This window comes from Acinetobacter sp. NRRL B-65365, from assembly GCF_001605865.1.
Lineage (GTDB): Bacteria > Pseudomonadota > Gammaproteobacteria > Pseudomonadales > Moraxellaceae > Acinetobacter > Acinetobacter vivianii.
On record NZ_LRPD01000014.1, the window covers coordinates 1 to 86,095 of the forward strand.

86 protein-coding genes and 2 pseudogenes are annotated in these 86,095 nt (G+C 38.9%); 47 read left to right on the plus strand and 41 right to left on the minus strand.

The window, feature by feature from the left end; genetic code table 11:
* The 19 genes and pseudogenes from AWW72_RS19435 to AWW72_RS07585 all read left to right on the plus strand — a co-directional run.
* Positions 1–316, plus strand: a 316-nt coding sequence (locus AWW72_RS19435) for a hypothetical protein (protein ID WP_171254694.1), incomplete at its 5' end; no start/stop codon positions are given.
* A 128-nt stretch (positions 317–444) separates the two neighbouring features.
* Positions 445–1,092: a hypothetical protein gene (locus AWW72_RS07500; protein ID WP_062846937.1), complete on the plus strand. Its 648-nt coding sequence runs from the start codon at positions 445–447 to the stop codon at positions 1,090–1,092.
* Positions 1,093–1,097: 5 nt separating this feature from the next.
* Entirely contained in the window at positions 1,098–1,547 is a 450-nt protein-coding gene (locus tag AWW72_RS07505) for a hypothetical protein (RefSeq protein WP_062846938.1), read from the plus strand.
* Positions 1,544–2,440, plus strand: a complete 897-nt coding sequence (locus AWW72_RS07510) for a hypothetical protein (RefSeq protein ID WP_062846939.1) — start codon at positions 1,544–1,546, stop codon at positions 2,438–2,440. The genes AWW72_RS07505 and AWW72_RS07510 overlap by 4 nt, the downstream gene beginning before the upstream one ends.
* Positions 2,437–2,697, plus strand: a pseudogene (locus AWW72_RS19855) (hypothetical protein); the annotation flags it as partial. The gene AWW72_RS07510 and the pseudogene AWW72_RS19855, both read left to right, overlap by 4 nt.
* 301 nt (positions 2,698–2,998) lie before the next feature.
* Entirely contained in the window at positions 2,999–3,514 is a 516-nt protein-coding gene (locus AWW72_RS07520) for a hypothetical protein (RefSeq protein WP_062846940.1), read from the plus strand.
* Positions 3,515–3,574: 60 nt separating this feature from the next.
* Positions 3,575–5,122 (plus strand): hypothetical protein, encoded by a 1,548-nt coding sequence (locus tag AWW72_RS07525; RefSeq protein ID WP_062846941.1) that lies wholly within the window; start codon positions 3,575–3,577, stop codon positions 5,120–5,122.
* The gene (locus AWW72_RS07530; protein ID WP_062846942.1) at positions 5,122–5,835 is read left to right on the plus strand and encodes a hypothetical protein; all 714 of its coding nucleotides are present in this window, start codon (positions 5,122–5,124) and stop codon (positions 5,833–5,835) included. Before AWW72_RS07525 ends, AWW72_RS07530 begins: the two co-directional genes overlap by 1 nt.
* Positions 5,836–5,912: 77 nt before the next feature.
* Positions 5,913–7,823: a defense against restriction DarA-related protein gene (locus AWW72_RS07535; protein WP_062846943.1), complete on the plus strand. Its 1,911-nt coding sequence runs from the start codon at positions 5,913–5,915 to the stop codon at positions 7,821–7,823.
* Between the two features lie 13 nt (positions 7,824–7,836).
* Positions 7,837–8,154: a hypothetical protein gene (locus AWW72_RS07540; RefSeq protein ID WP_032868900.1), complete on the plus strand. Its 318-nt coding sequence runs from the start codon at positions 7,837–7,839 to the stop codon at positions 8,152–8,154.
* Positions 8,155–8,212: 58 nt separating this feature from the next.
* Positions 8,213–11,086: a pyrophosphatase-like OB fold-containing protein gene (locus AWW72_RS07545; protein ID WP_249409156.1), complete on the plus strand. Its 2,874-nt coding sequence runs from the start codon at positions 8,213–8,215 to the stop codon at positions 11,084–11,086.
* Positions 11,087–11,206: 120 nt separating this feature from the next.
* Positions 11,207–12,559, plus strand: a complete 1,353-nt coding sequence (locus AWW72_RS07550) for an RES family NAD+ phosphorylase (RefSeq protein WP_155858549.1) — start codon at positions 11,207–11,209, stop codon at positions 12,557–12,559.
* A gap of 79 nt (positions 12,560–12,638) precedes the next feature.
* Positions 12,639–16,352 (plus strand): DEAD/DEAH box helicase family protein, encoded by a 3,714-nt coding sequence (locus AWW72_RS07555; protein ID WP_062846945.1) that lies wholly within the window; start codon positions 12,639–12,641, stop codon positions 16,350–16,352.
* A 73-nt stretch (positions 16,353–16,425) separates the two neighbouring features.
* Positions 16,426–17,253: a hypothetical protein gene (locus AWW72_RS07560; RefSeq protein WP_062846946.1), complete on the plus strand. Its 828-nt coding sequence runs from the start codon at positions 16,426–16,428 to the stop codon at positions 17,251–17,253.
* Between the two features lie 10 nt (positions 17,254–17,263).
* Positions 17,264–17,962, plus strand: coding sequence for a hypothetical protein (locus tag AWW72_RS07565; RefSeq protein WP_062846947.1), 699 nt, complete (start codon positions 17,264–17,266; stop codon positions 17,960–17,962).
* 204 nt (positions 17,963–18,166) lie between these two features.
* A complete protein-coding gene (locus AWW72_RS19635) occupies positions 18,167–20,122 on the plus strand; it encodes a hypothetical protein (protein ID WP_249409157.1) in 1,956 nt (651 codons plus the stop codon).
* A 10-nt stretch (positions 20,123–20,132) separates the two neighbouring features.
* Positions 20,133–20,996, plus strand: a complete 864-nt coding sequence (locus AWW72_RS07575) for a hypothetical protein (RefSeq protein ID WP_062846948.1) — start codon at positions 20,133–20,135, stop codon at positions 20,994–20,996.
* Between the two features lie 125 nt (positions 20,997–21,121).
* Positions 21,122–21,523, plus strand: a complete 402-nt coding sequence (locus AWW72_RS07580) for a hypothetical protein (RefSeq protein ID WP_062846949.1) — start codon at positions 21,122–21,124, stop codon at positions 21,521–21,523.
* Positions 21,510–22,040: a hypothetical protein gene (locus AWW72_RS07585; RefSeq protein ID WP_062846950.1), complete on the plus strand. Its 531-nt coding sequence runs from the start codon at positions 21,510–21,512 to the stop codon at positions 22,038–22,040. Before AWW72_RS07580 ends, AWW72_RS07585 begins: the two co-directional genes overlap by 14 nt.
* Positions 22,041–22,202: 162 nt before the next feature.
* Here AWW72_RS07585 and AWW72_RS07590 read toward each other — a convergent pair whose 3' ends face one another.
* The 8 genes from AWW72_RS07590 to AWW72_RS07625 form a co-directional block, all read right to left on the minus strand.
* Positions 22,203–22,532 carry a hypothetical protein gene (locus AWW72_RS07590; RefSeq protein WP_062846951.1) on the minus strand — a complete coding sequence of 110 codons (330 nt, stop codon included), beginning with the start codon at positions 22,530–22,532 and terminating at the stop codon, positions 22,203–22,205.
* Positions 22,522–23,310: a hypothetical protein gene (locus AWW72_RS07595; RefSeq protein ID WP_062846952.1), complete on the minus strand. Its 789-nt coding sequence runs from the start codon at positions 23,308–23,310 to the stop codon at positions 22,522–22,524. The genes AWW72_RS07590 and AWW72_RS07595 overlap by 11 nt, the downstream gene beginning before the upstream one ends.
* A 3-nt stretch (positions 23,311–23,313) precedes the next feature.
* Positions 23,314–23,829: a PAAR domain-containing protein gene (locus tag AWW72_RS07600; protein WP_062846953.1), complete on the minus strand. Its 516-nt coding sequence runs from the start codon at positions 23,827–23,829 to the stop codon at positions 23,314–23,316.
* Positions 23,830–23,976: 147 nt separating this feature from the next.
* On the minus strand, positions 23,977–24,735 hold the full coding sequence (locus AWW72_RS07605; protein ID WP_062846954.1) for a hypothetical protein: 759 nt from the start codon (positions 24,733–24,735) through the stop codon (positions 23,977–23,979).
* Positions 24,735–24,956, minus strand: a complete 222-nt coding sequence (locus AWW72_RS07610; protein ID WP_062846955.1) for a hypothetical protein — start codon at positions 24,954–24,956, stop codon at positions 24,735–24,737. Before AWW72_RS07610 ends, AWW72_RS07605 begins: the two co-directional genes overlap by 1 nt.
* A 5-nt stretch (positions 24,957–24,961) precedes the next feature.
* The gene (locus tag AWW72_RS07615) at positions 24,962–26,257 is read right to left on the minus strand and encodes a Y-family DNA polymerase (RefSeq protein WP_062846956.1); all 1,296 of its coding nucleotides are present in this window, start codon (positions 26,255–26,257) and stop codon (positions 24,962–24,964) included.
* Between the two features lie 16 nt (positions 26,258–26,273).
* Positions 26,274–26,900, minus strand: coding sequence for a LexA family protein (locus tag AWW72_RS07620; protein WP_062846957.1), 627 nt, complete (start codon positions 26,898–26,900; stop codon positions 26,274–26,276).
* Positions 26,901–27,740: 840 nt separating this feature from the next.
* Positions 27,741–28,376, minus strand: a complete 636-nt coding sequence (locus AWW72_RS07625) for an SOS response-associated peptidase (protein WP_062846958.1) — start codon at positions 28,374–28,376, stop codon at positions 27,741–27,743.
* A gap of 392 nt (positions 28,377–28,768) precedes the next feature.
* Between AWW72_RS07625 and AWW72_RS07630 the strand changes: the two are divergent.
* Positions 28,769–29,401, plus strand: a pseudogene (locus tag AWW72_RS07630) (hypothetical protein).
* 37 nt (positions 29,402–29,438) lie between these two features.
* Here AWW72_RS07630 and AWW72_RS07635 read toward each other — a convergent pair.
* Complete coding sequence (locus AWW72_RS07635; protein ID WP_062846959.1) at positions 29,439–29,849, minus strand: OsmC family protein; 411 nt, start codon at positions 29,847–29,849, stop codon at positions 29,439–29,441.
* Positions 29,850–30,076: 227 nt separating this feature from the next.
* On the opposite strand from AWW72_RS07635, the gene AWW72_RS07640 reads away from it, so the two are divergent.
* Positions 30,077–30,655 carry a YceI family protein gene (locus AWW72_RS07640; protein WP_004771813.1) on the plus strand — a complete coding sequence of 193 codons (579 nt, stop codon included), beginning with the start codon at positions 30,077–30,079 and terminating at the stop codon, positions 30,653–30,655.
* Between the two features lie 137 nt (positions 30,656–30,792).
* On the opposite strand, the gene AWW72_RS07645 is transcribed toward AWW72_RS07640, so the two are convergent.
* Complete coding sequence (locus tag AWW72_RS07645) at positions 30,793–31,470, minus strand: LexA family protein (RefSeq protein ID WP_062846960.1); 678 nt, start codon at positions 31,468–31,470, stop codon at positions 30,793–30,795.
* A gap of 136 nt (positions 31,471–31,606) precedes the next feature.
* Here AWW72_RS07645 and AWW72_RS07650 point away from each other — a divergent pair, with 136 nt between their 5' ends.
* The 5 genes from AWW72_RS07650 to AWW72_RS07670 all read left to right on the plus strand — a co-directional run bounded on the left by AWW72_RS07650 (position 31,607) and on the right by AWW72_RS07670 (position 35,334).
* On the plus strand, positions 31,607–32,011 hold the full coding sequence (locus AWW72_RS07650) for a hypothetical protein (protein ID WP_062846961.1): 405 nt from the start codon (positions 31,607–31,609) through the stop codon (positions 32,009–32,011).
* 161 nt (positions 32,012–32,172) lie between these two features.
* The gene (locus AWW72_RS07655) at positions 32,173–32,721 is read left to right on the plus strand and encodes a hypothetical protein (RefSeq protein ID WP_062846962.1); all 549 of its coding nucleotides are present in this window, start codon (positions 32,173–32,175) and stop codon (positions 32,719–32,721) included.
* 204 nt (positions 32,722–32,925) lie between these two features.
* Positions 32,926–34,149, plus strand: a complete 1,224-nt coding sequence (locus AWW72_RS07660; RefSeq protein ID WP_062846963.1) for a hypothetical protein — start codon at positions 32,926–32,928, stop codon at positions 34,147–34,149.
* Positions 34,150–34,328: 179 nt separating this feature from the next.
* A complete protein-coding gene (locus tag AWW72_RS07665; protein ID WP_062846964.1) occupies positions 34,329–34,724 on the plus strand; it encodes a hypothetical protein in 396 nt (131 codons plus the stop codon).
* 61 nt (positions 34,725–34,785) lie between these two features.
* Positions 34,786–35,334, plus strand: a complete 549-nt coding sequence (locus AWW72_RS07670) for a hypothetical protein (RefSeq protein ID WP_062846965.1) — start codon at positions 34,786–34,788, stop codon at positions 35,332–35,334.
* Between the two features lie 85 nt (positions 35,335–35,419).
* On the opposite strand, the gene AWW72_RS07675 is transcribed toward AWW72_RS07670, so the two are convergent.
* Both AWW72_RS07675 and AWW72_RS07680 read right to left on the minus strand, forming a co-directional pair.
* On the minus strand, positions 35,420–35,926 hold the full coding sequence (locus AWW72_RS07675; protein ID WP_062846966.1) for a GNAT family N-acetyltransferase: 507 nt from the start codon (positions 35,924–35,926) through the stop codon (positions 35,420–35,422).
* Positions 35,927–36,066: 140 nt separating this feature from the next.
* Complete coding sequence (locus tag AWW72_RS07680) at positions 36,067–36,600, minus strand: lecithin retinol acyltransferase family protein (RefSeq protein WP_005257156.1); 534 nt, start codon at positions 36,598–36,600, stop codon at positions 36,067–36,069.
* A 171-nt stretch (positions 36,601–36,771) separates the two neighbouring features.
* Here AWW72_RS07680 and AWW72_RS07685 point away from each other — a divergent pair, with 171 nt between their 5' ends.
* Entirely contained in the window at positions 36,772–37,512 is a 741-nt protein-coding gene (locus tag AWW72_RS07685) for a phosphodiester glycosidase family protein (protein ID WP_062846967.1), read from the plus strand.
* Between the two features lie 49 nt (positions 37,513–37,561).
* Here the strand turns inward: AWW72_RS07685 and AWW72_RS07690 are convergent, their stop codons facing one another.
* From AWW72_RS07690 to putA, 4 genes are all read right to left on the minus strand, one after another.
* The gene (locus AWW72_RS07690) at positions 37,562–37,789 is read right to left on the minus strand and encodes a hypothetical protein (protein WP_004771827.1); all 228 of its coding nucleotides are present in this window, start codon (positions 37,787–37,789) and stop codon (positions 37,562–37,564) included.
* Positions 37,790–38,038: 249 nt separating this feature from the next.
* Positions 38,039–39,124, minus strand: a complete 1,086-nt coding sequence (gene trmA / locus AWW72_RS07695) for a tRNA (uridine(54)-C5)-methyltransferase TrmA (RefSeq protein ID WP_062846968.1) — start codon at positions 39,122–39,124, stop codon at positions 38,039–38,041.
* An 83-nt stretch (positions 39,125–39,207) separates the two neighbouring features.
* Positions 39,208–39,690 carry a GrpB family protein gene (locus tag AWW72_RS07700; protein ID WP_062846969.1) on the minus strand — a complete coding sequence of 161 codons (483 nt, stop codon included), beginning with the start codon at positions 39,688–39,690 and terminating at the stop codon, positions 39,208–39,210.
* A gap of 115 nt (positions 39,691–39,805) precedes the next feature.
* Positions 39,806–43,567, minus strand: coding sequence for a trifunctional transcriptional regulator/proline dehydrogenase/L-glutamate gamma-semialdehyde dehydrogenase (putA, locus tag AWW72_RS07705; protein WP_062846970.1), 3,762 nt, complete (start codon positions 43,565–43,567; stop codon positions 39,806–39,808).
* A gap of 120 nt (positions 43,568–43,687) precedes the next feature.
* On the opposite strand from putA, the gene AWW72_RS07710 reads away from it, so the two are divergent.
* A complete protein-coding gene (locus tag AWW72_RS07710) occupies positions 43,688–44,179 on the plus strand; it encodes an Lrp/AsnC ligand binding domain-containing protein (protein ID WP_004771832.1) in 492 nt (163 codons plus the stop codon).
* 43 nt (positions 44,180–44,222) lie between these two features.
* On the opposite strand, the gene putP is transcribed toward AWW72_RS07710, so the two are convergent.
* On the minus strand, positions 44,223–45,719 hold the full coding sequence (gene putP / locus AWW72_RS07715; RefSeq protein ID WP_062846971.1) for a sodium/proline symporter PutP: 1,497 nt from the start codon (positions 45,717–45,719) through the stop codon (positions 44,223–44,225).
* 471 nt (positions 45,720–46,190) lie between these two features.
* Here putP and aspA point away from each other — a divergent pair, with 471 nt between their 5' ends.
* On the plus strand, positions 46,191–47,639 hold the full coding sequence (aspA, locus tag AWW72_RS07720) for an aspartate ammonia-lyase (RefSeq protein WP_155858550.1): 1,449 nt from the start codon (positions 46,191–46,193) through the stop codon (positions 47,637–47,639).
* A 69-nt stretch (positions 47,640–47,708) separates the two neighbouring features.
* Here aspA and gcvH read toward each other — a convergent pair whose 3' ends face one another.
* From gcvH to gltS, 5 genes are all read right to left on the minus strand, one after another.
* Positions 47,709–48,083: a glycine cleavage system protein GcvH gene (gcvH, locus tag AWW72_RS07725; RefSeq protein ID WP_005211933.1), complete on the minus strand. Its 375-nt coding sequence runs from the start codon at positions 48,081–48,083 to the stop codon at positions 47,709–47,711.
* Positions 48,084–48,170: 87 nt separating this feature from the next.
* Positions 48,171–49,196 carry an AraC family transcriptional regulator gene (locus AWW72_RS07730; protein WP_005257172.1) on the minus strand — a complete coding sequence of 342 codons (1,026 nt, stop codon included), beginning with the start codon at positions 49,194–49,196 and terminating at the stop codon, positions 48,171–48,173.
* Positions 49,197–49,324: 128 nt separating this feature from the next.
* The gene (locus AWW72_RS07735) at positions 49,325–49,765 is read right to left on the minus strand and encodes a MaoC family dehydratase (protein WP_005257174.1); all 441 of its coding nucleotides are present in this window, start codon (positions 49,763–49,765) and stop codon (positions 49,325–49,327) included.
* Positions 49,765–51,612, minus strand: coding sequence for an ABC transporter ATP-binding protein (locus tag AWW72_RS07740; protein ID WP_062846972.1), 1,848 nt, complete (start codon positions 51,610–51,612; stop codon positions 49,765–49,767). Before AWW72_RS07740 ends, AWW72_RS07735 begins: the two co-directional genes overlap by 1 nt.
* 159 nt (positions 51,613–51,771) lie before the next feature.
* Positions 51,772–53,001 (minus strand): sodium/glutamate symporter, encoded by a 1,230-nt coding sequence (gltS, locus tag AWW72_RS07745; RefSeq protein WP_062846973.1) that lies wholly within the window; start codon positions 52,999–53,001, stop codon positions 51,772–51,774.
* A gap of 543 nt (positions 53,002–53,544) precedes the next feature.
* Between gltS and AWW72_RS07750 the strand changes: the two genes are divergently transcribed.
* The 10 genes from AWW72_RS07750 to AWW72_RS07790 all read left to right on the plus strand — a co-directional run bounded on the left by AWW72_RS07750 (position 53,545) and on the right by AWW72_RS07790 (position 59,742).
* Positions 53,545–53,862 carry a hypothetical protein gene (locus AWW72_RS07750; protein ID WP_047432830.1) on the plus strand — a complete coding sequence of 106 codons (318 nt, stop codon included), beginning with the start codon at positions 53,545–53,547 and terminating at the stop codon, positions 53,860–53,862.
* A 132-nt stretch (positions 53,863–53,994) separates the two neighbouring features.
* Entirely contained in the window at positions 53,995–54,189 is a 195-nt protein-coding gene (locus AWW72_RS07755; RefSeq protein WP_047432834.1) for a hypothetical protein, read from the plus strand.
* Between the two features lie 93 nt (positions 54,190–54,282).
* Positions 54,283–54,585, plus strand: a complete 303-nt coding sequence (locus AWW72_RS07760) for a hypothetical protein (RefSeq protein WP_062846974.1) — start codon at positions 54,283–54,285, stop codon at positions 54,583–54,585.
* Between the two features lie 306 nt (positions 54,586–54,891).
* On the plus strand, positions 54,892–55,221 hold the full coding sequence (locus AWW72_RS19640; protein ID WP_081402409.1) for a four-helix bundle copper-binding protein: 330 nt from the start codon (positions 54,892–54,894) through the stop codon (positions 55,219–55,221).
* 315 nt (positions 55,222–55,536) lie between these two features.
* On the plus strand, positions 55,537–57,399 hold the full coding sequence (locus AWW72_RS07765) for a non-contractile tail sheath protein (protein ID WP_062846975.1): 1,863 nt from the start codon (positions 55,537–55,539) through the stop codon (positions 57,397–57,399).
* A gap of 230 nt (positions 57,400–57,629) precedes the next feature.
* Complete coding sequence (locus AWW72_RS07770) at positions 57,630–57,962, plus strand: hypothetical protein (RefSeq protein ID WP_062846976.1); 333 nt, start codon at positions 57,630–57,632, stop codon at positions 57,960–57,962.
* A 108-nt stretch (positions 57,963–58,070) separates the two neighbouring features.
* The gene (locus AWW72_RS07775) at positions 58,071–58,355 is read left to right on the plus strand and encodes a hypothetical protein (RefSeq protein ID WP_062846977.1); all 285 of its coding nucleotides are present in this window, start codon (positions 58,071–58,073) and stop codon (positions 58,353–58,355) included.
* Positions 58,356–58,439: 84 nt separating this feature from the next.
* A complete protein-coding gene (locus AWW72_RS07780) occupies positions 58,440–58,889 on the plus strand; it encodes a hypothetical protein (protein ID WP_062846978.1) in 450 nt (149 codons plus the stop codon).
* A 141-nt stretch (positions 58,890–59,030) separates the two neighbouring features.
* Positions 59,031–59,312, plus strand: coding sequence for a hypothetical protein (locus AWW72_RS07785; protein ID WP_004771852.1), 282 nt, complete (start codon positions 59,031–59,033; stop codon positions 59,310–59,312).
* Between the two features lie 178 nt (positions 59,313–59,490).
* Positions 59,491–59,742, plus strand: coding sequence for a hypothetical protein (locus AWW72_RS07790; RefSeq protein ID WP_062846979.1), 252 nt, complete (start codon positions 59,491–59,493; stop codon positions 59,740–59,742).
* Positions 59,743–59,778: 36 nt separating this feature from the next.
* On the opposite strand, the gene AWW72_RS07795 is transcribed toward AWW72_RS07790, so the two are convergent.
* The 10 genes from AWW72_RS07795 to AWW72_RS07840 form a co-directional block, all read right to left on the minus strand.
* Complete coding sequence (locus tag AWW72_RS07795; protein WP_062846980.1) at positions 59,779–61,029, minus strand: mechanosensitive ion channel family protein; 1,251 nt, start codon at positions 61,027–61,029, stop codon at positions 59,779–59,781.
* A gap of 117 nt (positions 61,030–61,146) precedes the next feature.
* Positions 61,147–61,686, minus strand: coding sequence for a DUF2058 domain-containing protein (locus AWW72_RS07800; RefSeq protein ID WP_004771861.1), 540 nt, complete (start codon positions 61,684–61,686; stop codon positions 61,147–61,149).
* 3 nt (positions 61,687–61,689) lie between these two features.
* Positions 61,690–62,370, minus strand: a complete 681-nt coding sequence (locus AWW72_RS07805; RefSeq protein WP_062846981.1) for a YoaK family protein — start codon at positions 62,368–62,370, stop codon at positions 61,690–61,692.
* Between the two features lie 6 nt (positions 62,371–62,376).
* Positions 62,377–63,579: a serine/threonine transporter SstT gene (gene sstT, locus AWW72_RS07810; protein WP_062846982.1), complete on the minus strand. Its 1,203-nt coding sequence runs from the start codon at positions 63,577–63,579 to the stop codon at positions 62,377–62,379.
* A gap of 196 nt (positions 63,580–63,775) precedes the next feature.
* On the minus strand, positions 63,776–65,476 hold the full coding sequence (locus AWW72_RS07815; protein WP_062846983.1) for a SulP family inorganic anion transporter: 1,701 nt from the start codon (positions 65,474–65,476) through the stop codon (positions 63,776–63,778).
* A gap of 85 nt (positions 65,477–65,561) precedes the next feature.
* Complete coding sequence (locus AWW72_RS07820; RefSeq protein WP_004771865.1) at positions 65,562–65,873, minus strand: ArsR/SmtB family transcription factor; 312 nt, start codon at positions 65,871–65,873, stop codon at positions 65,562–65,564.
* Between the two features lie 564 nt (positions 65,874–66,437).
* A complete protein-coding gene (locus tag AWW72_RS07825) occupies positions 66,438–67,004 on the minus strand; it encodes a TetR/AcrR family transcriptional regulator (protein ID WP_062846984.1) in 567 nt (188 codons plus the stop codon).
* A 479-nt stretch (positions 67,005–67,483) separates the two neighbouring features.
* Positions 67,484–67,999, minus strand: a complete 516-nt coding sequence (locus AWW72_RS07830; RefSeq protein WP_062846985.1) for a hypothetical protein — start codon at positions 67,997–67,999, stop codon at positions 67,484–67,486.
* Positions 68,000–68,031: 32 nt separating this feature from the next.
* Positions 68,032–69,087 carry a linear amide C-N hydrolase gene (locus AWW72_RS07835; RefSeq protein ID WP_062846986.1) on the minus strand — a complete coding sequence of 352 codons (1,056 nt, stop codon included), beginning with the start codon at positions 69,085–69,087 and terminating at the stop codon, positions 68,032–68,034.
* 209 nt (positions 69,088–69,296) lie between these two features.
* On the minus strand, positions 69,297–70,457 hold the full coding sequence (locus AWW72_RS07840; protein ID WP_062847001.1) for a cupin domain-containing protein: 1,161 nt from the start codon (positions 70,455–70,457) through the stop codon (positions 69,297–69,299).
* 202 nt (positions 70,458–70,659) lie between these two features.
* Between AWW72_RS07840 and dnaX the strand changes: the two genes are divergently transcribed.
* Positions 70,660–72,612, plus strand: coding sequence for a DNA polymerase III subunit gamma/tau (gene dnaX, locus AWW72_RS07845; protein ID WP_062846987.1), 1,953 nt, complete (start codon positions 70,660–70,662; stop codon positions 72,610–72,612).
* Between the two features lie 49 nt (positions 72,613–72,661).
* Here dnaX and AWW72_RS07850 read toward each other — a convergent pair whose 3' ends face one another.
* From AWW72_RS07850 to AWW72_RS07875, 6 genes are all read right to left on the minus strand, one after another.
* On the minus strand, positions 72,662–73,105 hold the full coding sequence (locus tag AWW72_RS07850; protein WP_062846988.1) for an acyl-CoA thioesterase: 444 nt from the start codon (positions 73,103–73,105) through the stop codon (positions 72,662–72,664).
* The gene (locus AWW72_RS07855) at positions 73,102–74,262 is read right to left on the minus strand and encodes an iron-containing alcohol dehydrogenase (protein WP_062846989.1); all 1,161 of its coding nucleotides are present in this window, start codon (positions 74,260–74,262) and stop codon (positions 73,102–73,104) included. The genes AWW72_RS07850 and AWW72_RS07855 overlap by 4 nt, the downstream gene beginning before the upstream one ends.
* A 445-nt stretch (positions 74,263–74,707) precedes the next feature.
* Positions 74,708–74,959 carry a PAAR domain-containing protein gene (locus AWW72_RS07860; RefSeq protein WP_062846990.1) on the minus strand — a complete coding sequence of 84 codons (252 nt, stop codon included), beginning with the start codon at positions 74,957–74,959 and terminating at the stop codon, positions 74,708–74,710.
* Positions 74,960–75,179: 220 nt separating this feature from the next.
* Positions 75,180–75,653: a hypothetical protein gene (locus tag AWW72_RS07865; protein WP_062846991.1), complete on the minus strand. Its 474-nt coding sequence runs from the start codon at positions 75,651–75,653 to the stop codon at positions 75,180–75,182.
* Complete coding sequence (locus AWW72_RS07870; RefSeq protein ID WP_062846992.1) at positions 75,613–76,305, minus strand: hypothetical protein; 693 nt, start codon at positions 76,303–76,305, stop codon at positions 75,613–75,615. The genes AWW72_RS07865 and AWW72_RS07870 overlap by 41 nt, the downstream gene beginning before the upstream one ends.
* 3 nt (positions 76,306–76,308) lie before the next feature.
* Entirely contained in the window at positions 76,309–76,857 is a 549-nt protein-coding gene (locus AWW72_RS07875; RefSeq protein WP_062846993.1) for a PAAR domain-containing protein, read from the minus strand.
* 431 nt (positions 76,858–77,288) lie between these two features.
* On the opposite strand from AWW72_RS07875, the gene AWW72_RS07880 reads away from it, so the two are divergent.
* The 4 genes from AWW72_RS07880 to AWW72_RS07895 are packed head-to-tail and all read left to right on the plus strand — an operon-like array spanning position 77,289 to position 81,016.
* Complete coding sequence (locus tag AWW72_RS07880; protein WP_062846994.1) at positions 77,289–77,798, plus strand: low molecular weight protein-tyrosine-phosphatase; 510 nt, start codon at positions 77,289–77,291, stop codon at positions 77,796–77,798.
* Positions 77,799–77,811: 13 nt separating this feature from the next.
* Entirely contained in the window at positions 77,812–78,846 is a 1,035-nt protein-coding gene (gene murB / locus AWW72_RS07885) for a UDP-N-acetylmuramate dehydrogenase (RefSeq protein WP_062846995.1), read from the plus strand.
* Positions 78,847–78,854: 8 nt separating this feature from the next.
* Entirely contained in the window at positions 78,855–79,988 is a 1,134-nt protein-coding gene (locus tag AWW72_RS07890) for a YdcF family protein (protein WP_062846996.1), read from the plus strand.
* On the plus strand, positions 79,988–81,016 hold the full coding sequence (locus AWW72_RS07895; RefSeq protein WP_062846997.1) for an alpha/beta hydrolase: 1,029 nt from the start codon (positions 79,988–79,990) through the stop codon (positions 81,014–81,016). The genes AWW72_RS07890 and AWW72_RS07895 overlap by 1 nt, the downstream gene beginning before the upstream one ends.
* Positions 81,017–81,114: 98 nt before the next feature.
* Here the strand turns inward: AWW72_RS07895 and AWW72_RS07900 are convergent, their stop codons facing one another.
* Positions 81,115–82,785, minus strand: a complete 1,671-nt coding sequence (locus AWW72_RS07900) for an FMN-binding glutamate synthase family protein (RefSeq protein ID WP_062846998.1) — start codon at positions 82,783–82,785, stop codon at positions 81,115–81,117.
* Between the two features lie 291 nt (positions 82,786–83,076).
* On the opposite strand from AWW72_RS07900, the gene AWW72_RS07905 reads away from it, so the two are divergent.
* The 3 genes from AWW72_RS07905 (at position 83,077) to AWW72_RS07915 (ending at position 84,947) form a co-directional block, all read left to right on the plus strand.
* A complete protein-coding gene (locus AWW72_RS07905) occupies positions 83,077–83,529 on the plus strand; it encodes a hypothetical protein (protein ID WP_062846999.1) in 453 nt (150 codons plus the stop codon).
* Between the two features lie 154 nt (positions 83,530–83,683).
* On the plus strand, positions 83,684–84,163 hold the full coding sequence (locus tag AWW72_RS07910; RefSeq protein ID WP_004771891.1) for a hemerythrin domain-containing protein: 480 nt from the start codon (positions 83,684–83,686) through the stop codon (positions 84,161–84,163).
* 238 nt (positions 84,164–84,401) lie between these two features.
* Positions 84,402–84,947 carry a glycine zipper domain-containing protein gene (locus tag AWW72_RS07915; RefSeq protein ID WP_047426979.1) on the plus strand — a complete coding sequence of 182 codons (546 nt, stop codon included), beginning with the start codon at positions 84,402–84,404 and terminating at the stop codon, positions 84,945–84,947.
* A gap of 164 nt (positions 84,948–85,111) precedes the next feature.
* Here the strand turns inward: AWW72_RS07915 and AWW72_RS07920 are convergent, their stop codons facing one another.
* Together AWW72_RS07920 and AWW72_RS07925 are read right to left on the minus strand one after the other, a co-directional pair.
* On the minus strand, positions 85,112–85,579 hold the full coding sequence (locus AWW72_RS07920; protein WP_047426982.1) for a hypothetical protein: 468 nt from the start codon (positions 85,577–85,579) through the stop codon (positions 85,112–85,114).
* Between the two features lie 190 nt (positions 85,580–85,769).
* Complete coding sequence (locus AWW72_RS07925) at positions 85,770–85,955, minus strand: sporulation protein Cse60 (RefSeq protein WP_005257226.1); 186 nt, start codon at positions 85,953–85,955, stop codon at positions 85,770–85,772.
* Between the last annotated feature and the right edge of the window lie 140 nt (positions 85,956–86,095).

Genomic DNA, 86,095 nt, shown 5'->3' on the forward strand with positions numbered 1-86,095 from the left:
ATTTACTTTAGATGATGATGAAATACTTAGCTTTAACGAAGACATACCATTAATGTATTTGCAAAAATTCCATTATGATATCCCTGTTAGAGCAGAATTTATAAAGCTAAATGATGATGACTACGGGACCTATTATTTTAATACATATTTAATCAAGAATAATGTATTAACGATAAAAGATGATCTTTTGAGATTTATAAATTATCTAAGCAACCAAAGTAAGTCTGAAATTGCGTTTTTATTTTTGAATAAAACTATAATACCAGACATAAATACAGCTATCGATAGAGTCATTGATAGCTATGAATTAATCTAAAACAAAAATTATTATCAACTCTACTCTAAGCTACATTTCAGTTAATTTCAGTTTTGGAACAATTCAAATATAGCTCATTGAACTTGACGCAAACTATTTCTATTCGCAATGTGTATTAGAGAATAATTATGCGTCAAGTCAATCCAATACTTTTGAACCAGCTGCGAGCTGACTATCTTGCCATTCAACAGTTAGGTTCGCCAATCTTGTCATGTCAAGGTATGTTGGTTCCGCGTGGCATGGAAGATTATCGATTTCTAATCAAAGCTTGTCCGCGTCCAATCGTCAGCAATGAGGACCCCGCAGAGGTTCAATATCCTGGCGGGTTTACTGGCATCGTCGCAGGGCCACCAAAAACCCATTACACAGGTAATTTACAGCTTTTAGTAACAGAAGCTGGTCATGATCAGTTATTTGCAGATTTCATTGTTGCAAGTAAAGGTATGATTGACTGTGATTACTATGATGGACATGTCAAAAGTTTTACGCGTTCTTATGCACTGGAAAACTGTGCAATTCGCTTCGAAATGGCAGAGTTTGATACGGACAGCCGTTCTCAAGTAATGACAGTGTCTTGTCCAATCGATTTTAATTTCTTTGGTAATTTTGCGACCATTGGCGGCAATGGGACAGTTTTACCAGGTCAACGAAATATTGAAGGTGTTCAAGGATTAGTAAACCGAGTCCAGAACGTTGTTAGTGCGGCTCAATCTGCTACTTCATTAGCAAATTCCGCTGTAAATGTAGCACGTCAAATTGGTTCATTATTCGGGTAATTGGTATGCAGCTATTACCAGATGATGGAACACAAAACCCAAGAGTAGTTGCTGGTTCAATCAATGAGCTGGCAACGATTTTTTATCAAAAATTGCAGATGAAAGGCTATTCTTTACTGCAAGATGATGTTTTGAAGGCCCTAATCGAAGAAACTAAGCGGTACGCTGGTTTGGCGACATTAACATGTCAACGTGGTTCACAGTCCATTATCATTATCAATGATAATTTACGGCTTGAAGCCTTTGAGTGGGTCATCATTGAACCATGCTTAAATGCCAATTGTGATTTGATTCAAGCACAGCTTGTAGAAGCATCTCGAAGCATGGGCGGTGATGGTTTTGGTATGACGGTAAGCGAAGCCGAGCAAAACTATAAAGAAGCCAAAGAGCTTATGCCTAAAAATGCGTTTGTTGCGCCTCCTTTCAGCTTCAAAACATTGGGAGAGCGTGAGTGAGAATAGCGATAATTTCATCAAATAAGGTAATTTCTGCATCAGAATTAATAATTGCCACTTTAAGAACTGATTTAGTGCCTGTACCTGTAAGCATTGAATTTGCAGTGAAACACACAAAGGAACTTGAAGAACAATTAATAGATGGTGCAGAAATTTTAGTAAATGATTTCCCTTATTCGTTTGAAATTGTTTATTCAAATCCGGTTAAGTCCCAAAGCATAAAAGATAATGCCCGTATCGGTGGAATATCCTGTATTGCTGTATTCAAGGGTTGTAAAAAGATTTTAGAAAATGCCAAAAAAGCCGTAATTCTAGATCAAACTTCCTTTAATTCAGCTTATAGGGCATGTGGTGCTTCAAATATCCGATTGGGTGACGATATTCCGTTACCCGAGTTCATTTGTCTAAACGGGAGTCTTATTTCAAAACGGTTAGCACTTTACTTGCAACAAGAAGCGGCTGTGTTTTGTTATAGAGACAATAAAATCTGTGTACTTAAACTTGATGCCATTTTTAAGCAGGCACCAGTATTTAAATTAGATCCTAGTGAAGTGCAATGGTTCAATAGTGAGCAAATCGAGAAGCACCAGAAATCATCGTATGTGTCTGTAGATCAAGATGGTTCTACATTTATTGGAGCTGATACGACTACTCAAGGGCAATCAGTCATTCAGAAAGCTGGGCTCGATGCACGACAATTGAAGAATCTTGAAAAGGTTTTGTTACCACGTGGCGTTATTTTCCGTTCCTTGAGTCTGGAACTGAAAGCCGGTGATGTAGTTGAAATTGGTAAAAAGAACTATGTAATTCTTACTGCTGCACATCAAGAAGAAACGGGTGCAATCGGAGGGAATGTTGGTTCAATGACAAAATTATGGTTGGCAAGTTTATGAATACGACAAAAATTCTTGGTGAAGCGATTGGCATCCAAAGCCAAGGCACCATAGACAAGACTGAAACACAAACGAATGTCGGACTAACTGGCGCCGTGATTGTTGGTCAGTTTTTGCGTGGGCGTCTTGATCAGCCTATGGCAATTCATCAGGGCAACATCCGTGGTCAACTTGGATATGACCCGCAGAACCCTTTTTACAATGCAGTTCAAGATTGTTTGGATACAGGGGTGCCAAGTGTGCAAGTACTTAGGGTTGGCAATACAAATAGCTCTAATATTTGCTCACAAGTCGATCACTATGTTTATAGGATTTATGATTTGGGTGGGATAGGGCAATTACCACTTGCGGAATACAACTCATTTGTTAGTTCAATTAAGATTACAGAACCCAATGGTGTGTTGATACCAGCAAATCAATATAACGTTTACCTTAATGAATCACAGATAGCACGGCTAGAATTTAATGATGGTGCATTACCAGATTTGGGCTTCATATTTTGTTCTAATAGACCAGTTTCTGTCCTTCCGACACCAATGTAACCCATAGGATTAGCAAATGTTTTATGGATTTCAAAAAGCGAAGATCCTTAGTTATGATGGGGATAGTCGAACAGCTAAAATTCATATACCTGGACTAACGGATGGTTCAGCGGAAGGCTTAACAGCAACATTTGCTTATCCCGTGGGTGATAGTGATAAAGATACAGAACGAGAAATTCTGGAAAATGAAGATGTTTATATTTTCTTTGAAAATAATGAACAATCTCGTCCCGTTATTGCATTTTACAGTAGCCATGGTACAGGTGCGGTAGTTGATACACGGCGAATCCGTCAAGAAAATATTGAGCTATTGGCCCGATCAACAGTAAAAGTTGAAGCACCTGAATTTAGAGTTAAAGCTAAGTTCATTCTAGAAGGTGATTTTGAGCACAAAGGCAATCAAAAAACTATAGGTACAATTTCAGCGACAGAAGATGTTGTAGCTGCTGGCGTTTCAGGTAAGTCGCATCCTCATAGCGGTGTAAGAACCGGCACAGATGAAAGTGGTCCGCCAGTACCTTCTGGAACTTGATTCTTTTTTACAATCGGGGGCAAGCCAAAATTGAGTTAATTTTTATGGTTTGACTTAGTTATGGCTGCTTCAGATATTTTAAATCTTTTGTTGGGACAATCTGCAAATAGTACGGTCCCTACAGAAGTTGTAAATGCGAACCAAGAAGCAATGGCGCAGATGTATGATGCAGTTGCGCCATTCTCGCTAGGTACAAGTACAACAACAGAAAATAGAAAACGTACTAGAAAAGAAATCCTCACCAAATGGGAACAAATGTTGAAATTTGCCCCTATTGCAGAGGGTATAGGCATTCATGTAATGGCTGCTTTAGGTGGTGATACGCATAGCGGGCAACAAATTTTTATTACTCCAGCTGAGCGATTACGTGGTGAATTAAGTGTCACTGAAAAAGAACAATTACAAAAACTAGAAGCACGAATTAAGCCAATTGAATCCATTGTAAATAAGTACATCACAAAGCTTTGCTCTGAAGGTATTTCCTTTGGGGATTCTTATGCCCGTGTTTATGGTAAAAAGGGAAAGGGTGTTACTGATCTTTTAAGTAATGAATATACCTATCCACCCAATATTCAGGCATATGAACAAGGCAGCAAAACAGTTGCTTATTTCGCCCTGAATCCAAAAAACTGGTCGAAGGTCATCACAAAGCTGAATGCGCGCCAAATGGTGCGTATGAAGTTGCCTAGAATTCAAAACGTACCCCAATACGATCCCGTTGAAGCTGGCTTAATCTCACAGCTTCTCGAAGGTGATGATCCAGAAGAATTACCAATCTTTCCAGCACAAGTTGGTGGTTCATTCCTATATGCAATTGAAAAAACTTATGACGATGTAATCCTTGCATTAACAACAATGAACAGCCAGCAAGTCGCTGATGCCGTTAATCAAATGTTCTTGACGCTGAATATGGCTGGAATGCCACCAGCGCAGCGTGAGGCTTACATCCGTGGTCTAGAGGGGATGCTCAAAGATCATGAGAAGTTTGTTAAGGGTGCTATGGAGGGTGGCGAAGGAATCTGGAATACGAAATATCATGTTTTACCAACATGGGACGAAAAACAGATTTTAAATCCGGTTGGCGATATTAAAGGCCAGCGTACCGCGCCTGTGAATATCGAAACTTTCATGATTAACGTTCGATTATTGATGGGGGGCATCGGCCTTGATCCATCAATGGTTGGGTGGGCTGACATGTTATCAGGTGGTATTGGAGATGGGGCAGCATTCCATACTTCGAGTCAGATTATGCGCCGCTCAATGTATATTCGACAATCAGCGGTTCAATTAGTCAACAATATCATGCATATCGATTGGGGGTTCTGTTATAACGAGCAATTTGATGCAGGTGAACTTGATTTTCCGTGGCAAGTAGAATTCTCAAGTACTCAATCTGCTGCTGTGACAGAAGAAAATACAAATAAACAAACTCAGATGAATACTTCACTGCTTAAGATTCAAGTCATTAATTCACTTAAAGAATCATATTTAAGCGAAGAAACCATGCAGTATATTTTAGAAAAAGATGCAGGCTTTAATTATGATGATGCATGTCGTGTAGCTGCGGATATTGCTAAGTCAAGACCTGAACCAGGTGGAGAAGAATAATGACTTTACGCTTAAACATTTCTAAATTTCGTAATGTGAGCGGCGTTTGGTCTGGTATGCCTATTGCAGAAGCCAAAATCTATTATGACCGCATTTATAGCTTGGGAAATCTATCAGCATTACATTATGGTGTCTGGTTAGAGCCATATGATGAAAATGGAAAAATCGCTCAAGAAACTATTGAATTATTTAATACTTATGACTTAACGCACCAAGAAGCAGGTGATTTTAATGCTTTTGAAAATGGTCAACAGGGGTTCGAAGCTAGCACCATAATTGAGAGTATTCCGTTAATGGACAATTCTCGCTTGCCATGGCTGTGTCAGAGTATTGATTTGTCCGTGTTAGATGCCCAGACGGATAGTGCAAACGTTGGGGCATTTCAATTGAACTACATCACAGGGAATGCTTCTGGTGAAATCTCTATTCCTTTTATTGAGACTAGAAATGCATCAATCTTAAATAGTGCTTTAGCAATTAAAGGGATTATGTTTCCAGATGGGGAAAATGGGGGGACGCAGGCTTTACCAGCTGATTATCTTATGAAGATGACAATCTATATTTATGATCGGCATAGTTTTTCATCCAGAGTTTTTGAAGTACAACATTTGGTAGCTTTACAGGCGGGAAGTATTCCACTTGATGCGACTAACAGGAATGGTGTCGGGGTGGTTACTCTTAATTTTATAAAGATGTTCCCGATGCTGAAATGAATGGAACTATATGGATCTTATCTAAATTTTTACTGTAAAAATTGCCTTAATCACAAGAAATATTGAGGCATTTTTCAATGCGTAATATCGACATTTTTAAACCACTCTATGGACCTCATACAAGCCGGACTATTAACGGTTTTGATTCAGCAGTGAATAGTGGCCCTTGTTCAATTGGCTTGATCAATGGTCAATTTCGTCAGTTGAATGCAATTGTCACAGAATCTGCCACAGATGAGGACAAATGGCGCATTGTTAACCTATCTGGATCAATCAACAATGTTGCAGCATTTGACTCAATTGCTGTGCTTGGCGCGGTGAGTAATGACCATGCCAGTGCTTTAGCACAAATGCAATTTGGACGCATGTTTGATGCAATAGAAGAAGATGTTATTGAGTCAAATACACAAGGTTTAATCCGCCATTTGTCTACAGCTCATTTTCATAAACATAAAAAATTAATTCAACGACCACATTTAGCCGCGTTGCAGGATATCCCATGCGCGGTAATACCAGATTGGGATGGTATCGAACTCAAAACTCATGAAGGCCAAACTGCCAACTTGTTATTAGATATGCAACTCCATGATGATAATGGTGGTCTTCTAACAAGCTTTGACGGCTTACCTCAATTACTCGAGTCTATTGGTGCCGAATATGCCGATTTTGATTCGATTATTGTCGAGTATCAATACTTAGATAAATTGATGAACATGCTTCACAAGGCTATGCAGACCGCATCAAAAGGCGGTGTGAAGGTTACAAAGGTTGAGCAGAGTGAAAAACCATTCAGACATAAAAAAGTACTGAATGTGGCTGTTTCATACGACTTTGAAGATGGTCAGACAATTACGATCTTATTTCATAATCCAGATCGTGATGCTAAGCGCATTGGGCCACAAGATACCCTATTATCTTGGAAAATTTTAATGAATAACCGTGATGTGACCGGCGTTATTCAACCTAATCAAGGTGAAGGTATTGCATTGCCGGTATTGGCAGGTCGTATCGTGAAATTGGTAAATCAAAATAGTGCGCGTTTTAAACGGACTCAAACTAAGAAAGCGGAAAATGCTAAGACATTGGCAGATACAGAGCAGCGTATTCTTGATAAACAAAACCAGAAAACGGCTTTGGCCGCTGAAATTGAAGGCTTATTGAGTAAGATTGATTCACTTAAAAACCAAAGCACCCAAGAAACGAATGATGCCAACGTGGAAGATACTGCTGCTCAAGCAACACAGATGGCAAATCTTAAATCAGTGACCAAAGCCGAAGGCAAAGGTGTCTATGATGCATTAAGCATTCGACATAGATGGCTTACGGGTGGTACCACTGAAGAATTCTTCAACCAGAACTATCCTGAAGGTATCAGTGAGGCTTTAGTTGATGCCAAAGCATTACTTGAGCGGCCATTTAGTAAAGTTGCTACAGCCAATGGACTGAAAGAATCCATTGAGCGGATGATCCAAACAGTAGAGCAAACAATTGCCCGTTGGCAGAAAGGTCTAGAAGAAAATACCGTTAAAACAAAAGTCTATCCTCCTATTGAGGATCATGGTAATGGTTTCTATAAAGCCTTCAAGAACGATAAGAAAATTGATGATTGGACTGCTCATATCAACCCGAATGGTGAATGGGAAGTATCAGCAAACAATGCTCAATCTCGGGCTTGGAATAGAGGCTATGGAATGCCACGTTTCTTTAAAACTCTGGACGAAATGATTGCAAAGTACCCAGCCTTTGGAGCATTACCAGCATTGTTAAAAGCAAAAGAAATCGAGCCAGAAAATGGTGCAAATAATGATGATGCTGACTATTTGAGTAAAGTCATCAAGGGTGAAGTGGACTTTTCTAATGCACCGGAAGTTGAGGCCCATCTGGAAGAAATCGGGAACCGGTTAGCTCCAGAGATTAATGATTTATTTGAGCAAGCTGTCAGTGCCTACTCTGTATATCAAGTTAATCAAGCTGCAACTGTAAACTAAGGAATTGCTTAAAATGAATGCATTAGAAAAATTGAAGCTCACAAAAGAGTTGCGTGGCCTGATTGAGTCAATTCCCGAAAAAAAGGGAATGGAGAAACTTCAAAGCACCAAGCGATTACGTGAACTGATCGAGTTGCTTGGTGGAAAATCCAATGACGCTGTGAATAAGTTGTTTCAGTCTATCATTGACGGTGATGTCAAAGTTTCTGTTGAGCTACTACAAAATGTTCGTAGTGAAGCCGAGAAAAACTTAGATGATCCACTATTACTTGAAGCAGTAAATGTTTTGATATCTCAAGTTAATGAGATAGTTGGAACTGAACAAGCCTAGACAAGCAAATAGCTTTCAAAATAGTCCTTAAATGGGCTATTTTTTTTGAGTTTTATAAATGAACAAGATCGATAATATTTCTAATGATTCTGATGCATTAACCGCAATTGATGCAATGATTTCAAAATTGGGCAAACAAGTTATTACTGAATGGGATGGTGAAAAGGCCAGTAAAACGTACCAAGAATATCTATCAAATTTAGATCAATATGACGGCAAACTTTTAAGTGCATCGAAGGCTTATTTCAATGATCACCTCAATGGGAAGGTCGTTCAAACTAAAATAGGTTTGGTCCGTATTAATTCAAGATCCCGAGGAAAAGTGCATGACCGTATGCGGGATGTGAAATATCTTGCAATTCCATATATTCCTGATGTTTTAATGACGGGTGAAGTTGGTGATTTAGTACCTTTGAACAAAGATCGTGAAGATAGCGCCGTTGGTTATTATCATTTTACTAAGGGCATAAATCTTAAAGATTTCACCTTAAACATAACTTTGAAAGTCGCTTTAGATGCTGATGGCAATTTATTGTATTTCTTAGGGGCTGCAAAAGAAAAAGCCAACTTACGGTCTATCTCTCATGCTCAAGGCACCACAGACTCTAAAGCTGGCTTTGATTCTATTGAATCATACGAAGATGATGAAATCAATATAATCGTACAAGTTTTAGACAAAGAAGGTAATGCACTAACCGAAGAAGAAGCTGAAGCATTACTTTGGGGGGATAACCAAAAGGTTGGACCTAAGATCGTTAAAGGAAGAACCAACAATGTGAAAACGGCGAAGGGAACCAAGGTTTCTACCATTTTTGCAGTCGTCGAGTCTGACCAGGTGATAGTTTCACATACTGCCAGTGGAAGCGAAAACCCGAATTATCCGCAAGAACTACAACCGCGGGACCGCAGCCGTGATGCATCACAGGCGTGGGTTCAGAAAACTTCAAATACACTAGATCCTGAAAGTTTGGGCCGTTCTGGTCGAGCTGATACTGGAGCACCCATTATTGGGGATGATTTAGTGGTTGAATCTGGAAATGGCCGCACCATGGCAATACAGCTTGCTTATGAGCGTGGAAGTGCCGACGAATATAAGCAATGGTTGATTGATGAGGCAGAGTATTTTGGATTTAGTTTTGAGCAACTAGAAAGCTTTAAACAACCTATTCTGGTCCGTATAAGAACATCGGAAGTTGATCGTGCACAATTCACTGTAGAGGCGAATCAAGATGACAAATTATCTTTTACTGCAACTGAAAGGGCAAAATCAGACGCCAAACGATTAGATGAGAATTTAATATCTCTTTTTGCGCCTGGTGACGATGGTGATCTTTTAACGGTCGGTAATCAAAAGTTTGTTCAATCCTTTCTTAAATCCATCGGCGAAACGGAAGCGGCTCAATATATCAGTACCGATGGAAAACCTACACAGGCCCTTGTAACGCGCATTAAAGCAGCAATATTTAGCAAGGCTTATAATGATGACCGCTTACTTGAAATGATGGCAGATCAATCAAAGCCGGATCTGCAAAACATGCTTAATGCGCTTAGTGTTGCGGCACCAAAATTTATTGAGGCACAAGCTGCCAGCCGTGGAAATGTCCAAGAAGTATCAAGTGCGATTGTTGATAGTATTGAACAGTCCCTTGATAAGCGTGTTGCAAATGCCATTATCGATGCTGCAAATACAATCATGGCCGCTAAGAGCAATGACCAGGATATTGTGGAGTTTGTAAAACAGCAGGGACTGTTTGGGGATTTGGGCGAAGGTGTTGCAGAACTTGCAGTCTTTCTCGCTAAAAATAGCCGAAGTGCAAAGAAAATGAGCTTACTATTTAAGGCCATGGCTCAATTTGCAGAAAAAAAGGCAATCGATGGGCAAAACATGGGGCTATTTGGAGAACCTGAACCTGTAAGCATTAAAGATGCGATTAATTATGCCGTCACCATCATTGAAGAAAACTATGGTGAAAACACCAATTTAAGTATGTTTGATTCAATTTGGAATGATCAGGGTTGGTTTGATCATCTCTTTGAGGGAAAGAACCTTTTTACTGAATATGATTACAAGGCCCATGAAGCAGCGACTTCACCGCTGAATGAATTAGAGTTGCCATCTAATGAACAAAAACTTTCGGGGGAATATCAGAAAGGGCATTTATCAATTGGGGATTTACAAATCGCTATTGAGAATCCAGCGGGTTCAATTCGATCTGGAGTTGATCCTGAAGGCAATGCTTGGGAAATCAAACTAAATCATCATTATGGCTATATCGAAAATACTACTGGTGCCGATGGTGATGAGATTGATGTGTTTGTTAAAAATCATCTGAGCCATGTACCAGAGTTCGCTTATATCATCAGCCAATTAAATTTGGATGGTACTTTTGATGAACAGAAAGTGGTTATAGGGGCAGAAACAGAAGATGAAGCCAAGACAATCTATATGTCCAATTACTCTGAGGGCTGGCAGGGTTTCGGCTCAATCAAAAAGATTTCTATGAATGATTTACTCACTAAGATTCAACATACATGGTCTGAGTTTGATTCATGGGTAATGGATGGAAATTATGAGCACATTCCAGTCGATAAAATCAGTATTGAAAATGCCCCTAAAATTCATGAAAGCAAAATTAGCAAAGAGGACCCTATTGTCGTAATAGAAAAGCATGGGAAATACTTTCTTATTGCTGGAATTGATCGTCTTGCATTTGCTAAAAGTCGAAGCGAAAAATTCATTCCAGCAATCATTTTTGATGATAAAGATGTAAAAACTTCTATCATTCAAAAGGCAATAAGACAGGCAGGCTCAACCGTGGACCCCGTAGCATTGGCGGCACTTATTGTCGATGAGTTGGATAAAAGCCTGATGAAGGGGTTTGATGATATTTCAGTTAATTTTATAGATGTGCTTTATAAGTCACCTGCATAGTATTAATTGATTTATACCTTTAAACTTGGTTTTAAAGGTATAAATCAATATTATTTATAATTGATTTTTAATAACTTAATCAATATTCTGTTTAGATTTTACACTACTAAAGTTTTTCCAATGAAAACCACGCCAGTAAGCTCTATTTGTGCTGATTGTATTGAACACCATGATGAATGGTTATATGAGTATATAAATATTAAACAGAAAAAATACCAATGTTCTTTATGTGAAGAAAAATCAAAGTTAGGCATTGATGCTCAAGACCTTGCTAAGTTACTTCGGGATTGTTTAGAAAAAAATTATGAATCAGTAAATGGAGAAAACAGTTACGATATCTTTTCCGAGCAAGAGGTTTTTATACAACCTGGAGAAAATTTAGAATGCATAATCAATAGAATAATGGGTTTTGACCTGCCGTTTAGTAAAGAAATTTCAGAAATTTTATGCAAAGAAGATTCAGAAATTGATACACGTGATGGTAGTACTCCATTTTTTGAAGAATATAGTTATTACATAAAACGTGATATAGATTGCAATGAACTGGACTATAGATGGGAACTGTTAAAAACAGAATTAAAAAGCGAAAGAAGGTTTTTTAGTGAAAGTGCAAGGTTACTTTTTAATGATTTGTTTTCAGATTTGGATGACCTTCTAGCAACAAATTACATTGATGACGCTCCTCGTTTTCAGAATCTAAGAGTTGAGAAGGTTATAACTGAATTAGACTGTAATTCACTAATATATAGAGCACGAAGAGCTGATTCTTTAGATGGCTGTGAGAAGTTTATAAGTGATTCAATTAGAGAGTTATCTCCACCTCCAACTGAGTTTGCTTTACAAGGGCGGATGAATCCTAAAGGAGTATCCATTTTTTATGGTGCATTTGAAGTTGAAACATGTATTGCTGAAGTACGCTCATCGATTGGAAGTAGCATAGCTATGGGGGAGTTTAAACCCAGTAAAACATTAAAAATACTCAATTTTATAAATTTAGAACGATCTTATCAACTTCTTAGCTATCTTCACCCTAATTATAGAGAGTTGGCTTCAAGACAGATGTTTTTGCACAAACTACATAAGCAAATCAGTACACCAATTTTACCTGGTCATGAGGATGAATATCTAATTACACAGGTTTTAGCAGAATATCTAGCTTATGTTAGCACTTATTCTTTTGATGGGATTATATTTGGATCAACACAATGTAAAGGCGGTACCAATATCGTTATTTTTCCAAAAAAAGAACGTGAAAATTCTGTACCCGTAGACTTCTACGATGAGAAAGATCATGTCAAGAATAACAAGTATTTAACTCGTTTTGGATTAACATTCGTAGATGGCAGTGTGAAAATTTATAACATTGATGCAGTTCAATATAGCTACACTGAAAACGAGTATAAAAATGTGAATGATAAAATCCACTTTATAGATAGTTCAGATGAAAACTTTCCAGCAGAATTTATCTTATAAATTGACTGGAACGTTATAAAAAACATACACTTTTTAACCCTTAACATGGCTTTAAGAAAAATCCTATGTTGAGGGTTGTATGTCCATATTTGAAAATAACTTTTCTTTAAAACCTGAAAATGTTCTTAGCTCTCTCGATAAATTAATTGATGCTCTAAAAAGCATTAATGAAATTACTCAATACTTCAAAACTATCTTATCTGGTGAAATTGCGGTTGATCGTGATGAAGTCGTGAAAATCATAAACTATGCTGAACTCGATCCAGATAATGAGCTTCTAAAACAAGTCGCTGACTTTTTGCTTAATGATTCAATTCAGAAGCTTGATCTCAATTTGCGCGATTTTATTGTTCAAGAAACACCAATAGGCGTTTTGGAAAAAATTAGAGCGGCACAAGTTTATTATCTTTGTGAAGAAGAATTATTTGAATATATAACTAAAAAGGGCAAACCCTTACTTGTATTAGCACTTCAAAATGTACCTATCAAAACAGCAAAAGAGCATGATCCTTATGCCTTTATCTATAATGGTCATGTCCTAGTACGTGCAAAACATCTTCCTGATTTACCAGATACGTTATTAACCGATTCCCAAATATTAGTAAAAGAGGCTTTGTCGAATGTTACAGATACCGATTCAGATTTGGCACAACTTAGCGAACTACGTCGCGGATCAGGAAGATCAACAATTCCTAAGTCTCAACCAGATGGAAATGGAGCAGAGATTGGAGGGACAGGCTCAACTTCTAATGAAGCAGGGCTATTCCGAAACAGTGATATTGGCCTATCAGAAAGCAATGATGCAAGTCTATTTGGCGCAAGAAATAGAGGAGATGAATCTGGAAGCGGGAGAGGTGCAGCCAGTTCTACAGGGGATGACAGCAGCGGAAGCGGTTCAGATACTATCCAAAGATCATCTATTAGAACAAAGCGAGATAGATCAATTGTACATTCTGCTAAGTCAGCTAGAGCTGAATTAGATGCAAAGGCACAATTACAAGCTTCAGCTGAGGGAACAGCAACAGAATGGTGTGATACTCAAAATATTAGTGAGTCTCTACCATATCTATTGCCAGAACAATGTGATGATGTCTTTATAGCTGAAAAGCGTTTAATACAAGATGATGCCAATGGCGTGTTATTTACAAACGGCACAGGGACAGGCAAAACTTTTACAGGGCTTGGGGTTGTTAAGCGTTTTTTGAATGCTGGCTTAAAAAATATCTTAATTATCACATTAAGCGATAAAATTGCTCGTGACTTTATCAAGTCTGGTACACCATTAAATATTAACATTCATCAATTGAGTGATACTCAAGATAACGGCGGCGACTCTAATGTAGTTGTCACAACATACGCAAATTTTGGTCAAAACAAATCTCTAGGCAAGAAGGATTGGGACCTAATTGTTGTTGATGAGGCCCATACTTTAATGCAAAGTGCGGATGGGCAAACGACTTCAGCTTTAGATAATTTACGTGGATTATCAGGACATCATGCGGGTTTCTATGCATGGGCAAAAATGCGGTTTTCGGAACAAGATCCTTATGTCCTTCCTAAAGAAGAACGTACTGAGGAAATGGTCCGTGAGTGGAATGAATTACTCCATGATCACAAAGTTGAGTGGGAAAAGAATTGGACCAATCAAACAGGCAAGCGAGCTAAAGTTGTATTTTTATCTGCAACTCCATTTGCTTATATTAAAACGATAGATTGGGCAGAAGGATATCTTTTTAACTTCAAACCGCCACAAGCACAGTTTAATAATGATTCCTATGGGGGCTATAACTCGGGTGATTCACGCGAGAAATTCTATATGGCTAACTTTGGCTATAGAATGCGTTACAACAAGCTTACACGTCCTGTAGGCGGCGTCGATGAGGGCGTTTTCGAACGGCAGTTCGCTGAAAGCTTAAAATCCTCTGGCGCTATGGCTGGGCGTGAGCTTCAGCTTAAGTTTGACTATGATCGAAAATTTGTCCTTATTAAGTCTAATGTTGGGCAGAAAATTGATGACGGTTTAGATTATCTTTGGGACACAAAAGATGAGAAGGGAAATCATAAATATTCCGATCTAAGCAGCTTGGTCAATAAACGGTTTGATTATCTATCCCGTCGTCGTTTGCTCGAAGCGATTAAAGCAGAAGAAGGCTTACCATACTTCAAAAAGAACCTAGCTTTAGGTCGAAAAGTTATTATTTTCCATGATTATAACGATGGTGGTGGCTTTAAGCCTTTTGCTTTCACCGATGAACAATTTAGAGCAAAAAAAGATGGCGAATACAACGCCGTGGCAGCTGCTCAATATCAAGTGTTAGTTCAAGAGCGACCTGATCTAATCCGTTTGAACTGCAATTATAATTCGCCGCTGGTAACTTTACGACGTGCCTTCCCCAATGCATTGTTATTCAATGGACGTATATCAAAGAAAGACCGTCAAAAAAATGTAGACCTGTTTAACCAAGATAACAGTGGATATGACATGTTAATCGTGCAGTCGGATGCTGGTTCTACAGGTATTTCATTGCATGATACGACGGGTACTCACCAACGCGTAAACATTAATATTGGTCAACCTATTAAGCCTGCCAAGCTGCGACAAACGGAAGGGCGTATTTATCGAGTTGGGCAAGCTTCTAATGCGATTCAACGATATTTCACTACAGGTACAAACTGGGAACGTATGGCTTTTGCTGAGACAATTGCGGGGCGTGCGGAAACTGTTGATAACCTGGCAAAAGGTGAAGATGCTTTGGTTAGTATTAAACAGGCATTGATCCAAGCGTATGAAGAAGCTGATTACCATGAGCCTTCATTATTAGATGGAATTGGCGGTAAGGCTTATGATGAAGAAAATGCTCGTATTGCTAGACTATCACCATTCGATAAGGCAATGACGTATTACCATGCCAAAGGTAAGCGCACTGAAAGCCGCCAAAACAGAGAAGGTAAAGAGTGGTATGCAACGCCAGAGCCATTAGGCTATAAAATGCTTGAATGGGCTGGTGTGCATAAAGGTGATGATGTTCTTGAACCGAGTGCTGGTGACGGGGCAATTGGGCGATTTGCGCCAAATGATGTCAATTTAACGATGATCGAACCTACTGAGTCATTAGCTAGTCGAGCTAAGATGGCAAATACCGGTGCCAATGTAATTATTGGTGGGTTTGAGGTCCATGGTACCAACAATAAGTATCATGCCATTGTAATGAATCCACCTTTTGGAAATGCTGGTGCGTTAGCAATACAACATGTTCAAAAAGCTTTCCAGCATCTCTATGATGGTGGTCGGATCGTTGCCATTATTCCGCGTGGTGCCATGGATGAGAAGTTTTCGACCTGGTTAGGAAATGAAAAAGAAGCCTATTTGTTTGGTGAAGCATCATTGCCATTAAGTACATTTAGGAATGCTGGTACCGGCGTTAACACGCGAATCGTGATAATTGAAAAGCATAGTAGTCCAGAAGATGCACCAGCATATCCGAAGAACTTCAATTTTTCCCATGCTGAAAGTCCCGAGCAACTTTTTGAGTTGATCCGTGACGCCGAAGTAAGACCGCGTAAGTTACGCATCGATGAGCAATTAGATCGTTATGGTTTATATGTTCGGGCAGAACGAAGTAATTTTGTATTCAATGGTGATGGCCTGAATGTCGACTTTATCAAAAAGATTCTGACAAGTTATTGGTTTGCAGAGGTAAACCAATATGGTGAAGTGGTTATGCCCTACAACAAGTCAGCTGAGATAATTAAAAAGATCAAAGAATTTGAATCTTCAAATGAAGCTGCTTAATTGGAACCTATATAAATCTTAATGTGAAAGTTCAATGAAAATAGCTCTATCAATATAGGGCTATTTTCATTACATGGCAGACTTATCACGAGCTCAAGCAGCCAATGCTCCAGAGACTACACAGCCAGAGGACTACAGTTCTGATCCTTTTTATGGCTATGTTTCTAAGCATAAGTTTGCAGAGTTTAACCTTTGCACGATTACGCGGGACGAAAACACAAATGAGCCTGTAGTTGCAATGGATGCGACTAAGCCAACTATTAGAGCTTTTCTAACAGATGGTGATAGTACCTTCGAGAGCCAATGGCAAACGCCCTTTGAGAATTCAAATCCTGAGTTAAAAATGCCTATGTTAATGGCTGGCCTACAAACAGGGCAGACTGTTGCTTCAATTGGTGCTGTTGGTGGCGCTGTATTTGGTGAGTTTGCAAACGGATTAGGCAAGGCGATTCAACCCATTGCAGATTTTGCTAAACAAGTTGAAGGCAAAACCAACCTAAATAAGGTGAATACAACTCAAGTGTTTTTATCCACCGCCTCAGTACACCTTAATTTAAGTATTTTCTTTATTGCCCTTAAAGATGCACGAAAAGAAGTTGAAGAAAAAATTATGCATCTTCAGTCATGGTCATTACCGCAACGTTTATCGCAGGGCACGGTTTTGACTGATATGGCAAATCAAGGGGTGGAAGGACTTTTCTCGGGGATTATCCCGCCGTATTTATCACTTACAACGCACGGTAAAACATTTCTGCCATTTATCTTGCAAAGTGTTACAGCTCCGATTGTCGCTCCAATTGATCAAGACGGGAATCGGTTAAGCCTGACAGTAAATCTAAGCCTTATTAGCCGTACCGCTTGGGATGCCCAAGATGTTCGTAATTTATATACAGTAAATTAAGAGGATCATTATGTTAGTTTTTGACCCTATCCCCATTGGTGAAAATGCCTATCAGTTAAGTGAACTTATATTTAACGATGCTTTAAAAGTGTCAGCGATTGACTCTAGGTTAAATGAAAAACGTATTTCATCATTTCTAGGATATTCATTAGGCAATATGGCTTTGCCCCTGACGATGACAGTTCAAGAACGCTATTATTTGATGCTGAAGTATGTCCAGAAACAAACTAATACTCTATTTTCCAGCGAAGTAAACTTTGAAGATTGTTTTAAAACCGAAACAGTTTGGAATGAAGAAATTTCAGAGCTAGGAGTAACTGTCCGCCAGCTAAATGGGGCAGAGGCGGAATATCTGGAGTCAAAATGCGTTAATGCGGCGGAATGGATCGCTTGTTTACTTGCATTTCAAATTAAATATGAAAATCACGAGCATCTGGGCCTTTATCCTGATCGTTCCTTACCAATGAATGAATATATTGCCCAATTTTCAAAACGCCTGAATTATTTAAAGTCCCTCCCTCAAAGTGATTTCAATCTGATTTATCAGGACTACATTACTTTGAATAGCAAGCTTTTTACTCATGTTGAATTAAATGTGAACAACGATGGATTCGTAGTTCAAAGAGGTGCAGATGACGCGCCTCTACGATTTCGTCCCTCTACCTGTTTTATCGGAATCATCAAAGAGTTGGACAAGTCATTTACTTAGCACAGCTCAGAATCTCGCGGGCCATTGCAATATGTCCCTATTTGAGGCCCTTCAATTGCCTATCAGTTTTGAGGCTGATTATTACTTGTCTGATGCTTGGGAAGACAGAAAGAAGGAAATTGAACAAGATGTGCAAAAGTACAACACCTTTTTAAAACTGGGGAACGAGTTAATTAAAGGCTTAAATAATCTAGGTGGTAAACGATGAACACGACAAAAATACTTGGTGAAGCGATTGGCATCCAAAGCCAAGGCACCATAGATAAGACTGAGACACAAACAAATGTCGGACTGACCAGCGCCGTGATAGTGGGGCAGTTTATGCGTGGCCGCCTAGATCAGCTTATGGTGATCCATCAAGGTAATATCCGTGGTCAACTCGGGTATGACCCGCAGAACCCTTTTTACAATGCTGTACAAGATTGTTTAGATACAGGCGTGCCGAGTGTCAAAGTATTACGCGTTGGTGAAGTTAATCAAAGTATCCCAATTAGTTGTACAGGTGCACTAAATATCACAGATTGGATTGATATTAATGGCGATTGGGGTTTAGAGATTGAAGGAATACATATTAGTGGGCCAATCCCACTTCTAGAAATTGTAGATTTACTCAGAGCCAACAATTTTGAAGTAACAGTAGAAGAAGAATCTTTCGTACCCACTCCAATAATTGCGCTAAATGTCGATAACAATACAGCATATCGTGTAAGTATGAATGGCAATCCATTACTTAACCCTGCTACAGATATTAGTTCATTTAAAAACTTAGGAAAGTATCCAAATTTCACTGTTGATGGCACTACATCTTTTGATTTGTATATGGCGGTAGTAACGGCTTCTGGTGGTAAGGTAACAACTATAGGTTATCAAGATAGTCAAGCGCCACCAGACCATCCACTATATACAGAAGAACCAATTTTGGTTGTAGTTACTGAAGATTCAGAGGGTTTTAGTTTTGAATTTGAGGCCATTTCTGGAAATACTGATATCACTCAAAATGCTGTATATGAGCAAAAGCTCATTTCAGAGTCAACCTTTCCCGACGAGCCGCTAAATGGGACAATTCGCAGGGCTAATAATGTTGTTAGTTGCACTGTAAAAGCACCAGCACTGGCTAACAATCCTTATTATGCACAACTCACTTTAGAGCGAAATACAAATTACAATGTTGCTCCTAGTGCATACATAATTAAAGACTTCAATACGGGGCAAGAATTTACGCCTACACAGATTATACAAGCGAGTCCAGAAGCAGCATTATATGGTTTTGAAATTGGAGTGAAAGTATCTGAATTAGCAATAACTCAGACTCTATATTCGCTTACGAACCACACTGATCAATCGAAATTGATGGGTATCAAGGTTGATCCGCAGAATCAAGATTACCTAATTAATGGTTTAAGTGATCAATTAACCTATGATCCCTCTGATAACTTCTGGAAGGGACATATTCAGCCTTTTCCTTTAGATGAATTAAATCTTGAAGTCATAGGAGCTAGATTAACTGGCAATGTGACTGTATTTGGACGTGCTTACGCCCCCCGAGAGAAATTTCCTTTCAAAGCCATGCAGTTAACTATGCGTTATTTAAATGGGGCGGGGCAGCAAGACTATTCTACTGCATATATGGATGGCGCTAACAATGAGCAATACATTAGTTCTGAGACTGGAATATACCAAGTTGAAGCAAATTATCGCGGGGTGGAACAAAACCCATTCGATGTTGCACTTCACTGGGGACCACTCTCTCCGAGAACCAAAGTTTTCAATAAAACAATTGCTTACACCTTAGATGATTGGACAATTAAAACTATTGTCAACGGTTATACACAGTATCCTGAAATTATGGCGACTATTCCAGACTTACCAGAATTTTTCGCTTCGCTCTACACCCATATCGGATGGGATTACCAGTCAGATACATCGGTTGATTATCATGTCAGTGATAAAGTTCAAAGCTTAGGAAATTCGGCATTTGCGAATGTTCCACAATGTACATCAGTCACCTTCTTTAACAACACGCCAATCGAGATTGGAAGCAATGTTTTTGATAACGCGACCAATTATCCAATCTATGTTCCAGCGGTATCGGTAGACAATTATAAATCTGCGCCAGGTTGGTCTTCCTATGCTTCAAGAATCTTTGCAATAGTGGAATAGGAGAGATTAAATGCCTAAGATCAAAATCAAAAATCTCGATACAGAAATCAACCGCCGTATCAAACTGATCAAGACACCAACATCTATTATAGAACTTGGTGATCAAAGTGGTGCCTTGGTTGAATCTGATGATTATGTCGGTATCTGCTTATCACCAATCGAATCCCCAGCGATTAGCTGTGATGGGGCGGGAAATAGTGTGTGGTTTTACATGTTTCAACCTATTGGAAACACTGATAGTGACTCTGTTGAAATTTATATTGATGATGTTATCTGGCTTGAGAACACACTTGCACCGGCTTGGCTAGGATTTGGAGAGAATACTCCTCCAGTTATACCGCCAGATGGATTTCAACTGGTCGGAGCAGTGCAGTACCTAAACAATGATAGTCTCAATCATAAAATTCGTACAAAAGTTAAGGATGGACTATCTGCTAAAATTCTTATGAAAAGTGACTTCACGTATGCAACCATTGTTCAGGATAAAGAATATGGGGTCTGTTTGTCACCACAAGAGGCTAGCTTTACCTGCACACCTGAAAGTACAAGTGAACATGTGCAGTTCTCGAAAGTTAGATCAAGTTTTCCTTTAGCTACTTTTGTAAATGTGCCATTTAACGTTTATGAAAATGGTATTCAGATTGGTAGCAACTTGACCTTGAACAGTCTTAACGACATGGGACCAGTAGGCTTAACTTGTGTGTTTGGAAACATGGAACAGACTTTGATGACTGTTTACAACAATAGTCCTACCGTTCGCAGCGTAAGGCTTCAACCTGTAGAAAATTTTGTTGCTGATGTTGATGTTACTCAAGGAAACGGCATGGTTGACGAGGATTCTTTATGGTTATGCCTAGCCCCTGCACAAGTTTAAGCATCACGGAAATTTGATTGAAATCAAAGCCACCTTTCGAGGTGGTTTTTTTATTGGAACCATATCAAAGAGTAGTTTTACCAATAAATCAAAATAACTCTAAATAAAACATTGGTGAAATTGAAATGGCTGAGCCAGTTAGTAGTGGGGTGGGCGTTGCTGCATTAGTTAAGTTATATGGCCTTTTGATCATTTTATCCTTAGCAGCTTCGTTGGCGTATTTGATTGTAGTAATGACTCGGATGCCCAGAACACGCAAAGAATGGGTTGTCTCACTAGTTACTACATTAGTGGGAAGTATAGCGGGCGGTTCGTTAGTTGTTCAAAAGTTTGGACTACATGAATGGGCATTAAATTGGTTTGGTATGTGCGCGCTGGGCGGGATCATATTCTGTTGTGGTCTACCATTCTGGGCAATTGTTCGATGGACTTTCAATTACATAGAAAAGAAAGAAGGTTCAGACATTTTTGAAGTAGCTAATGACGTGCGTAATTCTGTGCAGGGGAAAGACAATGCTAATGACTGAAGCTGGTTTTAAAGTGCTTCGGGATAAGTTCGGTAAGCTTTCCCAAAGCCAAGTTGATGGTATTAATCATATAGTATCAGCAATGCACAATGATAAAGGTATTTCATACGCCCAAGCAGCATATGTTTTAGCTACTACCTGGCATGAAACTGCAAAAACTATGCAGCCCGTGATTGAATATGGGTCTGAAAAATATTTGAAGTCTAAAAGGTATTGGCCCTATATAGGCTATGGTTATGTTCAATTAACATGGCTAGCAAACTATAAAAGAATGGGCGATCTGTTAAAGATCAATCTAGTCGATGATCCAAAATTAGCGCTACAGCCTGATATTGCCGTAAATATTATGATCGCTGGTATGAAAAATGGGTTGTTTACTGGTATGAAATTAAGTGACTACATTCATCAAAGCAAAAAAGATTATGTAAATGCGCGCCGTATCATTAACGGTACCGATAAAGCTAAACTTGTCGCTGAATATGCAGAAACATTTGAGTATGCTTTGAGGCGTCCCTGACGTTCTTGTCTTTAACTGTAAACGCACGCTTCTTTCACTTCTAGTAAGCTCTTTAATTTTGTGCTTATTAAGTGGCTGTTCAGCTCATACGATCAATAACAATATACAAGTTGGAATATGTGTAAAAGCAATTTAAAAGGCCCTCAGATTGAGGGCCTTTGACTATTTAGTTGCTTTCAATGGTCTACACCAAGTCAGATAATCTGTTTTGTCTAAATTTCGACATTGTGATTTTTTATCTAATATGAAGTAAGTATTTTCCTCAATTTCTGAAAAGTAGTAGTAATTTTTTAAGTCTTCACCATAGCGCCAATAACCACCTGATCCTTCGTCAATTTTAGTAGGATGGAAAAAGAAAATATTACTTTCCTTGGGAATGTAATTTGTTTGATCGGTTGCCAAAAGCCAGAGGTTAGAAAAAGTATAAGTGAATAATCCAATTCCTAGGATTACAGCTAAAATGAGATAGAAGAATATTTTACTACTTTTCATAGAAATACAATGTTCCTTTACCAGTAATTGCTAAATTCAAGTTTGCCAAGGCATTGTTAGCATATTTTTCTGCTTCTGGACCTGATCCGTTATAAGCTTTAATAACTTTCTTTAATTGCTCTGTTGTCATGGCACCATTAAAACAATTGCCTAGCTCACGGTCTATCAAATATCTTAGATGAGCTGCTGCATAGTAAAGATCATTTCGCCAATCATCACCTGATACCCTAGTGTCAGTACTTAAACCAATTATATTTTTGACAATGGAAGAGGGAATAGGTGGGCGACAATATTTCTTCAATGAGTTTTGTACACCGTCAATAAGCGCTTTATCACTGACGTTAGCAATTCCCGAGGAACCTTTTGAAACTTTATCAGGAACGATAAAAATTACCTTATCAACGATATTGGCAGCGGTTGTAATTGTTCGTTCTGCAAATTGGGCCGATTTTCTCCATCCAGGTGCATTTGGATTGTTTTCATTCTGAAGAATCAAAGCCAGAAGAATATGTGGAATCTTATGATATTTGCAGGCATCTCGAACCCATTTTCTAATTTCTGAATCGTCTATGAATAAGCCAACGTCTTTATGAATGTTCATCCAATAAAGTTTAATTGGTGATTTAAATGGCTTGTTAAAGGAAGGGATCTTAGTTTCATCTATGTATGTAGCTGTTTCATTGCCAGTACATTCACACAGCACAATTGATTTAACTGATTTGTCAGTTTTAGGGGTGGTTGATGTCTGACTAGCATCACAATATTGTAAATTATCCATATTTTAATAATCGTAAGTAGCTTGTATTGAAAGAATTTCTGCTTGATCATTTGTGTTTACTAGGTGAGTAAAACCAAAATTATCCGTTGTCCCTGTTTCTGTTGTTCCATCAGCTCGAGTAATTAAATAATTAATATTTTTTAGGGGTTCTCCAGACTGAGATACTAGCTTAAATTTATCTTCAAAAATATTTGCTAGCTGAGACATGAGAGCACTTGTTGTAGAACTATTATCTGTATTAGAGCTTCCACCTCCATTGTCTTGAACAACTAAACTCTGCTTTGGTAGTAATTTACAGCCGCAAGAAAGGGAATCATTAACCCTTGCCGCCGCCTTACCAAAGATTTGCATATATGGATCGCCAGTAATGATTGTTGATACTGTTTTATGTTTAGGGCATGTTGCTTTATCACCAACACAGGCGATTGGTATGCCTTCAATCAAAAACATACTATTACCTGAAAGTACTTGCCCACCACCCGTTGTTGGACATCCAACCACAATATAAGGTGTTGCCATAATTTATTTTCCCTCTATCTATATTTTTTGTTTTGGCATGATAGCAATATGTATACAGAATATACTGTTTAGTTTTTTTATGACTAAGAATCAAAAGTGGATTCATGGATCGAAATAGGAAAAGCACTCAGGTGAAGGCTTTTCCAACTATATAAGTTTTCTAAGTTTTATAATCTCATCACTTAATTTTTTTATTGTGTCATCAATTTCTTTAGAGTAATCAATTTTTTGTACATTTTTTTCTCGCCCCATGATTTGATTGCAATAAAAATCTAATTTATCGCAAATTATGCGCATTTCAGTTTCTGATTTTATAGAATGATTATCACCATATTTAAGTTGCACTAATTGAGCTTGAAAATCATATAAGTCATTTAAATTTTGTTCTAAGGTTGTACCTACATCATCAATAGTCTTATCAAGCTCAGAAGTGTCTAACCCACTCTCAATATGAAGTTTATCACTTAAGAAACTTAAATCCCTAAAAACGTTCATAATTTTTTGTATTTTTTTGGTCTCAATTTTTGAAAACTTTAAACTATCAAAAGTCCCAGTTCCCAATTGCGCTCCCATGCAGTAATGTTGAAATCTACTGTAATCACCCTGTTCTCTACTTTTATGCCAAATTGAATGTAGGTCTTTCGTTTTTTCTAAAATTAATTCTAATAATTCACGAGTCTTTTTAAAGGTTTCTTGATTCCGCCAAGATAAAAAACCAATAATTGCCACGATTGGAGTAATAACATAGGCAGTTGTAGTAAGAATGGTATTTATTCCAACCATACTGAAGTTGCACTCTAATGACTTGCCCTGACAAACGACCATGTACTGGAAAAAACCACAGACTATTAAGACGATAATATATACAAGTAAATAGTATCCAATATATTTTTCAATTTCTTTCATTATTCACCCACTGTACCAATAACAGGTATAAGTCGAGGCCCAGCCAATCTAGCCTTTCCAATTATTTCTAAAAGCTCATCATAAGTTAATTCGAATTTATCTTCACTATCAAAAACATACTCGACATTTTTTCCTTCCAATTCTGGCGTTTTCTCAGGCACAAAACGCTTCGGGATAAGGATCCGTGCAAGTTGTTCGTTCGTTAATTTAAATAAATGCATGGGAGTTATCCTACTCGAAAGAGTTCTGACCAATTTGTTAAATAAGAAGGTGAGCGGCGATTCTGGTTCATTTGCCATATGGCTTGCGTGTCGTTACACAGGCCCAGTGAAACATGATCTTTACCGTATTTAGCTTTGATGGCTTCCATAGTCTGAGAAAGCTTTTCACGCTCATACCGATGCGTGTAATCAGTGAATAGATCAGGAACAAATTTAGATTTATGAATTAACTCGAGTAAAACGATACCAGCTTTTTTATATTTAAAGCCTGGCTTATAAATCTGATCAATTCCTTTCATGGCAGCACGCGTAATTTCAAGTAAATCATCTGTATATTCATGCATTTGAACAATGATATACGGTGAGTATTTTTCCTCTTTGTTGAATTTACCTGTTTGAATAAACACACCGACAAGTTTGCATAAAGACTCATCATTTCGCATTCTTTCAACGCCTCGAGTCACAAATAAACGGACAGACGATTTAATATCGTTCTTTTCATAAACTGGCTGACCATAAGACCGGCTACTGATGATTTGTTTTTTTGACGGAGAATCCAGTTCGATGTCGATACATGAAACGCCTTGGAGTTCGCGTACAGTTTTTTCCATCACAATGGAAAATGATTTTTTAATTTCCTTCGGATTTGACTCAACCAGATCCAACACAGACTTAATATTCATTAAGTTTAGTTTCTTACAGTTCTGTCGGCCTACGCCCCAGACTTCAGCTACGTCCACCTGCGCGAGTAATTGCTCTGCAGCACAGGGGTCCATCATTGCAAGATTGCAAACACCGTCAAAATACTTATTTTTCTTTGCAATATGATTTGCAATCTTCGCCTCTGTTTTTGAGCGGCCTAATCCAATGCAGCAGGGCAGTCCAAGCCATTGTTGAGCCTTCATGCGCATTTCCTGAGCGTATGCTGTCAGATCATAGTTTTTTGCGTAAGTTGTTAGATCAAGAAAGCATTCATCAATACTATAAATTTCCTGCTCACCAGGTGCCACATACTGACCAAGTAGGCTCATAAAACGGCGTGACATCTCAGCGTAGAGTGCGTAATTGCTTGAGAGCACCTGTACATCATATTTCTTAATAACATCTTCGATCTGGAAAACTGGAACACCCATGCGGATGCCTAAATTTTTTGCTTCTTGGCTTCTGGCCACGGCACAGCCATCGTTATTGCTGAGCACAATTGTGGGGCGGTCATTGAGGGATGGATTAAAAACACGTTCGCAAGAGACGTACATATTATTGACATCCACAAGCGCGAATATCCTGCTATTACTTTTCATGACTATTCTTCTTATTTTACGAGCGGTAATGCATACGCTTTAAGTTGAATGTCACGACACCCCATACAACGACAGTCTGGTTGTCTGCAGGGATGATGTGCTCATATGCTGGATTCTCAGCTTTAAGCCAGACTTTCGGCAACGGGTAGTTTTCGTCACCGAATATCTCTTTAATGTCATTCTTTGACATTTTCGCCGTGATCATGAGGCGCTTAATCGTTGAGTCTTTATTATCGATTAAAGCAACCACAATATCTTGATGTGCAGCTTCAATGCTGCGATCGATGATAATAGGGTCATCAACTTCTAAACCAGCACCAAGCATTGACTCGCTATCAACACGTGCTATGAAGGACGATATCGGGTTATGAATTAGATATTCATTTAAGTCGACTGTCGTAGCAACATCATCTTTAGTTGTGAAGGCTGGACCAGCTGGGATACGTTCTAAAGCAAAGGGGATAGATGCTTTAGATTTCGGAAGGATAGGGGTTAGACCGAGTTTATCGATTAGATCTGTTTGGAACGCGATTTGTTCAAGCAGGATATTAATTGTGGGACTAGGCTTCCCGTCTTGGCCCATGAGATTTTGAAGGCTCGACCAACCAAGATCAGAGAAGTAGATAGGCAACTTCTTAGACATTTTTAAACTCCTACGCTACAAGGCGTGTTTGGATTTACCTTTTTAGGATATGATTTTTATCCCTGAAAACACAAATTAAAAAAATCGTTTACGAACAGGTAGATGTCATAGATTGACGCCGCTTAGTGTGTATTTGGTCGGAAAATAAACTCTATGAAATAAATTAACAATGTAAATGGTTGAGTTTATAAAAAAAGACGTATTTTTTAAGGAATTAATTTACTAATATTTGGTCAAAAAGTATGACTAAGTTATTGATATTATACTTATCCACATAGTTATCTATAAGGCTTTTTTAATGGCTTTGTTGTGCTATGTCCTTGTGAATTCAATACTTTAAACATGAAATATAATTTACTAAAATGTCAAGGATTGATCTATTGTGAAAATTAAAATAAATTAAGGACATGGATGCATAAACTTAAGCACCATGACTAGTGGCAATAATTTGATCATGAATTTTTGATTGGAGAAATTGCTAAGGGCTACCCACCCGTTGATTACATCTTTGCAGGAGGACACCAACAAAGTGGGTAGAAATATAGATTGCGTTGCTAAGTAACGCAATGCACGTTTTTTGTTGGAAGCAAAAAATGTGCAGCTAAATAGAATTTAGCAATTCCTGTTTAGTAGTGTCATTATGGCATACTAACGGTATTATTAAATAATATTTTGCATTACAAGGCAATGCTCAAAATGAGGAATTTAAAATGACTTTTTTAAAAATTGCCATTTTAATCTTTTTTGAACTTGCAAATTTAATCGCAAATCTTGTTCAAGTGGTTGAATTTATAATTCGTTAATTATCTGAAAAATTTAGAAATACGATAGATCGTTTGCTTAGGCAGGCGGTCTTTTTAATTGTCCTTTAGGCGCTGCAGTGTATTCATCTGGTGGCATATCAACTAAAAATTCCCTTGCTTGATGATGATTGCATGTAAGCCAGTCTTTGCGACGTCCCTTTGGAATTACCACTATTGACCGCTTTTCGTCATCAGGGGCGTGGAACTGTTTCATAAATGGATGCATGTCAGCGTTTATTGTAAGCATGCTCATGGAAACGATTGGTTCTCCGTTTACAACTGCATATTCATAAATGCCCGCAACAGTGAAGGGCATATCATCCTGACGATAAATCCCGTACCAATGCGACTTGCCATCGATATATTTTGGTTCAAAAATCGTGTCTACAGGAATCAAGCAAAATTGATTTTTAGACCAGGCGTGGCGAAAGCTCGGCTTCGATGCAACTGTTTCAGATCTGGCGTTATATGTGTTGCGGACTTTCTTAATATCATCGGCCCAATTTGGTACCAGACCAAAGCGAGCGGATCTCCATTCAATGCCGTACTCGGTTGCAATTAAGATAGGGCCGTCATAGCCAGGATAAAGATCGGCTTTATAGTCGAATGTTGGCTCAAGTAGATTTAGTAACTGTGCTCGGCTTCTGGCAATCGGTTCATAGTTTGCACACATCTCAGGCTCTTTGTTATTGTCATCGATCCTATTAATATTACTCTAATGAAAGCTTCATAAAAAAGAAGAGCTTTAAGGGGCGTGTCCAGATTTGGGCGCACCCCCCATTTTTTTGCCTGAAATTTGAAGATTGATCTTTCAATTGTGGTTCACGATTAAATATAAAATTACACCTGATTCAAAAACTATAAATTTTAATGAAATGCAAATTTAAAACCAAGTGCAACAAAAGTGTATATGGTATTGTTAAATGTTTGAATATTAAATAAAATTAACGCCCTGAATAGGGCGCTTTTTTACGTATGTAAATTGAGTTTTTCAAATCAATGTTGATATATAATTAAAGAAATTAATAAATATTCTCTGATTCTACAGGTTAAATAACAAGGATTATGGCTTACATACCACCACATTTATTCTCAATGATTTGTAGAATTGCAGCTAACCAGACTTATTATTTTTTGCTTGATGAATGGGGGATGGAATTTAGAAATTCTTTATTTGAGCAAAGTACAATGGCTGATCTCGATATAGGTTTTGATACAGAAATTCTTTGCACAGAAGATCCAAAACAGAATCTATGCAAATATCAATTGTTTAAATATACAGACAGTTTAATTCAGAGTTTGAACAACGTTGAAAATTTATCTACTTGGCGGGTCTTTGGCGTCAATTGTATTGATACGTATGAAACACATTTTTTGAAGATGGCAAGCTTGGATATGGTTCATAATTTTGAAAAACCAGAGTTTTTTCCGCAGTATAAGACAAAAATTATAAAACTGATTAACATGCTTTTAACCAATAAATATGGTTATGAGTTAAGAAGTATTGATGAAAAATATATTAAATTGAACCAGAAACAGGGACTTTTCTACTGTCCAGATGACAAAAGTGAAGTGAATTGATATGACTTAATTTATATGATTATAAGCCCAGAAGCAAAACAGATCATTCCTGAGCATATGTTGGAAGAATTTGATTGTCAGGAACTAAATTATCAGTTCAAGATTAATTTTTTGTAAAATATGGTCTTTAACATAAAGACCATATTTATATTTCTTACCCAATATTTAATTCACTCTGAATTGAAATATTAGACGTTAATAACTTATGAATTGGGCAGCTTTCCGCGACTTTTAACAAACGTTTGTGCTGCTCTTCAGTAAATTCACCTTTTAGAGTAATTTTACGTTCAATATTATTTTGACCAGCCTCAGGTTCACCATTCGGATTTAAGGCTAAATCGACATGAACATGTTCAAGTTTAATGCCTTTGTGATTGGCATACATTTCTAAGGTAATGGTTGTACACGCACCTAAAGCGGAAAGTAACAGCTGAACTGGATTTGGTGCGGTATCTTGCCCACCTTTGTCTGTAGGTTCATCTGCATACCAGCTATGACCAGAAGCGTCTGTAAGCGTAACACGATAAGGTGTTGAAGTATTTTGAGCTTGAACTGTATGAGTCATATTCTACCTTGTTGTTTATCTTTAAGAATTTAAATCTAAATTTATCAATTGATCATGTTATTTCTCAAATCAATTGTCGAGTAGCGAATGGTCTTATGATAGGCGTTTTAAATAACAACTGTAACGCTTTTATTGTTGCATGGATGAAACATATCGTTTTATAAAGACTAGTGAATAAAAATACTTGATCTATACACTAATGGCTATATCAAACAAGGATACGAAAAATGCAATTTAAAACATTGAGCCTCGGTTTAGCAGTCGCGTTAGCAAGTTCAGTAACTTTGGCAGCGCCTGTAGATTATAAAATTGACCCAACGCATACAGCGACTGTGTTCAGCTGGAATCACTTTGGTTTTTCTACCCCAAGTGCAAACTTTACTGACATCCAGGGTGTAATCAAGGTTGATAATGCAAAACCTGCAAATTCATCAGTCGAAGTGACTATCCCTTTAAGCAGCGTAAATACCAATGTTCCTGCGTTAGACAAAGAATTTCAGGAAGAAGCATGGTTTAATGCTGCAAAATATCCAAACATTACCTTCAAAAGTACCAAAGTAGAAACCAAAGACAAAAAGCACTTTAAAATTACAGGTGATTTGACTGTTAAAGGTGTGACTAAGCCTGTGGTATTAGATGCTGTGCTTAATAAACAAGGCGAGCACCCAATGGCAAAAGTACCTGCAATTGGCTTTAATGCGACCACTAGCTTTAATCGCTCAGCATTTGGTATCGGCAATTATGTGCCAAACGTGGGTGACAAGATCACTGTAAATATTACAACTGAAGCAACTGCTGCAAAGTAATATCGAAATTTAATAAAAAAGCCTGAATGATCAGCTCATTCGGGCTTTTTTTATTTGCTTATTATTTATGTTTTATTTATTAATATACTAATATTTATTATTATCAGAATACTAATTTTTATGCAAACTCGTCACGTTTAACTGTGCTTTATCTTAGAGCGACGTTTGGATTGATAAATATAACGAATTGAATCGACCACTTCACCCACGAAAATACATTCTTCATCCAAGGGAATAATATTGGGTTTAAACTCTGGATTCAGCGCCTGTAAATATCTTGAATTATCGGTTTCGATCACCAGTTTTTTAAAGGTTGCATCTTCATGTTTTCTGACTACAATCATGTCACCCGACTGCATGTCACTATACTGGACTGTTGGATCCACCAGAATATAATCGCCTTCATGAAATACTGGATAATTACTTAAACCTTGAACTTTAAGGTAAAAGCATTCATCACAATCATCGGGTAGCGGGAGCCATTCTTCAACTTGAGTCATATCAACAGCTTGTACATTGGTAAAAATACCGGCTTGTACCCATGACAAGACAGGTGCCATCTTGGCCTGAACGGGCGAAATATTAATAGAGTGTTCAAGTTGTGTTGGATCTAGTTCAGCCTGACCTTCGCCTGTTTGTAACCAATAAGCATCTACCCCTAAAAATTTGGCAATAGAGGGTAGATGAGAAGACGAACTGACCAATCCTGTTTCTAGCTGACTTAAAGCAGATTGAGTAATCCCCACGGCTGCAACAACATCTTTTTGAGACTTCTTCGCTCTTTTTCTAGCTTCTTTGAGCCTATCTTTTAGCATTTCAATCGACCTCAAATTCATTGAATTCAGAATATTAGCAAACTAATGTGAAGTCAAATTAGTATTCTTATTGATTTAATATTAGTTTGCTAATATTATGGTCGTGTTATCTAAATTTCAATGTTGGAGGTAGAGTATGAGTAAGGCAATTAACCCAAACATGCATATCAAACAAAACTTAAATGCTGAAATTGAAGCTTGGCTGGCGAAAGGCAATGCAATCACGACGATTCAAAGTAAATTTCAAGCGCGAAGAGTGGAATACAGCAAAAAACTAAAAGCGATGCGACTGGAAGATGAGCAGAAACAACTAAAAAAACAAAAGCGTATCGAAAATCAGGCAACGGAACAACAAATCACAACGCTCAGCAGCTGGCTTAATGAACATAAGGGACGAGCCAAAGCTTTGGTCGAAGTTCTCGGTTGCGCTCATAGCTATATTTCTCAGATCAAGAGCTTTACCCGACCGTGTAGCAAGACTCGATTTGAAGAAATAAAGCAGGCTATGCAACGTGTGGAACAAGGAGAAAAATATCATTAAAGCGCATTTCAAAAGTTAATTAGGGCTGCGTTATGCAGTAAGTAAAGTCATTGCATGCGGAAGCAAGCATGAAAATGATGATTAAAATTGGCAGAAGATCTATCACTTTATGGACAACATAGATCAAGCCAAAAAAATAAATAATGAGATGAGGTGAAAAGATGAATGCAATGGTGACTAAGTTTGAAAAATTTGAGTGGTTAACACACGGTTTAACTGTACGTTCTTCAGGATTTAATCCCTATGTGCGTGGTACAGGTGAGCGTTTAAACTATCAGGATCGTTTGGGTGTAATTGCTGCGATGGATACACAGTTGGCGAAGTCTGTAACTGCGTTAATTGTATTTGAAAATAAAACAGCCAGTGATTATGAATATGTTCGTCAGCATTTGGCTGATATTTTTATTGCACAGGCCGTAAGAGATAAGAAGCGTGAACCAGAACGCATTGCAATGTATCACTTGGCCTGGTTGGTGGCACGAATGGTTTTAGACTTCGTTTTAGACCCTGATCTGGAAGAAAATTACACTGCGAAAGGGCGCTTGGCGTATGCAGGAATTCATCGTCATCAGCTCAATGTAGAGAGCTATAGAAAGACTTGGAAAGCTTATGAAAATCTGATGGTTAAAACACTTGAAGTAGCAATTGAAGAAGCTGAAGTTGTGATTGAACAATATCGAAAAAACACTTACAAAAATATGCATAACTAAGGATTCCATTATTTCGGAAAGCACGCTATAGTTTTATTATACTGGTCGTATTAAAGATTAAATATGACAAAACTTAAAAGCTCATCAACAGATGGGCTTTTTTGTTGCCTAAAGAAAACTCGGTACCGTAATGGAGACCGAGTTTTTTTATATCTAAAACCTGAAAAAGGTTTGAAATTTATAAAGAATTTGAGGTGATTGAAGATGAATAGTATTAACAATACAAATAATTTTCCGTATTTAGATCAAGGCGTAACGCATTTTTCTCCTGCCTATATTGTTCCATCTAGCATGAAAATGACGCCAGATGCGGTTGGTGTGACCTTGATGGAATCTAACCCGTATCTAGGTTCATTAAATGTTATTGATGATATGCAGGAGCCCACATTGACTTACGATGATTATCAGTTAATTGAGTCACGAAATATGCTTATTGTGACGGAGGCCAAGTTTATACCAGATATTACTGCATTCCGTCCTGCAAACATGCAAGGAGTGATCGAGCCTCTACAGGCAAATCGTGACTATAAAATTATGATGGGTGAGCAGGCTGAAACCCTGATTCTTTTTAAGAATGCTCATGATCATGTCACGCTCAGTATCGAAGGTAAACGAGTTGCGATGTTTAGTAGTACATCGTTGCCGATCACCCTGAATGATTTTAATAAAATCGAAAATCTAGTGATTCGAGTAACAGCAAACGCTGTACAGTTGTTAAAAATCAATGATAAGACCGTTCATGCACAGACCTATCAGTTAGATAAGAATTTTGATCATGTGTTGCTGGAAGCCACTGAGTTGCCTTATGACCTTTCGAATGTATTTATCCAGTTGGGATGGGCTAATCAACTGACCAATGCGCCATTTTTATCTGCCTATTTTCAGGCATGTCAGGGTAAATTTTCGTTGAGCAACTCGAATGCACCACATCATGCTTTTATGATTGCTGGACTTGCGCATCAACCAGAAAAAAAGCGGATTGCTGATCAGGTTAAACACGGATTCGTTATTTACAGTTTGTTTGTAGATGAGAGGTTCACGGTGATATTAGGGGATTATGGCAGCATGGATAACGTCACCTTTATGCAAGATGAGCCTTCTTTAAATCCAGTTGTCACTTTTGAAATCACAGGAAAGCATTCCATGAATGTTTATATCGATGAAAAACTGGTCGGGAGTTGGGTTTCAAGTCATGGATTGGAATTACCAGAATTTTATCAAGTCATTGCACTGGATGGGCTGACTCAACTGGATTTTGATTTAAGAGAAGCATATGCAGCAATTGGAGAAGAGGTCTGTGCTGTAAATACAAACAATGCAAAAACTTATGACTCAGTGCATAAATACAAGATTTCGCCTAAGCGAATGAGAACAGGCCACTATTTACCTTTTTATCATTCGCAGCATTTGCCGCTTTATCCACTGTGATTTATTAAATGAGTCGGCCTCCCAAAAGGGAGGTTTTTTTATAGATAAAACATTTGATGTGATAGGGAGTGAATAACCAGAGTGATGACTGCAATAAGAATAAGTCGGCTGCTTTATAAAATTATCGTATTTAAATAATGCCCTGTATTTCTCAGGGCTTTTCTTTTTGGAGGAGGAAAATGGTAGACCTCGTTTCAGCGGGTGCAGATATTGCAGCCGCAATAAAATCCTATGGTGTGTTTTTTATTGTCTTGATGGCACTGACCTTCATGCTTTTGGCCTGGATTGTTGTTGTGATGACACGGTTGCCAAAATCTAGGCGGGAGTGGGTGGTTTCATTAATTTCTACTTCGGTTGGCAGTATTGCTGGCGGTGGTTTTGTGATTCAGCATTTTGACTTGCAAGACTGGAGTAAGAATATGTTTGGCGCATTTGCCCTCGGTGGCTTGTATTTTCTTTGCGGCTTACCTGTGTGGGCACTCATTCGCTGGACTTTTAACTATATCAATGCAAGAGAGGATTCAACGATTCTAGACGTTGCAAGAGAAGTGAAAGACTTTAAAGACAAATTCTAACGACATAATTCAATCAACTACCGCCTCAGGGCGGTTTTTTTATTTTTATAAGGAAAAAATCATGACAATAATTCAAAACGGTTTCGATATTTTACGTGAAGCTTTTGGAAAACTTACTCAGCCTCAAGTCGATGGAATTAATTTTCTTGTTTCTGTTTTAGAGGAACATCAGGAGCTGAGTCTGGCACAAGCGGCCTATATTTTGGCAACGGCTTGGCATGAAACAGCGAAAACCATGCAACCTGTCATCGAGTACGGTTCTGAAAAATATCTGAAATCTAAACAATATTATCCTTATATCGGATATGGCTATGTGCAGCTCACATGGTTGTCCAACTATAAGCGTATGGGCGATTACTTAAAAATTGATTTAGTCAAAAATCCAAAACTTGCTTTACAGGCTGACGTTGCGGCACGGGTCATGATTGTTGGCATGAAAAAGGGCATGTTTACAGGTAAAAGACTTTCTGACTACATTAATCAGTGTAAAAAGGATTTTGTGGGCGCACGTTACATTGTCAATGGAACAGATAAAGCTGAACTCATTGCAGGCTATGCTGAAATCTTTGAAAAGGCTTTAGAAGCTTCTGAGGAGCTTGTTTGTCATTAAATGACTGCATTCAATGTATTCATTCTTTGAATTTTATTCATAAAGATAAGTACTCAGCTTTAACTAAGGCTGAGCGCTAAACCTGTTATGCAGTCGCATTAAATGCTTCTGCATAAACCACATCACCGTGAGGCATTTTTTCGCTGAAAGAAAGCGTCTGGAAATATTCTGCGGGAACACCTTGTAAAACAAGTTCTGGCTTCGCTTTAAAGCCGAAGCGGGCATAATATTCTGGATCGCCGAGTAGAACACAGCCAGCAGCCTTTAATGTTTTCAGCTTTTCTAAACCTATATGGATCAGTTGAGAGCCAACCCCTTGATTTTGAAATTCAGGTTGTACAGAAACAGGCCCTAATCCGTACCAGTCAGTTGTACCATCCGAGATGGAAACAGGGGAAAACGCAATATGCCCAATGATTTGGCCTTCATATTCAGCGACTAGCGATACGGTTAATTGTTGAGAGTCGCGTAAAGCATTGACAATAAATTGCTCTGTATGACTCGAATATTCTATATCTTTGAAAGCCGCTTGAGTGAGTTCAAAAATATTGGGAATGTCAGATGGTTGTTCATTTCGAATAGATATATTCATTATGATCTCTTGCTGATTTTAGTACCAAATTCTTCAGCTTTGTTTGAGCTGGATTAATTTGGTAATTGCTACAAAATAGCTTAAAGGGAATAGTTAAAAAATCAATAAGCTGCTACAGCTATAAGGTTTCAGAAAGTGTTTTATTTTTTAGAATGTTTTTCTTTGAGATGTAAATAAGCGGGGATCGATTTCTTGGCCTGTCGACGTAGCATCATTTTAATGTAAAGTACAATCGCGAAGCAGGCGGTCGCAACCGTCAGCATCAGACCATTCATATAACTCATGATTGAGCTAACATAACCTATCGTGGCTAAGCGGCGTTGCATTCGTTCAACCTGAGTACTGGATTCAACACCGGTAATCGCCCAGGTACATAAGTGTTCACAGTTATTGATGATTAAATGATAGTGATTTTCATGCATGCGTGAGCGCATACGCCGTACCACTGCTTTAGCTTTATAGCGCGGAGACGGGTAATGTCGCGTATAGATTGGTTTGCCACGTGCGAAACGCTGGATTGAAGTCATTTCGATCGGATGCTTTTTAAAAATATGAGCAAAACCAGAATAATGAATGACCCGACCGCGACCCGCATAGATCCCGTGATGGCTATAACCAAAGTGTTTGACGATCAGATGGGCGCCAAGGGAGAAATGTTGATGTTTGTGCTGCATGTTGATACAAGATTATTGTATTTACTTCCTTATTTTACTCAAAAACAGTGAACCAATCGAGTCTATTTCTCAGCCCAACCCAAGGAATATGTGTCTGGATTGTATCTGCTGTTTTCTCCCTATAAAAAGTTATGGGAAAATTGAGTAAGGAATTTGCTTTAAGAAATATGAATGATGAAAAAATGGTGCTTAGCAGTCTGTACTTTTGCTTTTATGCCAATGGCTTATGCGATGCAACATCAAACAATCACCGTTGATAAGGTGAACTATGATGTGATTCAAGTTGAGCATTTAAACCAGCTAAAATTATTTTTAAAAAATCCCAATACGGGACGTTATTATCAGAAGTTCTCTAATATCCAGAAAGCACTGCCAGCTTGTAAGCAATTAAGTTTTGCCATGAATGCAGGCATGTATCATGCCAATTTTCAGCCCGTGGGTTTATATATCGAGCAAGGTAAGGAAACGACAAAATTAAATCAGGCTAAAGGTTTTGGTAATTTCTTTATGCAGCCGAATGGTGTGGTCGCGTGGAATGAGCAGCGTGCAATAATCAACACAACGGCTGATTATAAGGAGAGTGGTTTTAATGCTAAATTTGCAACACAATCCGGGCCGATGCTGCTCTATAAGGGCAAGATCAATCGCCAGTTCATTCCTGATTCAAATTCTTTAAAGATCAGAAATGGTGTCGGGGTTAAAGATAATCAGCTTTACTTTGTGATTTCACAGCAGCGGGTAAGTTTTTATCAATTTGCCCAATTCTTTAAGCAACAACTAAAAGTAGATAATGCACTATATCTGGATGGTTCAATTTCAAGTTTATATGTAGCGCAAAATAAACGTCACGATAAAGCCTTTAATTTAGGTCCAATCGTTGCGGAAGTGGTGGATAAAGCGGGATGTCAGTGAGACTCGAGCCTAACCTCCTGATGTAAAGAGGTTAGGCCAAGTTTATTTCTTATTGGATCGGAGGTTTGATCAGCGCAAGTAATTCTTTGCGGCTGTAGCCTCGAGAAATCAGTACTTTCTTAATGCCTTTAATGACATCTTCATCTGTTGCTTTGACTAAAGCATCGAGTAGCTGTTCATTGGTTTTGCAAGAACAATCGTTTTCAACGCAAGAAGTCTGATTCTTGTGTTCGTTATATTGTTCGTCTGCATTGAACAATTTTTGCCAAAAACTCATAGAGCCTTCATTTACAACCTAACATAGCTCGAAATATAGCCACTTTAAAATAAAATACAAGTCAGCTTAAGTGATAAAAGCAGCAGTTGAACCTCAATTTTTTCGATAACTCTTCTCATCTCAAACGAAATTATGACGGTATGATGACTTGACCTTTGAAAATTATCACTTTTTTATCAATATACTTTGAGCAAAAATAAAGGGTTATTGAAACCCTTTATTAATTATTGTTACGTTGAAATAATTTGTTTAAATCTTTTCAAGTAAAACGCCTGACTCAACATGATGAGTAAAAGGGAACTGATCGAACATTGCGAACTTCACAATTCGATGGGTTTGGGTCAGTGTGTTGAGGTTGTCATGTAAGGTATCTGGATTACATGAGATATAGAGAATACGCTCGAATCCTTGTAGAAGTTTCAGCGTTTCATCATCAATTCCTGCTCGTGGCGGATCGACGAAAACCGTGTCAAAGTCATAGCTTTGAATGTCGATATTGGCTTCTTGCAAGCGTCTAAATTTACGTTCGCCCTGATAAGCCTGAGTAAATTCTTCCGCCGATAAACGTGCAACCTGAATATTTTCAATCTGGTTCTGCTCAATATTCCATTGCGCTGCATAGACCGAAGATTTTGCCAGCTCAGTGGCAAGGACACGTTTAAACTTCAAAGACAATGGCAGGGTAAAGTTGCCGTTACCACAATACAATTCTAAAAGATCTTTTTGAGATCCTTGTGCGGCATCACAAGCCCACTCCAACATATGCTGGCACACTTGCGCATTGGGTTGGGTAAAACTACTTTCAATTTGTTTATATTTAAAAGTACGGCCATGAACATTCAACTGTTCAACCACATAGTCTTCGCCAATAATAACTTTTTGACCACGGCTACGGCCCATAATTTTAATATTCAGCTTTTCAGCTAACGCTTTAGCCGCTGTTTCCCATTCTTCATCCAGTTTACGATGATAAATCAGCGTAACCAGCATTTCTCCGCTTAATGTAGCAAGAAAGTCCGCTTCAAAAATACGTTGCGATAAAACAGGGACTGCTTTTAATTCTTTTAACAGACGAGGCATCAAGTCATTAATACTTTGATCCGCGATAGGAAACTCATCCACACGAACAACGTCTTTTTGCTTACCATCTTCAGCACGTTCAAACATGGCATAGAACATATCGTCTTCTGTATGCCAGATACGAAATTCGGCACGCATACGGAAATGTTGTTCTGGTGATTGAAACACTTCTAAAGCTGGTGGATTGAACGGAGCAAACTGTGCGGTGATTCGTTCAACTTTCTCTTGAAGTTGCTGCTGGTAAGATACGGTCATAAACAAGAAAACTATAGGTGAAATCTAAACAGGAATGGTATCAAAAAAAGTGCTACAAGGTGCAGGGAAATTATCAAATTTGCTTATTTGTAAGATGGTTTCTGATTCAGAACATTTTCAATAAATATCGATTTAAGCTCACGATATTGTTGTGGTGAGAAACCTGAACATCTTTGTTTGAGCTGATTGTATTGCTGGACTAAGTCTGGATGATGTCGCAATTGATCTCGGAAGGTGAGAAAGTTTTTAAATTCTGAGCCAGTCACAACGATTTGCAATGCGATATCATGTTCTGAGGATTCAAGCATACACAGCTCATGTGTGCGTAAAGTATCAAGTTTCTCCTTAAAATCAAGTTGTTTAAGCTGTTCAATGGTCTGCAAAAAATCTTTTGCTGATACTTCGATATAAATATCTAAATCACCTTTTGAAATCGCATTGGGAATAGCGGAGGAACCGATATGTTCAATCACGGCAAAAGGGATAAGCTGCTCGATCTTGTTTTTATAATCTTTGAAAAGCCGAGCGCAATTCGGCTGATATTCTGTGGACAAAAAGAACTGCATTAAAAGCGTCTCATTTTATTCTTGATGTTATGTACTTCAAAATAATAAAAAACCCGAACCATGTAAACATGATTCGGGTCATTGAGAGATTTAGTATCTCTCGGAAAGGAGAATATTAGTCTTCAGATAAGGTCATCAAGCTTGCGTTACCGCCAGCTGCTGCTGTGTTCACGCTGATTGCGCGTTCAATCACAAGACGTTCTAACGGAATTTGCTCATTGGCTTGAAGCTGAGTAATGCCAACAATTGCGCCTGAACGGGCAGCAACTTTAGTTTGCAAATCTTGTAACTGTTCAACAGAACCATGATGAAGTACGGCATCAAAGGCATCTTTTTCAACACTTGAGATGACAGTGATCGCATCTAAAACATCTTTCGGTAAAGACGCTTTGTGTTTCACCAAGAATGCATTGTCTTTCAACACAGCCGCTGTACTGCTCACTGCGAAAATCGCAAGCAATTGTTGAAGCTGACTTGCATCGTCATTGGCAATTGAAAGCACACGATGACGAGGCAGGATAATGTACTGGTTACTTTCGCCAGTCGGACCTTGCAACTCGTAGAATTTACCTACACCAAATGCTGGAATTGTAGGTACTGCTTGAGCCATGTGTTGTTTCGCCCAAGCCATCAAGCTTTGGTAAGCAACATTTGATACCGCATCAAAGTTAGAGATTTCAGCTTTCACCGCAAATGGAGTCGCCAATACTTTCTCTGAACAATGTTCCATCAAGCGGTACATATAAAGTGGACCACCAGCTTTCGGACCAGTACCAGACAAGCCTTCACCACCAAATGGTTGTACGCCTACCACTGCACCAACGATATTACGGTTAATATATAAGTTGCCCACTTCCGCACGTTGAATCACCGTATTAATGGTTTCATCGATACGGGTATGTAAACCCATCGTCAAGCCGTAACCTTTTGCATTGATACGATCGATCAACTGCTCAAGCTCACCGTATTTATACGTGATGATGTGGAGTACAGGACCAAATACTTCACGCTCAAGGTCATCAAGGTTTGGTAATTCGATCGCCGTTGGCGGAACAAAAGTACCTTGTGCAAGTGTCTGTTGGCTTGCAGCATCGTTAAACATCAATTGATGAACAGGATAACCCTTAGATTTCATCTTTTGAATGTGCGTATCGATGGTTTGTTTTGCTTCGGTATCGATGACTGGACCAATGTCAGTTTTTAAGATCGCTGGGTTACCTACGATCAACTGTTGCATTGCACCTTTCAGCATTTTGATAACGGTTGCAGCGCTGTCTTCTTGTACACATAAGATACGAAGTGCAGAACAACGTTGACCAGCACTGTCGAATGCAGAACTAACAACATCGAGAACCACTTGTTCAGTGAGTGCAGAAGAATCGACGATCATCGCATTCTGACCACCTGTTTCCGCGATTAACGGAATTGGTTGACCATTTGGAGATAAACGTTTTGCGACAGTCTTTTGCAAGATTTTGGCAACTTCAGTCGAACCCGTAAACATGATGCCTTGGATGCGGTCATCTTGGCTCAATTGAGCACCTACAGTTTCACCGCGACCAGGAAGAAGTTGAACAACGCCGTGTGGCACGCCAGCTTCCCAAAGCATTTGTACGGCTTGTGCTGCAATCAATGGCGTTTGTTCAGCTGGTTTTGCAATAACACAGTTACCGCTCACCAATGCCGCTGCAATCTGACCAGAGAAAATCGCAAGAGGGAAGTTCCATGGGCTAATACACAATACAGTACCTAATGGCTTCACTTGTGCATTGGCTGGCAGGTTTTCAATTTGAGTTGCGTAGTAACGTAAAAAATCTACTGCTTCACGAACTTCTGCAATCGCATTGGCATAGGTTTTACCACTTTCGCGGCAAAGTAAAACCATAAGCTCCTGAATACGAGCTTCCATTAAGTCAGCCGCACGCTTTAAGCAAGCAGCACGTTCAACTTTATCGGTTGCAGCCCAGCTTTGTTCAGCTTGTACTGCAGCTTCTAATGCCAGTTGTACATCAGCGCTGGTTGCTTCGTTAACATAACCCACAACTTCGCTGTTTTGTGCAGGGTTTGTAATTGCAAGTGCATTACTTTGATCATGAACAGTTGATTCAAAACCAAGTAATGGTGCACTTTTCCAAATCTGGCTACGTAGCTTTTGTGCAGTCGCGTCCAAATCTGCTAATGGTTGATCGTTATTGAGATCAAAACCACTTGAGTTTGGACGTAATGGATAAAGATCATGCGGAAGTGGAATTGCAGGATGTTTTAAACCAAGCTGGCCTTCATCTTTCGCTGAAGTCTGGATGTCTTTGATTGGAGACTGAATGAGATCTTCAACTTTTAAAGTCTTATCTGCAATACGGTTTACGAATGAGGTGTTGGCACCATTTTCAAGTAAACGACGAACCAAGTAAGCCAATAATGTTTCATGGTTACCTACAGGTGCGTAAACACGACATGGAACACCAAGCTTATTGTCTTCTTTAGAACCGACCACTTGCTCGTACAATGGCTCACCCATACCGTGCAAGCATTGGAACTCGTATTGACCTGGGTAATATTTGCTTGGATCTGCCAGATTGTAGATCGTTGCAAGTGATTGCGCATTGTGTGTCGCAAACTGTGGATACACTTGTTCCGGTGCAGCAAGTAATTTTTTCGCACAGGCAATGTAAGACAAGTCAGTGTGAACTTTACGGGTAAACACAGGGTAGTCGGTCATACCATCAATTTGCGCTTTCTTGATTTCGCTGTCCCAATACGCACCTTTCACCAAACGGATCATCAGGCGTTTGTTACTGCGTTTTGCAAGATCAACGATATAATCAACAACGTAGAAACAACGTTTTTGGTAAGCCTGAATAACGAAACCAATGCCTTTCCAATCCGCAAGTTTTGGTTCGAAACATAGGCGTTCAAGCAATTCGAGTGAAATTTCTAGACGTTCAGATTCTTCAGCATCGATGTTTAAACCGATATCGTATTGTTTTGCCAAGCACGCGAGTTCAAAAACCTTGTTGTAAAGCTCATGATGAACACGGTCGATTTGCGCACGTTGATAACGTGGGTGCAATGCAGAAAGCTTGATTGAGATACCCGGGCCGTCATAGACACCACGACCATTCGATGCTTTACCAATGGCATGGATTGCTTGAGTATAGTCGTTGTAATAACGCTCAGCATCATGTTCAGTTAGGGCAGCTTCACCCAACATGTCGTATGAGTAGCGGAAACCTTTGTGCTCAAATGGTTTAGCATGTTCAAGTGCTTCACCAATGGTTTCACCAGTCACGAATTGCTCGCCCATCATACGCATTGCAACGTCAACGGCTTTACGGATAATACCGCGACCACTGCGTGCCAATAGGCCAGTTAAAACACTCGATAAACTGGTTTGCTTTGGTGTTTCCATTAACTTACCAGTTAACATTAAACCCCAAGCAGCGGCATTGACGAACATCAGGTTACTTTGACCAACGTGTTCTTTCCAGTTGCCTTGGTTGATTTTGTCGCGAATCAATAAATCACGTGTTGCTGTATCTGGAATACGAAGCAATGCTTCTGCCAAACACATGAGTGCGACACCTTCTTGTGAAGAAAGTGAGAATTCTTGAAGTAAACCTTGAACGATACCAGCTTTACCCGCTGAACTTTTACGCTCACGTAAGTTGTGCGCTAAGCTAAATGCAAGCTCATAAATTTTATGGTCAAGTTCAGGAGAGATGTTGGCTGCTTCAGCAAGTACAGCGACTGCTTCAGGCTCTGCACGGCGCCATGCCGTATTGATGCGTTGCTCAAACTCACTTTTTTCTTTAAATTCGGTAATATAACCGTCTGCGTGAGCTGTATCCATTTGTGCGGGAGTATCCAATGTATTCATGCTAAATTCCAATAACAATCTCTAAAATATATTGAGCAGAGAGGTTTAGATAATTTATCATTACAGAATAAATCCCGAGTAACTCACTATAATTTGCTTATTTTTTAGAGGAAAATTCAGTTGAATGGCCCTATTTATACCTTAGATCGAACCGATCTGAAAATTCTGGATATTCTTCAAGCAGATGGAAGAATTTCTAACAGTAAATTAGCAGAACTCGTGAACCTTTCACCGACTGCGGTGATGGCGCGCGTGCAGAAGTTGACGAAGGATGAGTTTATCTTGGGCTATGAGGCAAAACTCAATCCGAATAAGCTCAATGCCAATTTTCTGGTCTTTGTGGAAGTGCTACTCGATAAGACCACACCGCATGTGCTGGATGATTTTATTGACGCAGTCACGCAATATCCAGAAATTGTGGAATGTCATATGGTCAGTGGTGGTTTTGATTTTCTGATTAAACTGCGTAGTGCGGGTATGGAGGAGTTTCGTCGTATTGCAGGGCAGATTCTATGGCAATTGCCTGGGGTGAAGGAAACACGTAGTTATCCTGTAATGCAGGTGGTGAAAGATAGCTCGAAAATAAAAATTAAATCGCGTACAAAATTTTAAATAAAAAAAGGGGCCCGAAAGCCCCTTAAATTTTTCAGCAAAATTATTTCATTTCGCGTGCATAGATTTCATCAGCTTGTTCGAAGCGACTTGTTACAGCAGCATTTGGTGCTTTACCTAGTAAGCTCACCACCACGATGCTGATCAAGGCGAAAACGAAGCCTGGAATAATTTCATAGATACCAGTGTAGCCAAAGAAGTTTTTCCAAAGGATGACCGTCAAAGCACCCACAACCATACCTGCCAATGCGCCGTTCAAGGTCATGCGTTTCCAGAACAAAGAGAGCAGAATCAATGGACCGAATGCGGCACCAAAACCAGCCCAAGCATAAGCAACCAAGCCAAGAACCTTACTTTCAGGGTTTTGGGCTAGGAAAAGCGCAAGCATCGCCACTGCAATAACCATCGCACGACCAATCCAAACCAACTCTTTCTGAGATGCGTTTTTACGGATAAAGCCTTTGTACAAATCTTCGGTTAGTGCACTTGAACATACCAGTAACTGACAGCTCAATGTACTCATAATTGCAGATAAAATCGCAGCAAGGATCACACCCACAACCCAAGGGTTGAATAAGATTTTAGTGAGTTCCATGAACACAGTTTCAGGGTTAGCTGTTACTGCTGCTGCAAATTCAGGATGCATCTGGAAGTATGCAATACCGATAAAGCCTGAACCGACTGCACCCGCTAAGCAAAGAATCATCCAAGTCATACCAATACGGCGAGCCGCTGGAATTGATTTCACAGAATCAGCAGCCATAAAGCGTACAAGAATGTGTGGTTGACCAAAATAGCCTAGACCCCAAGCCGCAGCAGAAAGAATCGCAACAACACTCAAGTTGGTCGCAAAGTCAAATGCATGTGGGCGAACACTTTCGATAACGGCAGTAAACTCTTCCATGCCAATGCCTAAAGACATGTAGGTCACGATTGGAAGGAGTAATAATGCGAAAATCATTAAGCCTGCTTGGAAGGTATCTGTCCAGCTGATCGCAAGGAAGCCACCGATACAAACATAACCGATTGTTGCGAATGCACCGAGCCATAATGCTGTGCTATACGGCAATTGGAACAATGTTTCAAACAAACGTGCGCCAGCGACCATGCCAGAAGCACAATAAATCGCAAAGAATACAAGAATAATCAATGCAGATGTGACGCGTAGGATTTTCTTCTGGTCATCGAAGCGACCAGTAAAATAATCCGGTAAGGTGAGGGCATTATTTTGCACTTCGGTGTGTACACGTAAACGGCCTGCAACCAGATACCAGTTTAACCATGCACCAATAATCAAACCGATGGCAATCCACGATTCTGATAATCCAGTTAAGTAAATGGCCCCTGGTAAACCCATGAGTAACCAGCCACTCATATCTGATGCGCCTGCGGATAAAGCAGTAACAAAACTGCCTAGACTTCGGCCTCCAAGAATATAATCATCAAGATTTTTGGTAGAAAAATAGGCGTATAAACCGATGCCAAGCATGGCCAGAATATAGACCACGAATACAACAACTGTGGGATTCGAAAAATTCATAATGGATGCCTGTCCTTACATATCCATAATTTGCAATCACACCTGAATAGTAAAAAATGAATGACTATTCTTGGGATTGATAAGGTCACAGATTCAAGCATGAATGATTTTTGAAACACTGTTATTTTTATGTATTGTGTTTGTATTGTTTATGTAAAAATAAATAAGTGTATGAATCTTAATTTTTTTATTCGAAAAAGTGACTTTTTTTTCTCCAAAAAAGTTTTTTGTTTTGATTGAAATTCAACCTAAATGTTTTCAAAAGTTACAAAATAGAAAAACTACAGTTGTAGATTAAATTTTAACTGTTAAAAAGTGAGCAAAAATTTTGACACATGATGTTACAAGCGCATTATTTTAGAGAAAGTCCTTAATAAAAAAATATCAGGTTAAGCAGTTTTGCTAATGAAAAGTAGCTTGAAATCTTTCATATTAATTCATTGCACTATAAGGGTGCATTCTCTGAGAGAAATGGAAGTGAATACGGTTCAAGCGGCAACAATAAGAATAGAGCATGATTTGCTGGGTGCAAAAGAAGTTCCAGCAGATTGTTATTATGGAATCCATACTTTACGCGCAATTGAGAATTTTAAAATTTCGTCGCAAAAGGTTGGACAAAATGGCTATTTTATCCGTGCATTGGCGCAAGTTAAAAAAGCCTCGGCACAAACCAATTTAAGTTTTGGAAAATTAACCGAAACTCAAAGTCTAGCGATTCAGCATGCCTGTGATGCCTTAATTACAGAAACAGAAACATGGCAGGATTCTTTCCCGATCGATATCTATCAGGGTGGTGCCGGGACTTCGATTAATATGAATAGCAATGAAGTCATTGCCAATATTGCACTTGAGTCATTAGGTCATCAAAAAGGCCAATATGATGTCATCCATCCCAATGATCATGTCAATAAATCCCAATCGACCAATGATGTTTATCCAACAGCAATTCGACTATCGACTTACTGCTCACTGGATCCCTTGTTTGTGCAAATGGATAAATTGATTACTTCATTTGAAAATAAAGCAGTTGAATTCCGCTATGTCTTAAAAATGGGGCGCACCCAATTACAAGATGCCGTACCCATGACACTTGGGCAAGAGTTTCGTGCCTTTGCAACTCTATTAAAAGAAGACTTGCGATTGATTAAGCGTACCCGTGAATTATTACTCGAAGTGAATCTGGGGGCGACTGCGATTGGTACAGGGGTGAATACACCCAAAGGTTATGCAGCGAAAGTGGTCTCTTGCTTAAAGGAGATTACAGGCTTAAAACTGGTGGGGGCAGAAGACTATGTCGAAGCAACCAGTGATTGTGGTGTCTTTATTATCTTATCAAGTGCGTTAAAACGTCTGGCATGCAAGCTTTCAAAAATCAGTAATGACTTACGTCTGCTAAGTTCTGGGCCACGTACGGGTTTAGGTGAAATTCAATTGCCTGAGCTACAGGCGGGTTCTTCAATCATGCCAGCAAAAGTCAATCCAGTCATTCCTGAGGTCGTAAATCAGATTGCATTTAAAGTAATTGGTAATGATCTTACGATTACTTTTGCTGCTGAAGCAGGGCAGTTACAGCTGAATGTGATGGAACCTGTGATTGCAATTTCATTAAACGAATCAATTGAGTTATTAACGCATGCTATGCAAAGTCTGGATGAGAAATGCGTGCGTGGGATCAAGGCGCATGAACAGGCTTGTCATGATGCAGTGATGCGTAGTGTTGGAATTATTACCTTACTTGATCCATTATTGGGTCATGCGCTCTGTGATGAAATTGGTAAGCAATGTATTGCTGAGAATAAAACCATTCAGGATGTAGTTTTAGAGCGAGGTTTACTGACTCAGGCTCAACTTGATGAAATTTTCTCTTTTGAAAATCTGGTTTCAGAGGTGGATGGCATTCCTGTAGATTACGTTGCTTAATGAATGTAATAGTCTCAAAAACAAAAAAGCCCAGTAAATGTACTGGGCTTTTTATCGAGATTTATAAAATTATAAACCTGATTCGTATTCACTATTTGAAAGTAATTTTTCGACATCCGCCATATTGTCGGGTTTGATCTTGTAAATCCAGCCTTTGCCATACGGTTCATCATTCACGAAATCTGGATCATCTTCAAGATCAGTATTTACTTCAACCACTGTGCCTGAAACAGGGGCATGAATATCTGATGCTGTTTTTACAGATTCTACAATACCTGCCTGTTCTGTCGCGGTTACATGGCTGCCCACTTCTGGGGTTTCCACATAAACCAAATCACCCAACTCATCTTGTGCATGGTCAGTAATGCCTGTTACAACGAGGTCACCCTCGATTCTTACCCATTCATGCGTGCGTGCATATTTCAATTCTGCTGGATGATTCATGACAACTCCTTAACAATCTGTCGTATCATTTTTATTTGGTTTATACATGCTTTTCAATAAAAACAAAAGCTTTAGGCATAGAAGATCTTATAAGTAAGGATCTTTACGCCAGTTACTTGGACTACGGCCACTCCAGCGCTTAAAGGCACGGCTAAAATTCGCAACATCAGAATAGCCAAGCTCATCTGCAATCTGTTCCAGACTATAATCCGTTCGGGAAAGCAGGGAGGTGGCATGACGATAACGAACTTCATCTACTAAGGTCGAAAAAGAAGTTCCTTCTGCTGCCAACTGACGCTTTAAAGTGCGGTCAGACATATGCAAGCGTTCAGCTACACTTTCAATACTGAGGTAATGCTGTTCTGAATTGGTGAGAATATCACGGACACGCATCGCTAAACGACGACGTTCGCCAAGTGCTGACAGTTCAGTTTCACATTGATTAATGGCAATCTGGCTGGCAATCGGATCAGCATTAACCATTTTCAAACCCAGATACTTTTTATCAAAGCTTGAGATTAAATGCGGCTGGTTAAAACGAATGCTGCTACTGAGTTTATCTTTATATTTTTCAAAGCCTGCTGGTTCTGGGAAATCCAGATCCACTTCACCGCTTAAATCTTCTATGCCAGTTAAGGCTCTTGCCATGGTCATGATGCCAATGGTCAAACCTAAAATAATTTCGGTGCGTAAAGGCTCAACTTCGATATCACATTGCAGTTGTAAGGTCGCCTTAGGCCCGAAAGTTGAAAAATAAAGCTGTAAAAAAGGCAGACGTAATTGAATAAAGCGGCTTGCCAATGCAATTGCATCGGTAATGTCATGCGCCGTCATAATGGCATAGCCGATAAAGCCGTGAATGGAAATACGCATTTGCGTACCAAGGTGAAAACCTAGTGTACTTTCACCAGTAAGGCGCAAAGAATGCTTCACCAATTCATTGGCAATCGGCGTTGGAATTCGATAATTCGGATCAGCCAGTTGTTCGCTCGTTAAATGAAATGGAGCAAATAAGGTTTCGTCGCTATATCCCCAGCGAGAAACCACATCTAATAGCAATAAGCCATAGACGCCTGGTATTCCTTGATCTTGACGAGTTGTGCTTGTTTTCATGTGCTTTCCGTGGCGCTCATCAATTTTGCCAATATCTTTTAAACTTTAAAGTCTTAAACATCTTTACATGAAATAAAATAATCAATCTTAAAAATTGTTGGACAAAACAGTCACTGAATGTCCGAGCCTTAAGCCGCTCTTCTAAATACCAAAATTTTGGTTGTAGATATTAATAGCACATCACCATGCTGGTTCAAAGCTTGGGTTACGTAGCTGACGATACCGCGGTCAGGTTTTGTTTTAGACGGAACAATTGCCGTAATTTCCACTTCAACATGAATTTTATCGCCCGCGCGTGTCGGTCGTGGCCAGCGTAAGCTTGACTCGGTTCCCAACAAGCCACCTGCCACTGGAAAACATTCAGTCCAAAGGCGCATGGTCACGGCAGAGGTGTGCCATCCGCTCGCTGCCAAGCCTTGAAAAATAGGATGTTCAGCAGCAGCTTGCTCATCGGTATGAAAGGGTTGAGGGTCGTATTGATTGGCAAATTGTTTTACTTCTTCAAGTGTCATTTCATATTCACGGCTGATGAAGCGATCACCAATATTAAGGTCTTCTAAATACAACATTATTCTGTGTCCTGCGTTACCCGTTGTTCAACCAGAAAACCGCCTGTCTGACGTTTCCACAGTTGAGCATATAAACCATCCTGAGCAATAAGTTGTTCATGTGTGCCTTGCTCAGCGATTCTGCCTTGATCAAGCACAATGAGACGATCCATTTGTGCAATAGTAGATAAACGGTGAGCAATTGCAATGACCGTTTTGCCAACCATCAAGTCATTTAAACTGCTTTGAATCGCTGCTTCGACCTCGGAATCAAGGGCGCTGGTCGCTTCATCTAATATTAAAATTGGTGCATCTTTTAGGAAAACCCGTGAAATTGCAATACGTTGGCGTTGTCCACCAGACAGTTTGACACCACGTTCACCCACATAAGCATCGAATCCAACACGGCCTTTCATATCGGTTAGCTGCGGAATAAACTCTTCCGCTTTGGCTTTTTTGACAGCCTGTTGAATTTCAGCTTCAGTTGCATTTGGACGACCGTATTTAATATTTTCGGCAACGGTACGATGTAGCAGAGAGGTGTCTTGTGTCACTAAGGCAATATTGGCACGTAAACTATCTTGGGTTACATCATGAATATTTTGTCCATCAATCAAAATACGACCTTGGTTGATGTTATAGAAGTGCAAGAGCAGTTGAATCAGCGTTGATTTTCCCGCACCAGAACGACCGACAATCCCAATTTTCTCCCCAGGTTTGATGGTCAGGTTAAAATGGTCAATCACATTTTTCTGATTATATGCAAAATTGACATCTTCAAAACGAATCTCGCCGTGCTGTACTTTTAATTCAGTGGCATTTTCCTTGTCCTGAATCTGGATCGGTTTGCCCAGTGTTTTCATACCATCCTGAATGGTACCGACATTTTCAAACAGCATGGTAATATGCCACATGATAAATTCGGCTAGACTATCCAGCTTGAGTACCATCGCTGTAGTCGCAGCAATGACCCCAATTGCTGCCTGACCTTGTGTCCACAGCCAAACCGATGTACCAATCACACTAATAAACAGGAACGCGCTGAGTAAACGAATACTGATCTGGTATTTCACACCCAGACGCATTTGTTTATAGACCGTCACCATAAATTCCTGCATCGACTCTTTGGCATATTGGCTTTCACGACCCGCATGAGCAAAAAGTTTTACAGTTTGAATATTAGTATAGGCATCGGTGACGCGACCTGTCATGACTGAACGTGCATCGGCCTGTTGCTGGGAGATTCTACCCAGTCGTGGAATAAAGTAGCTGGCAATCGCAATAAATAAGGCTAACCATAAAATCAGGGGAACAATCAGCACAGGCGAAATTGCACCCATGACCAGACTAATGGTAACAAAATAGACCAGTACATAAACCAGCATATCACCAAGAATCATCCAGAATTCACGTACTGCCAGCGCAGTCTGCATCACTTTGGCGGAAAGGCGGCCAGCAAAATCGGTATGGAAGAAATCCAGACTTTGTTGCAACAGTAAATTATGAAAGCGCCAACGCATACGCATTGGAAAGTTACTAAACAATACTTGGTGTTTGATAATCGATTGCAGGCTAACAAAGAAAATATTGGCAAACAAAATGCTGATCAGGATGGTTAAATTCTGCTGATTGTTTTCTAAAAAGGTGTTTGGCTGACTTTTAGTGAGCCAGTCGACCAATTTACCAATATAGGAAAAGAATAAAGCTTCAAAGCAAGCTGCAGCAGCAGTACATGCAATCAGTAAAAATAGAAAAGGGCGAATGCCTTGAGTTGATTGCCAAACGAAAGCAAAAAAGGTAGTCGGTAATGGTTTGTTTAAGTCTTTGGTGGGGTATGGATCGACTAGCTTCTCAAACCATCGCAGCATTTCGGTTTCCTCTAATCTAAAGTACTAATTCAGCTTGTTCTGTAGCATAGCAGAAAATCAGCAATAGAGATGAGAAAAGGGCACCAATAAAAAAGCCATATCGTATAAAGGATATGGCCCAAAATGGTCTGATTTTATAGTTGTTCTAAAGAATGAGCATTAACCAAAAAATTGTAAAATCGTCTGAATAACAACAACATTTACAAGGTCAATGAAGAATGCACCAACAAGTGGAACGATTAAGAATGCTCTATGAGATGGACCATACATATTGGTAATGGCCTGCATGTTAGCAATCGCATTGGGTGTTGCTCCCATGCCAAAGCCGCATAGACCGGAGGCTAATACTGCCGAATCGTAATTTTTCCCCATTACGCGGAAAGAGACATAAACTGCAAATACCCACATTGCAATCGATTGAGCAATGAGTAAGATAATCATTGGAATCGCAAGATCAGCCAATTGCCAAAGTTTCAATGAAACCAAAGCCATTGCCAAGAATAATGCGAGTGCTGTATTACCAAACACATCAATTGAACGGTCAAAGATTTCCTGTTTTAAACCAGTTTCCAGAACGTTTCTCAATAGAATACCGCCGCCCAATGCCCAGACGAAGGTCGGCAGTTCAAACGCCGTACCCATGGTTAAGTTCTTCATGGTTTCAGCAAATGCCAAGGCAAATGCAAACATGCCTAAAGTCACAATTGCATTATCAGCAGTAATCAAACGTACTTTTTGAGGTGCTTCAAAAGTGTATTCACTCTCTGTGAGAGGAGCATCTTTATTTTCTGCACGGGTTTCTGCTTTTAATGGAGAAGCCAGATTATGTTTACGAATCAGGTAGCGAGCCAATGGGCCACCCATTAAGCCGCCAACCACCATACCAAAGGTTGCACTTGCAATTCCCATTGGCAAGGCGCCTTCAACTGCATATTTGGTTTCAAAGATTGGTCCCCAAGCTCCAGCAGTACCTAAGCCGCCGACTAAGGCAATTGAGCCCGCAATAACACCCATCAATGGATCTAGACCGACCATAGAAGCAATCACCATGCCTACGCCATTCTGGATTAAAACAAAGAATGAAATGGCAATCAGAAAGATGATTAATGGTTTCCCGCCTTCTTTAAGCTTTGCAAAGTTAGCACTTAAACCGATTGATGCAAAAAACATCAACATAAATGTATCTTGCATCGGTTTATTTACTGAAATGGTATAACCCGCAAACTGGTGGATTAAGTAGAAGATGATTGCACCAACCAGACCGCCAGCAACGGGCTCGGGAATATTGTATTTGGTCAAAAAAGGGATGCGCTGATTTAGAATGCGTCCTACATAGAGGACCAACACCGCTAGCATGAGCGTATATGTTGGATTAAGTGTGAAATCCATAGATGTCCTTAAAGAATGAATCACAAAGCATGCAAATGCTGTTGAGCGCGCTAGATTAAATTAAAAAAAATTCCTTTGAAATAATTGATTTTTGCTGAATCGTGAAGTTTTTAAAATTTATCCATGCTTTGAATGAGTGGAAGAAAAAAAAGAAGAAAATTACAGTAAATTTAAGCATTTAATTTAATAGTTTTTTATAAAAAACTATCATTTTTCCTATGCGTTATCGTCGTTGAAAGCATGTCAATTTTCTGGAAATTGATCAATTGTCTGAAAGGCTAAATTTTATGCATCTATCACGATATCAACTTCAAAAAGTAGAATAAAAAAAGAGAGAAAGCGTTGTATCGAACATTTTTTATAAGCATAAATCAAATAATATTCACTTATTTCTATCGCACAAAATTTTTGTATTTCGCTGCTTTACATTTTCTGGTCAAAAGTATTCAAACACGATAAAAACCAAAACAGAAAGACCATTTTTTTAAATGAAAAAGACAATATATTGAGAGGCTTAATTTTTTTGTTGTATGAGAAACTTGAATGAATAAAAAACATATTATTTTGGCGACGATTGTTGGTTTGGTGATTGGCGGTTTGCTTGGCTCATTGGGCTATTCAAAAACAGCTGCGCGTTATGATGCGATGACGACAGCCTGTGTGATGGTCAATCAAGCGGTAGAAAATGAATTGTTAACACCAGAACAAGTGAAATTATTGGGGTCTTTAACTGGGCAGAGCCTCAAGCAGGACTATCCATCTGTTGCTGCAAAATTCAATTTTTCTGAAAAACAATTGGCCAATGCTTCAGAAGGTTCAAATTGCAGCCAGTTTATTGTGGGTGTAAATGAAGCGAAGTAATCTTTATTAATCAGAAAAGCTCAATTTGTATTGGGCTTTTTTGTGATTTATGGACGGTACAAAAGGGCATACCATGATGGATACAGTGAGCGTATACTGATGAGGTGTACTAAAATCACATAGGATCAAAAAATGCTGATTAAATTTGCAGTTCGATTCATGAGTGTTTTGTTGAGTGTACTTGCTTTGGTCGCCATCATTATCCATTTCTTCTTTTCAAGTCATTTAACGACTGATTTATGGATCATTATGGTTCCAGTGATCTTGGGGATTCCGATGCTAACATCTGTCGTTATTGCCAAAGATGAAGAGTTAAGCCTGCACTAGCAGTACCAATTTAATACTTTAAAAGTCCATCAAAAGGTGGGCTTTTTTGGTTTCTATGCTATAACAGGACTTCCAATCATAAAGGAGTCTGAAGTGGTTATTTCCCAAATCAAGACAAGTTTAGATCAAGAATATGATTTATTCACTCAATCTCAAAGTTATCAGTTGTACAAAAATAGTGAGATACCTCTTAAAGCATTATTCTTTAGTGAAGCGCTTAAATCACTTAAATATCCGCATAGTCATTTGATCCCTTTGGGAGGCGGTATCTATAAATTTATGAATTTTAATAATTTTGAGTTAGATGTAAATTTATTTGATACGCCACAGTTTAAGAATAAAACTGGATTTATCAATTGGATTTCAGACACATTGCATAAAAATATTTATAGTTAGTGATAAATTTAAAATATTGACCAATTTGTCATATAAAACGCTCATCTTCAGCAATGAATTTGAGCGTTTTGTTTTATGAAGATGAATAAAAATACTTAGTTCTTTTACATTTCTTTTAGGTGGTTATTGGCCTTATAAATCTGTCGTTTCTCTGGCGAATAAAGAGATATTTAATATTCATTTCTCATTCAGGTTACTTAAAAAAACATGGCTTACTTTTCATAACCGAATCTGTCTGTTTTGCATCTATTTATCTCGTTAGCTTATTAAGTAATCACTTTTGATGATTTAGCTAAGGAGAAAAATATGGACACTATCCAGTTTTCAGATTGCGCTAAAGCTTGTCTGGTTTGCTCATTAACTTGTACCACGTGTGCATCGGCCTGTTTAGAAGAGGAAAAGGTCGAGATGATGCGGGAGTGTATTACCCGATGTCTGGAATGTTCAGATATTTGTATGTTATGTGCCAAAGCACATCAGCGAGAATCAGTTTTTCTGGCTGAGATGTGCCAGATCTGCGCAAAAATATGTGATTGGTGCGCGAAGGAATGTATTAAACATGCCTCTGAACATTGTCAGCAATGTGCTGAAACTTGTCATCAATGCGCCATCGAATGTAGAAGAATGGCAGCCTAATTGAATTAATATTGATGAAGAGTGCAGATCGTAAAGAAATTATAGCTGATATCGATAATGAAAAAATGCTGTTAAGAAATTGTGAGGACTGTAAAGATAACGACCTGTTATATAGTCAAAATATTCACTTAGCTGAAAAGCAGCAATGATTGGAAAGCTTATCATTTGATAGGCTTTTTTTATGTATGAATAATCCAAGTTACACAAACTCAATGTAAGTTCTTCGCTTTTGATCAAAGATTACCGATGCAAACAGCTAAAAATAACAATTTTACTTAAGATAAAAACTTAATTATTAAATGAGAGCATTATCAAATGACGAATAACTTTGAAAAAAACTTTAAAAAATCTCCTAACTTAACTGTTACAACTTCGATCATTGATCGTTTTAGTCCAAAGTTCTGGCGTGTAGACGGTCCGCAGACCATGTCTTTTGCAATTACGAATTTTGGTAACGGTTTTGAAGCATGTTTCCGTTCTCGTACCACCACTGATCTAGTGGGTATTAGTTGGGATTCTTATGATGTAAAAGATCATAAATTTCTCGCCTATGAAACCAAATATGACTACAGCGGTACAGTTTGGGATTTTGATATTGAATTATCGGCAAGTATGCCAACGTTAAATAATCCTGCTTTAACACCAACGCTGACTGTGCAATATCATGAAAATGGGGCCGATAAAGTTGCCTATATTGTGCTGTTTAATTATGCCGACCAGCCAGCCTCACGATCAGCGCATATTCATATCAATTGGGATACCGTCAAGGCAGGCTTCTCTGCAACAGACGTATTTCCTGTAAGTAACATTCAACGTATTTCTTTTTCTGGATTTACAATGAGTTACAATGGACACTCAACACTTCCATTAGCTCAGGCAGAAGATGGGTATATCCGAGTGACGAACTCCGTCACCACAGGCCCAAATGCCAAGCTGACTTTGAATCGGGTCTCAGTTCCTGCGCATGAGTATGGCATTTGTACCAGTTATGATGATCATTATGATCTCAATCCGCAACGACTGGTCGATAACATGGCGGCTTTGGGTTATCACGGCTTGATTAATCATTATTGTGGCATGTCTAAATATCCTGAAATGTCATGGAAAGCCGATATTAATAAATGGCAAATTCCAGATCCATTATTAAGCAATGCAGATGTGGTTAATCCATGTACCCGAAAATGGCATGAACATTTTGCTCAGGCATTACATTGTGCCGATATGCAGCCTGTGTTTGGGGTGAGCTTTGAAATGTATTCATTGGGTGCCAATGAATTCTGGGCACAGCGTGACTGGAATAGTGATCTGGGCCGTACAGGTTATGAGCCACCAAGTTATTTCTTTAGTCCATGTGATCAAAATGCACAGGCTTATTTGCATAAAGCGTTTATTGAGTTTGCAGATACGATGGCTGTTGGCGGATGTGAAGTGAATATGCAAATTGGCGAGCCGTGGTGGTGGTATAACCAGGGCACAGATCTCCCATGTGTTTATGATTACCCAACCAAACTGGCTTTTAATGCGGATACTGGTTTATATGCGCCGAATTTAGGCACGATCTACGAAGCCATGAATAAGACGGGAACGCCGTATGATGAGTTTAAAAGCTGGTTAAGAAACAAGTTGGGACAGACCTGTCAGGATATTCGTACTGTGGTTAAGGCAAAATATCCTCAAGCCAAAGTCTGCCCATTAATTTTCTTCCCGACAATTCGCACGCCAATTGAGACTCTGGTAACGGATATCAATTATCCGCGTCAACATTACTCATATCCGAATTTCGATTACCTCATGACGGAAGCCTATGACTGGATTTTAGAAGCACGATTGGGCTTGGCACATCAGGCTGTGGCAGAGATTCCGACACAGGATCTGAACTATCCAGAAGATAAGGTTGCATATCTGGCTGGCTTTGTACCAGATTCATCTATTGCACATTTATATGGTTTTGACGCGAGCAAGGCTTATCGAACACCGATTTGGCAGCGCGTATTTGGAGATATGCAAAATAATCAACCGTTGGGGCTGATGAAACAATTCATTTGGGCCTATCCTCAGGTTATGGCTGATTCCGTCACAATCGATATTGCACAGGCACCAAACGGTTTCTTTGTGGAGCATAGTTTATATTCTCCAGTCAGCGATGATACGCCGTATCCACCAGAAATTTATTTATAAAATTAAAAATATAATGAAAAAAGGCTTTGTGTTTCAAAGCCTTTTTTTAGATTCATATTTTGCAGAAAATAAATGGAATTTTTAGGGCAGCGTTTTTGCAGCACAAAGTTTAGGAAGTGTTCTATAAACTTTACGAAATAGACAAGAAATTGAAAAATAAATTCTCATTTATTCAAATGAAAACTGATATACACTAGCTTTTAATACTTTCTAGAACTTAAAAGATCCTTATGAAAAACAAGATTCTATTCTTTGGTTTGATTGCAATCACATGTGTAGGTTGTAATAAGCAGCCTGAAGTAAAGAGTGAAAAGGCTCAAGAAAGCTTCGAGACAGTAGACAATAAAATTTCTGAGTATATGGATATTCTGGATAATCCAGATACGCCTAAAGCGCAACAGACTAAAGTACTTTGTGAAGATTATCCAAAGCTGTATGAATCGAAATATATTCCAGCTTTGTTAAAGGTTGCACCAAAAGATTACACCAAAGAAAAATTGATGAATGATTTAAAAATATCGACAGATTACTACGCTGAAAAGCTGGATATTATTTGTAAATAAACAATAACGAACTGCAATAAAAAAGCTCCAATTTGGAGCTTTTTCTCTGTACAAAATTTGATATATTCATCACATAATATCAATCATTAGGCCTATTTAGGGGACAGTATGAGTGAAACCCAACACCATCTAAGAGAAAGCACAACCAATACCTTTATTGCGTGGGTTGTTATGATATTGGGATGTATTGCTGGCATTGCTTTTATTGTACTTTTCGGGCAAATAGAAACTCGAGACGATAATCTGGACATCGTTCAAGTTTGGTCTGGAAAGATTATTGCTGTCGGTATCGGCATCATTATGAATGGTTTATTGTTTGGCTATTTACTTCTCAAGGTCAGTAGTATTTTGCAATATTATGAGCAAAGAAAAATAACAAACATTGCAGACTAAGTGCGATCTGCATACAAACAGCAGAGATTTCTAGTCATTTAAGCGTGTTATATCTACTCTAATAAGTTGGAGGGAGATAATTATATGTGGACAATCATTATTACGCTGGTCATCGGTTTATTGATCATATTATTTGCCAGAAAATTCCAAAATAATGAAAGTCTATCGACCTCCGCTTCAGAGGATGCTTCTTTTGCTGATAATGTCTTATATACCTTCGAGATTACTGGCGAACACTCTTATCAGCATCATCTAAGAGAAATTGCGAGAGCAACAGCTCCTACTTCTAAGTTTATAGAAACTACTGCGAGCGTTCGCTCTGAGCCATCAAATTCAAGTCATGACCATACGATTCGAGTAGAAATTCAGGGGTTAATGGTGGGCTATCTTAAAGACCAGGATGCAAAACAGTTGGCTGGCCATAACATTGATAAAAAAGTCTCAGCTGTGATCAGTTATGGCCGATTGAGTGGGCAAAATGAAGAGGGTTATGGGGTCAAGCTTGCTGTAAAGCGTTTAGACGATTTACGTTAAGTGGCGCTAATTAATCAATCTGATCACCAATTTTGGACTTATGCGCCAAAATATGTCGTTTAGTTGAATTTGATGACTTGAAAAAGTGGAAATAGAACATATTATATTTTTTTCTTATTCTGATATCACAGGCGGAATACAGTGAACGAAGAAATTTTGTTACCTGCATCACGAGCTACTGCAATTTCTAATGCCAATGTTAAAAAATTAACTGTAGATAAAATTCTCTCCAAGATTTCAAGTACCATTAAATTAAGAGCCAATGATGGCGACCGCGATGCCTTACAACAATTTTCAAAACATGAAGTGAGTAGTGAGGACGCAGATATTGTTGTCACTGAGTTAAAGGCTGCGGGTTATCGAGTTTTCCTGAATCCTAATTTTACCAATACCAATATCCAGTTCCAGCTTGAATGGGACTGAGGTAAAAGATAAAAAAAGCCCGAACTGTTTAGGGCTTTTTTTATGTGATTTAGAAAATATTAATCTCAATGCTTATGATGATTAAATTGGAATAATTTTTATAAGATAAATTTTAATATCCTTAAGTGTTTAGGAAATACGTTTATAATGTTGAAAAAATAGCAATAGAGCGAACAAAATGACCTTAAAAGGGTTAGTGATTTCAATTTTAGCAATCACATTTATATCTGTGAGCTACCTATATCTAGATTATAGAAAAACAGGGGGATATCAGCTGAATAGTGACGGTTATTATGGTTATTCTTTCCCTGCTGATAACGGATTAAACAAAGTTGAGGATTGTGAGCTCGCCAATACTGAACATCCTAATGAGCCTCCTGTATCGAAAGAATGGATGGAAGGGTGTAAGCGATATTTTGAGATCAATTAAAAAAAGCACCCGAAGGTGCTTTTTTTAATGCCACATTTACGCTTTTGTTTCTTGCTCAGCCGTAAGTAACTGGAAATCATGACCTGATGGCGCTTGATAAATTCTCAAACCAAACTCAGGAATAATCGCAATCAAGTGATCAAAAATATCAGACTGGATGGCTTCATAAGATGCCCATGCAATGGTATTGGTAAATGCATAGATTTCTAATGGTAAGCCTTCACTGGTTGGCTGCATTTGACGTACCAGAATGGTCTGGTTCTGCGCAATCCCTTGATGCTGACGTAAATAAAACTCAACGTAAGCACGGAACGTTCCGAGGTTGGTTAAACGACGCTGGTTATAACGCGACTGGTTGCTTAGATGATTATTGAACTCTTCGATTTCAGATTTTTTTGCATCCAGATATTGGTCGAGTAATAAAAAGTCTTTTAGCTTTTGTTGCTCATCATCACTCATAAAGTGAACGCTACTTTGATCTAGAAAAAGCGAGCGCTTAATACGACGGCAGCCCGATTCACTCATACCACGCCAGTTTCTAAAGGTATCAGTAACCAGTTTATTGGTTGGAATCGTTGTAAATGTCTTGTCAAAGTTCTGTACGGTCACCGTATGTAATGACATATCAATTACATCACCATCCGCATTTAACGATGGCATTTCAATCCAGTCCCCGATACGTACCATGTCATAAGACGCAATCTGTACGCTGGCAACCAGTGAAAGGATTGTATTTTGGAATACCAACATCAGGACTGCGGCCATCGCACCGAAACCAGCAAGCAATGTGAATACATCTTTCTTGAGGAAGGTACCTAAGATCATCAAGCCACAAACAACAAACAGGATCAGCTTAACCAATTGTAAATAGCCTTTAATTGGCTTATTTCTAGATTTTGGATTGCGTTGGTAGATCAGGTTAAAGATATTTAAAGCTTCACTCACGGTCAATGCAAGTGTGAGGAAGATAAATGCCTGTGCGCCCATTTGAACCAAGCTAATGACTTTCTCGGGTAAGTGAGGAACGGTGCTAATACCATTCATAATCACGATAGCTGGGACAATATTTGCAAAACGGCGGGTAACACTATGTTGGGCAAATATAGACTGGTTAGGAGACTTAAATTTTGTAATTAAATGGCGAATCCCACGAACAATAATTCTTTTCGCAATAAAGTTTGCAAGCGCTGCAAATAAAATTAAAACAATTAAGGCCAATACCATCTCAAGCCAAGGATAATGACTTAATTCAACCCGAATATCACGGATAAAACCTAAATAATCCAAACTAATACACCTTAAAATTCTTTAAGAGAGAATTGTAAGGTGTATTTGATATTTATAATAATCTGATCACAGTTTATATACGTTCTGTAAGGCGTTTTTACATAACGCAGTGGTGTTTTACCACATTAAATCATCAGGAATGACATAAGCTGCGTATGGATCTTCCTCATCTGTGGTCTGGTCATTGTTCTCGGTATTATTATTGACCAAGATAAAACCTTGCATTTTCTGGTCAATCTTGTCAGCCAGCGCTTTCGGCAGATATGCATAATTGTCCTGATCTTTGGCAATGACCAGCGATCCTGAAACAAGTGCGTTATAAACCTGTTGTGAAAGATAGACTTTCTTGATTTTCCCTTCATCAATAAACTGATAGGTCACATCGCCATTAATATCTTTCACTTTGTGCTGTTTAATCATCTGAATGATCGAAGCTTTTAGCGCTTTTTCTTCCAGAATCTTTTGCTTTTCAAGATTTAGTGCCTGATCTTTGGCTAATTTTTCTTGCTTGGCACGATCAATTTCAGCCTTGAGGACTGCATCGTCATTTTGTCCAGTACGTTGTTCGTGCTGCACCTGTTTGGTCAGTTTTTTCGCTTTTTTATTATCCACCAACCCAGCTTTTAATAATTGGGCCTGCAATGCATTTTTAACCATAATTCAATCCAAATGTGAGTTTGATGAAGAGCGAAAATAGAAAATCCAGTATGCCATACTCATTCCTAGACTTAAGCCCGCTGGAATAAGAAAGCTATTTAATTTTAAATAAGGATAAAGTGCACTCGCAATGAGTCCACCCAATAAAAAACCAATAAAAATGAGTAGATGTAGAAAAATCCGACGTTTTTCTACATTTAAGCCACGAGCTTTATACCCCAAGGCTAAACCAATATCCGTGAGCACGCCAGAAAGGTGGGTGGTTCGAATAATTGCGCCTTTGTAGTGGCTCACCATCGCATTCTGTACACCCATCGCGACACAGGCCCAGAGCAAGCCATAACGGGGGAAATAGGGAAGCAACAACCAGGTTAGGAACAGAAAGATGGCAACCAGACTAAGAGGAAGCCCATAACGTCGTCCAAATGCGACATTGCCATTCCCTAGAATCAGGCCGCTATAGAATGAGCCTGTGACAAAGCAGATGACAACAAAGGTGAGATAAATGAAATGTTCAGGCTGCCAGTCCAGCAAACTCATTGCCAAAATACTGACATTGCCTGTCATATGAGAAACAGATTGATGTAAGACCGTAAATAAGCCTAAAACGTTTACCATCCCTGCATTCAGTGCAAGTAAGAAGGCACCAAGTTGAATCCAGTTGGGTAAACGTTGAAGTGGCATATCAACCTATGAATTTGGACGGTCTCTGAAATCAACGGCAGCAGTAAAGAGAACATCGGTAGATGAGTTTAAAGCTGTTTCTGTTGAGTCTTGCAATACACTGATAATCATACCAATTGCAACGATCTGCATTGCAATTTCAGATGATATACCAAACAAGCTACAAGCAACAGGGATCAAGAGCAAAGATCCACCTGCAACACCTGATGCACCACATGCTGATACAGTCGCAACCACAGATAAAATGATCATGGTGCTTAGGTCTACTGGAATACCTAAGGTATGTACAGCTGCAAGCGTCAGTACCGTAATCGTCACTGCAGCACCTGCCATATTAATGGTTGCACCTAGCGGAATCGATACACTTGCGGTTGCTTCATTTACACCTAGACGCTGAGCCAAGTCCAGATTGACAGGAATATTGGCCGCTGAGCTACGGGTAAAGAATGCAGTGATACCACTTTCTTTTAAGCAAGTGAATACCAATGGATATGGGTTTGCTTTCATTGTAATGGCAACCAGAAGCGGGTTGATCACAAGTGCAACAAATGCCATGGTACCAATTAATACGAAGAGGAGCTGTGCATAGCTTTTTAATGTCGCTAAACCTGCATCGGCGAAAGTCACAGCCACCAAACCAAAAATACCGACTGGCGCAAAGCTAATCACAGTATGAATGATTTTGTTTACCGCATTGGCAACGTCAGTCAACACCTGCTTAGTCGTATCCGAGCTATGACGTAATGCCAGACCTAAACCGATGGCCCATGCCAGAATACCAATAAAGTTGGCTTCACCAATCGCTTGTACAGGGTTTGCAATAAAACTTAAAAGTAGATTCTTTAAAATTTCAGCTAGACTACCAGGCGCTTGAAGTGCACTGTCAGTTGGTAAGTGCAAGAATAGCTGGCTTGGGAACATAATACTTGCTGTCACTGCACTAAATGCAGCCAGCAGCATACCCACCACATACAATACCAGAACTGGTCTGATACTAGAGCTCTGACCAATCTGGAAATTTGCGATTGAAGAGAGAACTAAAACAAAAACTAAAATCGGTGCAACAGACTTTAATGCTTTAATGAATAATTCACCCAATAAACTTAAGTAGGGTGTAAAGTTAGGAAAGAGCAGAGCTACTCCAATCCCTAGAAAAATAGCGATAATAATTTTGCTAACTAAGCTCAAGCGAGACAATACATTAAACATATAAAGGCCTTATAAACCTATGCACGGTTTAAGGTTAAACAAGGGCGGTATTCTATACCTAAGAACCGTGAATAATAAAATTTTTTTTGCAATTCAATTACTTTAAAAATATCGAAAAAATTAAGACAATGTTTTTAAAAAAAAATTAGGAAAACATGACACATCCTTTTGTATAAAAATAATCCACTAAAATTGATCATTCTGCGAGCATATCAGGCGAAAGTGTTTGTATTGCTTGATAATGTGATAAAAATATTTGACCCGTAAGTTCCTTGGTCAGTTCTGATTTAATCAATTTATCCATCACAAAACTTTTCACTTCCGACAAATGCAACTGGATGTTTAACTGCGATAATTCACGGTTAAGATCTTCCAGCATTTCTAAAGCACTCAGATCAATATTGCTAATACTTGAGCAATTAATCACAACATGTTGCAGTTCTGCATTTTGGCTGACTTCCGTAATTACATGACCTTTTAGCACATGCGCATTTAAAAAAGTCAGGTTTTCATCAACGCGAAAGGCAACTACGGTTGGTGTCGTGATGACATCATAACGTGATACATTTCTAAAATGTTGAGTCCCTTCGATCAGACCAATCACTGCAATATGTGGACGACTAATTTTCCACAGCAATAGAACAAACGTTAAAATAATACCAATCATCAATCCTGTCGAGATATCAATACAGGTTACACCAAAAAATGTTGCCCACATGGCAAGGCCGTCTGCTTTTGAGTACTTCCATGTTTCAATAAAGGGTAAAAGGGTAACCAGTTTCCAGATAGAGACAAAAATTGTTGCAGCCAACACGGCTAAAGGTAGATTTTGAAAAAAACCGGTAAAATATAAACTGACTGCAATCATAAATAATGAAGAAAGTACCCCTGAGATTGGAGTCTTTGCACCTGCATCCGCATTGACAACGGTACGGGATAGACTGCCAGAAACAGCAAAACCGGAATTTATCCCTGCAGCAATATTTGCCAGACCTAAAGCAATCAGTTCTTGATTACTGTTTAAATCATCACGCTTTTGCAATGCTGTTGCCTGTGCAATCGCAAGTGATTCCACAAAGCTGATCATGGCAATCATAAAGGCACTCGGTAGAAGCTGCTGAACCAAGCCTAGATTCCATGTTGGAAAATGTAAGCTTGGTAAACCTGTCGGAACGATACCCACGGTTTTAATACCCAGAGTATTCTCGTTCATCAAGCTCAGCAAAATAATAGAAGACAATACCAGCACCAGCGGAAGGATTTTATTTAAAAACCCAGAGCGGATAAATTTCGGCAGTAGAAAAAGTAATAAGACCGAGATCAGGCCAAAGCTCATCCCTGTAAATGTAATAAGATGAAAGTTCTGAGATAGGCTGATCAGAAATTCTGGAATATTACTGGCTTGTAAGGGAATATCGAGTAGAAACTTGAACTGTCCCAATGCGATTAACAGTGCTGAAGCAATGATAAAACTTTGAATAACAGGATGACTAATCAGCTGAATCAAAAATCCGAAACGCAATAGCCCCAGAACCATCGAAATGATACCCACCAAAAGCGCCAGTAGACATGCCGCTTCGATATAGGCTGTAGAGCCCACGGGGAATAATGGATTTAATGCCGCAAATACCATCATCGAAATAATGGCGACAGGGCCAATAGATAGGGTTGTGCTACTTCCACTAAATGCATAAATAATCATGGGTAATATACTGGCGTATATCCCCATGATTGGTGGCAGTCCAGCCAGCATGGCATAAGCCATACCTTGTGGCACCAGCATTGCTAATACAATAAGTGCAGCAATCAGGTCTGACTTAAAGCTTGAAAGTTGGTACTCGCTTAACCATTTTCGTGCAGGAAATAGTCTGGAAACATTTCGGTTGAACAATTTCATGCATCATAGTCTAAATCATAAATTCATATATATTATGCAGAAAAAATGCTAAAGAAAGCTATGATGATCTTAATTTCTTCAACAATTATGTTTGAGGACAATAGTGCTCATATAAAGTGTTTAAAATTGCTTTAAGTTTTGGGTCAAGAATTGAATAAAAAATTTGTTTACCATCACGGCGGGTAGATACCGCATTGCTTTTTCTTAGCATCATGAGCTGTTGAGACAGGGTAGGTTGGAAGATTTGCGTGATTTCTTCAATCTGTGAAACATTTAACTCTTGTTTAGCTAAATGGCACAAAATAATTAACCGATCGGTATTAGCCAGAGATTTAAGTACAGTGACAATTGTACCCGCAGATTCTCTCATTGCGTCGATCTCAAAATCCTTTTGCATACTTATACTCATTACGTTACAGCCGTGGCTAGTATAAAGTCAGTGCAAGAAAAAGTTGTAGTAAAACTGCTTATTTGCAATGGTTTTTAATGAAAATATATATAAGCAAAACTGATAAAATGATTAAAAAATGCTGATTAAATCTTAATTTTTCTTTAAAGTGAGAATTGGTTAATTTTATATCTATTTATTGTGCTTTATATCTCTTTCGTGTCGAATCAACCATCTTTTTAGGCTATTTTATTGTTTAGTTAAACTGAAAAATAAAATTAAGTACTTAATATATTTAACAAATATAAAAAACTCGAAAAAAAGATTGTGCTTTGGTAAAAAGTATATATAATGAAAAACAAGACAGAACGATCTGTCTGCATAAGAAGGATCGGGAGTGCGAAAGTACGACCGCCAGAGGGTAATAATATTTATTATTCTTTTTACACTCAGACGCAAGCGTGAGCCACAATAATAATTATAAATCACGCTTTATTTTTTTCAATTCTTTATTCAAATCTTGCTTAAATTTGTCTAATTATTATCCCTCTATTCATAAAGGGATAACATGACTTATGCAAATTCTTTTTCAAAATTGATCAGATGTTCAACGCGCTTCCAGTATTCATCCATTTCAACGGAATGTTTGTTGACGTGTGCTTGAATCGTCATACCGTCTAAAATACTGACAATCAAAGTAGCGAGATGCGTCGGATTACGAATTTCGAGATTGGTAAGCAAGTTTTGAACGAGCGCAGTTAACCAGATTTTGTACTGCGTTGCTGGTTGTAAAGTCGATGGATAAATCTTGATCACTTCTTCTAAAGCTTTCTGGAACATACATCCATTGAAGTCTTCGCTATTAAACCAAGCCGCGTACCATTGAAAAATTGCTTTAAGCTGGCTTAGGTGATCCGTTTGGTCACACTCTGCCAAAGTTGCATTAAGAGAAGTCTGAAGGTTAATATTACGTTGGATCAGGCACTCTTCAATAAGTTTTTCCTTTGAAGGGAAATATTTATAAAAGGTCATCTTTGCAACGCCAGATTCACTAATAATACGATCGACACCAATCGAGTTATAACTGTGCGAATTAAAAAGTCTTAATGCTGTGTTAATAATATCTTCTTTTTTTGACATACAACGCCTCAAGTTAGCCCATCACCAAGAGCACCATGTTGCATTTCATCATGCAATTTTCGCTGGGATTCTACATGGTATTTTAGAAAGATCATAGGGAAAAATAATAATATTTATTTAATTGATCCTTTGAGCTTTCTTTTCAAGGGGAGTATAAAAATTAACGATATGAATATTGAGGAAATAATCAGAAATACGTTTATTCAATTGAACTTTTGAATAGAATTATTGATCAAAATAAATGGATGATAATTCATCTAATTGTTTTTACAAGATATGTGGTTTTATTCAAATAATCTTTAACGTTTGGAAAATAATGATCAGCGTCTAATTGTTGTTTGCTATGGTTTATTTATTTATCAGAGAAAATATTTTTGAAAAATTGATTCTGGAACGGGTTTTTAATAAAACTGTAATATTTAAAAGTCAGTTATTTTAGTTAAAATAAATAACTGACTTTAATCGTATAATTTTCTTTTTTATGATTTTGAGGCTTGTGTTGGTAAGCCTGCAATCAGCTTGACAAAGTTCTGGTAAAGCGTGGACTGTTGGTTTGGCGTGTAGACAGAGCGCTTAATGTTACCTTTGTCAGTTTCTATCGAAAGCTCAACATTCTGTGCTTTTCTTAGCTCATAGAGAAACGAGCTTGGAACAATAAAGCTATTGGAAGAGCGTCTTGGGATTAAGCGGTTAATATTTTTCTGTTCAGTTGGGCCCACAGGTTGGTAGGCGAAAGATCGCCCATCAATCAGGAAGGTGATGCTTTTGATATCGTAATAGTCATAACTGCTGTTGAGCACAGTTTCGACTCTTAATTGCTGTTTTTGTTGTTTATCCCATTCAACAAAAACGTTAGGACACAGTTCATTGGCTTTACAGTTTAGCGAACCTGCTGTTGCAAGATTGTCTAATGTGGCTGGTGTTGATGAGTCTGGTAGGGTTGCACAACCGCTTACAGCGATACACAGGCTAAGCAGACATAAAGTTTTATTCATTTTTCATTCTCTCGTGTATGAATTTTTCATGATTAACGATGGAGTTGTGGTCCAAGAAATGCAAACGACTTGGTAACCTTGAATTGTTGGGTTGCATCACCGGCAAAAGTATTCTGTTGATCTTTTCCAAGATCAAGTTTGCGGGTTAACCCATCTTTAAAGTTAATTTTCTTTAAATCTACCCAGAACACGTTTGGTGAAACAGCTGACTCAAAGAAATAGAGTTGCTGTTTATGATCGGCAACTGTCCTCCAGCGTGTTGAGGAAATATTCGGTTCTTCTGCTGTATTTAAACCATATGGCACGGATGCATTACGAATTACACTAAAGACCGAGGCAAGGGCATCTTTAGGATCGTCATTTTTAGGAATGGCATTGATATAGAAAGAGGCGCGGGTAAAACGGTCAGACGCGCGATTGGTACCGGGTAGCATCACAGTTCCACCAATTTGTTGCCAATACGTATTAAGCGCAAGTTGCTGGTCAAAGGTCGGTGAGTTGGTCATAACCTGATATTTTTTATCATGGTGAATCACTTGTTTGCCGCCAATATACTCAATAATTGCACTGTCTCCAGTTTTATCTGAAATCGATAAATGTAAGGTCGTAAGACGTTGTTCGCCAGGAACACTATCAGTAATCAGGTCAAAAGGTTCTTTTTCTAGCGCGCTGACCGCCTCGGCAACAGTCGCATAATTATCGAGTATATATTGAGCCCAAGCAGAAATGCTGAGTTGAGGTTTATTCGAATGCTTGGTATCTGGATATTGAGATTCGACCAGCCATAGCACATTTGCGACCAAGCCTGCTTCATTCATGCCATCTGTTGTTGAAATGTCGTAACCTGTGGCGATCACACTGCCATACTTGGCTTTCCATTTCAGTGATTTGGGGCCTGCATTGCTGTCTCTTATTACATTGCTGGGTAGAATCCAGAGGTTAGTACCAACATCTACTTTCCAGTCCATTGATCGGGCAGTAATGATATGGTCGTTATTTCCTAGATAAACTGCACGAGTACAGGCATGGCTCGTCTGAAGGATCAGAGAGGTCGCGAGAAAAGAAAAACCTAATATTTTTTTAAACACAAGTGGTACTCCTTGCTGTTATATAAGCATAATTTCTATTCAATGTTTTTGTAATGAATTAAATTTAGTCTATTAAAAAAATTATCTTATTCAAGCAATAAAATGTAATCAATATAAAAAGTAGGGATTTATTTTTCTTGGTTCCCTTTGGTGTAACCCGACAGGGAAAAATCTTCTCTATCGGGCCAGAATGTTGGAGAGGATAGGGTTTAATTTGGCGGTAATAACATCACAATCGCATTGTTGAGCAAGAGTGCGATATCTTCCAGAATTTCCGCTTCATTAAAACGTTCATCCAGTAATAGGCTTTCACCATCTGCAATTTGTTTTAAATAAGGCATGAATGCTGCCGATATACAAACTGTATCGCCATTTGCCCAGAATTCAAAAGAATCGCCCTGTTTTCTGTAAAGTAATCTTGAAGCAGGCTCTAAAATAATCTGGTAATCCGCACCAATCACTTCAGCCACATCATTCGCATCCACTTCTTCAGGTTCAGGAATGTTATTTGGATATCTTGCTTCACTCATGTAGGCCATGATTGCAGCATCAAATTCAGGCGCTTGGGTGAGGTAGTCTAATAGTTGAGTTTTTAAATAGGCAAACTCAGTGCTGTTAATTTCACCCAGATGTGCAGTCTGTTGACGTGCGATATCTGCCAATGGATTCTTGAGTGAGGTATTTTCTGCGAATTTATCACTGACCTGATCAATCATCTCTGAAAGATTTGGCATACGGAAACCAAATGAGAAGGTTAAGCAATCATCTTCTGCAACGCCGTAATGCGATAAGCCAGGTGGTACATAGAGTAAGTCGCCTGGTGCGAGCACTTCATCAAAATGCACATCCATTTCAGCTAAAAGTTTTAATGGCTGATCTGGAATAAATTGGGTTGATTCGTCACACATTTGACCTAATTGCCAACGACGATGGCCATGACCTTGTACCAAGAACACATCATAAAAATCGAAGTGTTTTCCAACCGAACCGCCTTTTGGCGCATAAGACACCATGATGTCATCGCGACGCCATTGCGGGATAAACGGAAATTTTTTCCATAACTCTGCAATATCGAATGAGTAATGATCAACTGCCTGAACTAACAGTGTCCATAGATTCGGTAATTTCTGGAAGTCACCTTTGGTCAGTGGCGCTGATTTAACATGCCACTCATTTGGATTTTTATTTTTTTGACGAATCAGGCGGGCAGTGACGTGTTCTTCCAATGCAAGCTCTTGTACATCTGCTGGCTCTAAGAGGCCAATAATTTCAGGCATGGCATTACGAATCAGTAAAGGTTTTTTTTGCCAATATTCATTAAGAAATTGTTCTGCGGTAATGCCGCCGAGTACCGCTAAAGATTGAGACATGGGAAATGAAACCAACAACATTTAAATTGGTGTGTATTGTCCCTTGAGTTGAATGTTGGTGCAAGTCTTGTATAAAACCAAGAGAAACGCTAGAAATCAGCCTTAAAAATTAAAGAATGTACTTAATCTTGATCAATTGGACGCGTATTCGTTCACAGTCTTTCAAAAAAACAGTATGCTTAACAGGCGAAAAGGAGCATACATGTATCAAGTACTGGCAAGAAAATACCGTCCACGTAATTTCAATGAGTTAGTGGGGCAAAACCATGTTTCTCGTGCTTTAACCAGCGCACTGGAACGCGGTCGTTTGCACCATGCCTATTTGTTTACGGGTACGCGTGGCGTTGGTAAAACCACAATTGCCCGTATTTTAGCCAAATGCTTGAACTGTGAAACAGGTGTAACGTCGACGCCGTGCGAAGTATGTACCACATGTAAAGCGGTGAATGAAGGCCGCTTTATTGACTTGATTGAAATCGATGCGGCATCACGAACCAAAGTAGAAGATACCCGTGAGTTACTTGACAATGTTCCTTATGCACCAACGCAAGGTCGTTTCAAAGTCTACCTGATCGATGAAGTACACATGCTCTCAACGCATTCATTCAATGCCTTGTTAAAGACCTTGGAAGAACCGCCTGAACATGTCAAATTCCTGTTTGCGACCACAGATCCACAAAAATTACCGATTACTGTCATCTCGCGTTGCTTGCAATTTACCTTGCGTCCTTTGGCCGTTGATGAAATTACAGAACATTTAAGCGCGATTTTAAATAAAGAACATATTGAAGCGGATCAGGATGCGATTTGGCAAATTGCCGAGTCTGCACAAGGCTCTTTACGTGATGCATTGTCATTAACAGATCAGGCGATTGCCTATGGTCAGGGCGCCGTACATCATCAAGATGTTAAAGATATGTTGGGCCTGATTGACCGAACTATTATTTATGACCTGATTTTGGCGATTCATCAAAATCAGCAAGCACGCGTGAGTCAGTTATTGTTGCAATTTAGACAGCAAGCTCTCGATGTGTCTCTGGTTCTGGATCAACTGGTTTCAACCTTACATGAGCTGGCTTTATTGCAATATTTACCAGATCTTGCACTGAAATATAGTGAAGAAATCAATCAGAAAATTTTGCAACTTTCGAAGTCAATTTCTGCTCAGGACTTACAGCTTTATTATCAAATTGCGTGCAAAGGGCGTGCTGAGCTACAACTTGCAGTGACGCAGGAGCAAGGCTTTGAAATGACGGTGTTACGCTTACTTGCGTTTAGACCGATGAGCTTAAATGAAGTCACTGTAAGTGCAACGCCAGTTACCCAGATTGCAGCACCGGCAGTTCAGCAACCAGTACAAAATTTAAATCCAGAAAATCAGCTTGCAGTTCAGCAAGAAGCAGTTAGTGTTGAACCTGAACCTGAACCTGTTGCGCAAAATTCAGATAGCAATTTGATGGTGTTTGATGCAGAAGCAGGTCAGTTGATCGGGCTGGAAACTTCAGCGCAGGCAGAAATTGTTCAATCGAGTATTACAGATTCGGAAGACGTTCTGATTTTCCCAGTTGAAGAGAATACTGAAACAGCGCCGCCAGTAGATGAGTTGTCTCTAGAGTCACAGCCTGTGATGGCGACAGAACAAGCTGTTACTGTTATCGATGAACCAGTGGCGGAAATCTCTGTTGAGTTAACAGCGAATGCGGTTGCTTCTACTCAAGAAGATTTGAGCAATTTAATGCCGCAAGATATTCTTAAGTTGCGTGAGCAGAGCTTGGAAGGCGAATGGAATCTGGAAAAGTGGGAATACTGGTTTAGAACCAGCCAGCTTTCGCCTGCGGTGCAAGAGTTGGCACAACATGGCATTATGCAAGGCCAGATCAATGGCGCATCTATCTTCCTGATTCCTCAGGAATATGAAGGCATGCTGTCACAGTTACAACATGGTTTGGAAGATGCTTTAAAAGCGCAATGGCCTCAAACGCATTTTAATGTGCAATATGGTGCGGTGGATTCAAACACGCCGTTGTTGATGCAGAATCAACGTAAGCAAAAAGCATTTAATCGTGCCGTCGAATTGCTACATCAGGAACCGACCATCAAGAGCTTGGTCGAAACCTTCGATGCAGAATTGCATAATATTCAATTGAAACCTTAAGCGTTAATAAAGAAGCAAAGCTTAATCGCTTTGCTTCTTTATATTAGCTTTATTCACTCGGCAGCAAATATTGCTCAAGAACTTCCCGTATTGCTGGAGGAATAGCAGTACTTTTTCGATGTTCACGATCAACAAATACATGCACAAAATGCCCTTGTGCCGCTGCTTGGGGCTGATCCTGTTTAAAAATCGCCAGCTCATATCTAAGCGATGAGTTGCCAATTTTTCCTATCGCTACACCAACCTCAACTATTTCGGGGAATGAAAGTTCCTGTAGAAAGCTACATGCTGAATCGACCACTAGACCAATAATTTCACTGTTGTGAATGTCGAAACCAGTTTTTTGAATCAGCAATGAATTGGCAGCTGTATCGAAATAACTATAGTAGGTCACATTGTTGACATGACCATAGATATCATTATCAGCCCAACGGGTCTGGATGGGAAAAAAGAATTTAAATTGTTCTCGTGTTTTTAAAATGGGTTTACTCATGCATAAATCGCCTGATAAATCTGTAAAGCATCTTGTTCAGTCATTTCTCTTGGATTGTTTTGCAAGAGTCGGGTTTGCAGCATGGCATCTTTAGCCAGTTGAGCAAGTTTGGCCTCTGGAACATTCAAATCTTTTAATTTTAAAGTCAGGCCACTTTGATCTAGATGATTCTGCATATGATCAATAAACAAATCACATAAGCCATCTGTACAGCCTGTACTTCGTGGATCTAAGAGTTGCATTAATTCCGCATAATGCTGTTTGGCTTTGGGTGCATTAAATTTTAATACCTCGACCAGTACCAATGCATTGGTATGTCCGTGTGATAGGTGGAAATGTCCACCCAGCGGATAGGCGAGTGCATGGACTGCACCTACTGGTGCATTGGCAAACGCCTGACCTGCTAACATTGAACCAACTAACATATTCTGGCGCGCTTCCAGATCAGCACCATTCTTGAGAACTTTAGCCAGATTATGATTCAGTAATTTCAACGCATTTTTCGCCAGCATATCGGCATAAAAGTTCTTTTTAATGTTCGAGGTATAAGCTTCAATGGCATGAACCATTGCATCTATACCTGTTGCCGCCGTGATATGTGCAGGAAGTCCCTGTGTAAAAGTTGCATCTAAAATGGCGACATCCGCATAGAGGATCGGAGAGACCACGCCCATTTTGGTGGTTGCACCTGTGGTGACTATCGAGATCGGGGTAACTTCAGAGCCTGTACCTGCGGTGGTTGGTATCAAGATAAGCGGTAAGCGTGGTGCTTTGGCTTGATTGACACCATAGATTTCACTGAGCTGCTGTTGCTGCTCTGGGTGTGCAAGCAAAGCAATGATTTTGGCAACATCCATTGAACTGCCACCGCCAAAGCCTATGATGACATCAATCTTTTCTTGCTTGGCAAAATCTATGGCTTCTAAAACGATATGTTCGGGTGGATCAGCCTGAATATCTGAATAGATGATATGAGCCAAATCAATCTCTTGTAAAATATCAAGAATCGGCTGATGCAACTGATGCTGAATCATGCCTGCATCGGTCACGATCAGCGCTTTATGATAATTATGTTGAGTTAAAATATTTTTAAGTTCTTGTATAGAACCTAGACCCGCAATGATATTGGGAACGGTTTGAAATTGAAACGGGTTCATACATACATCCTTATTTTTTCATCATAAATACTATATTTCTTATCGTGTGACTATAGGTCATTGCTCAAATAAATTAACATAAGATGCGCTTGAAAAGTGTAATTTTGAGCTGTTGATACCATTCCCAGTAATGTATAAATATTTAGATAGTTTATTATTCAAATTGTTGAAAATAATAATGAATCTTGTTTTTTTCTTGTGCTTAAAAATTTTTGATGTTCCATGTAAATTTTACTCTGAACATATCCCGAGCCTTAAATACTTCGAATACATTGTTTGAGTCGGCAGTTATTTTTATTATTGGAAAATATTGCAGTTCTAAGCAGATAAAAGGGAAGCCTGCCGCTGGAAGATTATTGATGAGTGAATATTTTTAAAGTGATAGATAGCTTCATATCCTTTAACCATAAAATGGAGGATATTGATCAAAGACTTCGGACGCAGCCTAGGCTTCTTCTGGCTGAAGTAACTTACATCCACAAGAAAGTGAGTCATGAATGCGTGCAACTGATCTACCGCCAAGCTGAGTTGTAGAGTCACCTGTGATGATGATCGAAACACCAGTATGCTTCGGACAGGTTGCTTCATCCCCGATACATGCAATTGCTTGACCGTTGACTAAAAAATTACGATTGCCTGTGATCACTTTACCACCACCAGTTGTGGGACACCCTACAACGATATATCGAATTGGCATATAAAATTTACTCACGGCAACGATTTACCGCGCTATTTTATTAAATAAAGACAGTTCTGTCTATTGACCAGTCAGTCTAAAATATTTATTTAATATTTCTTCTAATCCATCCTTTGACAAGTTGGTAAATAACTTGGGTTGTACAACTTAAATTGATAAAAAATATATAAATTAAAAATGCCAATTTTAAGGATTGGCATTTTATTACACTTAAATAGAATTAGGATCTACAATCATTTTTCATTCTTTTATCGCCTAAAGTTTCGTTTAGCATATTCACAAGAACCAATTGCTTAGCGTCTACCCATTTATAAGTATCTGAATAGTCAAGGTTAGCAGGTATTTCTTTTCTATGTTCTAACAAAAATTTGTTTACCCAGCAGAATTGATTAGCATTGCCCACATTGAAAGTATCTTCCAGTAAATAAGTGCCTTTACTGTCTTTCTCGTATCTTTCAAGTACAGACATTTTGGCAATAGTTGAAAATAGTAACTCGACTGTGACTGCATCGAGTTGTCTATTCGCTGCCTTACGATAAACTTCTGAATCAATTAAAAGCATACCAGCCGCACCATCACCACCATTCTTTAGTGTTTCACCTGCATCGGGGGTATTTGCACATCCGGTCATTAATGAAAGGTAAACGCTGATGCTAATAGCCAAACTTTTCTTTAAATTCATTGGTTTGAACATTATTAGGGTCTCCTTTATAAATCCTTTGATCTTTAAATATTTGAACCATTCTGGGGTTAAAGTCTTTTTTAAACACTCTTTTAAACATATCCCTATTAATATGCAGAGGACCGCCATTTTTGGCCAATAACTCTAAGTCTCGTGTTGCATTAAGTACATTCAATTTACTGAGAGTCTTGTTTAGGTCTTTAAGGGACTTAACGGCACCTTTACCTTGTGCAAATGGGCCTAAATTTCTTAACTCACGCAAATCATTGACGGCAAAAGTGCTGAGAAACCTGACTTTAAATGCAGTTTGCTGAAACTCACCTACAATTTTCGGAATTTCTTTTAAGGAGTGCTTTAGTACATAGTTATGGAACTTAAGATACATTTGTGTGTGAAATGCAATGTCATGCATAAAGCCATCTGGGAACGTATTAACATCATATTCCATCCCGAACCTTACAGCCATCAAAAGTTCTATACCATTTTGTGCCACTTCGGACCATTGCTCTATATCTAACAAAAAGTTATAAGGGCGAGCTAAATAATAATTACGCTCTTTTATATATTGATTACACAAAGGCTCTGTAATGACACAAACCTTTTGTTCAGTAGGGAAACCTGCTATTGAATCTGGGTAAACATTTCTATCATGTGGTGCAGTCATTACTTATTTCCACTCTGGTAATGGTTCGGATAAGTCAAAAGTAGTTAAGTCAACTTCTTTAGCTTCTTTACCTGTTTCTGCAATCTCAGTGTGACCAGTTTCATCGGTAAATCCTTCAAGTAATTTTCCATCAGGTGTAACCAACTTGAAGTACTGCTCGATTAGTGGTGTGCCTGTTTGCTCATCTAGTAAAAGGAACTTCACGCCGTAATCATCACTCTGGGCAACAAGATTATTCTGCGCTACTACAGCACTAGATTTAGCTTGGCTTGCGCCTGCTGAAGAGCCGTTATCTTGTACAACAAGACTCTGTTTGATTAGTAACTTACAGCCGCATGAAAGTGAGTCATTGACTCTTGCCGCAGCTTTGCCAAAGATCTGCATGCACGGATCGCCAGAGATAATCGTAGCAACCGTTTTATGCTTCGGGCATGTAGCTTTATCACCAACACAAGCGATTGGAATGCCTTCGATCAGGAACATGCTGTTGCCTGATATAACTTGCCCGCCGCCAGTTGTGGGGCAGCCGACTACAATATAAGGTGTCGCCATTGTTAGTTTTTACCCTCTGTTTAATTATTGTGAGGGGATAATAACAGTACATATACAGACTATACTGTTTAGTTTTTTTAAAAACTAATTAAATGTTGGTAAGATATTTTAAATAAAAATTTATTACCTGAACTATGTGCTTAGCAGGTTCGCGAATGTAGACTTATCTAAATTTAGTCGTTATGTAGGACTTCGAGGCCTAAGAGTAATAGCGACCATCCTTAATTCCAAAAAAGTACATATTCATAAAGAATTTTCAATAATGATCAACACGATGTCCTTTCAAATCAATGCAAGTTTTGACAAAATACGGGATGTCACAATGGTCAATTCATGCATAATGAGTTTTACATGCGGTGCCTTTGTTTGCGGGAATTTTGCAGGCAATATTTTTATCTCCTCAACATTTAAATGGTCGGAACTGTTTTGTAATGAAAACACAGTATAAAGTCTTATGTGTCTGTTTAGGCAATATTTGCCGATCTCCAACCGCAGAGGCAATTCTCAGACATTATTGTGATGCACATGGCTTGGACGTGCTTGTCGATTCAGCTGGAACCAGTAACTATCATCCCAACAAGGCGCCTGATGCACGCAGTCAGCAACATGCCACGCAGCGTGGTTATGATTTGTCAGCATTGCGTGCAAGACAAATTAACCTGAATGATTTTGTTGAGTTTGACCTAATTTTGGCAATGGATCATGAAAACTTAGATGATATTCAGGCACTCATGCAAAAAGCGTCTCAGCAATTTGGTGCAGCACAGATTCGGGCAAAAATCGCCTTGATGAGTGAGCATGATCCTCAATTCAAGCAGCAAGCTGTTCCAGATCCTTATTATGGTGGCGCAGATGGTTTTGATCGTGTGCTGGATCAGTGTGAATCAAGCAGTAAAGCATGGGTTGATATTTTTAAAAAGCAGATAACAGCAGGGTCATAGGATTTAATTTAACATGCAAGTACAAGAGCAGGTTTCGCTTAAACGTTTAAATACATTAAATCTTAATGCTATTGCTTCACATTATGTTCAGATCAATCAGCCAAATGATGTGATTGCAGCGCTGGATTTTGCTGAAAAGCAGCAACTTAATGTTCTGGTATTGTCTGGCGGTAGTAATGTGTTATTGCCACAGCAAATACAGGCTTTGGTTGTTCACTTAAATATTCAGGGCATTGATGTTGTTACTCAGGATGCGGATACGGTGACTGTTAAGGTCGGTGCGGGTCAAGTCTGGCACGACTTTGTTTTATACAGCACTCAGCAGCAGTGGTTCGGTTTACAAAATCTGGCTTTGATCCCAGGTTTGGTGGGTGCCTCTCCAGTACAGAATATTGGTGCTTATGGTGTCGAAGCAGGAGAGTTTATTGATTCTGTTCAGGTTTACGACCGTAAATTGAAACAGTTTGACTCCATTCCAGCTCAAGCTTGTCATTTTGCTTATCGTCACAGTATTTTCAAAGATGATCCAGATCGTTACATCATCGTGAGTGTCACTTTTAAACTGCTGAAAAAAGCGGATCTCAGATTGAATTATGGTGACTTAAAGCAAGCTGTGGGCGATGAGCTTAACGCAGAAAATTTACAAAATCAGGTCATTCTTATTCGTCAAAGCAAGTTACCAGATCCGAAAGAATTCCCGAATGTGGGAAGTTTTTTCAAGAACCCGATCTTGTCTCAAGCTGAATTTGACAAAATTACTCAACAATTTCCTAACATACCGCATTATCCACAGCCGAATAGCAATGTTAAAGTGGCAGCAGGCTGGTTGATTGACCAAACGGGCTGGAAAGGTAAGCAATTAGGGCCAGTTGGGATGTTTCACAAGCAGGCTTTGGTTTTGGTCAATTATGCCGATGCAGCACTGACGGATGTAAAAAATACCTATCAGGCTGTACAAAGTGATGTAAAACAAAAGTTTAGTATTCAGCTCGAACCTGAACCTGTGTTATATAGTGAACACGGTTTGATTCAAGCGCATAGTGGATGAGGAGATTTATGGCTAAAGTGCATTGGATGGTCAGTTTAGTACGAGTAATTACCATATTATTTGTGCTATTGGGCTGTTTTGTACTTTTTTTATATTCACCTTTTTATTCACAACTGGTGGTTAAAGGGCTCAACCGCTTTGTGCCTGTAGATGTGAATGAGGTCGCAGCACAAAGCCAAAAACCCGCAGCTTTGAGTGAGCATGAGACTTTAGAACCTGGCTCGAATCTATGGATTGCACGACAGGCTTATCTCAAGTTGATGGAAAGATCTTTTCAGTCAGAGAAATCTGAAGATTTAAGACTGATTCAGGCACGTTATAAATTGCTGCAAGAGCTGATTGCTGAGGAGCAGGAAAAAGAAAGTGCTGAAGAAAAGAAGCAACCGAATATTCCCTTGATGGGTGAGCGACCTGATCAGGATCAGGCAAGTTCAGCAGTCACCATTACAACGCCATTAGATTTTCTGCAGTGGAATACACCTGATAATCAGGCTTTGATGGGTAAATACATTGCTTTTTTAGAAACTTATCCAATCGAATTACCTGTCAATGAAGATGATAAAGACGAGACCAATAAAGATCTGATTGAGCTGAAAAAGAATAAAGATGGTACACCTGAACCACAAAATATTTCTCAGCCAAATGCCATTGTTGTGCTGGGCGGCGGTTTAACGCTGGGCGCAAATGGTAAAGATATCGTGGTAAACAATTACACCCGTTTGCGTTTGGAAAAAACGCTTCAGGTCGAGAAAAAATATGCTTTGCCTATCGTGTTGAGTGGTGTTGAAGCGCCTTATATGCAGGCGTGGTTAAAAGAGCGTGGCATAGAGGCAAAACTTCTTGAAAATAGAAGTATGAATACCTGTGAAAACACCAGATTCAGCTCTTTATTGCTACAAAAGAAAGGTGGGGCGCCAACGGTGATCCTCATTACCGATGAATATCACATGCCTCGTACCCGCCGTTTATTTGCCTTAAGCGGTATTGAAACGGTTCCTGTCATTGCACCTATGCCAACCACTTTGACAGATTGGCGTCCTAGCGAACAAAACTATGACCACAGTCGCCGTGCAAACTACGAAATGCTGGCAACAATTCGTGATATGTTGATTGGTTCAAGTGATTGTCGAGAGATACCATAATGTCCAATATTCCATTTTTAAATCCGACAATTCTAAAACAACTGGATTTGCCTGTTCCAAATCGTGAAACCACACCACAGGTACTGGAACCGTTGGATTTATCGGCGATTGTCGAGCCATCAAAACCATTACAGGCTTATCGCAAACTCTATGGTTTAAATTTACTGGATTGTAAACATTGGCAAGGGTATGTCGAAATGCCTTTGTTCCGTTTGCATGTGCAGGTGTTCCAGCCGAAACAGCAAAAGATTCAGGGTACCGTGTGCTTATTACATGGTTATTTGGAACATAGTGGTATTTATCAACCCATTATCAAGGAAATTCTGGATCAGGGCTTTAGTATTGTGACCTATGATCTTCCTGGACATGGTCTCAGTAATGGTTCACCTGCGAGTATTCAGAATTTTGATCATTATCAGCAAGTCTTACATGCTGTTTATGATGCAGTTCGTGGTGCCAAGCAATTACCAAAACCGTGGTTGGGTATTGGGCAAAGTACGGGTGGTGCCATCTGGATGCATCATTTACTCGAATTTGCTGAACGTCGCGAAGACCCAATTGTGGATCGGGTTTTATTACTTTCTCCATTGATTCGACCGGCAAAAACGGCATGGTGGCATAACTCGGTCGGGCTGGGTATTATCCGCCGTATTAAGAGTCAAGTGCCGCGACATTTCCGTCGTAATAATCACAACCCCGAGTTTCTACGTTTTATCCGCCTAACTGATCCTTTGCAGCCTCGTATGATGGGGATGGATTGGATTCTTGCGATGTCGAAGTGGATGCTTGAAATGGAGCAGCGCCCGGCTTGTCGTATTCCAGTCTGGTTAGCGCAGGGGGCACTCGATCAAACTGTGGATTGGCGTTATAACATTGAATATATTCGTCGCAAATTTCGATTACAGACCTTGCTGATGTTAGAAGAAGGCTCACACCAACTGATTAATGAGCGTGCGGATATTCGTGCGGCGCTGACTGGTCTGATTCCCGCATTTTTACATGCGAAACCTAACCATTATTATTACTGATTTAGCTGAATTTCTGCTGTTTATTGTTTAATTACCCGTTAATTAATTGTTCTATATGCCATAAAAAAGCCACTCGAAAGTGGCTTTTTTTACAACGATTAGAAATGATTTGGGTCGGCAAGTTTCCACATGCGATAGTAGAAATTGTCTTCATCTTTTAAGTCGCTAAGCAACAACTCATTTTCCTTTAAGAAGAAATGGATCTGTGCATAGTTTTTAATTTCACGATCATTCATACGTTGAGCTAAATGATGAGCTTTAATCTCTGAAGGATGATTGAGACCAGCCGCAGCGATCATTTCAGAAAGCGCATGCAGGGTGTTCTTATGGAAGTTAAAGACACGTTCTGCTTTACTTGGTACATCAATCGCTTTTTGACGGTCTTTATCTTGTGTCGCAACACCTACTGGACATTGGTTGGTATGACAGCTTTGTGCCTGAATACAGCCTACGGCAAACATGAAGCCGCGCGCTGAATTGACCCAGTCTGCGCCCAATGCAAAAGTACTGGCAATATCGAAGGCGCTGATCATTTTACCACTGGCACCAATTTTGATTTGGTCTCGTAGCCCAGCACCGACCAGCGTGTTATGTACAAAGCGTAAACCTTCTCTTAAAGGGGTACCAATATAGTCACTGAACTCGATTGGCGCTGCACCTGTACCTCCTTCTGAACCATCTACCACAACAAAATCAGGCACAATTTTAGTTTCCAGCATGGCTTTCACGATGCTCATAAACTGCCAAGGCTGACCAATACATAATTTAAAGCCAACCGGTTTGCCTCCAGAAAGTTCACGGAGCTGCTGGATAAAATGCATCATTTCAATCGGGGTATTAAAGCTTGGGTGTTTAGACGGTGAAATACAGTCATGATCACGGGAAATACCACGGATAGCGGCAATTTCTTCTGTAATCTTATGCTTTGGCAAAATACCGCCATGACCCGGTTTTGCACCTTGAGAAAGTTTCACCTCAATCATTTTGATCTTTGGATTTTTTGCCTGTTCAGCAAATTTTTCTGGTGAAAACAGACCTTGTGGCGTACGGCAGCCGAAATAGCCACTGGCAATTTGCCAGACAATGTCACCACCATTTTCTAAATGGTAAGGACTTAAGCTACCTTCGCCTGTGTCATGATAAAAGTTCCCCAAAGCTGCACCTTTATTGAGTGCACGAATCGCATTTGCACTCAAACTGCCAAAACTCATTGCAGAGATATTCATAATCGATGCGCTGTAAGGCTGGCTACATTGTGCATTACCAATCTGTACACGGAATGAAGCTGGATCAGATGGCGGGCAAGGTGCAATTGAATGGACAATAAAACGGTAATTTGGATCATAAACATCAATAATTGACCCAAACGGTTTATCTGCATTTTCATTCTTGGCACGTTGATAAACCAGACTACGTTGCATGCGTGAAAAGGGAAGCGCATCCTGATCTGATTCAATGAAATACTGACGGATTTCTGGACGAACATCTTCAAAAATAAAACGGAAATGTCCAAGAATCGGGTAGTTTCTTAAAATGGCATGTTTCTTTTGCAATAAATCATGGAGGCCTACCAAACTGAGCAAACTGGTGACTAACCACAGACCATTGAGCAAGGTGTCTGAAATAAAGTAATAAATACTATGTGGGGTATAAATTGTTTTGAACCACGTAATACTTAAGGCAATGAAAATACAAAGAAACCAAACAGAATGTCTTGAAAAGAAAGTGTTAAGTAATTTATGTCTTATAGCTTGTGCTGGACTAGCCATAGCCAGGAGATTCCTAAAAATAAAGCAATGGACAAACGATGCCAAGAACTAGCCTGAACCACAAGTAACGAATTGTTAGATATGAGAATTGTTCTCTTATGAATTGAGTTTTTATGGCTTACATGGATACAAAAAATTAGATTTGGAGCTAAATATTCTATAATTATTACTAAATATGAATCTATTATCATAAAGACAATACAGGACACAATAAAAGTAAAAATGATTACAAATTGAAAAAATGAATTTTAGATAATAAGGAAGAATACAAAAAAGTGGAGGACCCTCGAAATGCCACAATATTTGCGTATTGCTGAAAAAGTTTATAAAAACCTTAAAGACGAAAATAAGTTTACGCAAGCCCCAGCCGAATGTATCAATTATTTACTCAAGCAAATTCGTAAAGAGCTGAAAGGGACGGATATGAAGCTTATTTATAATTTTATTGAGTTTAATTCTGGTTTTAAGAACCAGATTATAGATGGTTACTTAAATATAGATGTCAGTTTAATTCCAAATTATAAATATCAGGATGAGTTTGTGCTGTGGTTAGCGGGATTCATTGAGAAAATTACGGTAGGCGGGAAAAAGAGAACTCCGCCGATTGTAGAAAATATCCCACCCGAATTTACAGTGCATAGCGACCTTAAGCAGATCGGATTCATGAGCAATGATCAAAATGCAGAACAGATAATTTCCTATTTTAAGCATGGAGATTTTACCAATAGTTTCAATCGACATTAGCCAAACATTGCCATGATGGAGGAGTGTTGATCCAGCATCAATACTCCTTAAATGAGTAGAAGCCAGTAAGATATTAAAATAAAGTGTTCTTAGAAATAGTTTATCAAACTGATTTTTAATATAAATTTTTCACTATAGCCTAAAGAGATAAAACATGCCAAAACGTGAAAAAGAATTGACGATATTTGAAGCTTTGCGAGAAAGTCATGAAAAGCAAAGAGCGTTTTCTGAAAAGCTCATCCAAACCTCTGGAGATACACCAGAAAGAAGAGAGCTATTTGAATTGTTAAAAAATGAGCTATTTGCGCATGCAGTAGCTGAGGATCGCTTTCTATATATTCCATTGATGATGTCTGATGCAGGGTTGAACATCACCCGACATGCTTTATCTGAGCACCATGAAATGGATGAATTACTGGAAAAACTCACAGAGACTGAATTTAGTAACTCTGGTTGGCTTGCGATTGCCAAGAAATTATCTGAAGTGGTGCATCATCATTTACAAGAGGAGGAGCATAGTTTCTTCCAGCAAGCAGGTAAAATTTTAGCAGACGATCAAAAAAAGGAGCTTGCTCAGAAATATCAGGCAGAATATACAAAATATTTGAATAAAGACAAAGATAGTCTGACCTGAATATAATAAAGCTTAAAATATTTATACCCTCTTTGTGAGGGTTTTTATTTCAATAAGTTTCTATATCTATTTCAATATATTTCTTTCTTTACTTGAAGTCATCGCCATTAACTTAAAAAAAATTCTTATAACGGTTTTTAACAAAGAATTTATTTAGTCTGAAACTGTAAATAGTTCATTGATTGAAACTTCTATCTCATCAGAAGGTTTCAAGTAAATATTTTTAAGGAGAATAACCATGACAAATAATGACCAATATGATCGTGAACGTATTAAAAATTCATCTGACGAAGTGAAAAAAGAATTAAATGCAGATCCAATTACCGGTGAACCTGGTTCACATCCAGTCGGCACGGGCGTTGGGGCAGCAGGTGGTGCGGTTGCAGGTGCTACCATTGGTAGTGCTGGTGGGCCTGTAGGAACATTAGTTGGTGGCGCCGTGGGTGCTTTTGTTGGTGGATTAGCTGGTAATGCAGTCGGTGAGGCCATTGATCCTACGGTCGAAGATGCTTACTGGCGCGAAAATTATTTTAACCAGCCTTATTATAATGAGGCAAAGGCCAAATATCCTGATCTGGACTATGATCGGGATTACCGAGGTGCATATCGCTTAGGTTATGAAAAACGTTATGGATATGATCCTGATGTGGCTTTCGAAGAAGTCGAACCTGAGTTAAGAACACATTGGGACCAAGAAGGCAAAGCGGACTCGCGTTTGTCTTGGGAAGAGGCACGACATGCTTCACGTGATGCATGGACTCGCACCACAGATCTGAGCAAATAGAAAGTTTTCATTAAAGTCTCGAAACCCTATTCTTTGTGAATAGGGTTTTTTATACGTTGGAATATGTCTAGACAAAAGAAAACCGCCCTTAAAGGCGGCTGCTGAATGATTTCAGCAAATCATAGAAGTGTGAACGGTCAAGAGCCCACTTCTATTTCTGTAAATTAGTGGCTTTTATTGAATGCTTCTATAAATTCATCTGACTTAAAGTAGGAGTTGATCAATTCTCCACTTTTAGAGTATTCAGGCTGCACGGGCATGGCTTTCTTGACTTCTTTAGGCTGGGTATATTTGAATTCTGGTGGTATCTCTTTGCGAATAGGTGGCAGCTTTTTCTTCCCATCTGTGGTAATTCGCTGGATAAAACCTGCCAACCATAAGATGAATTCACCTTCATTCTTTAAGGTCGGTATAAGGCTAATATCCAGCTGAATTTTACATTCAGCATTGGGCTTATTGAGACACTCTTCAAAATCAATAAAGTTATAAAGTAATTTTAATTTAGAATCTTTTATTTCTTTACGAAGCTCAATCATCAATTTATTTAAATTTTCTAACGGATCATTGCTAAATTCTTTATTTTCCTTAAGTTCTTGGTAAATTTTTTCAGCTATCCGCAAATATTGTGGCATATCAAGTTCTCCCTAAACGCTGGTCATTTTGTGATTATGAAGCGTTTTGGGTTTCTTATTGTGTCCGTTAACCCTGTTATTGTGAGTAGTAGGAGTGTTTAGAAACAACGTAAAGGAAATAGTGATGACGAAATCATTGTAGGAGAGCTGATTAAGCCAGATTTCCAGCTTAATCAGACATTCCTATCTTTTAGTTATATTCATAAACAAGTAGGGCTGTAAATTTGAAGAGGGTATTTTCATTCGCATAACTATGGCTGATTTGTTTGATATTGACCTGATGATTATATTTCGTTAACTCATTTCTAAGCCACTCATTAATATTATTTTCTAAGTCTTGAATAGATGTAGATTCAAAGGCTTTTATTTTAGCCATTATCATTTCTCCTTCGTGAAAAATATGTATCTATTTAGGGTAAATCCAGAAGAATCAATTTTTTTATATCATTTGTTTTGATTTTGAAAGTTTTTATAATTTTCTATTAACTTGTTTCGAGATATATGTCGAAAGATATA

What these genes read in the sequence shown, in the direction of transcription:
- AWW72_RS07500 (WP_062846937.1), top strand. Translation starts at nt 445, where the DNA reads ATGCGTCAAGTCAATCCAATACTTTTGAACCAGCTGCGAGCTGACTAT.
- AWW72_RS07505 (WP_062846938.1), top strand. Translation starts at nt 1,098, where the DNA reads ATGCAGCTATTACCAGATGATGGAACACAAAACCCAAGAGTAGTTGCT.
- AWW72_RS07520 (WP_062846940.1), top strand. Translation starts at nt 2,999, where the DNA reads ATGTTTTATGGATTTCAAAAAGCGAAGATCCTTAGTTATGATGGGGAT.
- AWW72_RS07525 (WP_062846941.1), top strand. Translation starts at nt 3,575, where the DNA reads ATGGCTGCTTCAGATATTTTAAATCTTTTGTTGGGACAATCTGCAAAT.
- AWW72_RS07530 (WP_062846942.1), top strand. Translation starts at nt 5,122, where the DNA reads ATGACTTTACGCTTAAACATTTCTAAATTTCGTAATGTGAGCGGCGTT.
- AWW72_RS07535 (WP_062846943.1), top strand. Translation starts at nt 5,913, where the DNA reads ATGCGTAATATCGACATTTTTAAACCACTCTATGGACCTCATACAAGC.
- AWW72_RS07540 (WP_032868900.1), top strand. Translation starts at nt 7,837, where the DNA reads ATGAATGCATTAGAAAAATTGAAGCTCACAAAAGAGTTGCGTGGCCTG.
- AWW72_RS07545 (WP_249409156.1), top strand. Translation starts at nt 8,213, where the DNA reads ATGAACAAGATCGATAATATTTCTAATGATTCTGATGCATTAACCGCA.
- AWW72_RS07550 (WP_155858549.1), top strand. Translation starts at nt 11,207, where the DNA reads ATGAAAACCACGCCAGTAAGCTCTATTTGTGCTGATTGTATTGAACAC.
- AWW72_RS07555 (WP_062846945.1), top strand. Translation starts at nt 12,639, where the DNA reads ATGTCCATATTTGAAAATAACTTTTCTTTAAAACCTGAAAATGTTCTT.
- AWW72_RS07560 (WP_062846946.1), top strand. Translation starts at nt 16,426, where the DNA reads ATGGCAGACTTATCACGAGCTCAAGCAGCCAATGCTCCAGAGACTACA.
- AWW72_RS07565 (WP_062846947.1), top strand. Translation starts at nt 17,264, where the DNA reads ATGTTAGTTTTTGACCCTATCCCCATTGGTGAAAATGCCTATCAGTTA.
- AWW72_RS19635 (WP_249409157.1), top strand. Translation starts at nt 18,167, where the DNA reads ATGAACACGACAAAAATACTTGGTGAAGCGATTGGCATCCAAAGCCAA.
- AWW72_RS07575 (WP_062846948.1), top strand. Translation starts at nt 20,133, where the DNA reads ATGCCTAAGATCAAAATCAAAAATCTCGATACAGAAATCAACCGCCGT.
- AWW72_RS07580 (WP_062846949.1), top strand. Translation starts at nt 21,122, where the DNA reads ATGGCTGAGCCAGTTAGTAGTGGGGTGGGCGTTGCTGCATTAGTTAAG.
- AWW72_RS07585 (WP_062846950.1), top strand. Translation starts at nt 21,510, where the DNA reads ATGCTAATGACTGAAGCTGGTTTTAAAGTGCTTCGGGATAAGTTCGGT.
- AWW72_RS07590 (WP_062846951.1), bottom strand. Translation starts at nt 22,532, where the DNA reads ATGAAAAGTAGTAAAATATTCTTCTATCTCATTTTAGCTGTAATCCTA.
- AWW72_RS07595 (WP_062846952.1), bottom strand. Translation starts at nt 23,310, where the DNA reads ATGGATAATTTACAATATTGTGATGCTAGTCAGACATCAACCACCCCT.
- AWW72_RS07600 (WP_062846953.1), bottom strand. Translation starts at nt 23,829, where the DNA reads ATGGCAACACCTTATATTGTGGTTGGATGTCCAACAACGGGTGGTGGG.
- AWW72_RS07605 (WP_062846954.1), bottom strand. Translation starts at nt 24,735, where the DNA reads ATGAAAGAAATTGAAAAATATATTGGATACTATTTACTTGTATATATT.
- AWW72_RS07610 (WP_062846955.1), bottom strand. Translation starts at nt 24,956, where the DNA reads ATGCATTTATTTAAATTAACGAACGAACAACTTGCACGGATCCTTATC.
- AWW72_RS07615 (WP_062846956.1), bottom strand. Translation starts at nt 26,257, where the DNA reads ATGAAAAGTAATAGCAGGATATTCGCGCTTGTGGATGTCAATAATATG.
- AWW72_RS07620 (WP_062846957.1), bottom strand. Translation starts at nt 26,900, where the DNA reads ATGTCTAAGAAGTTGCCTATCTACTTCTCTGATCTTGGTTGGTCGAGC.
- AWW72_RS07625 (WP_062846958.1), bottom strand. Translation starts at nt 28,376, where the DNA reads ATGTGTGCAAACTATGAACCGATTGCCAGAAGCCGAGCACAGTTACTA.
- AWW72_RS07635 (WP_062846959.1), bottom strand. Translation starts at nt 29,849, where the DNA reads ATGACTCATACAGTTCAAGCTCAAAATACTTCAACACCTTATCGTGTT.
- AWW72_RS07640 (WP_004771813.1), top strand. Translation starts at nt 30,077, where the DNA reads ATGCAATTTAAAACATTGAGCCTCGGTTTAGCAGTCGCGTTAGCAAGT.
- AWW72_RS07645 (WP_062846960.1), bottom strand. Translation starts at nt 31,470, where the DNA reads ATGCTAAAAGATAGGCTCAAAGAAGCTAGAAAAAGAGCGAAGAAGTCT.
- AWW72_RS07650 (WP_062846961.1), top strand. Translation starts at nt 31,607, where the DNA reads ATGAGTAAGGCAATTAACCCAAACATGCATATCAAACAAAACTTAAAT.
- AWW72_RS07655 (WP_062846962.1), top strand. Translation starts at nt 32,173, where the DNA reads ATGAATGCAATGGTGACTAAGTTTGAAAAATTTGAGTGGTTAACACAC.
- AWW72_RS07660 (WP_062846963.1), top strand. Translation starts at nt 32,926, where the DNA reads ATGAATAGTATTAACAATACAAATAATTTTCCGTATTTAGATCAAGGC.
- AWW72_RS07665 (WP_062846964.1), top strand. Translation starts at nt 34,329, where the DNA reads ATGGTAGACCTCGTTTCAGCGGGTGCAGATATTGCAGCCGCAATAAAA.
- AWW72_RS07670 (WP_062846965.1), top strand. Translation starts at nt 34,786, where the DNA reads ATGACAATAATTCAAAACGGTTTCGATATTTTACGTGAAGCTTTTGGA.
- AWW72_RS07675 (WP_062846966.1), bottom strand. Translation starts at nt 35,926, where the DNA reads ATGAATATATCTATTCGAAATGAACAACCATCTGACATTCCCAATATT.
- AWW72_RS07680 (WP_005257156.1), bottom strand. Translation starts at nt 36,600, where the DNA reads ATGCAGCACAAACATCAACATTTCTCCCTTGGCGCCCATCTGATCGTC.
- AWW72_RS07685 (WP_062846967.1), top strand. Translation starts at nt 36,772, where the DNA reads ATGATGAAAAAATGGTGCTTAGCAGTCTGTACTTTTGCTTTTATGCCA.
- AWW72_RS07690 (WP_004771827.1), bottom strand. Translation starts at nt 37,789, where the DNA reads ATGAGTTTTTGGCAAAAATTGTTCAATGCAGACGAACAATATAACGAA.
- trmA (WP_062846968.1), bottom strand. Translation starts at nt 39,124, where the DNA reads ATGACCGTATCTTACCAGCAGCAACTTCAAGAGAAAGTTGAACGAATC.
- AWW72_RS07700 (WP_062846969.1), bottom strand. Translation starts at nt 39,690, where the DNA reads ATGCAGTTCTTTTTGTCCACAGAATATCAGCCGAATTGCGCTCGGCTT.
- putA (WP_062846970.1), bottom strand. Translation starts at nt 43,567, where the DNA reads ATGAATACATTGGATACTCCCGCACAAATGGATACAGCTCACGCAGAC.
- putP (WP_062846971.1), bottom strand. Translation starts at nt 45,719, where the DNA reads ATGAATTTTTCGAATCCCACAGTTGTTGTATTCGTGGTCTATATTCTG.
- aspA (WP_155858550.1), top strand. Translation starts at nt 46,191, where the DNA reads ATGGAAGTGAATACGGTTCAAGCGGCAACAATAAGAATAGAGCATGAT.
- gcvH (WP_005211933.1), bottom strand. Translation starts at nt 48,083, where the DNA reads ATGAATCATCCAGCAGAATTGAAATATGCACGCACGCATGAATGGGTA.
- AWW72_RS07730 (WP_005257172.1), bottom strand. Translation starts at nt 49,196, where the DNA reads ATGAAAACAAGCACAACTCGTCAAGATCAAGGAATACCAGGCGTCTAT.
- AWW72_RS07735 (WP_005257174.1), bottom strand. Translation starts at nt 49,765, where the DNA reads ATGTTGTATTTAGAAGACCTTAATATTGGTGATCGCTTCATCAGCCGT.
- AWW72_RS07740 (WP_062846972.1), bottom strand. Translation starts at nt 51,612, where the DNA reads ATGCTGCGATGGTTTGAGAAGCTAGTCGATCCATACCCCACCAAAGAC.
- gltS (WP_062846973.1), bottom strand. Translation starts at nt 53,001, where the DNA reads ATGGATTTCACACTTAATCCAACATATACGCTCATGCTAGCGGTGTTG.
- AWW72_RS07750 (WP_047432830.1), top strand. Translation starts at nt 53,545, where the DNA reads ATGAATAAAAAACATATTATTTTGGCGACGATTGTTGGTTTGGTGATT.
- AWW72_RS07755 (WP_047432834.1), top strand. Translation starts at nt 53,995, where the DNA reads ATGCTGATTAAATTTGCAGTTCGATTCATGAGTGTTTTGTTGAGTGTA.
- AWW72_RS19640 (WP_081402409.1), top strand. Translation starts at nt 54,892, where the DNA reads ATGGACACTATCCAGTTTTCAGATTGCGCTAAAGCTTGTCTGGTTTGC.
- AWW72_RS07765 (WP_062846975.1), top strand. Translation starts at nt 55,537, where the DNA reads ATGACGAATAACTTTGAAAAAAACTTTAAAAAATCTCCTAACTTAACT.
- AWW72_RS07770 (WP_062846976.1), top strand. Translation starts at nt 57,630, where the DNA reads ATGAAAAACAAGATTCTATTCTTTGGTTTGATTGCAATCACATGTGTA.
- AWW72_RS07775 (WP_062846977.1), top strand. Translation starts at nt 58,071, where the DNA reads ATGAGTGAAACCCAACACCATCTAAGAGAAAGCACAACCAATACCTTT.
- AWW72_RS07780 (WP_062846978.1), top strand. Translation starts at nt 58,440, where the DNA reads ATGTGGACAATCATTATTACGCTGGTCATCGGTTTATTGATCATATTA.
- AWW72_RS07790 (WP_062846979.1), top strand. Translation starts at nt 59,491, where the DNA reads ATGACCTTAAAAGGGTTAGTGATTTCAATTTTAGCAATCACATTTATA.
- AWW72_RS07800 (WP_004771861.1), bottom strand. Translation starts at nt 61,686, where the DNA reads ATGGTTAAAAATGCATTGCAGGCCCAATTATTAAAAGCTGGGTTGGTG.
- AWW72_RS07805 (WP_062846981.1), bottom strand. Translation starts at nt 62,370, where the DNA reads ATGCCACTTCAACGTTTACCCAACTGGATTCAACTTGGTGCCTTCTTA.
- sstT (WP_062846982.1), bottom strand. Translation starts at nt 63,579, where the DNA reads ATGTTTAATGTATTGTCTCGCTTGAGCTTAGTTAGCAAAATTATTATC.
- AWW72_RS07815 (WP_062846983.1), bottom strand. Translation starts at nt 65,476, where the DNA reads ATGAAATTGTTCAACCGAAATGTTTCCAGACTATTTCCTGCACGAAAA.
- AWW72_RS07820 (WP_004771865.1), bottom strand. Translation starts at nt 65,873, where the DNA reads ATGCAAAAGGATTTTGAGATCGACGCAATGAGAGAATCTGCGGGTACA.
- AWW72_RS07825 (WP_062846984.1), bottom strand. Translation starts at nt 67,004, where the DNA reads ATGTCAAAAAAAGAAGATATTATTAACACAGCATTAAGACTTTTTAAT.
- AWW72_RS07830 (WP_062846985.1), bottom strand. Translation starts at nt 67,999, where the DNA reads ATGAATAAAACTTTATGTCTGCTTAGCCTGTGTATCGCTGTAAGCGGT.
- AWW72_RS07840 (WP_062847001.1), bottom strand. Translation starts at nt 70,457, where the DNA reads ATGTCTCAATCTTTAGCGGTACTCGGCGGCATTACCGCAGAACAATTT.
- dnaX (WP_062846987.1), top strand. Translation starts at nt 70,660, where the DNA reads ATGTATCAAGTACTGGCAAGAAAATACCGTCCACGTAATTTCAATGAG.
- AWW72_RS07850 (WP_062846988.1), bottom strand. Translation starts at nt 73,105, where the DNA reads ATGAGTAAACCCATTTTAAAAACACGAGAACAATTTAAATTCTTTTTT.
- AWW72_RS07855 (WP_062846989.1), bottom strand. Translation starts at nt 74,262, where the DNA reads ATGAACCCGTTTCAATTTCAAACCGTTCCCAATATCATTGCGGGTCTA.
- AWW72_RS07860 (WP_062846990.1), bottom strand. Translation starts at nt 74,959, where the DNA reads ATGCCAATTCGATATATCGTTGTAGGGTGTCCCACAACTGGTGGTGGT.
- AWW72_RS07865 (WP_062846991.1), bottom strand. Translation starts at nt 75,653, where the DNA reads ATGTTCAAACCAATGAATTTAAAGAAAAGTTTGGCTATTAGCATCAGC.
- AWW72_RS07870 (WP_062846992.1), bottom strand. Translation starts at nt 76,305, where the DNA reads ATGACTGCACCACATGATAGAAATGTTTACCCAGATTCAATAGCAGGT.
- AWW72_RS07875 (WP_062846993.1), bottom strand. Translation starts at nt 76,857, where the DNA reads ATGGCGACACCTTATATTGTAGTCGGCTGCCCCACAACTGGCGGCGGG.
- AWW72_RS07880 (WP_062846994.1), top strand. Translation starts at nt 77,289, where the DNA reads ATGAAAACACAGTATAAAGTCTTATGTGTCTGTTTAGGCAATATTTGC.
- murB (WP_062846995.1), top strand. Translation starts at nt 77,812, where the DNA reads ATGCAAGTACAAGAGCAGGTTTCGCTTAAACGTTTAAATACATTAAAT.
- AWW72_RS07890 (WP_062846996.1), top strand. Translation starts at nt 78,855, where the DNA reads ATGGCTAAAGTGCATTGGATGGTCAGTTTAGTACGAGTAATTACCATA.
- AWW72_RS07895 (WP_062846997.1), top strand. Translation starts at nt 79,988, where the DNA reads ATGTCCAATATTCCATTTTTAAATCCGACAATTCTAAAACAACTGGAT.
- AWW72_RS07900 (WP_062846998.1), bottom strand. Translation starts at nt 82,785, where the DNA reads ATGGCTAGTCCAGCACAAGCTATAAGACATAAATTACTTAACACTTTC.
- AWW72_RS07905 (WP_062846999.1), top strand. Translation starts at nt 83,077, where the DNA reads ATGCCACAATATTTGCGTATTGCTGAAAAAGTTTATAAAAACCTTAAA.
- AWW72_RS07910 (WP_004771891.1), top strand. Translation starts at nt 83,684, where the DNA reads ATGCCAAAACGTGAAAAAGAATTGACGATATTTGAAGCTTTGCGAGAA.
- AWW72_RS07915 (WP_047426979.1), top strand. Translation starts at nt 84,402, where the DNA reads ATGACAAATAATGACCAATATGATCGTGAACGTATTAAAAATTCATCT.
- AWW72_RS07920 (WP_047426982.1), bottom strand. Translation starts at nt 85,579, where the DNA reads ATGCCACAATATTTGCGGATAGCTGAAAAAATTTACCAAGAACTTAAG.
- AWW72_RS07925 (WP_005257226.1), bottom strand. Translation starts at nt 85,955, where the DNA reads ATGGCTAAAATAAAAGCCTTTGAATCTACATCTATTCAAGACTTAGAA.